Source organism: Streptomyces sp. NPDC002888 (assembly GCF_042888465.1).
GTDB lineage: Bacteria > Actinomycetota > Actinomycetes > Streptomycetales > Streptomycetaceae > Streptomyces.
Genome location: NZ_JBIAPU010000040.1, coordinates 1 through 90,505, shown reverse-complemented (window position 1 = coordinate 90,505; position 90,505 = coordinate 1). Strand labels below are relative to the sequence as shown.

The following is a 90,505-nucleotide window of genomic DNA, read 5'->3' as shown; positions in this document are numbered from 1 at the left end:
TGCTCGGGCCAGTCAGGCCGGTCAGGCCGACCGGGCTCCTCGGGCCCGTCGAGGGGGGCGCGGGGGGGGGGGGGGGGGGCCCGGCCCCGGCGGGGCGCCCCCCCCCCCCCCCCCCCCCCCCCCTGGGGGGTGGGCGCGCCTGTCGTCCCCGGCGACGCGCACACATCGGGGCCACTCCGAGTAATGGCCCCGTCCTGGGGTGTGGGGGCGCCCTCCGCTAGGCCGGGAACGCGGTCTTCTCGGGCGTCGTCTCCACCGGGATGCGATGCAGCCCCTTGCGGTCGTACCACCCCAGCACGCCGAAGCCGAACAGTGCGGCCGCCACGAGGCCGGCGGCCATCATGACCCAGCCTCGGGTCAGACCCGCGTCGCCCTGGGCGTCGTAGTAGAGGATCGAGCGGATGCCGCCGGTGATCTGCCGCAGGGGCTCGAACTCGGCGAGGAAGCGGTAGAAGCCGGGCAGTGCCTCGATGGGGGTGGTGGCCCCGGCCGTGGGTACCGCCATCCCGATGAAGACCAGCGTGACCACCAGCATGCCGGGCGTGCCGAAGACGGCGAGGAGAGTGAGCGCGCCGATCCCGGTGACGGCGATGGCGCACACCGAGTACAGCCACAGCAGGGGCAGGTGGGAGGCGTCCATGCCCATGATGCCGACCGCGCCGGCCATGACCAGGGTTCCCATCAGCAGGGACAGTCCGGCCATGAGGGTGCTGCTGATGGTGAGGGTCTGCACCCGGGTGGCTCGGATCAGCGGGCGGTGCAGGCGCAGGGGGCCCATGTCGTTGTGGGTGTAGCCGAGGGCGTGGTCGACCTGGCCGCTGATGACGTTGGCGGAGAGCATGCCGACGACCACGAGGGTGAGTGCGTAGTAGAACGCCGTCATGCCCAGGCCGCTGTGCGCGTCGAGGGGGTGGCCGTCCTCGACCGTGACGGCGGCCGGGTCGGTGAGCAGGACGCGTGCCGCTGCGGGCAGCTTCGCCTGCGCGGTCCCGATCTGGGCGGTCAGCTCCTTGCCCACTTGGAGCGAGGCGTTCTCGGCCGCCTGGGTCGTCGCCGTCCGGGCCAGGCCGGAGCCCATGCTGCCGGCGGACTGGTTGGTCAGCACCGTCAGTGTCGGGCGGGCCGGGGGCCCGTCGGGCGCGGTGCCGGTCAATGCGGTGGTGGCTGAGGTGAAGTCGGCGGGCACGACGAGCGCGCCGAACAGCTTGCCCTTGCCGAGCTCCTCCTTCATCTCCTTCTCGTCCATCACCTTCCAGTCGATCCTGTCCCCGCTCGCGGTCGACTTCTTGATCGACTCGGTGATCCGAGCCCCGAGGTTGACCTGCTCGCCTCCGACGGCGGCTCCCTTGTCGGCGTTGACCAGGCCGACGGGCAGCTTGGTCAGGTGATCGGCCGGATCGATGTTGGCGCCGACGTAGAACACGGCGAACAGCAGCGCGAGTACGCCCGTGATGACGCCGTTCGCGATCCACAGAGGCTTGGCGCGCAGGACGCGGAAGGGGTGAATGCCACTCATGACGTACGTGTCTCTCGGTCGGTGGACGCGGAGCGTTTCGCCGGGGGCTGCCAGCCGCCGGTGACTTCCTTGACGGGCTTGTGGGGGAAGCGGCGCCGGGCGTACTCCTGCGCGTGGGAGCCCGGCAGGACGTACAGGGTTTCCTTCTTGTCCTGGAGCGGTCGCAGCACGGTGTCCATGAACGTCTTGCGGTCGTCCAGGTACGGGCCCAGGACGTCCTCTCCGGCGGGGCAGACGGCCAGGCAGTAGCCGGACTTGTAGCCGGGCGGCGAGCTGAGGCTCTGCCACATGGAGGCGCTCTCGGAGTCGGTGACGCGGGAGCGGTAGTCGGCGGCGTCCTCGCTGTCGGCCACGGTCTGCGCCCAGTCGGTGAACCCGCTCATGAACTCGCGGTAGTTGTGCGTGGTGCAGGCCAGCGCGTCGAAGGCGCCGTCCTTGGCGATGGCGCCGACCGGGCAGGCGGCGATGCACAACTTGCAGTCGATGCAGGGGTTGTAGTCCAGCGCCTGCCCGTACTCGCTCACCTCGGCGTCCACCAGGACGGTCACGAGCAGGACGAAGCTGCCGAACTTCGGGTGGATGACGTTGCGGTGCAGGCCCATCACGCCGAGCCCGGCGGCCACCGCGACCGTCTTGTGCGCCACCACCCAGATCCGCTCGCTGGGGAAGCGGTCCATCTCCTGGGGGAAGCCGACGGAGGGATTGAGCGCGCGGTAACCGGCGTCCTGGAGCGCCTGGGTGACGCTGCGGGCGGCGTGGTTGGCTTGTTCGTCGGTCTGGTGGAACTCCTGGTTGGCCACGCTGCGGGCCGGGGAGCGGCAGTTGTCGCGGTTCATCCGGACCGCCATCGCGATCAGGGTGCGGGTGCCGGGCAGCGCGGACTGTGCGTGCTCCCGCTCGCCGACCAGGTCCGGGTGGTCCAGGCTGACCGCGGCCGCGTCGTCCGCACCGGCCGCCAGGCACAGCTCGCGCAGCCAGGCCGCGTCGATCACCGCCGGCGGGCTCGCGACGTCACCGGCCCCGCGCCGGGCGAGTACGGCCTGTACTGACGGGTGGGCGGCCAGCTTCGCCGGAAGCCTGGGACCCGTCGGTTGCCCCTCGGTGTTGCGCGCGGCAGTCATCGGTGCTCCTGTCGATTCGGGTTCGAGACTCGCCTTCACAGCGAGAAACCGATCAGTTTCACCACCGTAAACTGATCGGTTTCCACATGCAAGCCCGAGCTGCGAGCCGCCCTCGATCTGCCCCCGCTGTCCTTCCGGCCGAGGGGTCCAGCCGGTGTTATGGACAGGGTTTGCAGCTGTCCGTTGTCCACACCGCCGCTGAAACCGGGGTGGTCACGTCCTACCGGTCGGCTGCGGAGCGGTCGGTGGTCGCGACCCAGGAGGTGAGGAGGGGCGGGGCGGTCGGTGGTCGCGACCCAGGAGGTGAGGAGGGGCGGGGCGTTGTGGGAGGGGGTGCCTGGTTCGGCGGTCCAGACCACGAGCTGCCGCACGGGGTCGTCGGCGCAGGACAGGGCATCCCAGTCGAGGGTGAGGTCGCCTGCGATCTGGTTGGCCATCCCTGCGCCCTCCAGGAACACGAGCCGGAAGCTGCTGAGTCGAACAGCGACATCACTCTCCTCGCCCACCTGCACAACTGAACCCCCGGCCGGAGAGCCGACCGGGGCGTTACGAGACCCACGGCGCACCCCGGAGGGGAGCACCCTCCCCTGAACGCGGATGAACCACCGACGGCAACGCACGCAAGTACGCACCCGGCCCGTGCCTGCTGACGCTGGAAGTCAGCGGCGGCTCGGTGGAGGTGACCATGTGAGACAGCAACCCGACGCCGCCGGCGATCCTCGCGCCCGACCCGTTGCGGATTGGCCGGCACGGGCTGGAGATCGTCATGGCGGTCGGCCAGAGCTTCCCGGTCCACCGCGAACCCGTGGGCAAACGGATCACCACGGCGATTGTGCTGGCCGACGATCCCGGCGGGGACGTCACCGGCCGCCGGCTGTGACGGCTGTCGCCGTACCTGGCCGCTTTCCCGCGCCGCCTCCTGCACGGAGACGTACCCGGCGGGGGAGTGTGCTGGCGGGCGAGCAGGGCAGGCGCGCGTATGCGGCCTCCACCGCCCAATGGCTTCCGGCGTGCTCGCGGCGGGCCCGCCCTGTGGACCGGGGCTCGACTTGGTTGACCAGCTCGGCGAGGGCTGGAACCTTGATGAGGTCCACGCCTTCGAGGAGGGCGGTCTGCCACGGCGACTGTGGCGGGTCACCCAGACCGTGCCACGGTGACGAGGAACGGTGAACCAGATCACTGTTCACCACGGTCCGCCCCGGTCCAATCACCGCAACTGAGACCACGCACGACGAAGGGCCCCACCGCAAGCGGTGGGGCCCTTCGACATCGTGCCCGGTGAGGCACTGGCGGAGGATACGAGATTCGAACTCGTGAGGGGTTGCCCCCAACACGCTTTCCAAGCGTGCGCCCTAGGCCTCTAGGCGAATCCTCCGCCGGAAACATTACATGACCGAGGGGAGTGCTCGCGAACTCGTTCCTGGCCGTCGGCATCGGGTACTGTTTGGGCAGCCCCTCACGCGGCGCTATCTGACTGAACTCCCCCAGGGCCGGAAGGCAGCAAGGGTAGGTTGGCTCTGGCGGGTGCGTGGGGGGCGCTTGCGTGCGCGGCCCGCTTTGTCAGTGGTCGCCTATAACCTCGTAGGCGTGTCGTCTCTCGCGCTGTACCGCCGTTATCGCCCGGAGTCGTTCGCCGAGGTCATCGGGCAGGAGCATGTCACTGACCCACTGCAGCAGGCGTTGCGGAACAACCGGGTCAATCACGCGTACCTGTTCAGCGGTCCGCGTGGATGCGGCAAGACGACCAGCGCGCGGATCCTGGCCCGCTGTCTGAACTGTGAGCAAGGTCCCACGCCGACGCCGTGCGGCGAGTGCGAGTCCTGCAAGGACCTCGCGCGCAACGGGCCCGGCTCCATCGACGTCATCGAGATCGACGCCGCCTCGCACGGTGGTGTGGACGACGCCCGTGACCTGCGGGAAAAGGCATTCTTCGGGCCCGCCCGCAGCCGCTACAAGATCTACATCATCGACGAGGCCCACATGGTCACGTCGGCCGGCTTCAACGCGCTGCTCAAGGTCGTCGAGGAGCCGCCGGAGCATCTGAAGTTCATCTTCGCCACGACCGAGCCGGAGAAGGTCATCGGGACCATTCGGTCCCGGACCCATCACTACCCGTTCCGGCTCGTGCCCCCCGGGACCCTGCGGGACTACCTCGGCGAGGTGTGTCAGAAGGAGGACATCCCCGTCGAGGAGGGCGTGCTGCCGCTCGTCGTGCGGGCCGGTGCCGGGTCCGTGCGTGACTCCATGTCCGTCATGGACCAGCTCCTCGCGGGTGCGGGTGCGGACGGTGTGACGTACGTCATGGCCACGTCCCTCCTCGGCTACACGGACGGGTCGCTGCTCGACTCCGTGGTCGAGGCCTTCGCCACCGGCGACGGATCCGCCGCCTTCGAGGTCGTGGACCGGGTGATCGAGGGGGGCAACGACCCCCGGCGGTTCGTCGCCGACCTGCTGGAGCGGCTGCGCGACCTGGTGATCATCGCCGCCGTCCCGGACGCGCTGGAGAAGGGACTCATCGACGCCCCGGTCGACGTGCTGGAGCGCATGCAGGCCCAGGCCGGCGTCTTCGGTGCGGCCGAGCTGAGCCGCGCCGCCGACCTCGTCAACGAGGGGCTGACCGAGATGCGGGGAGCCACCTCGCCCCGCCTCCAGCTCGAGCTGATCTGCGCCCGCGTGATGCTGCCCGCGGCCTACGGCGACGAACGGTCCGTCATGGCCCGTCTCGACCGGCTCGAGCGGGGCGTCAACTTCTCGGCCGGCGGCGCGATGCCTGCCATGGGGTACGTGCCCGGTCCCGAGACGCACGGGGGAGCGGCGGCTCAGGGCGGTGCTGTGCATGGCGGTGCTGTGCCTGGCGGTGGTGCGCATGGTGGCGCTGGGCATGGTGGTGCCGCCCAGGGGGGTGCAGCCCAGGGGGGTGCGCCTGACGCCGGTGCGCCGATCCCGCCGGGAGGTGGCGCGGCTGCCGCACGGGCCGCGGTGCGTGCTTCGGGGCCGCCGGCCTCGGCGCCTGGTGCGCAGGGGACTGGGGCGGCGCCACAGCCTTCGGCTCCCGCACCTGCGCCCCAGCCTTCGGCTGCCGATCCGGCTCCCGCTCCCGTGCAGACTCCCGCCTCCGCCTCCGGCGGGGTGAACACCGATAACGACACCGCCCCCGCCCCGGCCCCCGCTCCCGCGGATCAGGGCCCGCCCGGTGCGGGTTCCGGACAGCCCCAGTCCGCCCCTGCCCCCGCCCCCGGCGCCTGGCCCACCGCCGCCGGTGCGGGCAGCGGCCGGCGGCCCGGGGGCTGGCCCACGGCGGCGCCCGCGGGCGGCGGTGGCCGACCTGCCGCTGCGCCCGCCCCGGCCTCCTCCGCCCCGGCCGCGCCCCCGGCAACCCCGTCGGCCGCGCCCGCTCCGGCCTCCGGCGCCGCCTACGCACCTCCTGCCGGCGGCCTCGACCCGCGCATGCTCTGGCCGAACATCCTGGAAGCGGTGAAGAACCGCCGCCGGTTCACCTGGATCCTGCTCAGCCAGAACGCCCAGGTCGCCGGCTTCGACGGCACGACCCTCCAGATCGGCTTCGTCAACGCCGGCGCCCGTGACAACTTCGCGGGCAGCGGCAGCGAGGACGTGCTGCGGCAGGCGCTGGCCGAGCAGTTCAACGTCCACTGGAAGATCGAGGCGATCGTCGACCCCTCGGGCGGCTCGGCACCCCCGCCGACCGGGGGCTACGGCGGAGGCGGCGCCCCGGGTGGCCAGGGCAGCGCGGGTGGTCAGGGAGGCCATGGCGCCTCGGGCAGCTACGGCGGTTCGGGCGGCGGTGGCTACGGCGGTTCGGGCGGTGGCTACGGCGGTTCGGGCGGTGGCTACGGCGGTACGGGCGGCGGCGGTACGGCCGCCCCGCGCCCGGCGTCGGCCCAGTCCGCGTCCGCCGCCTCAACCTCATCGGCCTCCGCGCCGACTCACGCCTCCACCTCCGGCGCCGCTCCGGCACCCCGCCCATCCGCCGCGCCCGAGCCGCCGCCTCACGTCTCCATCGAGGACGACATCCCCGAGGACGACGACCCCGACCTGAACGAGTCGGCCCTCTCCGGGTACGACCTGATCGTGCGGGAGCTGGGGGCGACGGTGGTGGAGGAGTTCACGAACGAGTAGCCGACGGCAGCGAAGGGCCGACGGCCACAACACCCCGCCTCCACCCCCGCACCCGCTCCCGCCCCAACACCCCACACCCACCCCCCATTTGCCCCGCCCCGCCCCCACGACTCCTCGCCCCCTTTGGAGAAACCCACAATCCCCCTACCCCCGCCCCTTCGGAAGCCCGCACAAACCCACCCCTGCCCTGCCGTTAGGCTGACCCCCGTGAAGGTCCTCGTCATCGGCAGCGGCGCCCGCGAACACGCCCTGTGCCGTTCCCTGTCCCTCGACCCCGCCGTGACCGCGCTGCACTGCGCCCCCGGCAACGCCGGCATCGCCGAGGTCGCCGAGCTGCACAAGGTCGACGCCCTCGACGGCAACGCCGTGTCCGAGCTCGCCACGCAGCTCGGTGCCGACCTCGTCGTCGTAGGCCCGGAGGCACCCCTCGTCGCCGGGGTCGCCGACGCCGTGCGCGAGGCGGGCATTCCGGTCTTCGGGCCGTCCGGGGAGGCCGCGCAGCTCGAGGGCTCCAAGGCGTTCGCCAAGGACGTGATGGCCGGGGCCGGCGTTCCCACGGCCCGCTCCTATGTCTGTACGACGCCGGAGGAGGCTGCCGAGGCCCTCGACGCCTTCGGCGCTCCGTACGTCGTCAAGGACGACGGTCTCGCGGCCGGCAAGGGCGTCGTCGTCACCGACGACCTCGACGCCGCCGCGGCCCACGCCGCCGCCTGCGAGCGGGTCGTCATCGAGGAGTTCCTCGACGGACCCGAGGTCAGCCTCTTCGCCGTCACCGACGGCGAGACGGTCGTCCCGCTCCAGCCCGCCCAGGACTTCAAGCGGGCCCTCGACGGCGACGAGGGCCCGAACACGGGTGGCATGGGTGCGTACTCGCCGCTGCCCTGGGCCGACCCGAAGCTGGTCGAGGAGGTCCTGGAGACCGTCCTGCAGCCGACCGTCGACGAGATGCGCCGCCGCGGCACCCCCTTCTCCGGCCTGCTCTACGCCGGCCTAGCGATCACCAGCCGAGGCGTCCGCGTCATCGAGTTCAACGCCCGCTTCGGCGACCCGGAGACCCAGGTCGTCCTGGCCCGCCTCCGCACCCCGCTCGCCGGTCTCCTGATGGCGGCCGCCACCGGCACGCTCGCCCACCTGGAGCCCCTGCGCTGGAGCGACGACGCGGCCGTCACCGTCGTCGTCGCCTCGCACAACTACCCCGCCACGCCGCGCACCGGCGATCCGATCACCGGCCTCGACGAGGTGGCCGCCGAGGACGCCCCGCACGCGTACGTCCTGCACGCCGGGACCAAGCGCGACGGTGACGCCGTCGTCAGTGCCGGCGGCCGCGTCCTCTCCGTGACGGCGAACGGCGAGAACCTCACCCAGGCCCGCGAACGGGCGTACCGCGCCGTCGCGCGCATCCGCCTGGACGGCTCCCAACACCGTACGGACATCGCGGCGAAGGCGGCGGGAGCTCAATAGGGCCGCCGCCCCGATGAACCCGACAGGCCCCGAATCCGTCTCTGGATTCGGGGCCTGATCCTTGCCCAGCGTCATCCAGCTCTCCCCAAAGCCATTCCATCGAGTGACCGCTATCCCATACGGCTGACGTGGGGCGGAGCCCCAACTAGGGTGCGGCGCAAGCATTCCGGCACTTGGCCCACCGGCATTGCGATGTCAGTCGTGGGTGCCACAGTGGGGGAGTGAGCAACGCCAGGAAAGCGCCAGGGAAAGCGCCAGGACGGCAGGGGGGTGAGGTCGGGTCGTGACCGGCATCGGGATGGAAGCGGGGGCACAGGCAGCGCGCGCCCGGGCCCTCGCCGTGCTGCGCATCCGCAGCCACGCGCTGGCCGTAGCCCTGCTGCCCGCGGCCGCCGCCGTGATCCTGCTCGCCGGCGGTTCCACAGGCCACCTCGTGGGCCCGGGCTGGGACGTCGCCCGCTGGGCGGTGTCCGTGGTGGCGGTCGTCGTGCTGGTCGCGGCCGGTGTCATCGCCCTGGTCGTCGCCCGCTCCCGCCCCGCCGTGAGCCCCACGGTGCCGATCGCGGAACAGGCGGCCCCCGATCTCTACCGGCTGGTGCGCGACCTCGCCGACCGCCTCGACGTGCCCGCCCCGTCCGCCGTGGCGCTCACCCCGGACTGCGACAGCTGGCTGGAGGACCGCACCCACCGCGCCCATGGCCCACCCCCGCCCGAGCATCGCGACGAGGTGGCCGCGGGGCGCCACTCCCACCGCCGTACGGTGGCGGCGCCCGTCCTCGTCATCGGCTCACCCTTCCTGTGGTGGATGCGCGTCGGCGAGCTGCGTGCCGTCCTCGCCCCGGTCGTCGCCGGTACGGGACCGTCGGCGCACCCGGACATAGCCGCCGCGCGCCGCTTCGTACGGGGCCTGGACGCGGCGGTGGCCGTGGCCTCGACGCAGGGCCGTTGCCCCCTGTTCCGCTCGGGATGCGCGGGCATCGGCTGGGTGGCCCGCCTGTTGCTGCGCAGCTGCCGAGTGCACGCGGCCGAGATGGAGCGGGGTGTGGCCGTCGCGGCCGCCGAGCGTGCACAGGCTGTGGATTACGGGCTGCGGATCGTCGCCCAGGAGCAGGTGGGCCTGGCCTACGCGGGCTGGGACCGGCTGCTCACACGCGTCGCGCTGCCCGCCTGGCGGATGGGCCGCTGGCCCTCCCGGCTGGACGCGGGCGTCGTGGCCGCGCTGACCGAGCTGTCCCGCCGCGACCGGCTGGCCGAGGGATTCGCCTCCCGGCTGGGCGAGCGCCCCGCCTGCGACCTGCTCGAAGAGCCCGGCGCGATCGACGAGGCCGCCTCGCTCCTGGCCGCCCGTCTCTTCCACGGCGGGCCCGCCGAGACCGGCCCCGACTGGTCCCCGGTCGACTGGCAGGAATATCCGGAGGAGGTCGTCGACCGCAAGTGGCGCACCGACGCCGCCCGCCTCCACCGCGTCCTCGACAACCTCGGCGTCCGCCGCTACCAGGACCCCACGACCCCGGGCCCGACGAGCCCGGACCCTACGGTCCCGCAGCACTCGACCTCGGACACCGACGGCCCCACCCTCTCCCGAGTCCTGGACCACCTCACGGGCTCCACCCATCCTCCGGAGCCGCACGGCGAGCCCGCAGGGCCTGCCGAGCTCCACGGCGAGCCCGCCGGGCCTGCTGAGCTCCACGGCGAGCCCGCCGCACCCACCGAGCCGCACAGCGAGCCCGCCGCACCCACCGAGCCCCACAGCGACCCCACCACCACGCTGCCCCCCACCCCCACCCCCGTCTCCACCCGCACCCTCACCGAGGCCCCCGAAGACGACCCGCCCCCGCCCAACCCCCGCAGCGCAGCCCTCGCCGCCCGTCTCACCGCCGAGATCGCCCGCGAGGAATCCGCCTCCGCCCCACAGGAAGCCGTCCCGCCCGCCCCCGGCCAGGGCAGCCCCGAAACCGCTCTCTGGGACGACGGGACGCTCCCCCTCTTCCCGCTCCAGCCCCCACGCACCCCCCGCGAGCTCCTGGCCGACCACGTCACGGCGATGGTCTGCTGCGCCGCGATGGACACCGCCGGCGCCACCCCTGGCCTGGACTGGCTCGATGGCCCCTCCCTCCTGGTCAACGGCGAGAGAACCACCGACCTGGCCCCCCGGGTCCTCAGCCTGATAGAGGACGGCGACCCGACCCCGCTGCGGGCCTGGATGGTCGAACTGGGCATACGCCCGGAGAAGCCGGTACGGCTCGTGTAACGGCCTCGTGCAACGGCCTTGGGCAACGGCCTCGTGCGACCGCCCCCTGACCGGACCCCCCGATTCCACTTTCGGTCAATTCGCAACGAATAGTGACAGCATGCGTGCGTTATGTGATGTGCTGGGACCGATCGCGCACATGGCAAGGGCTTACGACATAGGCCACGCACGCACATGCACACGAAAGCCGCACGCCAGACACGTGCGAGGCGTGCGCAGCGCACGCACGACGCATGGGCACGAGACACACGGGGGCACGAGGGAGGGGAGCACCATGGGGGCGCAGCAGATCCGCCGCTGGGAGTCGGGGGCCCTGGCGCACGCCGTGACGGACCCCTTCGGCCAGGGTCCCGTCCCCTGGCTGCGCGGCACCGAGACGTACTTCGGCGACACCGGCCAGGTCGTCCCCTGGTACGTCGAGCCGACTCCGGACCAGTCGCCCGCAGCCCCCAGGATCCCGGCCCCGCGCGCCGCCACGGGAGGCCCCCGCTCGGCCGACGACGTCCGCCGCCAGATCAAGGGCTTCGCCTCCACCGGCGGGGTGGCTCCCGGCGAGGCCATCGACTTCCACGTCACCGTCGACCCGCCCCAGGAATTCAGCGTCGACATCTACCGCATCGGTCACTACGACGGCGACGGCGCGGCAAAGATCACCACCAGCCCGCGCCTGTCCGGCATCGTGCAGCTCCCGCCGCTGACCGCCGACCGCACGGTCTCCTGCCACCACTGGTGGCTGTCCTGGCGGATGCAGATTCCCTCGTACTGGAGCCTCGGCGCGTACGTCGCCGTGCTCACCACCGCCGACGGCTACCGCTCCCACATCCCGTTCACGGTCCGCGACAACCGCCCGGCCGACCTGCTCCTGCTGTTGCCCGACATCACCTGGCAGGCCTACAACCTCTACCCGGAGGACGGCCGCATCGGGGCCAGCCTCTACCACGCCTGGGACGAGAACGGCCGCCTCCTCGGCGAGGCCGACGCCGCGACCACGGTCTCCTTCGACCGCCCGTACGCGGGCGCCGGCCTCCCGCTGCACGTCGGCCACGCCTACGACTTCATCCGCTGGGCCGAGCGCTACGGCTACGACCTCGCCTACGCCGACGCCCGTGACCTGCACGCCGGCCGCGTCGACGCCACCCGCTACCGCGGCCTGGTCTTTCCCGGCCACGACGAGTACTGGTCGAACGCCATGCGCCGGACCGCGGAGCTCGCCGTGGAGAACGGCACGTCGCTGGTCTTCCTCTCCGCGAACACCATGTACTGGCAGGTGGAGCTCGGGCCCTCGCCGTCCGGTGTCCCCGACCGCTTACTCACCTGCCGCAAACGCAAGGGCCCGGGCAAGCCGCTCCTCTGGCGGGAGATCGACCGCCCCGAGCAGCAACTCGTGGGCATCCAGTACGCGGGCCGTGTCCCCGAGCCCCACCCGCTGATCGTGCGCAACGCCGGCCACTGGCTGTGGGAGGCGACCGGCGCGCACGAGGGTGACGAGATCGCGGGCCTGGTCGCAGGCGAGGCCGACCGCTACTTCCCGCGCGCCCCGCTCCCCGCGCATGAGGAACGCGTCCTGCTGGCCCACTCCCCGTACACCGACGGCGACGGAGTCCTGCGCCACCAGGAGACCTCCCTCTACCGCGCCCCCTCCGGCGCCCTGGTGTTCGCGGCCGGAACCTTCGCCTGGTCCCCGGCCCTGGACCGCCCGGGCCACGTGGACCCACGCGTCCAGCGCGCCACAGCAAACCTCCTGGACCGCATCTGCAAACGCGACTGACCCCCTGTCCTCGAGCAGCCGCCCCGGTACGGGAGAATCGACGTACTTGGACAGAACCACGGGGAGGAACCGTGTCCGGATTCGTTGAAAAGCCCGAGCCGCTCCAGGTTCCGGGTCTGGTGCATCTGCACACCGGCAAGGTGCGCGACCTGTACCAGAACGAGGCGGGCGACCTCGTGATGGTCGCCAGCGACCGCATCTCCGCCTTCGACTGGGTGCTGCCGACCGAGATCCCCGACAAGGGCCGCGTCCTCACTCAGCTCTCCCTGTGGTGGTTCGACCAGTTCGCCGACCTGGTCCCCAACCACGTCCTGAGCACCGAGCTGCCCGCCGACGCCCCCGCGGACTGGGCCGGCCGCGCCCTCGTCTGCAAGTCCCTGCAGATGGCCCCCGTGGAGTGCGTGGCCCGCGGCTACCTCACCGGCTCGGGCCTGCTCGAGTACGACGAGTCCCGCACCGTCTGCGGCCTCGCCCTCCCCGAGGGCCTCGTCGACGGCTCCGAGCTGCCCGCCCCGATCTTCACCCCGGCCACCAAGGCTGCCGTCGGCGAGCACGACGAGAACGTCTCCTACGAGGAGGTCGCCCGCCAGGTCGGCGCAGACACCGCCGCCCAGCTGCGCCAGGCGACCCTCGCCATCTACGCCCGGGCCCGCGACATCGCCCGCGCACGGGGAATCATCCTCGCGGACACGAAGTTCGAGTTCGGCTTCGACGGGGAGACCCTCGTCATCGGCGACGAGGTTCTCACCCCCGACTCCTCGCGCTTCTGGCCGGCCGACCAGTGGCAGCCGGGCCGCGCGCAGCCGTCGTACGACAAGCAGTTCGTGCGGGACTGGCTGACCTCGGCGGAGTCCGGCTGGGACCGCAAGAGCGAGCAGCCCCCGCCGCCGCTGCCCGAGCGGGTCGTCGAGGCCACCCGAGCCAAGTACGTGGAGGCGTACGAGCGGCTGACGGGCACGAGCTGGTCGTAGGACACGAAGAAGCCCCCCGGCAGAAGCCGGGGGGCCGATTCAGAGCGGACGACGAGGCTCGAACTCGCGACCTCAACCTTGGCAAGGTTGCGCTCTACCAACTGAGCTACGTCCGCGTTGCGCCGTGGCGCGAGAGCAACTATACCCAACCTCGCTCTCGGGCGAGTCGCACCGCAGCGTGCCGGTTCTCCGCCCCCAGCTTGGAGACGGCCGAGGAGAGGTAGTTGCGCACGGTCCCCTGGGACAGCGCGGCCCGCTCCGCGATCTCCGCGACGGGCGCCCCGTCGGCCGCGAGCTCCAGCACCTCGGCCTCACGGGCGGTCAGCGGGGAGTCACCGGCGGAGATCGCGTCGGCGGCCAACTCGGGGTCGACATAACGGTTTCCCGCGTGGACCGTGCGGATGATCTCGGCGAGCCGCTGCGCGCTGACGGTCTTGGGGACGAACCCGCGCACACCCGCGGCAAGCGCCCGCTTCAGGTGCCCGGGCCGGCCGTGACTGGTGACGATGAGCGCCTGGCAGGCGGGCAGTTCCGCCCGTAGGGATGTGGCGACCTTCACACCGTCGGCGCCCGGCATCTGCAGATCGAGGACGGCGACGTCGGGTGCGTGCGCCCGCGCCATCGCCAGGGCCTCCGGGCCGGTGGCCGCTTCCGCGACGATCACCAGGTCGTCCTCCAGGGACAGCAGCGCGGCCAGTGCGCCCCGGATGAGGTGCTCGTCGTCGGCGAGCAGCACCCGCACGGTCACGAGGCCACCTCCGCCGACGCCAACGGCACTTCCGCCACCAGCCGGAACACCCCGGTGTCCGTCGGGCCCGCCACCAGCGTCCCGTCCACCGCCGCGAGCCGTTCCCGCAGCCCCGCGAGCCCCGAGCCACCACCCCCACCGGGCGAGGCGGCCACCCCGGCCACCCCAGTCACCCCAGCCACCCCGGCTACCCCAGCCACTCCATCGTTCTCCACCGTCAGCACCACGTGCCCCTCCGTCACCTGTAGCCCCACCGAACACCGACCGGCGTCCCCGTGCCGCAGCACGTTGGTCGTCGCCTCCCGCACCACCCAGGCGAGCGCCGACTGCACCTCGCCCGGCAGCCCCACCGCCTCCCCGGTCACCTCGCAGCTGATCCCGGCCGCCGTCAACACACCCTGCGCACCGGCGAGTTCGACGCCCAGATCGGCGTCCCGGTATCCCCGTACGACGTCCCGCACCTCCCGCTGGGACTCCTGCGCGATCCGCTGCACCTCGATCATCTGCTCCACCGCCTCGGGGCGACCACGGCGCGCCAGCTGCACGGACAGCTCGCTCTTCAAGGCGATGACGGCCAGGTTGCGCCCCATCACGTCGTGCAGATCCCGCCCGAACCGCAGCCGTTCCTCGGCGACGGCGAGCCGGGCGCGCGTCTCGCGGGCCTCGTCGAGTTCGAACACGGCGTTGAGGAGCCAGACGGAGAAGATCGAGGTGAAGGCGAGCAGCCCGCCGCCGAGCAGCACCATCAGCGAGGTGGCGAACACCGTGAGCGCGGTCATGCCCAGAGCGAACGACACGAGCCCCAAGCCCGCCGCGAAGCCGGCGACGATCGCGAACACCCGGCGCCGGCTGCGGACGCCGAGCGACATGACACCGGTTCCGAAGAGCAGGACGACCCCGTAGACCCCGCCGGCCGCGCCGTCGACGCCGTCGGCGTCGGGGCCGTGTTCCGCGACCGTGACCGCCGCGACGGCGATCACCGCGGTGATGACGCCCAGTGTCCACACCATCCGGACCGGCTGCTCACGAAGCCCGCGCGTCCAGTCGAGGGCCACCGAAGCGGTCATCGCGCACGCGGTGGCGTGTAGGCACATCATCAGCAGGAGCATGCCCGCGAGCCGCGGCTCCACCTGCCCGAAGAGTTGCAGCCCGAGCGCGGCGACCTCCATCACCGCGAAGAAGTGGAACGTCCAGCGGGTGTACCACTCGACCTTCGCCGGTGTGCTCTTGCTCCGCCACCAGCGCCCTGGCCCGCCCATGTTCCCGTGCTCCCCGTTTTCCCCGAAGTCCCCGAAGGCCCCGACGTTCCCGTGCGTCAGCGCCGTGGCTCCCACCGGAACCACCGCCGTACAGCAAACACCGCGATCACGGTCCAGGCCAGCGCGGTGGCCAGGGCGCCCAGCGCCTCGTACGCCGACAGGCCGCCGGTCCAGCCGCCGCGCACCAGGGTGACGACCGGCGACAGCGGCAGCAGTTCGCACACCGAGGCCACGCGGTCGGGCAGCATCTCCAGGGGGACGGCGACACCGGAGCCGATCATCGACACCAGCGCCATCGGCATCGTGGTGACCTGCGCGCTCTCCACGGTCCGGGTCAGACCGGCGGTGACCGCCGCGAGGCCCGCGCACATCACCAGGCCCAACAGCAGGCCCAGAACGGCGAGATGGGGCGCCTCGGGCGCCGGGACGTCGAGGAGGACCGTGCAGGCCACCGCGAGCAGCAGGGACTGTACGAGGCCCGTGGCGACGGCCGGCAGCGCGGCCCCGGCGAGGATCTCGGCGTCCCGCAGCTCACCGGTGCGCAGCCGCTTCAGCACGAGCTCCTCGCGCCGGGCCGTGTAGACGCCGACCAGCGGGCCGTACACGGCGAACAGCAGCGAGAAGCCGATCGCGGCGGTCAGCAGCACGAGACCGACGCTGAGCCCGACGTCCTTCACGCCCTGCTCGTCGATGACCGACCGCAGGCTGAACGGCAGCGCCAGCGGCACGAGCAGGGCCCCGACGAGCGCGCCCTTGCTGCGCCCGAGCAGGGTCAGCTCGGCGCGCGCCAGGGCGGCCATGCGCCCGGCGGGGGTGGTGACGGTCCGCTCGGCGGGGGTGGGGACAGCCGTCGTGCCGCTCATGCCACGTGCTCCTTCTTCTGCGGCGACTGCGCCGACTGCTCGAACTTCTCCCGCTCCGCCCCGGACGCCTCACGCGCGATCCCCAGGAACGCCTCCTCCAGCGACGCCGACCGCACGTCCAGCCCGCGCAGTTCGACACCCGCCCGCTCGGCCCACACGAGGACCGCGGTGGCCGCCCGCTGCAACTCCCGCGTCCGCAGCCGTACGACCCGGCCGTCCACCTCGTGCCCGACGACCCCCAGTTCGCCGAGCGGCGGCAGGTCGCCGAGGAAGTACCCCTCGGGCAGTTCGAAGGCGATCCGGGACGGCTGGGCGGCGGTCACCTCGGCCGGGGTGCCGGCGGCGGCGATACGCCCCTCGTGGAGGATCGCGAGCCGGTCCGCGAGGCCCTCCGCCTCCTCCAGGTAGTGCGTGGTCAGCAGCACCGTCGTGCCCGCGTCCCGCAGGGTGCGCACCAACTCCCAGGTGTCCCGGCGCCCTTCCGCGTCAAGACCGGTCGTCGGCTCGTCCAGGAACAGCACCTCGGGCTCCCCGAGCAGCGCGAGCGCGAGGTCCAGGCGCCGCCGCTCACCCCCGGACAGCTGCTTCACGCGTACGTCGGCCTTCCCGGCGAGCCCGACCAGCCCCAGGGCCTCCTCGGTGGGACGCGCCCCGCTGACGCAGCTCGCCCACATCCGGGCGGTCTCGGTGACGGTCAGCTCGGAGGGGAAGCCGCCCTCCTGGAGCATCACGCCGGTGCGCGGCCGGACGGCGGCCCGCTCGGTGTACGGGTCGTGGCCGAGGATCCGTACCCGGCCGCCGGCCGGCTGTGCGAGTCCCTCGAGGAGTTCGACCGTCGACGTCTTGCCCGCGCCGTTGGTGCCCAGCAGCGCGAAGATCTCCCCGCGGCGCACGGAGAAGCTGATTCCGCGCACCGCCTCGAACTCGCCCCCGTACACACGCCGCAGGTCAGTGACCTCAATCACGTGTTCGTGTTCGTTGGTGTTCATGCCTCAAGCGTCCCGGCGCCCCGGGCCCGACAGCAGTGCGAGCTGTCACCACTCCCCATGACAAATGTCAGGTGGACGCTCGAACGGGGGCGCACGAAAAAACCCCCGGTCCAGAGGACCGGGGGTTTCATTCCTGAGCGGACGACGAGGTTCGAACTCGCGACCTCAACCTTGGCAAGGTTGCGCTCTACCAACTGAGCTACGTCCGCATTGCCTCCGACCGGCTCTCACCGATCGGCGCGGGCACCAGCCTACCTGATCCACAACAGTGGTCCGGACGGCGATGCAGAGCGGGTGACAGGAATTGCACACTGCGCCTTCCCCCTGGAAGGGGGATGTTCTACTACTGAACTACACCCGCATGTACTCCGTGGGCTGGGCTTTTTCGGCCTCGCCCCTCGGCGTGCTCCAGACTCTAGCTGACCAGGAGGGGTGCAGCGCAAGTCGGTTGTTCCGAGGGGCGGGTGACCGGCCGTCGGCCCGGGGGCTCACCGCGCGTCGGCGAACGCCTCGTAGACCTTCTTGGGGATGCGCCCGCGCGCGGGGACGTCCATCTTGTTGGCCTGGGCCCAGGCCCGGACGGCAGCCGGGTCGGGGGCGACCTCCGTCTGCTTGTAGGCCCTGCCGGACTTCGACCGCTTGCGGCCGGCCTCCACGTAGGGCGCGAGCGCCTTACGCAGTTTCTTGGCATTGGCTTCATTCAGGTCGATCTCGTACGACTTGCCGTCGAGTCCGAAGGCGATCGTTTCCGCCGCTTCCGAGCCGTCGATGTCGTCAAAGAGAGTGACCACGACCTTCTGCGCCACGAATATCGATCCCTTCGCGCGGCATCTCCGCGTTGACGTGCCAGGACGCGTCAAGACGTGTCGGAGATGCCGACTGTCAGCCTGTTATTGGGCAAAGTATCGGCTATTGCCAATTCATTTGTACAGTGCCCGGCATTGCAATGTGAAGCCCGACTAAATCTGCTGGCGTGTCCCGGCGCAATAGGTATGGCGGGCGGGACAGGGATCTTTCCCTGAACTTTTCGTGAAGGGCACCCTAAGATGCCTGATCGTGATGGTCATCACGTAGATTCCTACAACTCTACCCGCGTAGAAATTTTGTGCGGGTAGTCTGAAGGAACCTGCTCAGCACCACACACCGGGAGTGCCAGTGGCACGCGTCGTAGTCGACGTCATGCTCAAGCCGGAGATCCTCGACCCCCAGGGCCAGGCGGTGCAGCGCGCGCTGCCGCGCCTGGGTTTCGACGGCATCTCGGACGTACGTCAGGGAAAGCGATTCGAACTGGAAGTTGACGGACCGGTCGACGAGGCCGCGCTCGCCCGCATCCATGATCTTGCGGAATCCTTCCTCGCCAACACCGTGATCGAGGACTTCACCGTCAAGGTGGAGGAAGTCGCGGAGGCCGCGAAGTGACCGCTCGTATTGGCGTCGTCACTTTCCCGGGCAGCCTCGACGACCGGGACACGCAGCGCGCGATCCGCCTCGCCGGCGCCGAACCGGTCGCCCTCTGGCACAAGGACAAGGACCTCCACCAGGTCGACGCCGTGGTGCTGTGCGGTGGTTTCTCCTACGGCGACTATCTGCGCGCCGGAGCCATCGCGCGCTTCTCGCCGGTGATGGAGCCCCTCATCGAGCAGGCGAAGGCCGGACTGCCGGTCCTCGGCATCTGCAACGGCTTCCAGATCCTCACCGAGGCCCACCTCCTCCCGGGCGCGATGCTCGGCAACGACCACCTCCACTTCATCTGCCGCGACCAGAAGCTGCGGGTGGAGAACGCGGAGACCTCCTGGACCACCGACTACACGGCCGGCCAGGAGATCCACATCCCGCTGAAGAACATGGACGGCCGGTACGTCGCCGACGAGTACACGCTCGACAAGCTGGAGGCCGAGGGGCGGGTGACCTTCCGGTACCTGGTCCGCGGCGAAGCCGCTGACGGATACGGCAACCCGAACGGCTCGCTCCGCGACATCGCCGGCATCAGCAACGAGGCCGGCAACGTCGTGGGCCTCATGCCGCACCCGGAGCACGCCGTGGAGCCGCTCATCGGGTCCGGCCGCACCGACGGCCTCCCCTTCTTCACCTCGATCCTCAAGAAGCTGGTCAACGCATGAGCCGGACGCCTCTGGACACGGTCGAGCACGCGGCCGCGACCCCCGACGTCGAGCTGCCCTGGGCCGAGCTGGGCCTGAAGAAGGACGAGTACGAGCGGGTGGTGGAGATCCTCGGCCGCCGCCCGACCGGCGCCGAACTCGCCATGTACTCGGTCATGTGGTCCGAGCACTGCTCGTACAAGTCGTCGAAGGTGCACCTGCGCCAGTTCGGCGAGAAGGCCCCGCAGTCCGACGCCCTCCTCGTCGGCATCGGCGAGAACGCGGGCGTCGTCGACGTCGGCCAGGGCTACGCGGTCACCTTCAAGGTCGAGTCGCACAACCACCCCTCCTACGTCGAGCCCTACCAGGGCGCGGCCACGGGCGTCGGCGGCATCGTCCGCGACATCATCGCGATGGGCGCGCGGCCGGTGGCCGTGGTCGACCCGCTGCGCTTCGGCGCGGCCGACCACCCCGACACCAAGCGCGTCCTCCCGGGCGTCGTCGCCGGCATCGGCGGCTACGGCAACTGCCTGGGCCTGCCCAACATCGGCGGCGAGGTCGTCTTCGACGCCTGCTACCAGGGCAACCCGCTGGTCAACGCCGGTGCCATCGGCGTCATGCGGCACGAGGACATCCACCTCGCGAAGGCGTCCGGCGCGGGCAACAAGGTCATCCTGTACGGCGCCCGGACCGGCGGCGACGGCATCGGTGGCGCGTCGATCCTGGCGAGCGAGACCTTCGACGACGCCAAGCCCTCCAAGCGCCCGGCCGTCCAGGTCGGTGACCCCTTCCAGGAGAAGCTCCTCATCGAGTGCACCCTGGAGGCCTTCAAGGAGAAGCTGGTCGTCGGCATCCAGGACCTCGGCGCGGCGGGCCTGTCCTGCGCGACGAGCGAGCTGGCGTCGAACGGCTCGGGCGGCATGCGCGTCACCCTCGACGACGTACCGCTGCGCGACTCGACGCTCTCGCCCGAGGAAATCCTCATGAGCGAGTCGCAGGAACGCATGTGCGCGGTCGTCGAGCCGGAGAAGGTCGACCGCTTCCTGGAGATCTGCGAGAAGTGGGACGTCATCGCCACCGTCATCGGTGAGGTGACCGACGGCGACCGCCTGGAGATCTACTGGCACGGCGGCAAGATCGTCGACGTCGACCCGCGCACGGTCGCGCACGACGGCCCGGTCTACGAGCGCCCGTACGCCCGCCCGTCCTGGCAGGACGAGCTCCAGGCGGACGACGCGAACAAGCTGCCGAGGCCGTCGTCGGGCGGGGAGCTCAAGGACCAGGTCCTGAAGCTGGTGGCCTCTCCCAACCAGGCCTCCAAGTCCTGGATCACCTCCCAGTACGACCACTTCGTGCAGGGCAACACGGTCCTCGCCCAGCCCGAGGACTCCGGGATGATCCGCATCGACGAGGAGACCGGCCTCGGTGTCGCGATCGCGACGGACGGCAACGGCCGGTACGCGAAGCTGGACCCGTACCACGGCGCCCAGCTGGCCCTCGCGGAGGCGTACCGCAACGTGGCGACGACCGGCGCCAAGCCGCTCGCCGTCTCCGACTGCCTGAACTTCGGCTCGCCCGAGGACCCGGCGGTGATGTGGCAGTTCGCGGAGGCCATCCGCGGCCTCGCCGACGCCTGCCAGCAGCTGGGCACCCCGGTGACCGGCGGCAACGTCTCCCTCTACAACCAGACGGGCGAGGTGGCCATCCACCCCACCCCGGTCGTGGCCGTCCTCGGCGTCATCGACGACGTGGCCCGTCGCACCCCGGTCGCCTTCCAGGAGGAGGGCCACCTGCTCTACCTCCTCGGCGACACCCGTGAGGAGTTCGGCGGTTCGGCCTGGTCGCAGGTGGTCCACGACCACCTCGGCGGTCTGCCCCCGCAGGTCGACCTGGAGCGTGAGCGCCTGCTCGGCGAGATCCTCATCGCCGCCTCCCGCGACGGCATGATCGACTCCGCGCACGACCTGTCCGACGGCGGTCTGATCCAGGCCGTGGTCGAGTCGGCGCTGCTCGGCGGCAAGGGCGCGCGTCTGGTCGTACCGGACGGGCTCGACGCCTTCACCCTCCTCTTCTCCGAGTCGGCGGGGCGCGCGGTCGTCGCCGTGCCGCGCTCCGAGGAGCTCCGCTTCAACGACATGTGCGGTGCGCGCGGCCTGCCCGCCACCCGCATCGGCGTGGTGGACGGTGACACGGTCGAGCTCCAGGGCGAGTTCGAGCTGTCCCTGGAGGAGCTGCGCACGGCCCACGAGGGGACCATCCCGGCCCTCCTCGCGTAGCCGCTCGTACGACGACGAAGGCCCCGCCCGTTCCGACGGGCGGGGCCTTCACGCGTGTCGAGGTTGTGTGGGGAGACGGGCGCTGTCGGCCGCGCTGTCAGAGGCGGCTGTTAACGTCGGCAGCGATCATCGGGGGATGGGGGAGCGAGTGCGCGCGTACGTCACCGTGCTGGGGTGCCCGGCGGCAGGCACCAAGGGGGCCGTGTGATGCCCTTCCTGCGGATTCCCGGCCGGGGCACCCGGCGGAGCGACCAGCTCAACCGCCTCGTCGTGATCGCCGCGGTGTTCGGCATCGGCCTGGGCGGCTGGGGCCTGTGGCTGGAGACCGACGAGCACCTCGACCGCGCCGCCAGCCGCGAGAAGATCACGAAGGCGTGTGACGGGCTGGTCGACCCCGACCAGGTGCTCGGCCTCAACGGCGGCACCGCGCGGGCCCGCCCGGGCAGCGAGCCGAACGACTCGATGTTCGACCTCGACAACCCGAACGCGCTGGCCACCATGCCGACGAAGTGCCTCATCTACCGGGTCGGCGACCCCGGCACGTCGTACGAGCACTTCCTGCTCTCCGTCTGGCCGACCCCGTCCGACGAGTTCGCGCAGATCGTCGACGGGTGGGACGACCCGTTCTCCCATCGGATGACGGACAGGACCGGCGATGTCACACGCGAGGCCGACACCTCGGCGCCCTACCCGCTCGGTGACGGACGGCTCGGCGTCTACTATGACAATTTCGTGCTCGTGAAGGCCGTCTGCTCCGACAGACCGAGCGGCAAGACCTCGATCAACGCCATGACGGTGGCCCGCTACTCCCCGGCCACGCGGGTCACGGACACCGACCGCCACACCCTCGCCGAACTGGCCCGCACCGCCGCCGAGCGGGCGGCGGCCAAGGTGGGCTGCAAGGCCGACCTGCCCGCCCTCCCCGCCGAGCTGCCCACGGCGAGCCGCGCCCTGGTGAACGCGCAGTCGGCGAAGGGTTCATGCGGCTGGTACGCCGACTTCGTCGCGCACAACGGCCGCGGCCGCCTCCCCGACCGCGCCCTGACCGCACCGGTCGCCACCCACAGCCCGGAGGAGAGCTGCCTCCTCGCGGTGAGCGATGAGGGAGTGAGCAGGATCTGGTCCGGTCTCACGGAGAAGGAGACCGGTTCCACCAGCTTGCGCGACGTACAGCGGTACGCCCCCTGGTGGCTGCGGACCGAGTCGTACTTCGGCGACGAGGCGAGCGAGGTCAAGACGCAGCGCTTCGGCAGGGACCAGACATCCATCGACCCCGCCAAAGCCGGCTTCGCCGACGGCGCCAACGTCTGGTGGGCCGTCTCCACCTGCGACGGACAGCCCGCCGTCCACACCCTGAGCGTCGAATACCCGTACGAGAAACACATCCGCCAGCAGCTCCAGCCACTCTTCCGCGCCTACGTCACCGCCGTCACCGCCCGCCGCGGCTGCACGGACGTGCGATTTCCGCCGGGCTCCACCTTCCGCGAGAACTAGGCTCACGCCATGGCCCCGACAAACAAGCGTGCACGGACCTACGACCCCGCCAGGACCCGCGCCGCGGTGCTGGCCCAGTTCGGGAACGTACGGCAGGCGGTGGCCACCCTCACCCCGGAGCAACTGGAGCTGCCCACCCGGCTGGGTGAGTGGACGGTGCGGGACCTCGCCGCGCACATCGGGATGTCCCTCGGGGCCGTGATCCGGCTGGTGGACGAGCCCGCGCCGGTGAAGCAGGAGGCCACACCGGCCGACTGGCCCGGCGCGATCGGGGCCGACGCCCCGGTCATCGCGGACTACGCCCGCGAACTCGCCGAGAAAAACCCGGACCTCGTCGCCTACCTCGGCGACCGCGAGCAGCGTTTCACGGCCGTGCTCGAAGAGCACCCCGGCACCCGTCTGCTCAACACCAACGCGGGCGCCCTGACGCTGGACGACTACGTCGTCACCCGCACCGTCGAGCTGGTCGTCCACACCGACGACCTCAACGCGGCCGTCCCCGGCCTCGGCATCCCCTGCGACCGCCAGGCCCTCGCCGCCGCGACCCGGCTCCTCGCCGACAGCCTCGCCACGAAGGCGCCCGGCGGCTCGACCGAGGTGCGGATCCCGCCGTACGCGGTCGTGCAGTGCGTCGAGGGCCCCCGGCACACCCGCGGCACCCCGCCCAACGTCGTCGAGACCGACCCGCTGACCTGGGTCCGGCTGGCCACCGGGCGACTGTCCTGGCAGGACGCCCTCGACGCGGCGAAGGTCGCCGCGAGCGGAGAACGCGCGGATCTCGGCCCGCTGCTGCCGTTGCTGTCCTGAGGGGAACCGGACACCTCCTGCGCCCGTCGAATCGGCATGTACAGGTACAAGCAGCGACTGACCCTGACGGCCGCCGTGGCCCTCGTCCCGCTCGCCGCCGCCTGTGGCACCGAGGAAGCGGGCAGCAGCGGTTCCGTCAGCCCCGAGAAGCCCGTCACCGGTGTGCGGTGGACCATCGACAGCGCCACCGTCGACGGAAAGACCCACCGGACGAAGGGCGACGCCCACCTCACCTTCGACCAGAAGACCGGCAAGGTCGGCGGCCGGCTCGGCTGCAACCACGTCAACGCCACCGCCACAGTGCAGGACGGACATATCACCCTCGGCCGCCCGTCCACCACGCGAATGATGTGCGACGCCTCACTCATGGATACGGAACGGAGCCTGCTGAGCCTCTTCAGCACCACGCTCAGTTACCGAGTGGATCATGACACCCTGGCTCTGACCAGCGAAAACGGCGACACGCTCCGAGCCGTCGCCGACGAGTGATCCAATACCGGCGCGTATCCCCAATTCGGACCAGTGGTCGACCTCGCCTACACTCGATGGCGTGCCACGTGGTGACGGTCGACTCAGTCATGATCTGCTCCCCGGCGAGAAAGGCCCCCAGGACGCATGCGGCGTCTTCGGAGTCTGGGCTCCCGGTGAAGAGGTCGCCAAGCTCACTTACTTCGGGCTCTACGCCCTCCAGCATCGAGGTCAGGAATCCGCGGGGATCGCGGTCAGCAACGGCTCCCAGATCCTCGTCTTCAAGGACATGGGCCTCGTCTCCCAGGTCTTCGACGAGACCTCCCTCGGTTCGCTCCAGGGTCACATCGCGGTCGGACACGCCCGCTACTCGACCACCGGTGCCTCCGTCTGGGAGAACGCCCAGCCGACGTTCCGGGCCACCGCGCACGGCTCCATCGCGCTCGGCCACAACGGCAACCTCGTCAACACCGCCCAGCTCGCCGAGATGGTCGCCGAGCTGCCCAAGCAGGAGGGCGGCCGCACCCCGCGCGTGGCGGCCACCAACGACACCGACCTCCTCACGGCCCTGCTCGCCGCCCAGGTCGACGACGACGGCAAGCCGCTGACCATCGAGGAGGCCGCGCACGCGGTCCTGCCCGAGGTCCGGGGCGCCTTCAGCCTCGTCTTCATGGACGAGCACACCCTGTACGCCGCCCGCGACCCGCAGGGCGTCCGCCCGCTGGTCCTCGGCCGCCTGGAGCGCGGCTGGGTCGTCGCGTCGGAGACCGCCGCCCTCGACATCACGGGTGCCAGCTTCGTCCGCGAGATCGAGCCGGGCGAGTTCGTCGCCATCGACGAGAACGGCCTGCGCACCTCCCGCTTCGCGGAAGCGAAGCCCAAGGGCTGTGTCTTCGAGTACGTGTACCTGGCCCGCCCGGACACCGACATCGCCGGCCGGAACGTGTACCTCTCCCGCGTGGAGATGGGCCGCAAGCTGGCCAAGGAAGCCCCCGCCGAGGCCGACCTCGTCATAGCGACCCCGGAATCCGGCACCCCCGCCGCCATCGGCTACGCGGAGGCCTCCGGCATCCCCTTCGGCAGCGGCCTGGTCAAGAACGCCTATGTCGGCCGGACCTTCATCCAGCCCTCACAGACCATCCGCCAGCTGGGCATCCGGCTGAAGCTGAATCCCCTCAAGGAAGTCATCAAGGGCAAGCGCCTGGTCGTCGTCGACGACTCGATCGTGCGCGGCAACACCCAGCGGGCCCTGGTGCGCATGCTCCGCGAGGCCGGCGCCGCCGAGGTCCACATCCGGATCTCCTCGCCGCCCGTGAAGTGGCCCTGCTTCTTCGGTATCGACTTCGCCACCCGCGCCGAGCTCATCGCCAACGGCATGACCATCGACGAGATCGGCACCTCGCTGGGCGCCGACTCCCTGGCGTACATCTCCATCGACGGCATGATCGAGGCGACCACCATCGCCAAGCCGGACCTGTGCCGCGCCTGCTTCGACGGCGAGTACCCGATGGAGCTGCCCGACCCCGAGCTGCTCGGCAAGCAGCTCCTGGAGACGGAGCTGGCCGCCGGCCCGGCCGCCACGGCCGCCTCCGACGCGATCCGCCGTCCGTAGACGGCCCGTCCCACCTGCCGTACGACACGAAGGTTCTCACTAGCCATGTCTGAGACAACTGGTGCCAGCTACGCAGCTGCGGGCGTCGACATCGAAGCGGGCGACCGCGCCGTGGAGCTCATGAAGGAGTGGGTGAAGAAGACGCAGCGCCCCGAGGTCCTCGGCGGCCTCGGCGGCTTCGCCGGCCTCTTCGACGCCTCCGCCCTCAAGCGCTACGAGCGTCCCCTGCTCGCCTCCGCCACCGACGGCGTGGGCACCAAGGTCGACATCGCCCGGCAGCTCGGCGTCTACGACACCATCGGCCACGACCTGGTCGCCATGGTCATGGACGACATCGTCGTGTGTGGCGCCGAGCCGCTGTTCATGACCGACTACATCTGCGTCGGCAAGGTCCACCCCGAGCGCGTCGCCGCCATCGTCAAGGGCATCGCCGAGGGCTGTGTACTGGCCGGCTGCGCCCTGGTGGGCGGCGAGACCGCCGAGCACCCGGGCCTGCTGGGCGAGGACGACTTCGACGTCGCCGGCGCCGGTACGGGCGTCGTAGAGGCCGATCGCCTGCTCGGCCCCGATCGCATCCGCAAGGGGGACGCCGTGATCGCCATGGCGGCCTCCGGGCTTCACTCGAACGGGTACTCCCTGGTCCGCCACGTCCTGCTGAACCGGGCAGGCCTCTCCCTCGACGCACGCGTCGAGGAGTTCGGCCGCACCCTCGGCGAGGAACTCCTGGAGCCCACGAAGATCTACTCGCTGGACTGCCTCGCCCTGACGCGCACCACCGACGTGCACGCCTTCAGCCACATCACCGGCGGCGGACTCGCGGCCAACCTGGCCCGGGTCATCCCCGACGAGCTGCACGCGATCGTCGACCGCTCCACCTGGACCCCGGCCCCCGTCTTCGACCTCGTCGGAAAGACCGGCGACGTCGAACGCCTGGAGCTGGAGAAGACCCTGAACATGGGCGTCGGCATGATCGCGATCGTGCCCGAGGAGTCGACGGACGTGGCCCTCGCCACCCTGGCCGACCGCGGGGTCGACGCATGGGTGGCCGGTGAGATCACGGACCGCGACGACCACACCACGGGTGCGGAACTGGTCGGCGACTACTCCGCCTGACCTTGACGAGGGCAGAGCAAAACCCGGTCCGGCGGTGAGAACCGCTGGACCGGGTCAAGCAGAGCCGAATCGTCAAGCGCCGCGGCGTTGCGACGTGGGACCGGACTCGTCGTCCTCGTCCTCATCGTCGTTGTATAGATCCGCGTACTGGGCGTACGGGTCGTCATCGTCTTCGTCGTCCTCGAACGGCTCGCCGTTCGGAGGCTGACTTGAAGTCGAAGCGCCCAGCTCGCTGGCCAGACGCGACAGGTCAGTCCCGCCGCTGTTGTACTTCAGCTGGCGGGCGACCTTCGTCTGCTTGGCCTTGGCCCGGCCGCGCCCCATGGCTCGACCCCCTCGGTGACGGGGCTCGACGGCCCCAGAGTCTTGACACGCGTTCATGTTCTAGAACGGGCTCTCCGCGGAGAGACCGGTCCGTAGGGCTTCCACGGTACCTGAGCCCACGCCCATACGGTACGTCGCCCGCATGCCGTGCCTGGGTCCAGAACCCTCGAGGCGCCCTGTCCCCGCTGGTCAACCGCGATTTTAACCACTTCTTGGCAGGCGACCCGCCGACGAACGTGAGAGTTCTCTCTAACTGCCCCTCGACGGGTACCCGTCAAACCCGTGGAACGGGTCCGCGCAGGCTCACCAACCGCGTGCCGCGGCCGCCTCGTGCATCCGCTGCTCGGCGATCCGGTCGGCCGCGGCGGCCGGCGGAACCCCGTCCGTCTTCGCACGCGCGAAGATTGCGAGCGTGGTGTCGTAGATCTTCGCGGCCTTCCCCTTGCATCGCTCGAAGTCAAAGCCGTGCAGCTCGTCGGCGACCTGGATGACCCCGCCGGCGTTCACCACGTAGTCCGGCGCGTAGAGGATCCCGCGGTCGGCGAGGTCCTTCTCCACGCCCGGGTGGGCGAGCTGGTTGTTGGCCGCGCCGCAGACCACCTTGGCGGTGAGCACCGGCACGCTGGCGTCGTTCAGGGCGCCGCCCAGCGCGCAGGGGGCGTAGATGTCCAGGCCCTCGACCCGGATCAGCGCCTCGGTGTCGGCGACGGCGCTCACCCCCGTCGGGTACGCGTCGAGGATCCGCCGTACGGCCTCCTCGCGCACGTCCGTGATGACGACCTCGGCGCCCTCGTCCCGCAGGTGGCGCACCAGGTGGTGGCCGACCTTGCCGACGCCCGCGACACCGACTCTGCGGCCGCGCAGCGTCGGGTCGCCCCACACGTGCTGGGCGGAGGCGCGCATGCCCTGGTAGACGCCGAAGGCGGTGAGGACGGAGGAGTCACCGGCGCCGCCGTTGTGCGGGGAGCGCCCGGTGGTCCAGCGGCACTCGCGCGCGACGACGTCCATGTCGGCGACGTACGTACCGACGTCGCAGGCGGTGACGTAGCGCCCGCCGAGCGAGGCGACGAACCGGCCGTAGGCGAGCAGCAGCTGTTCGGTCTTGATCTTCTCGGGGTCACCGATGATCACGGCCTTGCCGCCGCCGTGGTCGAGACCGGCCATGGCGTTCTTGTACGACATCCCGCGCGCGAGGTTCAGCGCGTCGGCGACGGCCTCCTCCTCGTTCGCGTACGGGTAGAAGCGCGTACCGCCGAGCGCGGGGCCCAGGGCGGTGGAGTGGAGGGCGATGACGGCCTTCAGGCCGCTGGCCCGGTCCTGGCAGAGAACGACCTGCTCATGGCCCCCCTGATCCGATCGGAACAGGGTGTGCAGGACCTCAGCGGGTACGCCGGTTACGTCGGTCACGGTGGTGACTCCTGGGTAGTGGCGGCGGGTGGAGAGCAGCTCCCGTGTGGGTGGCGGGAGCTGTGAGCACGAGATTAGAGCCTGGGCGCCCCGCCGTCCGTGCAGTGCTCAGGATCACCCCCTCCTGGAGTACGGCCGTGCAACGATTTGCATAGTTTTCCCGCGCCTTTGTGTGCGGGTTCCGCAGGTTTCCCGGAGAGCCGGAGGGGGAGGGAGCAGGCGTGCCCAAGGTGTCCTCGGTGATCGTCCCGTACACGACCTATCTCCGCGTGTACGAGCCGCTGGCCGCCTTCCCGGAGCCGGAGCGCACCCACTGGGCCCGCTACGCCCGCCGCACCGACCGCCCCTCGTACCAGGACGAACTGCGCCGCTCCCTCGCCGACCTGCTGCCCACGCCGCCCATCCCGGTGCCGGTGCACGAGAGCGGCGACGCCTTCGTGGTGGAGGTCGACGGCGTGGTCTGCGTGAGCCCGTGGCGGACGCGGCTGCGAGGCTGGCAGGCGCTGGAGGAGCTGCCCGAGGAGCTCCCGGAGTCCGTTCTGGACGCCGTGCTGCCCCCGCTCGTACGCCACCAGGCCGGCCAGGACTACGAGCGCTGGCTGGCCCGCAACCCCGACGCCCGCCCCTGGATCCGCACCGCGACCTGGCAGGTCCCGCTGAACTGGTTCGTGCTGGTCGCCGACGAGGAGCGCGAGTACGCCAAGGGTTCCGGGTCCACCGAGGCCGAGCCCCCGGTGCTGCGCTACCGCACGCCGATGGTCCAGGCCCGGCGACGGGTGGCGCGGGCCCTGCGCACGCTCAGGGACGCCATCGACGAGGGGCCGCTCATCGACGGCCTGGTGGACGTGGGGCGCTGGCTGGAGGAGTTCCACCCGCGCTCGCTGGTCGAGCTGGACTACGGCGGCCTGGTGCACACGCTGCCGGCCGGTGAGCTTGAGGACGACCACTCGGCGGCGGACGTGGCCGAGGGCATCGAGGCGCTCCGGCTCGGTGACGGCGCCGTCGCGGGTGAGGCGTACGGGCGGCTCGTGGAGCGGTGGCGGTCGGTGCGGGACCGGCGTTCGGCGAACTGACAGCCGCGGACCGGCGGTCCGCGAACTGATGGTGTGACACACGCAACAGCCTTCATTGACGTGATGTACGTCACGGCCGTTATGCCTGTGAACGGCGTACGGTCTACGACACTTGTGGAACTGACGGGGCGTAGGTCCCGATCCCGGCTTTTGTCGCAAGGGTGACGGACCGCACGTACGCGGCCCTTGCGCCGCTTGCCCCTCCTCATGCCAAAATAGGACAAGGAGTCCGGGGAGGGCTCCTTCCGTCCCACTGTGTTCCACTGTGGCCGGAATCTCAGCATTGCACGCTTTGGGGGGTCTGGTGACTCCTGATCGCCCCTGTGACTGATCGTCACAGTGGCGTGACTGTCCGCTATGGCATGGTCCATCGGCTTCCGTCGCCGATGAACACCTGGGGGGCAATTCCATCGGTTTGGCCGACGCGGCTGGACAGATGGTGTAGTTGTAGTGCCGAGGACAAGCCGTTCGTCCTATAACCGACTCGACTCGCGTCCGCCATTTCGGGCAACGCGGGTCAAGGTGCAGAATTTAGAGGAAAGAACCGAGAAGGTTCGGTTCTCCCGAGGAGGCCGCTCATGACCGCTCGCACCCCTGATGCCGAGCCGCTGCTGACCCCGGCTGAGGTCGCCACCATGTTCCGTGTGGACCCGAAGACGGTCACGCGGTGGGCGAAGGCCGGCAAGCTCACGTCCATTCGTACGCTCGGCGGACACCGCCGTTACCGCGAGGCTGAGGTCCGCGCACTGCTCGCGGGCATCCCGCAGCAGCGCAGCGAGGCCTGAACCATCGCATGACCGGGCAAAACGGCAGTTCCCCCAACATGTCGAGGCGCCCAGAACCCTAGCTCCAAGCGACGCGGGTACTGCCCCAACAGGACCCACGCCCAAGCCACTCAGAGCTTTTCAGGCACGCAACAAGGGTGCGTCGTAGATCGCGCTGGACTCCGCCGGGTCCAGCGCGATCTTTTTTGTGCGCTGAAGCATGCCTACTTGGGCGGTGTGTGAGCGGCCTTGTCGGAGTCTGGGGAGGGCTGGCGGATCTCCTGTGAGACTGGTGCAATTGCACATATTAAATTGACCAGTTGTAGGAGACCGGTAAGAACCCCCGTTTCAAAAACTCATGCCGTGACACCCGTCACACGCCAAGATTCTTGTCGCTACTGGCTCGTGTGAGCTAGGGGGCTGTGAGTCAGGCAGGGGAAGGGCTGGAGGGACTGGAGGGGCTCTCGCCCTCGACGGTCTGCTCCGGCCCTTGTGCGGCCCCTGGAGCGGAATCCATCGCCAGCCGCAGCAGGCGGTGGCAGATCGGGCAGTGACGCGTCAGGTGCCGATACGACGACGCGGCCGACAGATGCGCGCGGAGCAGGGCCCGCGTCTCGTGCCTGACCGATGCCGCCATACGCCACCTCCACGAGCCGTACGGGGAACACGGCCCTGTTTTCTGGGTACCGGTGGAATGTGACGCCGTCAAGACGGCAGGGGCGCCCTGAGGAGCCCTGAGGTACCTTGCGCACACGAGAAAGAGCCCGGGCCGAAGCCCAGGCTCTCTACTTGATGCGGTCCTGACGGGATTTGCTGTACCCGACTGCGGCTGCGCCGCGGGCGCGGCCTCCACCTTGACAGGGTGGCGAGGGGGTGAGGGCGATGGCGGTGGAATCAGCAAGGGCCCGCACCCCTTGCGGGATGCAGGCCCGTACTTGCACGATGCGGTCCTGACGGGATTTGAACCCGCGGCCTCCACCTTGACAGGGTGGCGAGCACTCCAAACTGCTCCACAGGACCAGGTTTTGCCGCGCTATTCGTGCGTTGCGCTGCGAGAAGGACTGTACAGGAGGCCGAGCCTCTTGGTCGAACTCACCCAGCGTACGCACGCCGTTACGGTGCGACCGCGTCGATCGCCTTCACGATCCGCTTGTCCGAGACGGGGTACGCCGTCCCCAGAGCGTGGGCGAAATAGCTGACCCGCAGCTCCTCGATCATCCAGCGGATGTCCAGGACCGAGGAGGGGACGGGCCGGCCCTGGGGCATCTGCTCCAACAGCCAGGCGTACTCGTCCTGCATCTCGTGGACCTTCTCCATGCGTGTGGTGTCCCGCTGCACGTTCGTCGGCATCTGCTGCAGCCGCCGATCCGCAGCCACCAGGTACCGCATCAGGTCCGGCAGCCGACGCACCCCCGCCTCCGTCACGAAGCCGGGCCTCACAAGGCCGTCCAGCTGCTTCCGTACGTCCTGCAGGTTCGGCAGCAACACAGCGCTCCGTACGGCCTTCAGGCGGCGCTCACAGGCCTGCCAGGCGGCAAGGACCTGCTGCACCTGCCCCACCGCACGGACCGTCGTGTCGACGATCTCCGCACGCACCTTGTCGAACAGCTTCCGGTACGACTCCTCGTCCCACGCGGGACCGCCGAGGTCCCCGATCAGCTTGTCCGCCGCGGCCATCGCGCAGTCGTCGAACAGAGCCTGGATCGGGCCGTGGGGATTCGCGGACAGCGCCAGCTTCTGAGCGTTCGTCAGCCGATCGCTCGCGAATTTCGCCGGATTCACCGGGATGTTGCGCAGGATCAGCCGCCGCGTGCCCTTCCACATCGCCTCCGCCTGCTCCGCCTCCGTGTCGAACAGACGCACGGAGACCGTGTCACCGTCGTCCACCAGCGCCGGAAACGCCTTCACCGGCTGCCCGGCACGACGGGTCTCGAACACGCGCGTGAGAGAGCCGATCGTCCAGTCGGTCAGCCCCTTGCGCTCCAGGGCCTCACCGCCCTGCCGCTCCGCCGTCGCCGCGGCGGCCTGCGACAGCGCCTGGCGGGCCTTCGGCTTCAGCCGGAGCTTCAGCGCCTCCAGATCCTTGTCCTCGGCCAGCTTGCGACGCCGCTCGTCCACGATCCGGAAGGTCACCCGCAGATGGTCGGGAAGCTTCGACCAGTCGAAGTCGTCCGCGGTGAACGGCACCCCGACCATCCGCTTCAGCTCACGCGCCATCGTCACCGTCAGCGGTTCCTGCAACGGCACGGCCTTCTCCAGGAACGCCCTCGCATAGTTCGGCGCCGGGACGTAGTGGCGGCGGATCGGCTTGGGCAGGGACCGGATCAACTCGGTGACGACCTCCTCCCGCAGCCCCGGAATCTGCCAGTCGAACCCCTCGTCCTTGGCCTGGTTCAGCACCTGGAGCGGAACATGGACCGTCACACCGTCCGCGTCCGCACCCGGCTCGAACTGGTACGTCACCCGGAACTTCAACGGCCCCTGCCGCCAGGAGTCCGGATAGTCGGCCTTCGTGACCGCCTCCGCCGACTCCCGGATGAGCATCTCCCGCTCGAAGTCGAGGAAGTCGGGCTGCTCATGCCGCTTGTGCTTCCACCACGAGTCGAAGTGCGCGCCCGACACGACGTGCTCGGGAACCCGCTGCTCGTAGAAGTCGAACAGCGTGTCGTCGTCGACCACGATGTCCCGGCGCCGCGCCCGGTGCTCCAACTCCTCGACCTCGCTGAGGAGTCTGCGGTTGTCGGCGAAGAACTTGTGGTGCGTTCGCCAGTCGCCCTCCACCAGAGCGTTGCGAATGAAAAGCTCCCGGGAGGCCTCCGGATCGATCCGCCCGTAGTTCACCTTCCGCTGGGCGACGATCGGCACGCCGTACAACGTGACCTTCTCGAACGCCATCACCGCCGCCTGGTCCTTCTCCCAGTGCGGCTCGCTGTACGTCCGCTTCAGCAGGTGCTCGGCGAGCGGCTCCACCCACTCCGGCTCGACCTTGGCGTTGACGCGGGCCCAGAGGCGACTCGTCTCCACCAGTTCCGCCGACATCACGAACCTGGGCTGCTTCTTGAACAGCGCCGAACCCGGGAAGATCGCGAACTTGGCGCTCCGCGCGCCCAGGTACTCGTTCTTGTTGCCGTCCTTCACGTCCTTCATGCCGATGTGCGAGAGCAGACCGGCGAGGAGAGAGACGTGGATCCTGTCGCCCTGGGCGTCCTCCTCGTTGAGGTGGATGCCCATCTGTTTGGCGACCGTGCGCAGCTGCGTGTAGATGTCCTGCCACTCGCGGATCCGCAGGAAGTTCAGGTACTCCTGCTTGCACATCCGGCGGAACGACGACGAACCGCGCTCCTTCTGCTGCTCACGGACGTACCGCCACAGGTTCAGGTAGGCGAGGAAGTCGCTCGTCTCGTCCTTGAAACGGGCATGCTGCTGATCGGCCTGGGCCTGCTTGTCGGCCGGGCGCTCGCGCGGATCCTGGATGGACAGCGCGGCCGCTATCACCATGACCTCGCGGACACAGCCGTTCTTGTCGGCCTCCAGCACCATCCGCGCCAGCCGCGGGTCGACCGGCAACTGGGCCAGCTTCCGGCCGCTCTGGGTGAGCCGCTTGCGCGGGTCCTTCTGGGCCGGATCGAGCGCACCCAGCTCCTGCAGGAGCTGCACACCGTCACGGATGTTGCGGTGGTCCGGCGGGTCGATGAAGGGGAACTTCTCGATCTCGCCGAGGCCGGCCGCGGTCATCTGCAGAATGACCGAGGCCAGGTTCGTACGGAGGATCTCCGCGTCCGTGAACTCCGGCCGCGCCTCGAAGTCGTCCTCGGAGTACAGACGGATGCAGACACCGTCGCTCGTACGGCCGCAGCGGCCCTTGCGCTGGTTGGCGCTGGCCTGCGAGATCGGCTCGATCGGCAGCCGCTGGACCTTCGTGCGGTGGCTGTACCGGGAGATCCGGGCGAAGCCGGGGTCGATGACGTACTTGATCCCCGGGACGGTGAGCGACGTCTCGGCGACGTTGGTGGCCAGGACGATCCTGCGACCGGTGTGCGGCTGGAACACACGATGCTGCTCGGCGTGCGACAGCCGGGCATAGAGCGGCAGCACCTCGGTGAACCGGTATTGCTTCCTGGTGAGCGCGTCGGCGGTGTCCCGGATCTCCCGCTCCCCGGAGAGGAAGACGAGGATGTCGCCCTTCCCCTCGCCCATCAGCTCCTCCACCGCGTCCGTGATCGCGGTGATCTGGTCCCGGTCGGAGTCGTCGGAGTCCTCTTCGAGGAGCGGCCGATACCGCACCTCCACGGGATACGTCCGCCCGCTGACCTCGACGATCGGAGCATCCCCGAAGTGCCGGGAGAACCGCTCAGGATCGATCGTCGCCGAGGTGATGACGACCTTGAGATCGGGCCGCCGCGGCAGCAGCTGGGCCAGGTAACCCAGCAGGAAGTCGATGTTCAGGGACCGTTCGTGTGCCTCGTCGATGATGATCGTGTCGTAGGCACGCAGCTCGCGGTCCGTCTGGATCTCGGCCAGCAGAATGCCGTCCGTCATCAGCTTGATGAAGGTCGCCTCCGGATCCACCTGATCCGTGAACCGCACCCTCCAGCCGACAGCCTCCCCGAGCGGCGTCTGCAACTCCTCCGCCACCCGCTCCGCCACGGTGCGGGCCGCGATACGACGGGGCTGGGTGTGCCCGATCATCCCCTTCACCCCGCGCCCGAGCTCCAGACAGATCTTCGGGATCTGCGTGGTCTTGCCCGACCCCGTCTCACCGGCCACGATGACGACCTGGTGATCACGGATCGCCGCCGCGATGTCGTCCTTCTTCTGACTGACGGGAAGTTGCTCGGGATAGCTGACGGCCGGCACACGCGCCGTGCGCGCGGCCATACGGGCCTCGCCCTTGACCACCTCCGCCTCGATCTCTGCGAGAACGGCGGCCCGGGCCTCGGGCTTACGGATCTTGCGCGCACCTTCGAGCCGCCGCCCGAGCCGCTGCGCGTCACGCAGGGAAAGCTCGGTCAGGCGGGAGGCGAGGGCGCCGAAGGCGGGGGCAGGGTGCGTAGACATACGGGACCCAGGATCTCACCCCCGCGAATTTCGTGGCGAACCCTTTTGCTGGGCACACGCGAAGGCCCCGACCAGAAGATCGGGGCCTTGGGCGTGGGGACCGCAGTCGCACTAGTCGCGCAGGTACTCCCACGCGACCCAGCCCAACTTGCCCTTGTTCGCCCCGGACGTCACCTTGCCGTACTCCCAGTTCGTCCCGCCCTTGTTGGTGAGGCAGTAGCTGGTGAACTTCGTGCCCTTGGCCAGGATGCCCAGGGAGGTGGAACCGGTCCCCGGGTTCTTGCGGAGGTTCACGTTCGCCGTGACCGTCTCCGACAGGGGTACGGGGTAGGTGGTGTCCTTGGTGCAGGCTGCGGGCAGGGCCGAAGCGGCGGGAGCGATGGCCACCAGACCGCCGAAGAGAGCGGCGGCGGACACCGTCGCTGCCGCGAGTCGCCCAAAGGCACGCATGGCTTACCTCTTTCATTTTTTCAGGGATGCACTCGATCCGAGGCCAGCGTAACGATCATGATCCGCCTTCAGCGGGGTCCTCACGCAACCAGGACGTTGTCCAGAGCCCTTCCACAACCGGGGCGTTCCCTTCCGGGAACATTCCCGGCCTTTCCGCGCGGTCCCGCCGCCGACACGAAAACGGCCCCACCGAAGATCTTCGGTGAGGCCGTATGCCCTGATGGGGGCGGTTGTGGCTGGGGCCGGGGTCGAACCGGCGACCTATCGCTTTTCAGGCGATCGCTCGTACCAACTGAGCTACCCAGCCACGAGGTTTCACGTGAAACCTCAGCGGTCCTGACGGGATTTGAACCCGCGGCCTCCACCTTGACAGGGTGGCGAGCACTCCAAACTGCTCCACAGGACCAAGCTGTGTGTACGACAGTGTCGCACACGGTGTTGCGTGCCCCCAACGGGATTCGAACCCGTGCTACCGCCTTGAAAGGGCGGCGTCCTAGGCCGCTAGACGATGAGGGCTATCGGCCCGCCTGGGCGCTTCTCAGCGCGTCGGGGACGTGAGAAGCATATGGGATGCCGGGAGGGATCGCCAAAACGGTTTACGGAGGGCTGGAGGCGGGGGCGGGAGAGGGGCTGGGGGACTCCGGTGCCGGGGAGGTCGTGGACGGGGTTCCCGGCGCGGGCGTGGTCGAGGTCGGGGACGGGGTGGCTCCCGGCTGGTTCTCCTTGGGGAGGTGTCGGCTGACCTCGGCTGTCGTGAGGCCCAGGCCGCCGAGTTTGATCTCGTCCCAGGCCTGGAGGCGGCGGGTGTCGCGGTCGAGGTAGAGGATCGACGCCTCGATGGGGTCGGGGTACTTGCCTTCCACGGCGCGCAGGCCGCTGCCGCCCGTGGAGCCCTCGACGCGCAGGCGTGTGCCCTTCTTCATGACCTCCATGTCCTCGTGGTGCAGATGGCCCGCCAGGACGAGCGGCACCTCGCCGTCCGTCTCGCGTGCGGCGGAGGGCTCGTGGACCATGGCGACGTCCACCGGCTTTCCGGCGGCCTTCTGCTCGCGCAGGGCCTGAGCCAGGCGGGCGCCCGCCAGCTCCTCGGACTGCTCGACGCCGGGCTTGTTCGAGCGGTCGGGGGTGAACTGCGGATCTCCGATGCCGGCGAAGCGCAGGCCCGCGATGGTCTCGGCCCGGCCCTCGTCGAGGACGTGCACGTTCTTCATGCGCTCCAGGTAGCGCTGGGTGACCCGGGAGTCGTGGTTGCCGCGGACCCAGACGTAGGGGGCTCCGAGGTCCTGGATCGGGTCGAGGAAGCCGTTCTCCGCCGCCGCGCCGTGGTCCATGGTGTCGCCGGTGTCGACGATCACGTTCACCTTGTACTGCTCGACGAGCGAGGCGATGATCTTCCAGCTCGCGGGGTTCAGATGGATGTCGGAGACGTGCAGGACACGGAGGGTGGTGGGGTCCGGCGCGTAGGCGGGCAGCGTGGAGGTGACGTCGTACAGCTTCGTCACGTTGGTCACCAGGCGTGCCAGTTCCTTCTGGTAGACGTCGAATTCGGTGACGATGCTGCGTGCGTTGCCGACCAGTGAGGGGGCGGAGGAGAGCAGTCCGGAGAACTTGGGTTCGAGGACGGACTTGGGGTTCCAGGTGGCGTAGGCCGTCGCTCCGGAGGCGGCGAGGAGGGTGAGGGCGAGGCCGCCGGCGGCGAGGGCGCGGCGGGGGCGGCGGTAGACGGCGAGGCCGAGGGCGGTGGCGCCGGTGACGACGGCGACGCAGGAGCGGACGGCGAGGTCGAGGGTGCCGTGCTGGACGTCGTGGGCGACTTCGTCCTGGAGGCCGGAGATGCGTTCGGGGTGGTCGACGAGGGCCTGGGCGCGGACGGGGTCGAGTTGGTCGACGTTCACGTCCAGGCGGACGGGGGCGATGTGGCTGTCCAGGCGGAGTGCGCCCAGGGGGGAGACGTTGATCTTCGTGCCGCCGTTGAGGGAGGGGCGCAGCGTCATGGTGGTGTTCATGGGGCCGACCTGGGCCTGGACGTTCCCCACGATCAGCAGGCCCAGCCAGGCGCCCATGAGGACGACGCCGACCAGGCCGGCGGCGCGTGCCCATGGGCGGGGCCGGGGGGCGAGTTCGGCGGTGGTGTGGGGGCGGTGGGAGCGGCGGGCGTGGAGCAGGGCGGCGAGGGGGACGCGGGCCATTGGTCCCGTATGCCCAAGGGGTGGTGCGGATATGCGGTGGGTCCGGGACTCTCGTACGGGGGTGTCGTGCCGGACAATGAGCGTGTGCTGGAGATGACGCGCGAGGAGTTCGAGGAACTGGTCGCCGAGGCGTTGGACCGGATTCCGCCGGAGCTGACTCGGCTGATGGACAACGTCGCGGTGTTCGTCGAGGACGAGCCGCCGCCGGAGGATCCCGAGTTGCTCGGGTTGTACGAGGGGACTCCGTTGACCGATCGCGGGGAGTGGTACGCGGGTGTGCTGCCGGATCGGATCACGATCTACCGGGGGCCGACGCTTCGGATGTGTGCGTCGCGGGAGGAGGTCGTCAAGGAGTCCGAGGTGACGGTGGTGCATGAGATCGCGCACCACTTCGGGATCGACGACGCTCGGCTGCATGCTCTGGGATACGGGTAGGCCGGCGCGCGAGTGTGGCGCGTGTCCTCTTGTGGGCGGGGGGAGTTGGGCAGATTGACTCCCTCACCCTCGGAGGTGGCTGCTCGTGCGCCCCTTGTACGTACCCGTCCGTCTGGCTGTCACGGTCGTGGCCGTCGCCGCTGCTGCCGGTTGTATGAGTGTGGGTGACGACGGCGCGGGTGGGAGTGCGAAGCCGTCGCACTCGGCGGGGCAGCGGGGTGGGGTGGCGCCGGACGGGGGTTCGGCCGTGTCGGGTGGTGCCGCCGGGATGGGTGCGGCGGCCGGTGAGGGCAAGCGGGGGCACGGGAAGGGCAAGCGGGGTGAGTCGGCGTCGCCGTCCGCGTCGCCGTCCGCGGACGTGAGTGCGTCGGCCTCGGCGCCGGTGAAGCCGGGGCGGACCGACAAGCCGGGGGTTCCCGCGCCGACGAAGGCGCAGCCGACTCCCACGCGGACGACTCCGGATCCGCAGCCGCCGGTGCCGCCGCAGCCGTCGCCGGAGCCGCCGCAGCCGTCACCGACGCCTACGGTGGCCGAGCCGTCGTCGTCGGCGCATGAGCCTCCGGGGCCGCAGTTGGCGCAGCGGGAGCCGGCGCCCGCGGCGGGGTCGCCGGTGTGATTCCTCACGGTCGGCCGGTCGGGACACGGTCACCCGGTACGGGCGCGCTGTCGCGGTGGGCATCGACACCCGTCGTTGGATGGTGGCTGAGCTGCGGTGATGAGGGCGATTTGCCGTGGGGGGAGGAGGGTGCGTATGGTGGTAGATCGCTTGATCCCATTTGCCCGGCGCCACCGCAGAGCGCGCCGTGTGGCGCGTACTCTCCTTTGCCGTGGCGGACCGCATTGAGGCGGTCGAATGCGAACACGGAGTTGACGGGCGCGTGCCGACGAGACTCCGGAAGGTTTCGCATTCGCATGTCCATTTCCAGTACTGATCACGTCGTCGTGCCCGAGAACGGCGAGAACGACTCCGTCGAGGAGACCCCTGAGGTCACCTTCGCGGACCTCGGTCTCCCCGAGGGCGTCGTGCGCAAGCTCGCGCAGAACGGCGTGACGGTCCCCTTCCCGATCCAGGCGGCGACCATCCCGGACGCCCTGCTCGGCAAGGACATCCTCGGCCGTGGCCGCACCGGCTCCGGCAAGACCCTCTCCTTCGGTCTGCCGACCCTGGCCACGCTGGCCGGCGGTCGCACCGAGAAGCACAAGCCGCGTGCCGTCATCCTCACCCCGACGCGTGAGCTCGCCATGCAGGTGGCGGACGCGCTGCAGCCGTACGGCGACGTCCTGGGCCTGAAGATGAAGGTCGTCTGCGGCGGTACGTCGATGGGCAACCAGATCTACGCGCTCGAGCGCGGTGTCGACGTCCTCGTCGCCACGCCGGGCCGTCTGCGCGACCTCATCAACCGCGGTGCCTGCTCCCTCGAGAACGTGCAGATCGCGGTGCTGGACGAGGCCGACCAGATGTCCGACCTGGGCTTCATGCCCGAGGTGACGGAGCTGCTCGACCAGGTTCCGGCGGGCGGTCAGCGGATGCTGTTCTCCGCGACGATGGAGAACGAGATCAAGACCCTCGTCGACCGGTACCTCAACAACCCGGTCAGCCACGAGGTCGACGCCGCCCAGGGCGCCGTCACCACCATGTCGCACCACATCCTGATCGTGAAGCCGAAGGACAAGGCGCCGGTCACCGCGGCCATCGCCTCCCGCAAGGGCCGCACCATCATCTTCGTGCGCACCCAGCTCGGTGCCGACCGTGTCGCCGAGCAGCTGCGCGACGCGGGCGTGAAGTCGGACGCGCTGCACGGCGGTATGACCCAGGGCGCGCGGACGCGGACGCTGGCCGACTTCAAGGACGGGTACGTCAACGTCCTGGTCGCCACGGACGTCGCGGCCCGCGGTATCCACGTCGACGGCATCGACCTGGTGCTGAACGTGGACCCGGCCGGTGACCACAAGGACTACCTGCACCGGGCGGGCCGCACGGCGCGTGCCGGTCGTACGGGCACGGTCGTGTCGCTGTCCCTGCCGCACCAGCGGCGCCAGATCTTCCGGCTGATGGAGGACGCGGGCGTCGACGCCGGGCGTCACATCATCCAGGGTGGCGCGGCCTTCGATCCGGCGGTCGCCGAGATCACCGGTGCCCGGTCGATGACCGAGGTGCAGGCCGAGTCGGCGGGCAACGCCGCTCAGCAGGCGGAGCGCGAGGTCGGTCAGCTGACCAAGGAGCTGGAGCGGGCGCAGCGCCGTGCGACGGAGCTGCGTGAGGAGGCCGACCGGCTGGTGGCGCGGGTCGCGCGCGAGCGGGGCGAGGACCCGGAGGCCGCGGTGGCCGAGGCGCAGGCGGTCGCTCAGGCGGCCGAGGGTGCCGTCGAGGTCTCCCTGCCGGAGCAGCCGGCCGCGCAGGACGTGGACCGGAGCGAGCGCGAGGAGCGTGCGGCGGGTTCGTCGTCGTACGAGCGTCGCCCGTACAACCGTGACCGGGACAACGACCGTGGTGGGCGTGGCTTCGAGCGTCGCGACGACCGTGGTGGTTTCCGTCGGGACGACCGTGGCGGTGACCGTCCGTTCAACCGTGACCGTGACGGCGACCGTGGTGGGCGTGGCTTCGAGCGTCGCGACGACCGTGGCGGGTTCCGCCGCGACGACCGCCGTCCGGTCGAGCGTGACAGGGACGAGCGTCGTCCGTTCAACCGTGACCGTGACAACGAGCGCGGTGGCCGTTCCTTCGAGCGTCGGGACGACCGCGGTGGGTTCCGCCGTGACGACCGCTCCGGCACCGGTGGTCACCGTGGCAGCGACCGTCCGTTCAACCGTGACCGTGACAACGAGCGCGGTGGCCGTTCCTTCGAGCGTCGGGACGACCGTGGCGGGTTCCGCCGTGACGACCGCTCCGGCACCGGTGGTCACCGTGGCAGCGACCGTCCGTTCAACCGCGACCGTCGTGACGACCGCCCCGGCTTCCGTTCCGCCGGCCACGACCGCCCGAACGGCCGTCGTGACGACCACCGCGGTGGTGGCTCCTTCGGCCGCCGCGAGGACAAGCCGCGCTGGAAGCGCAACGGCTGACGGTTGTCGGCTGACGGCATCGGCTGAGTTCGGCCGGCTGAAGTGAGCGCCGTGGCCCCCGCCCTACTGGGTGGGGGCCACGGCGTTTTCGCGTGCCGTTTTCCGGAGGAGTAGCGCTATGAACGGCCTGTAGGATCAGCAGACTTGTGAGGGGGATGTGACGGCCGGGCCGGGGAAGATCTGGGGCGGTCGCGTCCTCCCGTGCCCCTGGGGAGGGTTCCTTGGCTGATCACGCCTTCGTACGTCATGCCCGCGCCCGGCGCGGGGCGGTAGCCGTCGCCGCGTCCGCGGCCTTTCTGGCCGGGGGACCGCTGCTGCCGTCGGCTTCGGCGGCGCCCGGGGCACCGCAGGAGACGGTGGTGCCGGCGACGTTGCGCAGCTCGTACACCACGGCGTCGCTCACCACGCCCGACTCCGCTTCGGGTTCGGACGGGGCAGGGGCGCAGGGCGTCTTCCACCGGCTGGAGGGCCGCCCGGGGATCGTGTGGACGCGGTACGCGGACGGCACGTCCGTCGACGCGCCCCCGACCACCGGCACCCTGCTCACCACGGGGACGGGCAGCGACTTCCTCGCCTACCGCTACGACGACGGCCGGGTCGCCCTGTGGAACGCCGTCGACGGCACGACCCGCACGCTCCGGCTGCCCGACGGGCACTCGTTCCTCGGCGTCTACGGCACCACGGTCGTCACCTTCCACAACCGCACCGCCGAGGACGGCACGACCAAGCGGGTCATGGACCTGCTCGAGGTGGCCGCGGACGAGACCTTCACGGACACCGAGGTCACCGGGCTGCCCGAGGGCATGCAGTTGGGTCCGACGCGAGGAGCGGACGGCACGGGCATCGTCTTCCAGGCGCGGATGGACGACACCGCCCGGGTCGTCGAGGTCGACCGGGCCACCGGCCGGGTCCGCGGCTGGACCCAGGCCCTGCCCTCCGGGTTCGCGCTGGCCAAACTCTCGGCCGGGCACCTGGCGGTCTACCGCGGGGCTGCCTATCCCGAGGTCCTCGTCGTGCCGCGCTCCGACCTCTCGGCCACCCCGGCCAAGGTCACCCTGGACGCCGGCGGCGCCGCCAACCCCACCGACGACCTGGCGGTGCTCGGCGACTGGCTGATCCACCGTCCGAGCGTCAACGCGTCCGGCACCGCGGTGAAGGCCGTGCCGATCGCGGGCGGCGCCCCGGTCACCCTGCTCGCCTCCGCCGGCCAGGGCGTCTCCGTCGCCTCGGACGGCTCGGCCGTCGCCATCGGCCGTACCGGCACCGACGACTGGGGCATCCAGCGCATCCGTCCCGGCGCGGACGGCGCCCCGCCCGTCGTGACCCTGGCCAAGCCCCTGCCGAAGCCGCCGTTCAGGATCCAGGGGCTGTCCCTGGACCAGGGCCGGCTCGTCGTCGAGGACTACGGCTCGACCTACGGCACCAAGGGCGAGCGCATCAGCCGGATCCGGACCGTCGCCGCCACCGGCACACCCGGGTTCGGTGACGCCTCCCGGTTCCTCGACTCGGACTCGTACATCGGCAACTGCGACGACGCCGACCTGGCCTGTGCCGCGATCCAGGGCACGGCCGCGGGGCAGATCGCCCGGCTGGACCACTTCGACGCGGACCGCGACCGGATCACGGTCGACGGGCAGGGTCAGTACGACTACATGTACCTCGACGTGCCTTCCGGCGGGCGGATCACCGACGTCTCGGGCCGGTACCTGATCCACACGACCGCCACGAAGCAGAACGTGTACCGGACGGACAGCACGACTCCGGTCGTCTCCCGTACTCCCGGCCCCGCCGCCCTCTCCGGCGACGTCCTGTGGGCCCCGGGTACGACGACGGGCAGCGTCACCGCGTACAGCCTGACCGCGAAGAAGACCACCGAGACCCTCACCACCGACGCGGGCTGCACGCCCACCGAACTCCAGGCGCTGGGCCGCTGGTTGTACTGGACGTGCGGCGACAGCGCGGGCGTCTACGATCGTACGGCGAAGAAGTCCGTGCCCGTGCCGGCCGGTGAGGCCGAACTCGGGGACGGATACGTCGTCACCCACGACAAGGGCGCCGGGAAGCTGACGCTGACGACGGTCGCGTCCGGTACGCCCGCGAGCCGCGTCATCGGAGACCTGCCCGACACGGGCGTCTCACAGCGAGACGTGCGCTGGACTGTCGACGAGTCCGGCGCGAACGTCGCCTACGTCGACGGTCAGGAGCGCGTGCACCTCGTGCCGTCCGATGTGGCGCAGCAGCCGCTGCGGTTGCTGGAGCCGGCGCGGAGCGCGTCGTCCGTCGAGGCGCACGAGCGGGACGCGAGGCCCGACGATCTGACCACCGTGGTGTTGTCGAAGCCGGCCGCGAGCTGGCGACTGACCGTACGCGACAAGGTGACCGGGAAGGTCGTCGACGGCCGGGACGGCGGCGCGGTGCGCGGTGAGCTGGCTGTCGGGTGGCACGGGACCAGGGCCGACGGGATCGCGTTCCTTCCCAACGGCCGGTACGACTGGACGCTGTCCGTCATCCCCGCGGACGGCGTGGGCGCCGCACTGGACGTGCGCGGCACGGTCCAGCTGCTGCGGGGCGGGGCGGTGCGGCACGACTACGCGTCAGGGCTGGGGCTGCCGGACGGCACCGGTGACCTGCTGACGCTGAACTCCTCGGGTGCGCTGTCCTTCCACTACGGCGCTGCTTTCAAGGACAAGGTGACGGGCACGGGCTGGGCCACGTCGATCACGGCGGTGCCCTTCGGTGACCTGGGCGGGGACCGCTGCAACGACCTGCTGGTGCGGCAGAGCAACGGGTCGCTGCGGCTGTACAAGCCGGCGTGCGGGGAGGCGGCGACGCCGTCGACGGCGTCCACGACGGTCGGTACGAGCGGCTGGAACCAGTACGACGTGCTGACCTCGCCCGGTGATGTGAGCGGTGACGGCCGGCCGGACCTGGTGGCCCGCAACGCGAGTACCGGGGACATCTACCTGTACAAGGGCACGAGCACGGGCGGGCTGTCGGCGCGGGCGAAGATCTTCGCGGACTGGCGGACGTACAAGAAGATCGTCGGGGTCGGGGACATCACGGGTGACGGCATCGGCGACCTGATCGCGCAGGACAAGGCGAACAACCTGTACCGCTACGACGGCACGGGGACGGGGACCTTCAAGGCGCGCACGAAGGTGTTCACGAACTGGGGCGGCTCGTACAACGCCGTCGCCGGGGCAGGGGACACCACCGGGGACGGCAAGGCGGACCTCGTCTCGCGCGACACCAGCGGGAACCTGTACCGCCACAACGGTGACGGGAAGGGCTCGTTCGGGGCGCCGACGAAGATCGCCAGTGGCTGGCAGGGCTACAAGGGCGTTTTCTAGCCACATTCGATGGCTCTGTGTCGCATGTCACGTCCCCGGTGAGGGAATCGCTGGGGACATGACAGATGACGCCAGAGCGAGTGGGCTGTCTGACGAGGAACGGCTGGCCCAGCTCGGTTACACGCAGGTTCTCGCCCGCCGCATGTCGGCGTTCTCCAACTACGCGGTCTCCTTCACGATCATCTCCGTCCTGTCGGGGTGCCTGACGCTGTACCTGTTCGGGATGAACACGGGTGGCCCCGCCGTGATCACCTGGGGCTGGGTGGCGGTCGGCCTGATGACACTGTTCGTCGGCCTGTCGATGGCCGAGATCTGTTCGGCCTATCCGACGTCCGCGGGCCTGTACTTCTGGGCCCACCGGCTCGCGCCCCCGCGTACGGCGGCCGCGTGGGCGTGGTTCACGGGCTGGTTCAACGTCCTCGGCCAGGTGGCGGTGACGGCGGGCATCGACTTCGGCGCGGCCTCCTTCCTCGGGGCCTACCTGAACCTCCAGTTCGACTTCGAGGTGACGCCGGGCCGTACGGTGCTGCTCTTCGCCGCGATCCTGATCCTGCACGGCCTGCTCAACACCTTCGGCGTCCGCATCGTCGGCCTGCTGAACAGCGTGAGCGTGTGGTGGCACGTGCTGGGCGTGGCGGTGATCGTCGGCGCGCTGACCTTCGTACCGGACCACCACCAGTCGGCGTCCTTCGTCTTCGGCGAGTTCGTGAACAACACGGGCTGGGGCAGCGGGGTGTACGTGGTGCTGCTGGGCCTGCTGATGGCGCAGTACACCTTCACCGGCTACGACGCCTCCGCCCACATGACGGAGGAGACGCACGACGCGTCGACGGCCGGCCCGAAGGGGATCGTGCGCTCGATCTGGACCTCGTGGATCGCCGGCTTCGTCCTGCTGCTGGGCTTCACGTTCGCGATCCAGTCGTACGACGGTGCGCTCGCGTCCCCGACGGGTGCGCCGCCGGCCCAGATCCTGCTCGACGCGTTGGGCGCGACGGCCGGCAAGCTGCTGTTGCTGGTGGTGATCGGAGCGCAGCTGTTCTGCGGGATGGCGTCGGTGACGGCCAACAGCCGCATGATCTACGCCTTCTCCCGTGACGGCGCCCTGCCGCTCTCCCACGTCTGGCACACGGTCAGCCCCCGCACGCGCACACCGGTCGCGGCGGTGTGGCTGGCGGCCGGGGCCGCGCTGGTACTGGGCCTGCCGTACCTGATCAATGTCACGGCGTACGCGGCGGTCACCTCCATCGCCGTGATCGGCCTCTACATCGCCTACGTCATCCCGACGCTGCTGCGGGTGCGCAAGGGCGACGCGTTCGAGCGGGGGCCGTGGCACCTGGGCCGCTGGTCCGGCGTGATCGGCGTCGTCTCGGTGGTGTGGGTCGGCGTGATCACGGTGCTGTTCATGCTTCCGCAGGTCTCGCCGGTCACCTGGGAGACCTTCAACTACGCGCCCATCGCCGTCCTGGTCGTCCTCGGCTTCGCCGCGACCTGGTGGCAGGCATCGGCCCGCCACTGGTTCCTCAACCCCGACCACGAACGCACCCGCGCCCGCGAGGCGGCCCGCGCGGGCGCACCCGAACCGGTCGATCCCTGACACTCCCGGCCCCATCCACCCCTCCGGCACGGCCGTGTCTCCGATACCCGATCGGAGACACGGCCGTGTCCGGCTATGCTCGTGGAGGCAACATCACGCAACACCGCCTGGGCCCTTAGCTCAATTGGCAGAGCAGTGGACTTTTAATCCATTGGTTGTGGGTTCGAGTCCCACAGGGCCTACGGAACGATCAGCCCCTCACCTGCGACGGAAGCCGTAAGGGAGGGGCTGACTCACGGTTCGGGGCGACTTGAAGACCGTCAGCCGGCCCGATGGTTCTGTCAGCGGCGCAGATAGGCCAGGACCGCGAGCACCCGCCGGTGGTCGGCGTCGCTGGAGTGCAGTTCCAGCTTGTCGAAGATGGTCCCGATGTGCTTCGAGACGGCGGCCTGGCTGACCGACAGTTCCTGGGCGATGGCCGAGTTGGAGCGGCCTTCGGCCATCAGGGCGAGCACCTCCGTCTCGCGTGGAGTCAACGCCCGTACGGAGGTGCGTCCCCGGCGGCTGCCCAGCAGCCGCCGGACGATCTCCGGATCGATCACGGTCTCGCCGTCGGCAACCCGCTGGGCCTGGGCGACGAAGTCCAGCACGTCCCCGACCCGGTCCTTGAGCAGATAGCCCACTCCGGAGGCCTCGGACTCGGACTCCGCGGCGCCCAGCAGTTCGGCGGCGTAGTCCGCCTCCAGGTACTGGGAGAGCACACGTCGCCGACAACGTGGCCCTGCCCGGCGCCACCGGGGCCCAGCTCCTGCGCATGCTCGTCTGGGAGTCGATCGTGGTCGTGACCGTCGGTGTCGTCACCGCGGGCGCGGTGCTGGGCGTCTTCCTGTCGCTGCTGTCGCGGCGGCTGGCACCGTACGGCGTGGACCTCGGCTCTGTCGTGCCCGGGGAGTCGCTGGCCCGAGTAGTAGTGTCCTGTGCCGCATTGGGCCTGCTGGGCGTACTGGTCCCGGGCGCCCTGGTACTGCGCGTGCGCGCGGTGCATGCGGCGCGGGCTGCGGCGAGCGCACCGTCCCGCTGGTCGAGGTCAGGCCGACTTGTCGTGCGCGGGAATCGGCGGGGCATGACGGACGGCCGGACTGACGGTGGCGATGACCGCGGTGACAAGCATCACCGTGGCCAGTACGAACACGGAGCCGTTTGGTCCGATGGCGGTGAGCAGGTAGCCGGCACCGAGGGAGGCCAGCGGCATGACCCCCCAGGACAGGGTCATGGCGGCGCTGGTGACACGCCCCAATAGCTCATTGGGAACCAGGACGGTTGTGTAGGTGATGATCACAACGGTCCGATGAACGCGCCGGCGGCACCGATGGCACCTATCAGCACAGGGTCCGACGTGAGTGCGAACAGAGGCAGAAGCGCAGCCCAGATCCAATTGACGCCGATGATGACGGTCTTGGGCTTGAAGTGACGATGGAGCCTGCTCGCCGCGAGTGCGCCGATCAGACCGCCACCGCTGTAGATGCCGAGCATCATCCCGATGGTGGCGGATGTGGCGCCGTGGCGCTGGGCGAGGACAACCAGGATCAATACGAGGGCCTGGAAGACCAGGTTGCTGACGGCGATCAGCAAGATCGCTGCGCGGATGAGTGGGTGGCGCCAGACCCAGCGCAAACCTGCGGTGGTCGCCTGCCACAGCGGTTCCGCTGGAGGCTTCGTCTGGTTCTGCAGGTCGCTTCGGATGAACAGCAGCCCGATGGAGGCAACGACGTAGGAGACCGCGTCGGCCAGGAACGGCATGGTGCGGTCGATGCCGAAGAGCATGCCGCCCAGGGGAGGACCGGCCAGAGCCGCACCGCGGCTCCTGGCCTCGTTATGGGCCACTGCGGTGGACAGGAGCGCGACGGGGACGATCTTCGGGAGTGCGGAGCGCTCGGCCAGCCCGAAGAAGACGAAGCACAGTCCCTGCACGAAGGCGATTACGGCGAGGTGCGTGACCGTGAGTTCGCCCCACCACATGGCAATCGGGACGGTGGAGAGTGCCAGTCCCGCGACGAGTTCGCTGATCAGCAGGATCTTGCGGCGGTTCCACCGGTCCACCAGCGCTCCGGCCGGCAGGTGAGCGATGAGGAAGGGGAGCGTGCCGGCGGCTCCGACGATCCCGGCGTCGGAGGGCGATCCGGTGGTCGCAAGGACAAGCAACGGCATCGCCGTCCCGCTGATCTGGGCGCCCAGGGTCGAGACGACCTGACCGCTCCACAGAGCGATGAACTCGCGGTTGCGCCATAACGAGGGCCGTTCGGCGGTTCCTTCGGCGGTTCCTTCGGCGGTCGGGGCGGTCACGACGCGTCCGCGCTGTCAGGGGTGGGGAAGGCATGGAACACCACGGAGATGTGCCGGCTGCCGGGGGGCGCCTGACCGGGTTCCCGGTGCCAGCGTTTGAGGAAGGCGATGTACTCCTCACCGAACTCGGCCAGTTCCTCAGCGGTGAGCGTGGTGCTGCCGAAGGAGTGCATGGCGCTGGCAGCAAACTCGCCGAACGCCTCTCTGCTGGACAGGTAGGAGGTCAGGTCACGGTCAGCACGCTCCATCCATAGCCGGCCGATCTCCTCGGCGGCGACAGCAACTTCGGGTTCCGTCGGGCGGCGTGGCAGCCGCACGTCCTGTGGGATGGCTCGCCAGTACTTGCGACGCCCGGATGAACGGTCCGTGTCCTCTTCGATGAACCCGAACCGGGCCAGTTGTCGCAGGTGGTAGCTGGTCGCGCCACGGTCCTCACCGAACTCGGCGGCCAGGTCGGCGGACGTAGCCGGACCATGGCGCTGAAGCCGGGTCACCAGTTGTTGGCGCAGCGGGTGAGCGAGGGCCTTGAGTGCGTCGATGTCAGACAGCATGCGCTGTCGCAATTCAGGCATGACGAGAAGATATCTATGCAAAGATTTCTTCTCAATCCTCTTCCCTGGTCGGCTTCGCACTCACCACCCGACGGTGACAAGGGGATGGTCTGAACGCCGGGTTCCCTCTGACCGGCAGGTCAGCGGCCCTCCGGCAGCGTGAGCTGTCGGCGGTGGAAGCCGAAGTGCCGGGTCGGATACCGGTACAGGTCCGCGATGGTCATGACGTCCCGGAAGAACGGGTCCCAGCGGGTGGGGTAGTGCATGGCCAGGGCGAGATCGGCTTCCCGCTCGGCCTCGTTCGGCCGGCTCAGCCGAAGGTGCCGAGCATCTTCCCCATCGCGGCCACCACCGACGGCTCCACCCGGTAGTAGACCCAGGTACCTCGCCGCTCGGAGGTGAGCAGGCCGGCCTCCTTGAGCTTCTTCAGGTGGTGGGAGACGGTCGGCTGGGAGACGCCGACGTCGGAGATGTCGCACACGCACGCCTCGCCGCCCGCATGCGAGGCGACCAGCGAGAACAGCCGCAGCCGCACCGGGTCGCCCAGCGCCTTGAACATCGCAGCGGTCCGCTCGGCCTCCTCGGCCGTCAACGGCCGCTCGGTGAGCGGTGGGCAGCACGGCACGACGGCACCCTCGGCGACCTCGGGTTCCAGCAGCGGCAGCGCCTTCGTGTTCGACATGCGTCTATGTTGACATACGTCGAAACAGGCGGCCAGGGTCGGCCAGCTCGTGAATTCGATGAATGTCTATGTTGACGCTTGTCGATGCAGGTGCCATGCTGGCAGTGCAAGGGATCGATGACCATCGAATCAAGGGGACCCAGTGGCCGCGTCCATCCACAGCGTGCTCACCACCGACCAGCTGCCCGTCGTGGTCATCGGTGCGGGCCCCATCGGCCTGGCTGCCGCCGCCCGTCTCGTCGAGCGCGGGCTGGAACCCCTGATCCTGGAGGCCGGCCCGGTCGCGGGCAGCACCGTACGCGAGTGGTCCCACATCCGGCTGTTCTCGACCTGGGGCGAGGTCGTCGACCCGGCCGCCGAGAAGCTCCTCGCGCCGACCGGCTGGGTCCGCCCCGACTCCTCCGCCTACCCGACCGGCGGCGACTGGGCCGAGCGCTACCTCCAGCCGCTCGCCGATGTCCTCGGCGACAAGGTCCGCTACGGCGCCACGGTGACCGGCGTCGCCCGCGCCGGCCGGGACCGGATCGTCGACTCCGGCCGCGACGAGCAGCCCTTCACCGTGCACGTCCGGTCCACCGATGGCCACGAGGAGCGGCTCACCGCCCGCGCCGTCATCGACGCCTCCGGCACCTGGTCCGTCCCGAGCCCGATGGGCGCCGACGGCCTGCCCGCCCTCGGCGAGAAGACCGCCGCCGACCACATCACCTACCGCGTCCCCGACCTGGGCGACCCAGCCCTACGCACCCGTTACGCGGGTAAGCGCACCGCCGTCGTCGGCTCCGGCGCCTCCGCCTTCACCGCCCTCGCACTCCTCGCCGACCTGGCGAAGGAGGAGGACGGCACGCACGCGGTGTGGATCCTGCGGCGCGGCATCGGTGCGGACACCTACGGGGGCGGCGAGGCCGACCAGCTCCCGGCGCGCGGTGCCCTGGGCCTGCGCGCCAAGGCCGCCGTCGAGGCCGGTTACGCCGGCGCCGCTACGGGATTTCGTACACAGGCTGTGGAACGCGACGGCGCCGACCGGTGCGTCCTTGTCGCCGAGGACGGCCGCCGCCTCGACCCGGTCGACGAGGTCATCGTCCTCACCGGCTTCCGCCCGGACCTGTCCTTCCTGTCCGAACTCCGCCTCGGCCTCGACGAGCGCCTCCAGGCCCCGACCGCCTTGGCTCCGCTCATCGACCCGAACGTGCACTCCTGCGGCACGGTCTACCCGCACGGTGTGAACGAGCTCTCCCACCCGGAGCAGGGCGTCTACCTGGTCGGCATGAAGTCCTACGGCCGCGCCCCCACGTTCCTCGCCATGACCGGCTACGAGCAGGTCCGCTCCGTCGCCGCCGCGATCGCGGGCGACCAGGAGGCCGCCGAGCGCGTCGAACTCACCCTCCCGGAGACCGGGGTGTGCGGCGGCGCGGGCCTCTTCGACGAGCCGGAGAGCACCGAGCCGGAGAGCGCCGAACAGTCCGGCGGCGGATGCTGCGCCGCCCCGAGCACCCTCCAGATCGGCATCGGAGCCCCGGCCGCCACCTCCGGCGGCTGCTGAACACCCCACCCATCAAGGAGGTTCGCCATGACGTCCCGCGTACAGCTCGCCCTCCGCGTCCCCGACCTCGACGCGTCCGTCGCCTTCTACAGCAAGCTCTTCGGCACCGAGCCCGCCAAACTCCGCGACGGCTACGCCAACTTCGCCATCGCCGAGCCTCCGCTCAAGCTCGTCCTCATCGAGGGCAGCGCGGACGAGGCAACGCGCATGGACCACCTCGGGGTGGAGGTCGAGACGACCGAAGCGGTCCACGCCGCCACCGCCCGCCTGGGCGAGGCCGGCCTGGCCACCGACGTGGAGAACGACACCACCTGTTGCTACGCCCTCCAGGACAAGGTCTGGGTCCAAGGCCCAGGCCAGGAACCCTGGGAGGTGTACGTCGTCAAGGCCGACGCCGACTCCCTCGCCAAGCAGCAGGGCAGCACCTGCTGCACCGGCGCGGCCGAGTCCGACACCGGCGCGAGGGAACCGGTCGCCGCGGGCGGCTGCTGCTGATCCGCCGATGACCGACCTCCCCACCAGCGGGGCCGTGACCTGGGCAGAGGCCCGGTCACGGCCCCGCGCCGCCCAGCTGCTCGCCGGTCCGCTTGGGAGGCACCCTGGCGAACGTGCTCTGACCTGGTGGTTCCGGACATCGAAGCGCCCGGGTCGGCTTCGGTCGGCTCGGGCGGTGTCCTGTGCTCCTCGCGTCTGTTCCGAACGGCGTACGCGCCCCGGGGTGTGAGAGCCTGGTGGCAGGGGCCCGTCTGTGGATGGGACCGGAGCATGGGCGTTTTGGGCGTGCCTCACAGCGACGACATGGCCGATCCGTTCGACGTCTTGAGCGTTGCGCTGATGCTGGTGGACGCGGACGGGCGTGTCGAGTACTGGAGCGCGGCAGCGGAGAAGCTGCTCGGCTACCCGGCAGCCGAGGTACTGGGGAAACCGGCGACCTTCCTGCTGGACAGTGGCGCGGGGGCGGCTGCCCTGAGTCGCGGACGACTTGCGGGCGGCCGCTGGGACGGCCGGGTCTCCACACGTCATCGTGCCGGCCACCGGGTGGAACTCGCGCTGCGGGTCCGCGCCCTGCCGACGAGCGGTGGGCACGACGGACGGCTCGTCGCTGCCTGCGCTGCCCCCGGCCTGAGGCGGTGGGAGCTGAGCCGGGCAGCGGTGCACGGTCTGATGAACCAGTCACCGATCGGGGTGGCCGTGCTGGACACCGAGCTGCGCTGCCAGTGGGTCAACGACCTCCTGGCCGGCATGGAAGGTCTCCGGCCGGAAGGCAGGCCCGTCCCGCAACCGCCGGTCCGTTCCGGCGAGGTGATGCCGACGGTGGAGCGGCAGGCCAGGCAGGCGCTGACGGCCGGCGAGGCCCTGTCGTCGTTCGAACACGTGACGCTCTCGCCCGGATTCAGCCGGCAGAGCCCCGCACGCCTCAGGCTGCGCTCGTCCGTCCCCCTGCGCGACCGGTCCGGTGTCACCCTGGGGGTGTGCCATACCGCCGTCGACTTCGACGACCAGGATCGGGCACGCCAGCGGCTGCTGCTGGTGAACGAGGCCAGCGAACACATCGGAACGACCCTGGATCTCGAGCGCACCGTCGCGGAACTGGCGGAGATCCTGGTGCCCAGGGTCGCCGACTTCGCGGCGGTGGACCTCCTCGACGGCGTCCGGGGCGCGGAAGAGCTGGCGCTCCGGCCCCAGAGCGGCCAGGCCGGCCTGTACCGGGCCGCCCACCTCTCGATCCGTGCGGACCATCCGGAGGTGGTCGCGGCGATCGGCGCACCGACTCGGTATCCGGCGCAGTCGCCGCAGAGCCGCTGCCTGGCCTCCGGCCGGTCCGTCCGTACGGCGGCCGTGACACCGTCGACGCGCTGGCTCAGTGAGGATCCGCTCCGGCGCACCCCTTTCGCCCGTATCGGCGTGCACTCCCACGTGGCGGTGCCGCTGCGCGCGCGGGGAGTCACCGCGGGCGTGGTGACCCTTCTGCGCTGGGAGAACACGGACCCGTTCGACGAGGATGATCTCCTCCTCGTCGAGGAACTGTCCGCGCGGGCGGCCGTGTGCGTCGACAACGCCAGGCGCTTCGCCCGCGAGCACAGTGCGGCGCTGGCGCTCCAGACCAGCCTGCTCCCGCCCGCACTGCCCCACCACACGGCCGTCGAGGTCGCCTATCGGTATCTGCCCGCGGACGCCGAGGCCGGCGTGGGCGGAGACTGGTTCGACGTCATCCCCCTGTCCGGCGCCCGGGTCGCACTGGTGGTGGGAGACGTCGTGGGGCACGGCATCCACGCGGCGGCCAGCATGGGGAGGCTGCGCGCAGCCGTGCAGACGCTCGCCGACATGGACCTGCCCCCTGAAGAGCTGCTGGCGCACGTCGACGACCTTGTTCTGCGCCTGGCGGAGGAGGCCGAGGCGAGCGCGGAGAGGCCGGTGGTCGTGGGCGCGACGTGTGTGTACGCGGTCTACGACCCGATCCTCCGCAGGCTGTGCGTGGCGCGAGCAGGACACCCCAGTCCGGGGATCGCACACATGCGAGAGCCCGTTGGATTTCTCGACGTTCCCGCCGGCCCTCCGCTCGGACTCGGTGGCCTGCCGTTCGAGTCGGCCGAGATCGAACTGGAGGAGGGGAGCGTCATCGCCTTCTTCACCGACGGTCTGATCGAAGCGCACGACCATGACGTGGACACCGGCCTGGAGCGGCTGTGCTTCACGCTGGCCCATCCCGACCGGCCGCTCGAGGAGATCTGCGACACCATGGTCCGCACACTGCTGCCCGACAGCCCTGACGACGACGTGGCCTTCCTCGTGGTGCGGACGCGCGCCCTGAGCCGCGACCGAGTGGCCTCGTGGGACATCCCGCCCACCCCGTCAGCCGTGCCGGAAGCCAGACGCAAGGCCATGGGCCAACTGTCCGAGTGGGGTCTCGACGACGTCGCGTTCACGACGGAACTGATCGTCAGTGAGCTGATCACCAACGCGCTGAAACACGCTCGCGGCCCCATCGGCCTCCGGCTGATCCTTGAGCGGACGCTCACCTGTGAGGTGTCCGACGCGAGCAACACATCCCCGCGCATGCGACGCGCACGGTACACGGACGAGGGCGGCCGGGGGCTGTTCCTGGTGGCACAGGTCGCGCAGCGCTGGGGCACGCGCTACACGGGGAAGGGCAAGACGATCTGGACGGAGCAGACACTGCCGGATGTGAGGCCGCCCGTCGCGAGGACCGTCACCTCGGCGTAGGCGTCTGAGTCCGGTCCGTCTCCGTCAGGTCCGGCTCCGGCAGACCGATGAGGAGCAGGGTCACGTCGTCGTCATGCGCTGCCGGGTCCGGGATGAGGGTCTCGACCATCCGGGCTGCGGCCCGATCGAGGACTTCCGGGTCGGCGACAGCGCACTTCAGCACGTCGCCGAGGGTGTGCGCGAGGACGTCGATCTGGGCGTCGATGTCGGTCCCGGGCCTCTCGACCAGTCCATCGGTGTAGAGCGCGAGAGTACTGCCCGGCGGCAGCGGCTGAGTCGTCGCGCGGTACGGCACCCCACCGGACGCGTCGTTGACCCCCAGGGGCACGTTGACCGGCGTCGGCAGCAGGCGGGCGGGGCCCGCGGGAGACAGCGCGATGACGGGCAGGTGTCCGGCCGAGCACAGCGTGACCTCGTGCGCGTCCTGGTCGATCACCAGGTAGAGGCAGGTGACGAGCTGGTCCGCCAGGTCGCTGACGAACGCGTCCAGCCCGGTCATGAGCCCGCAGGGCGAAACACCCGTCCGGGCCAGCGCGTGGGACGCGGCACGCAGCTGGCCCATGACGGCCGCCGCTTCCAGGCCCCGGCCCATCACGTCGCCGATGACGACGCCGGTGCGTGTCTTGTCCAGCGGAATGACGTCGAACCAGTCACCGCCCACCCCGGGATTCTGGACGGACGCCAGGTACCGGTGGGCCCTCGGCAGATACGGCAGGTGGGGCGGTTCCCCCATCAGGCTGTGCTGCAGGGTGTAGGCGATGTGCCGTTGCTGCTCGTAACGCTCGGCGCGTTCGGCCTCGGCCTGTCTGCGTTCGGTGATGTCCCGCACGGTCAGGAACACCAGCGTGTCCCGTTCGGCCTGGAAGGCGCTGACGCTCACCTCGACGGGGAAGACTCTGCCGTCGGTGTGCATGGCGTACAGGTCCCGGTCCAGGACCATCGGCTGCGGGTCGCGCAACCCCAGGTAGCGGCGGAGGAGCGCGCTGTGCCGGGGACGCCGGGGGCCGGGTACCAGGTCGTCGACTTTTGTCCCGACGAGGTCGGCCGGTACGTGACCGAACACGGGCTCCACCTGGGCGTTGGCCAGGATGATGGTCCCGTGGCCGTCCGTGATCAGGGTGGCGTCGGGGGCGGACTCCAGCAGAGCGAGAAAGCGCCGGTTAATCCGCTTGACCTCGCGCTCGGCGGCGACTCGTTCGGTGATGTCGGTGACGACGCCACACACGGCGTACGGCTTCCCGTTCGGATCCTTGAGCGGGAACAGACTGGTGAGGAAGTCCCGTGTGCCTCCCGGCAGCACGAACCGTTCCTGCCGCTGCACCGGAGCTCGCCGCCTCAGCATGTCCAGGTCGGCGGCCCGCGCCTGACGTGCGAAGTCCGACGGCAGAACGTCCCGGTCCCGACGGCCGAGGACCCGCCCGCGGGGCAGACCCGTGCTTTCCTCGAACTTCGTGTTGACGGCGAGGTAGCGACCCTTCAGGTCCTTGATGAACACCACCGCGGGCGTGTGGTCCATGAACGACTGCAGCAGTTCGTTCTGTCTCACCTGCCACTCGGCTCGGGCGTGCGCCACCTCGGTACGGCGGCCCACGACCAGGGCGGCGAAGATGACCACGGTGAACACGATCACGTGGCCGCAGACCAGCAGCGCGGTCCCCAGGCGTGCTCCGTACAGCTCGGCGTCCTCGCCGGCCTGGACGAGCGCGCCCAGCACCAGCGGCGCGACCAGGGTGGTGACGATCAGCCGGCGGCCCAGGGCGCCCGTGGTGCCCGTGTTGGTCAGCAGTCCGGCGGGGCCTTCGCCGGGCCGGGCCAGGAAGGCCGCGATGCCCAGCAGCACCAGAGCGAGGGCGGTGTGCAGGGCCATGCCCGCGTAGCCGCCGAACCGCTCCAGCTGAGGCACGTCGTAGAGGAACCCGTAGAGGCGCACCATGCCCAGGGCGGCGACGGCCAGCGCCGGGACCTGGCTCGTCCAGGCGGGCAGCCGGGGCATGCTCGCGCACAGAGCCGCCGCGCTCGCGAGCACCAGTGCCGCGGCCGTGTTCGGCGCCATGCGTCCGGGTGCCGCCGTCGCCACCCGCGCGGTTTCCTCGAAAAGGAGTTCGTCGATGCCGAGGTTCGCCCCGGTCAGGTACTCCATGAGGGTGAGCCCGCTGATCACGGCGGCCAGGACCGCGCCTGCACGGGCCGCGGCCATCGTCCTGCGGTCGGCGGGCCTTCGGATCACCGCGATCAAGGAGAGGCCCAGCGCCGACAGAGCCACGGCGGTGTTCGGCTTCATGGAGTCGGCGGCTTCGGGCAGCACCGCCTTCAGGACGTTACTGCCGGTGATCCAGCCGAGCAGAGCCAAGAAGCCGAGCGTGGCAGCCACCAGGGCCGCACCCTGAGCCACGGCACGAGCCGCGGCCAGCGCGGACTCGTGGAACGGCAGGCCCTCGACCTGCCCCGCTCCAGTCGCATGGGGCACCTCGGGCGCCCGCCGGTCTCTTCGCACCACAGGATTTTCAACCTTATGGGCGGATTCGTAACCCTCCCCACCAGCTTAGATGCCGCGTGAGGGGCTGGTTCGGTCGCCGAGGGCGACGCTCAGGTCATACAGTCCTTGCGGCATCTGGGTGACGGACGCTTCCGCCTGGCAGGAGTGAAGAAGGGCCGATGCAGCACACGACAACGCCTGACGGGGTCCGTATCGCCTACCAGGTCCAAGGCGAGGGTGCGCCGCTCGTTCTGCTGGCGGGCCAGGCGAACAACCACCACTGGTGGGACGGGGTACGTGACGACTTCCACGCCCACCGCAGCACCCTCACGCTCGACTACCGCGGTACGGGGGAGAGCGACAAGCCCGACAGGCCCTACAGCACCGAGGTCTTCGCGCAGGACGTGATCGCGGTGCTGGACGAACTCGGCGTCGACCGGGCCGACGTCTACGGCACGTCCATGGGGGGACGCGTGGCTCAGCAGCTCGCGGCCCGCCATCCGCACCGGGTGCGCGCCCTGGTACTCGGCTGCACGTCGCCCGGCGGGCCGCACGCCGTCGAACGCGACAACGAAGTGCGCAGATCGCTCGTACAACCTCAACCCGGTGCGGCGCGACAGGCTTTGCTCGAACTGATGTACACCCCGGCCTGGCTGGCGACCCACCCCGGCCCCCACCGGACACTCGGCGACCCGGCCATGCCCGCCTACGCCCAACGTCGCCACCTGGTGGCCAGCAACCAGCACGACGCGTGGCACCTCCTGCCCGGCATCAGCGCACCCACTCTGGTCGTGCACGGCAGCGACGACCTGCTCAACCCCGCCGCCAACGCCCCTCTGCTCGCGAACCGCATCCCCGGCGCCCGGCTTCACATGATCACCGGAGCACGGCACGCCTATTTCGAGGAGTTCCGCGCCGTCGCAAGCCCGCTCGTCCTGGACTTCCTCACGTTGGCCGAAGGCGGTGCCAGGGAAGTAGGTTGAGCGGATGTCCGCTCTGCCGGTGATTCTGCTGCTGTCGGGGAGCCTGCGCGCCGGTTCCACCAATGAGGCCGTGCTGCGCACCGCGCAGGTCGTGGCGCCCTCCGCGAAGGTGCGTGCCGTCATGTACGACGGTCTGGCGGAGCTTCCGCACTTCAACCCCGATGACGACACCGACCCGTTGCCGGCACCCGTGGCGGGGCTGCGGGCGGCTCTCGACCGGGCGGCGGGCATCCTGATCTGCACCCCGGAGTACGCGGGGACCCTGCCGGGTTCGTTCAAGAACCTGCTGGACTGGACGGTCGGCGGCACCGAGATCTGCGACAAGCCGGTGGCCTGGGTCAACGCGGCGGCACCGGGCCGCGGCCAGGGAGCGGAGGCCACGCTCCGGGCGGTCCTGGGCTACACCGGCGCTGACGTCGTGGAGTCGGCCTGCGTGAAGCTCCCGGTGGACCGGGGGACGGTCGGCGAGGGCGGCCTCATCGACGACGCGGAGGTTCACCGGCAACTCGGCGAGGTGTTGGGCCTGTTGGTGGCGGCCGGTGAGCGGGTCGCGGTGGCTGAGCAGGCGTAACTTCAGGCGCGAGGTTCGCCCTGTTCGGGTGCGTCGCCGGATGGCTCCGGCATGCCGATGACGTACGTCCCTTTCGCGGGCAGCGTTGCGACGAGTCCTCGTTTGCGGAGTTCGACGACGGCGCGACGCACGGTGCCGATGCTCACGCGATACAGCTCCGTCATGGCCCGCTCACCCGGCAGCGCGGCCCCTTGCGGCAGTTTGCCGGACCCGATCTCTGCCGCGATGGCGTCGGCGAGTTTCACGTACTCGTAGCGCGGAAGCTCACTCATCTCTCCACGGTGCCGCAGCCCAACGCACAGTGCAGGGGTGGAACGCGTCCCAACGCGGTAGGACGCAGAGGGGTGCAGGGGGACGCAGTTACCGGTATGGTCGAAATGACAAGACCCCGGCGAGGTGGCTAGACCTCCCGGGGCACGGCCAACGCTGCTTTAGGAGCGTCGACATGCATGACCTTATCCGCCGCACCCTCGAATGGATGCGCCTTCTCCTCGGCCCGGGCACGGGCAAACGGCGCCGCACCCACCGCCACCTCCGCCCCCATGTCTGCCTGCACTTCACCGCCGTACGCCACTACTCCACCCCCCTGCCCCCGCACCGCTCCCCGTACGGCCTCGCCACCCCCCTCGACGGCACCGACTCCGCCCTCGTGCGCCCCTACCTCATGGTCGGCGCCCAGGAGGTGGCCGCCTGATGTCCTCGTCCCCCCGCCTCCTCCCCTGGCCGTCCCCCGACGGCAAACCCTGCTACCTCGTTACGGACAGCAGCGGCGGGTACCTGTCCCGCCTCGCCGACGACCTGGAGGACATGCAGCTCGCCACGGCCGCCGACGTGCTCGGCCTCGTCCGCCCGTTGCTGGACGACCCCTCGTCGCCGTACACCGAGGTCCGCTACGCCGGACTCCGGCTCGCCGAGTGCCTGACCGACGCCCTGCGCGTTGCCGAGTCCCGGGGCATGCGCCTGCCTGAACCGGACGCGGAGGACGACGAGGACGACGAGGACGCCGATGGCGTCGAAGAGGCCTTCACGAGCCGTTCCGCGGGTCCTGCGTGACGCCCGCGCCCTTGCCAGGTGTGGCGTTCCAGGCGCGGATCTTGTCGGCGACGCGTTTCACCTTCGGGGAGGTGGGCGGGACGTCGATCTGGAAGTGGCTCTCGTCGGGGTTCGGGAAGTCGCCGCCCCACTTCACGGCGCCCTCGCAGTCGGTGAGGATGTCGCGGATCACGGCCAGTTGGGGGGCGAAGAAGCCGCCTCGCGTGCCCGCCGGGTAGGAGTCCGGGCGGATGTCGACCGCTGTGCCCGACGCGTGGTTCGTCTCGTAGCCCTTGGTCCTCGCCGGGGGCCGGTAGCCGCTCACGTCGTCGGCGCGCAGTGTCTCGACCTCGTAGTGGAAGCGGCGGACCACGTGCACGAGGATCGTCTCCACGTCGCCGATCGCCACCTCGACGCCGAAGCCCGTGCCCGGTACCGGGCAGGTCCAGACGGTGCCGTCGGCGTCGGGGGGTGTCGTGGCGATCGGCCAGCCGTTGGCGGACGTGGGGGACGCGTCCGCCGGGGTCCCTCTGTCGGCTGCGGACGCAGTGGTCGCCGTGGTCGTCGTCGTACCGGCGATCGCTCCGGTCGCGACCGCCGTGGTGACCGCCGAGCGCAGGAAGTGTCGTCGCGTTGCTGCCATGAGTGTGCTCTGCTCTCTTCTCTCGCGTCTGCTACCGGCGGCCCGTGCGCACGGGCGCGTAGTACTTCTCCAGGACCTGGTACAGGCCCAGCTGGACCGACCCGTCCAGGCCGCCCGTGCCGAGGAAGTCGCCCAGAAGCCGGCGGGTGCTCTCCGCCGTGTCCGCGAGGCCGGGGCGTGGCAGGCCCAGGTCGTGGGCGGCCGCGATGAGGGCGTACGCGGTGCTGTTGATGCGGAACTTGTCGTCGTCGCGCAGCTTCTGGCGGACCGCGCGCACGTCGGCGGAGTCGGACGTGTCGAGGAGGGGGCCGCGGAGGATGCGCTGTCGGACGCAGTGGTTGCGGGCGGCGATGGTGGTCTGCGGCGAGATCGGCGAGCCCGTGCGCACCGACCACAGCAGGCTCGCCGCGATGAGTGCCTTGCGCAGTCGCAGGGTGCGGGCCAGGTCGGTCAGGACGGCGTCGTAGGTGATGAGGGCGTCGAAGGCGGCCGTCGTGCTGTCGGCTGCCGATGTCACCGGCGTGGACGTGGGTGTCGGGTCCCCGGCCCCCTGTTCCGGCAGCCCCCACGCGCGCAGGTAGTTCCGTACGTCGGCCAGGGCCACCGCTCGCCGGGACGTGTCGAAGCGGATGTCGAGGTCGGTCGCGACGGCCGGCGGCGCGTACGTGATCTGGCCGAGGTCGCGGCCCGACGCGATGTTGTTGTCGATCTGGACCGCGCCCTCGCCGCTGCCCACGTCGAGCGTGGCGATCTGGTCGAACGCCCAGTCCTCGGGGAGCGGGGAGGCGACGTTGCCGGTGTAGGCGGTGGACATGTCGGAGACGAAGCTCGCGGAGGTCAGGCCCTCGGCGCCGACCCGGGCGCACACGGCGCGCGCTCCGTAGATGCCGGTCAGATAGCCCGCGCCGTCGGCGTCGACCGCCGCCTTGAGCGCCCGGAAGTAGGGGAGGATGCCCGTGGTGACCTCGGCGTCCACGGCGTCGTAGTCGACGGCGAAGTAGATGCGTGTGCCGGGCCGGAAGCCGTGGTAGCGGGCCCAGTACAGGGCGTCGGCCGCGTCCGAGGTGCCCTGTGCGGCGGTGAAGTAGCTCGCGGCGGCACCGTTGGTCTGGTAGATCGGGAAGCAGCGCAGCCCGTTCGCGGCCATGACCCGGAGCTCGCCCGGCTTGATCATCTTGTCGAGGGTGGTGCCGGGGACGTTCGACAGGTACCGCCCGACCACCCGGTACCCGGCGGCGGCCAACGCCTTGGCCCGGGCGTCCGTGACCTCGGTGGAACAGTCCGCGGCGGTGCCCCTGCGCGACGTGTCGCCGGTGGACACCAGCAGGGACGCCCAGGTGGCGAAGTCGCCCTTCCCCGTGATCGGCAGCTTCACGAACTCCTGGAAGGCGGCCACCCGAACGGCGAGCCCGGCGCCGAACGTGTCCGTGAAGGTGACGCCGTCCCGCTGGTTGAACGCCATCGCGGCCGAGAACAGCCGTACCCAGGCGCCCGTCGACCCGGCGGAGAGGGCGATGGACTTCAGCCCGTTCTGGGTACCGGGTCCGAACACGCCGTTGGCCACGTCGTCGGTCATGCCGAGCTCGTACTGCACGGCGAACATCAGCGCCCGCTGCACGTCCCGGGAGTAGCGCCCGTCGCAGGCGATGACGAAGAAGTTGGCCCGGCCGACGTAGGTGGCGTTCATCCAACGCTGCGCCGCACGGACGGTGTCGCCGCCCCCCTTCTGGCAGGTGTACGCGTCCCTGTTCAGCAGCGCCTTGAACAGCTTGGGCACCACGGCGTCCCCGGGATACGGCCCGTCGAGGCCCGCGTCCGCCTTCAACTGCCGTACGGCGGCCGCGACCCGGACGTCATAGGTGCCGTCGAGATCGTCACCGCCGTCGTAGCCCTTGCAGTACAGGGCGGACTGGAGGATGCGTATGACGTTCGCGGGAGCGGTCGAACTCGCGTCGATGGAGGGCCACTTGGCGGTGAGCGTGGCCAGCGTGGTGGGCCCGAAGTTGTCCGAGAGGGCGGTGATGCCCAGTTCGTACTGCAGGGCGCGGGTCAGCGCGTACAGCGTCGGCCAGTCCACCACCCCGGTCTCCTCGACCTCGGTGATGCCCGGCACACCGCCGTACGTGCCGTTGATGAATCTCTGGGCGCGCAGCACCCTCTCGTCGGCCATGGATGGGGTTCCTTTCGCATGGGGGGTGAGTGCACGCGGGCCCCATGGGCCACAGCAGCACCATGCAGAAGGAAAGCGGAGCAACATCACGGCTGGGGAGGCATTCATCCGTTACCGGCCGGTCTCCCCAAGAAGATCCCAGGACTCCCGCAACCTCCACGCCGCCGACAGGCGTACGCAACCGGCTTGAGCGCGGACAGGCCCTAAGCTGACCCGGAGTGCATGCTCCCCTCACGGTGAAGGACTGAAGCCAATGAACTCGGCGTCCCGCAGCGGCCGCCGTCGGTACTGACCTGTCTGCTCAGTGCCGTTCCGCTCTCCTCACGGCGGCCCGACGTCGCGGTGCCTGACGCACCGCCACGCCCTTGACCACTCTCACGTGAGGCCATTTCACCGTGCACATCGACGTCCCGAGCATCGACGTTCAAAGCTTCGCCGTCAGCAACCTTCGTCGCCGTCCCGAGGCGGCTGACATCGGCCCCTTCGTCGCGGGGTTCGACCCCTCGACCACCAGCCCTTACATCAACTACGCGACTCCGGTGCCCGGCGCCCACCCCGGCCGCCGGGACGTCGCCGCGCTGGTCGAGGCGTTCCGCGAGCGCGGGCTCACGCCCCGGCTGGAGTTCGCGCCGGACGCCGCGCCCGAGGTGGAACCGGCCCTGCGGGCGGCGGGGTTCACCTCGGAGGCGGTGCACCAGTACCTGGTGTGCACGCCCGCCACCCTCACGCCGCCGCCTTCGCCGGCCGGGCTCCTCGTCGAGACCCCGCGCACGGACGCGGACTACGTGTCGATCGACGCCGCCCTGGCCGAGGCGTTCGCCGGTGTGTTCGCCGCGTCGGAGGAAGGGGCTGCCCGACTGCGCCGTACCCAGGAGAACGGGGGAGCGGTGCGGTTCGTACGGGGCTCCGACGGCGACTGCGTCGGCGCGGGAACCTGCTCCGCGCCCGCCGTGGGCACCTCGGAGCTGGCGGGCGTCGGCACTCGCCCCGCCTGCCGCGGCCGAGGCGTCGCCGGCTCCGTCACCGCGGCGCTGGCGCAGGACCTGTTCGCCCGTGAGGCCCGATCGGTGTGGCTCGAATACTCGGGTGAGGGGTCCCGACGGGTCTACGAGCGGGTCGGCTTCAGGCCGGCGGGCACCCGCCTCTACATGGCGCTCCAGGACAACCGCCCGACAGGTACCGGGAGTGCTACCGGGAGTGCTGACGGGAGCCCCGGCTCCGCGGCGCGCTGACCGTCCCGCTCCGCATCACCGAGGCCGGCCCCAGCCCCAGTCCAGACTCAGCCCACGTTCAGTTCCGTCAGCGTCGCCGCCTCCGGCAGCTCCGCCAGCGGCAGCGTGTGCTGGGTCTGGAGGACCTTCGCGCGGAGGTAGCGGACGTTGTCCGGGGTGGCGAAGACGCCGGTGGGGACGCGGTCGCGGACCTCGACGCCCAGGGTGCGCAGCTGGTCGGCCTTGTCGGGGTTGTTGGAGAGCAGGTCCAGGCCGGTGATGCCCAGGGCGTTCAGCATCTGGGCCGCCGCCGTGTAGTCGCGGGCGTCCTCCGGCAGGCCGAGGGCGGCGTTGGCCGCGTAGGTGTCGAGGCCCTGGTCCTGGAGGGCGTACGCGTCGAGCTTGTTGTAGAGGCCGATGCCGCGGCCCTCCTGGCGGAGGTAGAGCAGAACGCCGCCGCGCTCCGCGATCCGCTCGACCGCCTCGCGCAGCTGCGGGCCGCAGTCGCAGCGGGCGGAGCCGAAGACGTCGCCGGTCAGGCACTCGGAGTGCAGGCGGACCAGGGGGACGGGGCCGGGGTCGCCGAGGACGACGGCCACGTGTTCCTGGCCGTCGGCCAGGCCGTGGAAGGTGACCAGTTCGGCGTCGACGCCGTAGCCGTCGTGGAAGCGCAGCGGTACCCGGACGCGGGAGCGCGTGGTGGCGGCGGGGAATGCGGGCATGCGGGGCCTCCGGGGTCGGGTCCATCGCTGATCGATCCAAGGATCTGCTTCAGATTTGAAGCACATCCTCGGATCGGGACCCTACCCCTGCTTGAAACTTGAAGCAACACGTTTGTGGCGCGCGCCTCATGCGTCACGCATCAGGCCCAACGCCGTTGTCCCGCATCAGGCTTAACGCCGTTGCCCCGCCGGGTCATCCCGTTCCTGCACACCCTGTGGATGAACGCCGCAGCCACGGCAGGTCCCCCTGGCCGTCCCCCGGCCCGTCCCCCATGAGTCCCTTCGTGATCCCCGTGAAGATCTCCTCCAGCTGCGCCACCTGCTCGGGGCTGAGGTGATCGAAGAGGTGGGCGCGAACCGTCTCCACGTGCCCCGGCGCCGCCCGCTCCAGCACCGCGAGTCCCTCGTCGGTCAGCGCCGCGAGGCTGCCGCGGCGGTCCGACGTGCACCCCTCGCGCCGTAGCAGACCGTCCTTCTCCAGGCGTGCCACCGCGTACGTCAGCCGGCTGCGGGTGATCTTCAGCTGCTCGGCGAGATCGGTCATGCGCAGTCGGTGTTCCGGTGTCTCGGACAGGGTGGCCAGGATGGAGTAGTAGATGTGCGGCATCCCGGCCTCCTGCTGGAGCTGCCGGTCGAGCGCGTCCTCCAGGAGCATGGTGGTGGCGATGTACGCGCGCCAGGCGCGCTGCTCCTCGGGGGTGAGCCAGCGGGTCGTCATGCGACCAGTGTAGGTTTGTTTCAAACTTGAACCAAGACCCGGATGCTCCCGTCCTCGGCACCCCTGTCCTCAGATGCTCCCGTCCCACGATGGAGTGCGTAGATGCCTCTCCCTTACGTCCTGCTGTCCGCCGCGGTCTCCCTCGACGGCTACCTCGACGACACCGGCCCCGAGCGGCTCCTGCTCTCCAGCCCGGCCGACTTCGACCGGGTCGACGAGGTACGGGCCTCCGTCGACGCCATCCTGATCGGCGCCGGCACGATCCGCGCGGACAACCCCCGGCTGCTGGTGAACTCGCCCGAGCGGCGCGCGGCCCGGGTCGCCGCGGGGAAGCCCGCGTTCCCGCTCAAGGTCACGGTCAGCGGCTCGGGTGAGCTGGACCCGGCGGCGCAGTTCTGGCACACGGGCGGGGAGAAGGTCCTCTATACGACGGACAAGGGCGCCGAACGGGCCCGGCGGGGCGGCATCGACGCCGACGTCGTGGGGCTGGGCGGCGAGCTCGACTGGCGCGGGCTCCTGGAGCACCTCCACGACGTACGTGGCGTACGGCGGCTCATGGTCGAGGGCGGCGGAACCATCCACACCCAGCTGCTCCAGCAGGAACTCGCCGACGAACTCCAGCTCGTCCTCGCGCCCCTCTTCGTGGGCGACCCCGAGGCACCTCGACTGTTCGGGCCGGGCGCCTACCAGGGCGGTCGGCTGCGGCTCGTCGAGACACGGCGCATCGAGGACGTCGTGCTGATGCGCTACGAACCGACGGCACCCGGCAGCGCCGGGTCGGTGTCCCCCGCCGACCGGCACTGGCTCGCCCTCGCCTGCGAGCTCGCGGCGCTGTGTCCGCCGTCGGAGACCGCGTTCAGTGTGGGCGCGGTGGTCGTGGCGGCCGACGGGACGGAACTGGCGCGAGGGCATTCCCGGGAGGGCGGGGATCTTGTCGTGCACGCGGAGGAGGCGGCCCTCGCGAAGATCGACCCGGCCGACCCGAGGCTCGCGTCCGCAACCGTCTACAGCAGCCTCGAACCGTGCGCCCGCCGCGCCTCCCGGCCCGCCCCCTGCGCCCGGCTGGTCCTCGACGCGGGGGTACGGCGGGTCGTCACGGCCTGGCGCGAGCCCGACACCTTCGTCGAGGGCGCCGACGGCACGGGCGTGCTGGTGGCGGGCGGCGCCGAGGTCGTCGTACTGCCGGAGTACGCGCAGCGGGCCAAGGCCCCCAACGGCCACCTGCTCGGCTGACCACCCGTCACCGGAGTCAGCCGCATCCCGTCACCGGAGTCAGCCGCATCCCGTCACCGGAATCGGCCGCCTCACCAGCGCGATCACGCCGCCTCGAAAGCGTGATCACACCGCCTCGGACCCCACCGCGAAACCGTGGTGCTTCGCACCCCGCGGATGCCGTACACTTGAGTCAACGACGCGGGGTGGAGCAGCTCGGTAGCTCGCTGGGCTCATAACCCAGAGGTCGCAGGTTCAAATCCTGTCCCCGCTACTGAAGGCCGATGGCCGGGATTCTCACGAATCCCGGCCATCGGTGTGTTCTGGGGGCGCCGGTGGCCGTCGTCACAGGGTGTGAGGGATCCGCCCCGCTCCGCATAACGACTGACGTAACGTCAGAAACCGTATGTGGTCAGCCGCGCGGCCAACTCGCCCGTTTTTAGCCGTTCATGGGCCGTAAGTCCACGGCGAAAAATGTTAATGATCAAGCGGAACAGCTTGGAAACCTGACCCCGTGTCTATTAACGTTCGATAACGCAGCGCGGTCGTCCCAGCCGTCACAAGAGACGGCTCCGTGCTCACGCGCCGAATCCCGCAAGGGAACCGGGGAACCACCACCTTGGGGTGAATCACGTGGATGCCGCCGTGGACTCACGGCCGGTATACGCGCGTAGGAGACCTTCCCGCTCCGAACCCGTCAGCTAACCCGGTAGGCGTCACGGAAGGAAAGGAGTACGCCTTCGTGGCGTCCAACCCGCCTGCCCCCGAGGCCCCCGCGCCGAGCCGCCGCAGTACCGAGACCTTCGGCTACGGCGACTACCGCACCGACGAGGGCCCCTGGGAGGAGTGGAACCCCACCGCGGAGTCCATTCGCCCGGTACGTGGCCGGCACCGCGTCGCCAAGCAGCGTGGCGGGCTCGCCCGCAGCTCCACCGTCCTGGGCGTCGGCGTCATCGCCGCCGTCGGCGCGGGCGGCATGGCCAGCGCCAACACCGGCAAGCCGCCGGTCTCCATCTCCATGCCCGACCTGCCCTCCGTCGGCTCGCTCCTGACGGACGACAAGGAAGCCGCTGAGGACGCCGCGGCCGCCCTCAGCAGCGTCGGCACGAGCACCGACGACACCACCCAGAGCGCCGCCGACGCCGGTGAGTCGCTGCGCAGCCGCATCATGGCCCAGGCCGAGTCGCAGCAGGGCCAGATGGAGAGCAAGGCCCAGGCCGCCGCCGAGGCCGCCGCTGCCAAGGCCGCCTCGGACGCCGCCGCCAAGGCGGAGCAGGAGGCCAAGGCCAAGGCCGCCGCCGCCAAGAAGAAGGTGGAGGAGGAGGCCAAGCGCAAGGCCGAGGCCGAGCGCCTCGCCGAGCTGGCCAAGGAGTACACGCTCCCGACCTCCTCGTACACCATCACCTCGACCTTCGGTCAGGCCGGCTCCTACTGGTCCTCCGGCTACCACACCGGCCTCGACTTCGCCGCCCCCACCGGCACGCTCATCAAGGCGGTCCACAGCGGCACCATCACCGAGGCGGGCTGGGCCGGCTCCTACGGCTACCGCACGATCCTCACGCTCGACGACGGCACGGAGCTCTGGTTCGCGCACCAGTCCTCCATCAGCGTCAGCGTCGGCCAGAAGGTCGCCACGGGCGACGTCATCGGCCGTGTCGGCGCCACCGGCAACGTCACGGGTGCCCACCTCCACCTGGAGGTCCACCCGGGCGGCAGCAGCTCGGGCATCGACCCGGGGGCCTGGCTGCGCAGCAAGGGGATCAACCCCTGAGGTCGTCCGGGAGTCGGTGAGGTCTCCCGGATGTTCACACGCTGTTGACGGGAGGCGCGGAATGCGCGCCTCCCGTCACGGCGTTGACGTGCAGCATGACTTCTTCTTCTCTGCGCAAGCTCGGCTCCTCCGACCTTGAGGTCTTCCCCCTCGCTCTCGGCGGCAACGTCTTCGGCTGGACCGCCGACGAGGCCACCTCCTTCGACGTCCTTGACGCCTACACGGCCGCCGGCGGCAACTTCGTCGACACCGCCGACGCCTACTCGGCGTGGGCCGAGGGCAATTCGGGCGGCGAGTCCGAGACCGTCCTCGGCAAGTGGGTCAAGGCCCGCGGCAGCCGCTCCGACGTCGTCATCGCCACCAAGGTCGGCCAGCACCCCGAGTACCAGGGCCTGAGCGCGGCCAACATCAAGGCCGCCGCCGACGCCTCCCTGCGCCGCCTGGACACCGACTACATCGACCTCTACTACACGCACTTCGACAGGCCCGAGGTGCCCGTCGAGGAGATCATCGGCGCCCTCGACGAGCTGGTGCGGGCGGGCAAGGTGCGGCACATCGCCGCCTCCAACATCTCGCCCGAACGCCTTCGTGAGTCCCTGGAGTTCTCCGACCGCGAGGGCCTCGCCCGGTACGTCGCCCTCCAGCCCCACTACAACCTCGTCTCCCGCGACACCTACGAGGGCGAGCTGCGTGACCTCGCCTCCCGCGCCGGCCTCGCCGCCGTCCCGTACTTCGCGCTCGCCACCGGCTTCCTCACCGGCAAGTACCGCCCCGGTAAGACGGTGGACAGCGCGCGTGCCGGCCAGGCCGCCAAGCACCTCGAATCCGAGCGTGGCATCAAGGTCCTCACCGCCCTCGACGAGATCGCCGCGGCCCACGACGCCCCCGTCGCCACGGTCGCCCTCGCCTGGCTCGCCGCCCAGCCGACCGTCGCGGCGCCCATCGCTTCCGCCCGTACGGTCGAGCAACTGCCGGCACTGGTGGGCGTGGCGGAGCTGGAGCTGACGGAGGCGGAGGTGGCGAAGCTGACGGAGGCGTCGGCGTAGTCCCGTCGGCCGCGGCGGCGGTCGGGCGCGATGGCGGTCGGGCGCGGCGGCGGTCGGGCGCGATGGCGGTCGGGCGCGATGGCGGTCGGGCGCGATGGCGGTCGGGCGCGATGGCGGTCGGGCGCGATGGCGGTCGGGCGCGATGGCGGTCAGGCGCGACGGCGGTCAGGCGCGACGGCGGTCGGGCAGTGTCCGCCGTGTCCGCTGTGACCGCCGTGTCGGCGGTGTCGGCGGTGTCCGGCGGTGTCCGGCGGTGCTGAACTCCCGGGAACCCTTTCCGGCTACGACCGGTAAGGGTTGTACGCGGGGTAGGGCGCCGCCGGATATCCGTAGCCCGGCACGGCCTCATACCCCGGGCCAGCTCCATGCCCCGGGCCAGCTCCATGCCCCGGGCCAGCTCCATGCCCCGGGCCAGCCCCATGCCCCGGGCCAGCCCCATGCCCCGGGCCAGCCCCATGCCCCGGGCCAGCCCCATGCCCCGGGCCAGCTCCATGCCCCGGCCCGGCCCCGCTCCCGTAGCCCTGCCCGTAGGCACCGTACGCCCCGTACATCCCGTACACCGGCCAAGGCGGCACCACCACCGGCACAGGCGGCGCAGCCACCCGCGCCGCATGGTCCAGCGCGGGTCGCGCCACGTCCCGCCGGCCCCACAGCTCCCGCAGCAACTCCGCCTCCCGTACGGCGAAGTCGGCCCCCGCCTTGCCACGGTTTCCCCGGCGCCGCAGGAACGCCAGGGACGTCGCGTACGCCTCGTACTGGGCCACCGCCTGCGCCGCGGGCCTGCCGTGGTGACGCCGGGCGTACTCCCGGGCCAGCCGCCGTGCCCGCATCGAGCCGAGGGCGAACGGCTCGGCCGGTGCCAGCCACCCCGCGGAGGCGTACGCGGGCAGCTCCTCCCGCACGGTCCGCAGCTCCCGCTGCCGCGTCCAGATGACCAGCCAGGTCAGCAGCCCGAACGCGGGCAGCATGAACGCCCCGTACACCGCGAAGAACCCGTACTCGCCGAACGACGACGAGCCGTTCCAGAGCGCGTGCATGGCCATCGCCAGCAGCAGTCCCAGCAGCGGCAGCAGCACGCGCCGCACGTGCTGACGGTCCCCGGCGAGCGCGGCGGCACCGAAGCCGATGCCGGTCAGGACGGTGAAGAGGGGGTGCGCGAAGGGCGACATGATGACGCGCACGAAGAACGTCGCCGCGGTCACGGAGGCGATGCCGGTGTCGCCGGTGAGCTGGTCGGTGCCGAACGCCGTGCCGAGGTAGAGGATGTTCTCGGTGAACGCGAACCCGGTCGCGGTGATCCCGGCGATGACGACCCCGTCGACGATGCCGGTGAAGTCCCGCCGCCGGAAGAGAAAGACGAGCAGGACGGCGGCGGCCTTGGCCGACTCCTCGACGACGGGGGCTATGACGGTCGCGCCGAGGGTGTCCGCGCCGGTCGGATCGGCGGTGGCCGTGGCGATCCATCTCGTCGCGAAACTGTTCGCCACGATCGCTATCAGCGCGGCCGCGCAGGCGCCCCAGGCGAAGGAGAACAGCAGGTTGTACCAGGGCCCGGGCTCCACCCGGTCGAGCCACCGGAACGCCGCGACGAGCAGCGGCACGGGCAGCACGGCGAGCCCGAGTCCGACCAGGAACCCCTCCGTGCCGGTCTGTTCGCGCACGAGCGCGAGGATGACGAGCCCGGAGAGGGCGAGGAGGGTGATGAGAGCCCCGTAGCGCACCGACTTCCGCTGCCACCAGTGCGCGTGCGTGAGCACGCCCCCACCGGCGGGGCCGTTGGGATACGTCGGATACGGGGGACAGGTGGCCACGGCATCGACCCTAACGAGGGAGCACGCCGCCCGCGACGGTGCGCGTTCGTCAGCCGCCGACGGGAGGCGCGGTGGGGGACTGCTGTTACGGGTTGGGGTGGGAACGCTGAGCCGCCTTCTGCTCGCGGTGCTGTACGCGATGGAAGAGCAGATCGTTCACGACATGACCTTTGTCCAGTCCCTGGCCCTCGAAACGGGTCAGTGGCCGGAAGTCGGGACGTGGCGCGAAACCGCCGTCGGCCTGCGTGTTCTCGAAGTCCGGGTGCGCGGTGAGCACCTCGAGCATCTGCTCGGCGTACGGCTCCCAGTCGGTCGCGCAGTGCACGACCGCCCCCGGCTTCAGCCGAGTCGCGGCGAGACTGAGGAACTCGGGCTGGATCAGGCGCCGCTTGTGGTGGCGCTTCTTGGGCCAGGGGTCGGGGAAGTAGACGCGCAGCCCGTCCAGCGCGTCCGGGGCGAGCATCTCGCGCAGCAGGATGATGGCGTCGCCGTTGCCGACGCGGACGTTGGACAGCCCGCCCTGGTCGGCGAGGTTGAGCAGGTTCCCCTGACCCGGGGTGTGGACATCCACGGCGAGGACGTTCGTCTCCGGGTCGGCGGCGGCCATCTGCGCGGTGGCCTCACCCATGCCGAACCCGATCTCCAGCACGACGGGGTTGTCGTTCCCGAACAGCTCGCCCAGGTCGATGCCCCGCCGCCCGTCGATGTCGAGCCCCCACTTGGGCCACAGCCGCTGCAACGCGTCCGCCTGCCCCGCGGTCACCCGGCTGCGGCGCGGCTGAAAACTGCGGATCCGCCGCTCGAAGTGCGACCCGGCGGGATCGGCCCTGGGCCCGTCCGGAAAACGGGGCTCACCTTTGGCCCGGCTGTGCCGAACGGACACACCGGGGAGGTGCGGGCGCTGCTCATCAGGGGCGGGCTGGGGGGCTTCGGGGGTATTCACGGAGTCAGACACAGTGCACTCGATTTTACGGAAGGTTCTGTGGGTTCTTCGGGGTGGGACGGCGCCGGGCCGCGAGGGCTACACCGATCCCAGCACGGTCAGCGCCCGCCGGGCCACCTCCCGCCCGATCGGCAGCGAGGCGGTCGCCGCGGGGGACGGCGCGTTCAGGACATGGACGGCCCGCGCGCCCTCCCGGATCAGGAAGTCGTCCACCAGCCCTCCGTCCCGCAGCACCGCCTGCGCCCGCACCCCGGCCGCCGTCCGCACCAGGTCGCCTTCCCCCACCGCCGGCAGCAGTCTTCGCACCGCCTCCGTGAACGCCCCCTTCGACACCGACCGCCGCAGCTCACCCGCCCCGTACCGCCAGTGCCGCCGCGCCATCCGCCACGCTCCGGGCCACGCGACCGTCGTCGCGACCTCGCCCGGGCGGACGACCCCCCATCCGTACCCCTCCCGCGCCAGCGCAGGCACGGCGTTGGGGCCGACGTGCACGCCGCCGTCGATCCCGCGCGTGAGATGCACCCCGAGGAACGGGAACGCCGGATCAGGCACCGGATACACCAGTCCCCGCACCAGCTCCGGCCGCGCCAGCTCGTAATACTCCCCCCGGAACGGCACGATCCGCACGCCGGGCTCGTCCCCGGTCAGCCGGGCGACCTCGTCGCAGTACAGCCCGGCGCAGTTCACCAGCACCCGGCCCCGTACGACGTCCCCGCTCGTGGTCCGCACCGCGACTCCCCGGTCCGGGCGCCGGTCGATCCGCTCGACCCGGGCGCCGTACCGGATCTCCGCCCCCGACGCCTCGCCCAGCTGCCGGGCGACCGCGACGAAGTCGCACACGCCGGTCGTCCCCACATGGATCGCCGCGAGGCCGCGCACCTCCGGCTCGTACTCCGCGATCTGCGCCGCGCCCAGCTCCCGTACCGGGATCCCGTTCTCCCGGCCGCGCTGCACGAGGGCGTGCAGGCGGGGCAGCTCCTCCCGCTCGGTCGCGACGATCAGCTTGCCGGTGACGGCGTGCGCGATGCCGTACTCCGCGCAGAACTTGATCATCTCGGTGGCGCCCCGCACCGCGTACCGCGCCTTGAGGGACCCCGGCCGGTAGTAGATCCCGCTGTGGATGACCCCGCTGTTGCGCCCCGTCTGGTGCCGGGCCGGCCCCGGCTCCTTCTCCAGTACCGTGACGCGTGTACCCGGCGCGGCACGCGTGATCGCGAACGCCGTCGACAGCCCGACGATCCCTCCACCGATCACCAGCACATCGCAGTCGTACGCACCCACCGGCACCTGCACCACCTCCCACTTCGATAGTGCACTGCGCCACTGACAATGCCTTCAAACCCAGGAGGCGAGCAGCGCCCCGAAAAGGGGCGCGGGGCTGTGACATTCTGCGGCTCCGCCGCGTGGGCGCGAGAGCCGGCGACAACCCGCACCCACCAGGTCACAGCGACCCGGCAGACGCGCAGACAACAGCTCTACGCAGGAGTCATGAGAAGAGGCCGAGCCCGTTCCCGCAGCTCCACCACCCGCGGCTCGTCACCGTACGGCTCCAGCCGGTGCAGAAGATCCTTCACGTACTCCGTGGTCCGAGCCGAAGAGATCCGCCCGGCCACCTCCACCGCCCGCACCCCCTGCTCACACGCCGCATCAAGATTGCCGGACTCCAGCTCGGCCACCGCAGACACGACGAGCCGCAGCCCGTGCGACCGCACGAACTCCTCCGTCGGCTTCGACAGCGCCTGCTCCGTGAACCTCCGCACCTGCCGCGGCGCCTTCAGGTCGCGGTAGCACTCCGCGGCGTCGGCGGCGAACCGGTCGTAGCCGTAGAAACCCAGCCACGACGGGTCGTTGTCGCCCTCGCGGGAGCGCTCCAGCCAGCCCTCGGACGCCTTCAGCGCCGCGCCGGCCGCCGGGGCGTCACCCGCGCGTGCGTGCGCGCGTGCCTCGACCAGCCGGAAGAAGCTCATCGTGCGGGCGGTGGCCAGGCCCCGGTTGCGCTCCAGGGCGGCCTGCGCCAGGTCGACGCCCTCGTCGCCGAAGCCGCGGTAGGTGGCCTGGAGGGACATGGAGGCGAGCACATACCCGCCGAGAGGGACGTCCGCGGCCGCGCGGGCCAGGCGCAGCGCCTGGATGTAGTACCGCTGGGCGGCCTCCTGCTGGCCGGTGTCGAAGGCCATCCACCCGGCGAGGCGGGTGAGTTCGGCGCTCGCCCCGAACAGGGCCCGGCCGACCTCGTCGGAGTACGAGCCCAGCAGCAGGGGCGCCGCCTCGACCCTCAGGCACTCCGGCACCATCGACGAACGCCAGTCGCCGCCTCCGTACTTGGAGTCCCAGCGCCTGGCGTCCTCGGCGGCCTCCCGCAGCTTCTGCACATCGCTGTGGCCGACTTTGAGCGGTGCGCCGGAGCCCTCGGAGGGGTTCACCTCGCGCGCCACCGAGCTGTCGGCCGGGGTTATCAGCCACCGTGAGGCGGGCGTTGCGTATGCGCTCACCGCGAACGAGCCGGCCAGCGACTGCCAGATGCCGCCGGAGCCGGCGCGGCGCCCCGCGAGGTCGAGCCGGTACAGCTCCGTCGCCGACCGCACGGCCTGTCCGACGTCGCGCGGGAAGGCGAGGCCCACTTCGGGCGCGGGGTCCGCGTCCGCCAGGCCGATCTCGTGGAGCGGCACGGGTCGGCCGAGCTTCTGGCCGATGGCGGCCGCGATGAGGTGCGGGGCGGCGCCCTGCGGCACCATGCCCTTCGACACCCAGCGCGCCACCGACGTCTTGTCGTAGCGAAGCGTCAACCCGCGTTGGGCGCCAAGATCGTTGACGCGTCGCGCGAGTCCCGCGTTGCTGATTCCCGCGAGGGCGAGAACGGCGCCGAGTTTTTCGTTCGGCCCGCGTTGCTCCCTGGACATGAGCCACCCCTCGACACAGACGGCTGCCGCGCTGGCATAACCATGCGGCATTCGTAAACCCAGCGTAGTTCGCCGCATCCCAAGCGTTAAGGGGCATTCTTCCGGATGGCGGGATTGTGGTCCGTACTGAAGTACGGACTCACCTACACACTGTTGCCACGTGCTCCCGGTGTGTGGCTGTGCGCCCGGCCGTGCGCTCTTCTCCGGCCACCGCGGGAGCGGTTCCATGGGCCGTGCGTGGGTCGGCCCGCTGTACTGGATCCAGTGGGCTGGGGGACACCGCCGCCTACATCCCCGCGGGCGGCGGACCGGTCCGGGAGGTGTGCCTCACCTCCCGGGCTGCGCACCCGTCGTGCGTTGCACAGGGCGTGTACGGAGCGTGTGCGCTCCTGTTCCGACGGTCGCCGCACGCCCTCGATTTGGCTGAAAAGCGACCCTACCCTTCGTATGGGATTACCGCTCCCACCATGGGAGTTCAGGGCGCGAAGGGCGTTTTCAGGGAGCGTACTGGGGGCGCATTCGAGTCGAAGTCACCGGGTCCCGCCTGGGCGTTCAGGCTGGCGAGACGGTGCGGACCGGCGGGCACTTCCTGGATCACAAGCGGCTCCGCCGCCCCTCTATGGGCCATTCTTCGTGGCAGCATGGTGAACCGTTCGTGCGGTGCACTGGTTGTCCACAGCCTGTGGAGGCGTCGATGCGGTGGTTGGTGGGGTGGAACAGCACCGCCGCGCGGGCCCTTGAGCCCGGCTCCGCCGGCGCCACCGGGCTCGACGGCGAGACGCTGCACCCGGTGGGGTCGCAACTCCTGTGGGGCGACCCCGATCCGCTGTGGGCGGTCGGCGACTGGCGCCCCGACGAGGTGCGCATCGTGACGGCCGACGCCCAGACCCGGATCGCCGTCCTCGGCCTGTGCGGGGCCACGGACGAGCAACTGAGGATCGGCCTGTTCGCCGCGCGCGGCGGGGCACTTCGCCATCTGACCGCCTGGCCGGGCAGCTACACGGCCGTCGTCCAGGTGGGCCGCCGGATCACCGTCTGCGGCGATCTTGCGGGCGCACGCCCGGTGTTCCACACCCCCTGGGCCGACGGCACGGCGTACGCGACGGCCGCGCTGCCCCTCGCGGACCTCATCGAGGCCAACCTCGACTTCGGTCACCTCGCCGCGCTCCTCGCCGCCCCCGACGTACCGGCCGCCCTCCAGGAATCCACCCCGTACGACGGCGTGCGTCGCGTTCCGCCGGGGCATGCGCTCATCCTGCGCGCCGGGGCGCGTGAGGTCGCCGGGTACGAGCCGGTCGCCTCCCTCGCGGTGGCGGCACCCGCGGCCGACCCGGACCGCGCGGTCGACGCCGTGCGTGACGCGCTCGTCGAGGCCGTACGGGCCCGCCTCTCCGCACCCCGGCACGTCCCCGACATCGACCCCGGGCCCGTCCCCGGGATGGGCCCCGCCGAACGGCGTGCCGCGCGCGGGATGCCGGTTCCGGGCATCGGCGCGGACCTCTCCGGCGGCCCGGCCTCCGGCACCCTGGCCCTGCTGGCGGCGGGCCTGCCCGGCAGACCCGGCACGCTCCTGGGCCACGGCACGGGCGCGGGCGAGCGCCTGCTGGCCGTCACCTTCAACGACCTGGCCGTCCCCGGCCGCGAGGCCGAGGTGGAACGCGCGGGGACCCTCGCGGCCAACCCGCGCCTGCACCACGTCGTCGTGGCGGGCGGCGAGGAGACCCTGCCCTACGCCGACCTGGACGCCCCGCTGACCGACGAGCCCGGCCCCTCCCTGGTGACGGCGGCCCGCCACCGCGCGCGTCTCGCCTCGGGCAGCGCCGACCACTTCACGGGCTACGGCGCCCGGCAGGTCCTGGACGCCCACCCCGCGCGCCTCGCCGACCTGCTGATGGACCGCAAACGGCGCCACCTCGTGCGTCCGGTCGCCGCGCTGGCCAGGGCGGACGGCTCGGTGCTGGTCCCCGCGCGCGTGTACGGCGCGGCCCGGCGGCTGGCCCGTACGCCGTACCGGACGGGGGTGGAGGTCCTCGCCGAGCGGCTGCTGCAGCGCCGCCTCGACGAGCCCGGAGGCGCGGTGGGGGCGTCCCTGGCGGCGCTCACCTGGGCCAGACCGGGGCCGGCGGCGCGCTGGCTGACCGGAGAGGCACTGGCCGAAGTATCGGTTCGCCTTCAGGGGGCGACGCACCGCTCCGGAGTGGGCCCGGGGCAGCGGCCCGGCGACTACCGCGCGCGTGCGGCCCTCGCCCGGCACGCGGCGGACCTCCGCATCCTGGAGCAGGCCGCAGAGATCCGCTCCCAGCGACTGCACGCGCCCTTCCTCGACAACCAGGTCGTACGGGCCTGCCGCGAACTCCCCGAGACGCTGCGGGTGCAGCCGGGCGCGCGGTCGGCGATCCTCCGTACGGTGCTGGAGGGCGCCGGCGTGGCCGACCTCCCGCCGGGCTGGGGCACCCCGTCCCACGCGTCGGCGGCGGCCGCCGCCCGTACCGGCCTGCGCGTCGCCGCGGACTCCCTCATCGCGCTCTTCGACACCCCCCTCCTGGCCGAGGCGGGCCTGGTCGAGGCCCGCGTCGTCCGCAAGGCCCTGCGCTCCGCCGCCCAGGGCGAACCCCTCCCCCTCGACGGCCTCGCGGACCTCGTCTCCCTCGAACTCTGGCTCCGCCGCCTCCTCTCCCGCCGAGGCACCTGCTGGACAGGCACCCCGGCACGCACGCGTGCGGTACCGGCAGGCATCTCACCCCAGCGGGGGGCGCTGGCCTCCGGCGGTTGAGAACGCCGTTGGTCCGCGGGCAGTCGTGCCGCTGGGGCGGCACGGGTGGGCGCGGGCGGCACCCCGCAAGCGCCGGGCTGCGCGACCCACCCCGCCCCAGCCACAGCACCGGGTGCCCTTCGAAACCCCGTGCCCCACCCCCAGCACCGGGTCGAAACCCCCGTGCCCCACCCCCAGCACCGGGTGCCCTTCGAAACCCCGGCCCACGAAACCCGGCACACAAAACGCCGGCCCACGAAACCCCGTGCCCCGCCCCCAACACCCCAGCGACAATGACCCGATGCGGTACAGAATCCTGGGCGTCACCCAGGCCCAGGACACCCAGGGCAAAGCCCTCCCCCTCCCCGGCCCCCGTCTCCGCGCCCTCCTCACCGCCCTGGCCCTACGCCCCAACCGCCCCACCACCCCCGAAACCCTCATCGACGAGATCTGGGCCGACGCCCCACCCCAGGACGCCCCAGCCGCCCTCCAAGCCCTCATCGGCCGCCTCCGCCGCACCCTCGGCAAGGACTCCGTCACCTCGGAGCCAGGCGGCTACCGTCTCGCCGCCACCCCGGACGACGTCGACCTCTTCGTCTTCGAGCGCCTGGTCCGCGAGGGCACCACCGCCCTGCGCGACCACACCGACGCCCCCACCGCCGCCCGTACCCTCGCCGAAGCCCTCGCCCTGTGGCGCGGCCCCGCCCTCGCCGACCTCCCCGACCGCACCGCCGCAACCCGTCCCGACGCCCTCCGCCTGGAGGCGACCCGCACGCACGCCGAGGCGGAGCTGCGACTCGGCCACGCCCAGGACGTCGTACCGCGGCTGACGGAACTCGCCGCGACGCACCCCTACGACGAACCGCTGTACGCCCTCCTCATCCGCGCCCTGCGCGACACGGGCCGCAAGGCCGAAGCCCTCGCCGCCTACGAGACCGCCCGCCGCGCTCTGGCCGACGGCCTCGGCACCGACCCGGGCCCGGAACTCCGAGCCCTGCACGTGGAGTTGCTCAGCGCGTCGACACCACCCCCGGCGACCACACCCCCGCGGCCGGCACAGTCCCTCGCCCCCCGACCCCCGGAACCCGGCGGCAACATCCGTCCGCGTCTTACCTCTTTCGTGGGCCGGGAACCCGAGCTCGACGCCATCCGTTCCGAATTGCACAGGACCCGTCTCGTCACCCTCACCGGACCGGGCGGCTCAGGGAAGACCCGCCTCGCCGAGGAGGCCGCCGCCGGCCTCCCGCAGGCTTGGCTGGCCGAGCTCGCACCGCTCGACCGGCCGGAGGCGGTGCCAGGCGCGGTGGTCAGCGCGCTCGGTCTGCGCGAGACCGTGCTGCTGGCCAACGACCTGGGAACCTCGCAGGACGACCCGGTCGCCCTGCTCGTCGAGTACTGCGCCCTGCGCAGCCCACTCCTGATCCTTGACAACTGCGAACATGTCATCGACGCGGCCGCCACCCTCGTCGAGACCCTGCTGACCCGCTGCCCGGGACTCACCGTCCTCGCCACCAGCCGTGAACCCCTGGGCGTCCCCGGCGAGTCGGTCCGCCCGGTCGAGCCCCTCCTCCCCGACCAGGCGCACCGCCTCTTCACGGAGCGCGCGGCCGCCGTCCGTCCCGACGCGGACGCCGTGCTCCGTGACGACGAGGAGGCAGTGGCGGAGATCTGCCGGCGCCTGGACGGGCTGCCGCTCGCCATCGAGCTGGCGGCCGCCCGACTGCGACTGCTCACCCCGCGCCAGATCGCCGACCGCCTCGACGACCGCTTCCGCCTCCTCACCTCCGGGAGCCGCACGGTTCTGCCCCGCCAGCAGACCCTGCGCGCGGTCGTCGACTGGTCCTGGGACCTGCTCGACGAGCGGGAGCGGACGGTGCTGCGCGAGGTGTCCGTGTTCGCGGGCGGCTGGGACCTGGAGGCGGCGGAGGCCGTGTGCACCGGCCCGGCCGCCGACCTCGTCGGGGCCCTCGTCGACAAGTCCCTGGTGGTGGCCACCCCCTGCGTCCGGGGCGGAGCCGAAGGCATGCGCTACCGCACGCTGGAGACCATCCACGAGTACGCCACCGAGCGCGCGGCCGAGGTCCCCGAGCTGCGCGCCGCGGCCGAGCGGCGCCACCGCGCGTGGGTGCGCACGCTGGTGGAGCGGGCCGAGCCGCTGCTGCGGTCGGCGGAGCAGCTCCCGTGGATCTCCCGCTTGGAGACCGAGCTGGACAACGTCCGCGCCGCCCTCGACCGGTCCCTCGCCGCCGGCGACGAGCCCGAGTCCGCCGCCCTCGCCCTCGCCATGGGCTGGTTCTGGTGGCTGCGCAACTACCGCCAGGAGGGCACGCAATGGATCGACCGCATCCTCCGCCTGGGCGTGTCGCCGGACACCGGCGCAAGCCCACTGCCGCGGGATGCCCTCGACCCCGTCGACGTGTTCCTCGCCTCCTCCGAGGAAGAAGCACCCCATCCGCTTCACAAGACGCGAATGGACCTGCGGCTGCTGTCCCTCTTCCTGACGTCGGAGTCCCCTCCCAAGGACCTCGCGGAAGACCCGCTGCACCCGGACTACGTCGCCCGGGTGCGCGCCCACTATGAGCGGGGCGGTCCGGAAGCGGCCCGGATGCCGGGTCTGACCTGGCCACTGACCGCCTTTTATCTGCGGGGCTCGGAGGACGTGCGGCCCGTTCTCGACGCGGCGGTCGCCAACTGCCGTGCCCACGGCGACGACTGGGCGATCGGCGCCACCCTGATGATGCGGACCCACATGATCGTGGACTCGCCCGGCGGCATGCGCGGCGTGGACGACGACCTCGCCGAGCTGCGCATGCTCAGCCGACGCGTCGGCGACCGCTGGATGTGGGCCCAGGTGTGCAGCGCGGCAGGCGAGGCGGCCATGGCCCGCAGCCGTTTCGATGAGGCGGAGCGGGAGTACCGGGAGGCGCTGCGGCTCGCCTACGAGGTCGGCGCGTACACCGAGTCGCCGTTCCTCATCGCCCGGCTCGCCGAGATCGCCTACCAAGCCGGCGACCGCCCCGCCGCCCTGGCTGCGCTGGACGAGGCGAGCGCGGCCGCCGATCGCTACGGCGTGGTCGACTCCCGGGCGTTCGTCCTGCTCCTGCGCTGCCAGATGGCGCTGGGCGACGATGACACCGCCCTCGCACGCGAGTTGTGCGACGCGACCCGCGCGGAGACGGCGCGCGGCACCCCGCCGCCCCAGTTCACCGCGGCGCTGGGCCTGCTCGACGCGATCGTCACGGCGGCCGAGCGCGGCCCGGAGCACGTGCTGCGACCGGTCGCCGACGTGCTGCGGCAAGCGGTGGCGGACCGGTGTTCCGAGGCGATCACGTCCGCGATCGTGGACGGCGCGGCGCAACTGCTGGCCCGGCTCGGTGACCTCCCGCGCGCGGTGCGCCTGCACGCGGCCGCCGACCGGATGCGCGGCGGCCATCCGCGCCCCATGCCGGTGCACGCAGAGTACGAGCGGACGGAGGCGGCCGCACTTGAGGCGCTGGGCGCCGAGCGCGTCGCGGCCGAGTGCACCCGGGGAGCGGCTCTCACCCTGGAGGACGTCCTGCGCGAACTCGCCGAGGCCGCGCGGGAGCACCCCGTCGGCGCTACGAGCAGGTGAACCTCGCGTCCGCCCAGTCCGCGAGCGCCGCGGGGTCGAAGGGGGCGCTGTGCGGCTCGACGACCAGCCGTACGGTCCGGTGCCCGGCGAGGTTCACATGGACGGGCACGGCGGGGTCCCCGCCCTTGACCATGCCGGACTTCCACAGCCGTACCCCGTCGGCGTAGACGGAGAAGTACACCTTGCCGAGCTTCAGCGTCAGGTCGTCGACGCCTACGAGTGCGTCGTAGGAGGAACACGCACGGTTGAGGTCGACGGTGACGGAGGACGCGCCGTGGACGGTCACACCGCGCGCGTACCGCTGGTCGTCGATCGACAGTCCGTACCGCTGCCAGACCCAACTGCTCGCCCCGAGCCGCATCTCGGGCTTGGTGCCGTCGCCCGTGACGTCGTACGACAGCTCGCTCCACTGGTAGACGACCGGGGCGGGCGGTTGTGGGGGCGGGGGAGTGGGGGTCGGCGTCGGCGTCGGGCGCGGCGTGGGGCTGGGGGGCGGAGTCGGTTTCGGCTCGGGCTTCGGAGTGGGTGTGGACGTCGGGGTGGGCGCGGGCCTCTGCCCCGGAGTGCGGAAGGGCGTCGGCGTCGGGCTCTGCGCCAGCACCACGGGCTGCGGCTGCGCCTGCTGCTGCGCCTGCTGCTTCGAGGGCGAAGGCGAGGGCGAGGGCGTGGAGGAGGGCGTCGGCGGCTGCGGCTGGGGCTGGGGTCTGACGGCGGGCGCGGACGCGGGCGGCTGGGCCACCGGCTGTCTGGCGGCCGGGCTGTGGTCGCCGATGATCGCGAGGGCCACCGCAGTCGTCGCGACGGCCACCACACCGGCCGCGATACCGGCCTTCACCGGCGCACCCACGCCCTCCGCGGCCAGCGCGCCACCACCGACGCTCGCCCCACCCGACGAGCCGCCGCCCGCCACGCCGGCCGCACCCGCGACGCCCGCGGCACCCACCCCGGCACCACCCGCGATGAGCCCGAGCGCCTTGGCGTACCCGGCGGCACCGAACCAGCCGATGACCGCGAGCGGCACGACGGCGGGGATGCTGCCGGCGACCTCCTCGATCTGCAGGGCGGCCAGTCGGCACCTGGCGCACTCCTCCAGGTGCTTGCGCAGCCCCCGCTCGGCACGGGTGCGCAGCCTGCGCCGGGCGTAGGTGCCGAGCTGGTCGGCGTAGCGGGCGCACTCCTCGTCGCCGGTGAGGGTGGTGCTGACGTGGGCCTGGAGATAGGCCTGCTTGAGGCCCTCGCGGGCACGGCTGGCGAGCACGCGCGTGCCGTTGGCGTCGAGGCCGAACAGCACCGCGACCTCACTCGGCGACTCGTCCTCGACCTCGGTGTGCCACAGCACCGCCTGCCAGCGTTCGGGCAGCGAGCGGAAGGCCCGCATGGCCATCGACTGCTCGGCCTCGTGCATCGCGCGCACGTCGGCGCCCAGGCCGAGCTTGTCGTCGTCGGACGCCTGCGAGGACCGTGCCGCGTGCGTGGCGAACACCGCGAAGTCGTCGACGAGCTGCTCGCGCCGCGCCGACCGCGTCCAGTGGGCGGCGACGCGCCGGACGGAGGTGAGCAGATAGGCACGCACGGCGTGTTCGGGGCCCGCGCCGCCGCGTACGGCCTGGAGCACGCGGGCGAAGACCTCGGCGGTGAGGTCGTCGGCGGTGTGGGCGTCACGGCAGCAGGTGCGCGCGTACCGGCGCACGGCGTCCGCGTGGCGCCGGTACAGCTCCTCGTACGCCGTGTCGTCGCCCGAGCGCATCCGGCCGATCAGCTCGGCGTCGGACGACGGCAGCGTCCGTCTTCCCTGACTCGGCACCTGTGGTGTGGTCAGGCCGCCGACCTCCGCGTCACCGTCATCGAGTGACTCGTCCCGCCCGTGCACGCTCATCGCGGAAAGCCCCCGCCGCCAGACCAACCAGTCCCGAACACCGGGCCAGAGTGCCATATGGGCTTTTGTTCAGGACCCCGCCGTACGACCATCCACTCGTCCGTGGGGACTTTTCGAGCGCCAGTACTAGGACTCACTCGTACGGGGAAGGCTCAACTGTTCTTGAGACAGCTGGAGTTGGTTGGTGCGTGGGTACCGCGGCACCCACGCACCCATGCCTCACGCCGGCCGCGACCGCAGTCCCTCCAGCAGGATGTCCAGCAGTCGCGCCGAGGCCGCCGCCTGCTGGGCCGCGTCCGGCAGCGAAGGCGCCGCCGTCGCGATCACCAGCAGTACGTCGGACACCGACACGTCGGCCCGCAGCTCACCCGCCGCGCGCGCCCGCTCCACGAGCCGGCCCACGACCTCGAGCAGCGCCGCCGCCCCGGTGTCGTCGTCCGCCGCGACCGACGACGCGGTGCCCTCCTCCGGCACCAGCCGCAGCTCCCCGCCGCCCGGCTGGGTCCGCTGCTGCGGCACCCGCGCCTCGTCGAACGGGGCACCGTCCGTGCCGTCGTCGGAGACACCGACCTTGAGCACCTGCGGCGGCAGCAGCCGCCCGGCACCCGAGGCCACCGATGTCCGCAGGAAGCGCGACAGCGCCGACCACGGCTCGTCCTCCTGCCCGAGCGCCGCACGCGCCTGGTCGGTCAGCCGGGAGGTCTCCTCCTCGGCTATCCGCCGCACCAGGACGTCCTTGCTCGGAAAGCGCCGGTACACCGTGCCGACGCCGACCCGCGCGCGCCGCGCCACGTCCTCCATCGGCGCGCCGTACCCCAGCTCGCCGAAGACCTCGCGCGCCGCACGCAGCACGTGCTCCAGATTGCGCTGTGCGTCCACGCGCAGCGGCGTCGTCCGCGGTACATCACCGCGTCCGTTGTGCGCCGCCGCGCTGATCACCGCTCCACCGCCCGATACGACGGCGGATGCGGATGTCCAATGAGAGTCCTGAATATGCATGAATGATCCCCCGGTAATGACGTCTCCCCCCGGAGACTCTCCCCGCCATTGAATGCCCGGAGCATGCGGAACCGACCCGCTTCCCGAGTCCGCCCGTCGCGAACTCGACGAGCCATCCCCCTACACCCCGTCGACACACGAACATAGTTGAGAGGGAGTCAATTCAGAAGGGGCACGTTCCGCACGGAGCGCCCCTCGATCGGAGTACGGGTGGCATACGTCCCGATTGATCCCCTTCCCGCCCTCCAGTGCACCCCCTCTGACCTGCACACCTGCCCCGTACGCTTGTGATTCGGCCAACCCTGCGCACACCAGACCCGAGGTCACACACATTGTCGGGGCTGTGGACAAACGCCGACGCTGGGTGCGTCATGGGATGGTGAAGGAACGTGCGCGCATTCTCGTTGTCGGCGGCGGCTACGTCGGGATGTACACGGCCCTGCGGCTCCAGCGGAAACTGAAACAGGAACTCGCCCGGGGCGACGCGGAGATCACCGTGGTCACACCCGACCCGTACATGACGTACCAGCCGTTCCTCCCCGAGGCGGCCGCCGGCTCCATCTCCCCCCGCCACGTCGTCGTGCCGCTGCGCCGCGTCCTGCCCCACTGCCGGGTCATCGTCGGCGAGGCCACCGCCGTCGACCACGCCAAGCGCACCGCGACCGTGACCACCCTCGCCACCGAGGAGGAGGGCACCGGCGCCCTCCAGCTGCCGTACGACGAACTCGTCCTCGCGCCCGGCTCCGTCTCGCGCACGCTGCCCATCCCCGGCCTCGCCGACCACGCCATCGGCTTCAAGACGGTCGAGGAGGCCATCGGGCTGCGCAACCACGTCATCGAGCAGATGGACATCGCCTCCTCCACCCGCGACCCCGCGATCCGCGACGCGGCCCTCACCTTCGTCTTCGTCGGCGGCGGCTACGCCGGAGTGGAGGCACTCGGCGAGTTGGAGGACATGGCCCGCTACGCCGCGCGGTACTACCACAACATCAAGCCCGAGGACATGAAGTGGATCCTCGTCGAGGCCTCCGACCGCATCCTGCCGGAGGTCGGCGAGGAGATGGGCCGCTACACCGTCACCGAACTGCGCCGCCGCAACATCGACGTACGCCTGAACACCCGGCTGGAATCGTGCGCGGACCGCGTCGCCGTCCTCAGTGACGGCGCCCGCTTCCCGACCCGTACGGTCGTGTGGACCGCCGGCGTCAAACCCCACCCGGTCCTCGCCGCCACCGACCTGCCCCGCACCGAGCGCGGACGGCTGAAATGCACCGCCGAGCTGTCCGTCGAGGGCACCACGCACGCGTGGGCCGCGGGCGACGCCGCCGCCGTCCCCGACGTCACCGCCGACGAACCCGGCAAGAAGACCGCCCCCAACGCGCAGCACGCCCTGCGCCAGTCCAGGGTCCTCGGCGACAACATCGTCCACTCCCTGCGCGGCGAACCCCTGGAGACGTACGCCCACAAGTACGCCGGCTCCGTCGCCTCCCTCGGCTTCCACCAGGGTGTCGCCCAGGTCTACGGGCGCAAGCTCAAGGGCTACCCCGCCTGGTTCATGCACCGCGCCTACCACCTCAGCAGGGTGCCGACCTTCAACCGCAAGGCGCGCGTGCTCGCCGAATGGACCCTCTCCGGGCTCTTCAAGAGGGAGATCGTCTCGCTCGGATCACTCGAACACCCTCGAGCGGAGTTCGAACTGGCGGCCGGTGGAAAGCCTTCTGACGACCCGAAGGGGTCGTCCTGACCTGACCCAGGAACTCCTCCGGCCGCCCCGGCGTCTGACGACTGTCGGCCCGGACGGCCGCCCTGCCAGACTGACCCCGAGCCCGGGCGGGCCGCCCGCCCACCACCCCGCGAACCCACGACGCTGTTCCCCAGTGCCGCATACCCCGGTGCTGCCACAATGTGCGGTCACCGGAGCCCTGGCCCGGTCCGGAGCCGGCCGACGACGACTACACGAGGCAAGGATTCGTGAACTTCACGCGCTGGAGCGCCCGGCTCCCCGGAACGCAGCGCCGCGCAGCAGCGCGGACCGAGCACCCCGCCTCCCCCGAACGGCAGGGAGAGGGCTCAGTGCCCGCGGCCCGTGCCGAACAACTGACCGATGAAGCAACGCCTGTACGGGCCGTCGACGAACTCCCGGTCCGCGAGGTCCTCGACCGCGTCCCGGCCCTCGTCGCCCTGATCCACGGCCCCGACCACCGCCTCGCCTACGTCAACGACGCCTACGTGACGGCCTTCGGCGCACGCCCCCTCGGTGAACCGGCCCGCGACGCCCTCCCCGAGCTGCGGGAACCGGGCCTGCTCCCGCTCCTCGACCAGGTCCTGCGCAGCGGCAAGCCCCGCACGGTCAAGTCCCGCAAGGCCCCCGACGGCCGCTCCTACACCTTCACCTGCACCCCCGTCGCCGGCACCGCCGACAGTGAGGGCGGGGTACTGGTCTTCGCCACCGACGTCACCGACCACGCCGAGGCCGCCGAACGCCTCCGCGCCAGCGAACGCCGTCAGCGCGAGACAGCCGTCACCCTCCAGCGCTCCCTGCTCCCCCAGGAACTCGAACAGCCGGACGACCTGCGCATCGCGGCCACCTACCAGCCCGGCGGCACCGAGGCCGCGGTCGGCGGCGACTGGTACGACGTGATCACCCTCGGCGGCGGCCGCACGGCCCTCGTCATCGGCGACGTCATGGGCAGAGGCGTTCGCGCCGCCGCGGTCATGGGACAGCTCCGCACGGCCGTCCGCGCCTACGCCCGCCTCGACCTTCCCCCGCACGAGATCCTGAATCTCCTCGACGGTCTCGCCGCCGAGATCGACGCCAACCAGATCGCCACCTGCGTGTACGCCATCCACGACCCCAACGAGGGCCGGCTGGTGTACGCCTCCGCGGGCCACCTGCCCATCCTGGTCCGCGACGCCAACGGCACGGTCCAGCGCGCCGACGAACCCACCGGCCCACCCCTCGGCACCGGTGGCTGGATGCATGCCTCCGGCTCGATCCCGCTGAGCCCCGGCTCCACGGCCGTCCTCTACACGGATGGTCTGGTCGAACGCAGGGACGAGGACCTCGACGAGGGCATCGCCACTCTGGGACGCGCCCTGGCCGGAGCCACCGGCACCCCCCAGGTGGTCTGCGACCGCCTGGTCCGCACGGCCGGGGTCACCGCCGACCACGACGACGACGTGGCCGTCCTGGTCCTCCAGCACCCCGCCCGCACGGGCCCCGACAGCGAACTCTTCCGCAACGCGGCCCTGGAACTCCTCGGTGGAGTGGAGGCGGCCCCACGCGCGCGGGCGTTCGCCTCCGGCGTCCTCACCAGCTGGCGCTTCCCACCCGAGCTGCACGACCTCGGCGTCCTGGCCGCCAGCGAACTCGTCGCCAACTCCCTCCAGCACGGCACCCCGCCCATGCGCCTCCGCCTCCGCCGCACCGACCGCCGCCTGATCATCGAGGTCACCGACGGTGACGACCACCTCCCAAGGCGCCGCCGCGCCGAACCCGGCGACGAGTCCGGCAGAGGCATCGCCATCGTGGCGACGATCGCGTCGAACTGGGGGTCGAGACGTACCCCGGGAGGAGGAAAAGCGGTGTGGTGCGAGTTCGTACTGTCGAAGACTTCGGCCTGAACGGCCTCGTCCTCAAACGCCGGACGGGCTGGTGGGTGCGGACACCCGTGCGTCGCCGGCCCCACCACGGGTGACCACGCGACTCCGAGCCACCCACGGCTGATCCTGCACCGCACTCAGCTGCCGCCCGAGCCGCAGGGCCAGCCAAGTGATCCCCAACGAAAACAGCAGGAACGTCACCACGTACGGCGCATGCAACGACGCCCCCATCGGCCCGCCCACAGCAGGCCCCACCGCCAACGCCAACTGCTTCACCAGGGCGAACGCCGAGTTGTACTGCCCCGCCATCCCGGCCGGCGCCAGATCCGCCACCAGCGGAGCCACCGTCGGCGACAGCATGGCCTCCCCGAGACCGAACAGCGCGTACGTCGACACGAACGCCGCCGTCGCCATCTCCTGGCTGCCGTGCCCAAGCCCCGCGTACGCCGCCGCGAGCCACGCCACAGCCCAGATCAGCCCCACGGACGCGATCACCCGGGACCGCCGACGCCGCTCGACGAACCTCAGCACGGCGAACTGCGCGACGACGATCATCGCCGTGTTCGCCGCCAGCGCGGTGCCCAACGCGGACGTCGATATCCCCGCCGCCTCCACGCCGTACGCGCTCAGCCCCGACTCGAACTGCCCGTAGCAGGCGAAGAACAGCACGAACCCCAGCACACACAGCTGCACCATGGCCCGGTTCCCGAGCAGCTGCTTCCAGCTCCCCTTCGCCGACCCCGCGGGCGCGTCCTCCATCCGCGGCGAGTGCGGCGTCCGCACCGTCGCCATCACCACGACCAGCAGCAGGAACATCGCCGCCTCGATCGCGAACAACAGCGTGAACGACGACACGCGCGTGGCATCGACGAGATGCCCGCCTATCAGCCCACCGACGCCGAGCCCGAGGTTCTGCAGAAAGAACTGCGTCGCGAACGCCCGTGAGCGCGTCTCCGCCGTCGAGCAGTCCACGATCATCGTCGCGAGCGCCGGCTGCATCACGGCCTGCCCGGCCCCGAGCGCCGCCGCCGACAGCAGTACGGCCGTCGCATTGCCGGCGAGCCCCAGGCTCAGCGACCCCAGCGCGGCGGTGACCAGGGCGGCGAGCAGCACCGGAAGAGGGCCGCGCCGCACGATCGCCCGGCCGGCGAACGGCAGCACGATCAGCGCGGCCACGGCGAAGACGGCGAGTACGAGACCCGCCGTCACAGCACCGAGCCCCCGCACCTGCGCCACATAGACGTACAGGTAGGGGACGGTGAAACCGAGCCCGAACGCGCTGAGTGCGTTGCCCACGTGGATCCGGCGCATCGCTGCGCCCATCGCCCTGGTCACGTTCACCTCTCTCTAGTAGTTGGGATGCCTCAGTAGTTAGGACTGAAGACTTCGAAGCTAAAGTTAGAAGCTAAACAGTACACCTCGAAGGACTTCAATGCCAAGCGGCCCCGTGCCATACTTCGGCCATGGGCGACACCCCCGGCAGCCTCAGTGAGCCGACACTCGAAGAGCAGATCGCCGCCTACCAGCGCGAGTTCCAGGACCTCGATCCTCAGGTCGAGCAGATCGTCTCGGCGCTCTCCCGCCTGAACCGCCGTATGAACGTCGCCTACGGCCGCCAGACCGCCGCCCTCGGCATCAGCAACGCCGAGTGGGAGGTCCTCAAGGAGCTCGTCCTCTCCGGCGCCCCCTACCGCATGGGCCCCAGCGACATCGCGAAGCGACTCGGTCTGACGCCGGCCGCGATGACCCACCGGATCGACCGCATGGTTACGGAGGGGCTGGTTACCCGAGAGCGGGACGAGGCCAACCGGGTCCGAGTCATCGTCGAGCTGACACCGGAGGGACGCGAGAAGTGGCTGGAGGCCATGCGCCTGGCGACGGTCTTCGAGGAGGACCTGCTCCAGGACCTGTCACCGGTCGAGCGCACCGTGCTCGGCGAGGTTCTGACCAGGCTCCTTCGCCGGGTGGAACACGCTCAGCCGGACTCCGGCGGACGCCTCAGCGACCTCGACTGAGACCTGCCGAAAAGACCTTGACAGCGGACACTTGACAGCCCCCTAGGGGGCCCGTAGAGTTCTTCGGGTTGTCGGAGAGCCGTAACGGTTCTTCGTCAGCACCTCCGCCGCACGAGCGGCAATCAAATCAGCAGATCGATCACTCCTTACGGGGTTGAATTTGGCGTGCCCGAATTCAATTCGATTCGGAGGCTCGGCCGGTCTCGATCGACTCGAACGACTCGATTGGGAATCGCCGGGAGGATCCGCTAAGGTTTGAGACGTCGGAACGGCCCAACAGCCGCGAAGACAACCCCCTCTGACTGGGAATCAGGGCCGAAAGGATCTGGTAGAGTCGGAACCGCCGGAAAGGGAAACGCGAGAGCGGGAACCTGGAAAGCACCGAGGAAATCGGATCGGAAGAAGATCTGATAGAGTCGGAAACGCAAGACCGAAGGGAAGCGCCCGGAGGAAAGCCCGAGAGGGTGAGTACAAAGGAAGCGTCCGTTCCTTGAGAA

At 70.9% G+C, this 90,505-nt stretch carries 68 protein-coding genes, 10 tRNA genes, 1 other RNA gene, 2 pseudogenes and 1 riboswitch; of the genes and pseudogenes, 40 read left to right on the top strand and 41 right to left on the bottom strand.

The features are described from left to right. Nucleotides 1-217: 217 nt before the first annotated feature. Genes ACFYWX_RS43150 through ACFYWX_RS43140 form a run of 3 tightly spaced genes read right to left on the bottom strand, consistent with a single transcriptional unit; the run spans nt 218 to nt 3,143 of the window. Nucleotides 218-1,516, bottom strand: coding sequence for an SNG1 family protein (locus tag ACFYWX_RS43150; protein ID WP_389430792.1), 1,299 nt, complete (start codon nt 1,514-1,516; stop codon nt 218-220). Beyond that, nucleotides 1,513-2,637, bottom strand: a complete 1,125-nt coding sequence (locus tag ACFYWX_RS43145; RefSeq protein ID WP_389430791.1) for a 4Fe-4S binding protein — start codon at nt 2,635-2,637, stop codon at nt 1,513-1,515. Before ACFYWX_RS43145 ends, ACFYWX_RS43150 begins: the two co-directional genes overlap by 4 nt. 35 nt (nt 2,638-2,672) lie before the next feature. Further along, complete coding sequence (locus ACFYWX_RS43140) at nt 2,673-3,143, bottom strand: hypothetical protein (RefSeq protein WP_389430789.1); 471 nt, start codon at nt 3,141-3,143, stop codon at nt 2,673-2,675. A 107-nt stretch (nt 3,144-3,250) separates the two neighbouring features. Between ACFYWX_RS43140 and ACFYWX_RS43135 the strand changes: the two are divergent. Then, nucleotides 3,251-3,517, top strand: a pseudogene (locus ACFYWX_RS43135) (ATP-binding protein); the annotation flags it as partial. 407 nt (nt 3,518-3,924) lie between these two features. On the opposite strand, the gene ACFYWX_RS43130 reads toward ACFYWX_RS43135, so the two are convergent. Continuing rightward, a tRNA-Ser gene (locus tag ACFYWX_RS43130) sits at nt 3,925-4,012 on the bottom strand. Between the two features lie 72 nt (nt 4,013-4,084). Here ACFYWX_RS43130 and ffs point away from each other — a divergent pair. The 6 genes from ffs to ACFYWX_RS43100 all read left to right on the top strand — a co-directional run bounded on the left by ffs (nt 4,085) and on the right by ACFYWX_RS43100 (nt 13,225). Continuing rightward, nucleotides 4,085-4,183, top strand: an RNA gene (gene ffs, locus ACFYWX_RS43125) — signal recognition particle sRNA small type. 41 nt (nt 4,184-4,224) lie between these two features. Beyond that, entirely contained in the window at nt 4,225-6,774 is a 2,550-nt protein-coding gene (locus ACFYWX_RS43120) for a DNA polymerase III subunit gamma and tau (protein WP_389430787.1), read from the top strand. Nucleotides 6,775-6,981: 207 nt separating this feature from the next. Further along, nucleotides 6,982-8,235, top strand: a complete 1,254-nt coding sequence (gene purD, locus ACFYWX_RS43115) for a phosphoribosylamine--glycine ligase (RefSeq protein ID WP_389430786.1) — start codon at nt 6,982-6,984, stop codon at nt 8,233-8,235. Nucleotides 8,236-8,518: 283 nt separating this feature from the next. Next, nucleotides 8,519-10,486 carry a hypothetical protein gene (locus ACFYWX_RS43110; protein ID WP_389430784.1) on the top strand — a complete coding sequence of 656 codons (1,968 nt, stop codon included), beginning with the start codon at nt 8,519-8,521 and terminating at the stop codon, nt 10,484-10,486. 274 nt (nt 10,487-10,760) lie between these two features. Beyond that, complete coding sequence (locus tag ACFYWX_RS43105; protein WP_389430783.1) at nt 10,761-12,254, top strand: N,N-dimethylformamidase beta subunit family domain-containing protein; 1,494 nt, start codon at nt 10,761-10,763, stop codon at nt 12,252-12,254. Nucleotides 12,255-12,325: 71 nt separating this feature from the next. After that, entirely contained in the window at nt 12,326-13,225 is a 900-nt protein-coding gene (locus ACFYWX_RS43100) for a phosphoribosylaminoimidazolesuccinocarboxamide synthase (RefSeq protein WP_389430782.1), read from the top strand. Nucleotides 13,226-13,268: 43 nt separating this feature from the next. On the opposite strand, the gene ACFYWX_RS43095 is transcribed toward ACFYWX_RS43100, so the two are convergent. The 8 genes from ACFYWX_RS43095 to ACFYWX_RS43060 all read right to left on the bottom strand — a co-directional run bounded on the left by ACFYWX_RS43095 (nt 13,269) and on the right by ACFYWX_RS43060 (nt 17,890). After that, a tRNA-Gly gene (locus tag ACFYWX_RS43095) sits at nt 13,269-13,341 on the bottom strand. Between the two features lie 23 nt (nt 13,342-13,364). Further along, on the bottom strand, nt 13,365-13,973 hold the full coding sequence (locus ACFYWX_RS43090; RefSeq protein WP_389430781.1) for a response regulator: 609 nt from the start codon (nt 13,971-13,973) through the stop codon (nt 13,365-13,367). Continuing rightward, complete coding sequence (locus tag ACFYWX_RS43085) at nt 13,970-15,232, bottom strand: sensor histidine kinase (protein WP_389430780.1); 1,263 nt, start codon at nt 15,230-15,232, stop codon at nt 13,970-13,972. Before ACFYWX_RS43085 ends, ACFYWX_RS43090 begins: the two co-directional genes overlap by 4 nt. A gap of 56 nt (nt 15,233-15,288) precedes the next feature. Then, nucleotides 15,289-16,095 carry an ABC transporter permease gene (locus tag ACFYWX_RS43080; RefSeq protein WP_389430778.1) on the bottom strand — a complete coding sequence of 269 codons (807 nt, stop codon included), beginning with the start codon at nt 16,093-16,095 and terminating at the stop codon, nt 15,289-15,291. After that, nucleotides 16,092-17,084, bottom strand: coding sequence for an ABC transporter ATP-binding protein (locus ACFYWX_RS43075; protein ID WP_389430777.1), 993 nt, complete (start codon nt 17,082-17,084; stop codon nt 16,092-16,094). The genes ACFYWX_RS43080 and ACFYWX_RS43075 overlap by 4 nt, the downstream gene beginning before the upstream one ends. Before the next feature lie 136 nt (nt 17,085-17,220). Beyond that, a tRNA-Gly gene (locus tag ACFYWX_RS43070) sits at nt 17,221-17,293 on the bottom strand. Between the two features lie 80 nt (nt 17,294-17,373). Continuing rightward, nucleotides 17,374-17,445 (bottom strand) — tRNA-Gly (locus tag ACFYWX_RS43065). A gap of 127 nt (nt 17,446-17,572) precedes the next feature. Next, the gene (locus ACFYWX_RS43060; protein ID WP_389430776.1) at nt 17,573-17,890 is read right to left on the bottom strand and encodes an Lsr2 family protein; all 318 of its coding nucleotides are present in this window, start codon (nt 17,888-17,890) and stop codon (nt 17,573-17,575) included. A gap of 349 nt (nt 17,891-18,239) precedes the next feature. On the opposite strand from ACFYWX_RS43060, the gene purS reads away from it, so the two are divergent. From purS to purM, 8 genes are all read left to right on the top strand, one after another. Beyond that, the gene (purS, locus tag ACFYWX_RS43055; RefSeq protein WP_007383088.1) at nt 18,240-18,503 is read left to right on the top strand and encodes a phosphoribosylformylglycinamidine synthase subunit PurS; all 264 of its coding nucleotides are present in this window, start codon (nt 18,240-18,242) and stop codon (nt 18,501-18,503) included. Further along, nucleotides 18,500-19,204 (top strand): phosphoribosylformylglycinamidine synthase subunit PurQ, encoded by a 705-nt coding sequence (gene purQ / locus ACFYWX_RS43050; protein ID WP_389430775.1) that lies wholly within the window; start codon nt 18,500-18,502, stop codon nt 19,202-19,204. Before purS ends, purQ begins: the two co-directional genes overlap by 4 nt. Beyond that, nucleotides 19,201-21,459 carry a phosphoribosylformylglycinamidine synthase subunit PurL gene (purL, locus tag ACFYWX_RS43045; protein ID WP_389430774.1) on the top strand — a complete coding sequence of 753 codons (2,259 nt, stop codon included), beginning with the start codon at nt 19,201-19,203 and terminating at the stop codon, nt 21,457-21,459. Before purQ ends, purL begins: the two co-directional genes overlap by 4 nt. A 207-nt stretch (nt 21,460-21,666) precedes the next feature. Next, nucleotides 21,667-22,953 (top strand): hypothetical protein, encoded by a 1,287-nt coding sequence (locus ACFYWX_RS43040; protein WP_389430773.1) that lies wholly within the window; start codon nt 21,667-21,669, stop codon nt 22,951-22,953. Between the two features lie 9 nt (nt 22,954-22,962). Continuing rightward, nucleotides 22,963-23,760: a sterol carrier family protein gene (locus ACFYWX_RS43035; protein ID WP_389430771.1), complete on the top strand. Its 798-nt coding sequence runs from the start codon at nt 22,963-22,965 to the stop codon at nt 23,758-23,760. Between the two features lie 36 nt (nt 23,761-23,796). Continuing rightward, the gene (locus tag ACFYWX_RS43030; protein WP_389430770.1) at nt 23,797-24,249 is read left to right on the top strand and encodes an META domain-containing protein; all 453 of its coding nucleotides are present in this window, start codon (nt 23,797-23,799) and stop codon (nt 24,247-24,249) included. 61 nt (nt 24,250-24,310) lie between these two features. After that, entirely contained in the window at nt 24,311-25,840 is a 1,530-nt protein-coding gene (gene purF / locus ACFYWX_RS43025; RefSeq protein ID WP_389430768.1) for an amidophosphoribosyltransferase, read from the top strand. A 45-nt stretch (nt 25,841-25,885) separates the two neighbouring features. Continuing rightward, nucleotides 25,886-26,953, top strand: a complete 1,068-nt coding sequence (gene purM / locus ACFYWX_RS43020) for a phosphoribosylformylglycinamidine cyclo-ligase (protein WP_389430766.1) — start codon at nt 25,886-25,888, stop codon at nt 26,951-26,953. A gap of 72 nt (nt 26,954-27,025) precedes the next feature. Here the strand turns inward: purM and ACFYWX_RS43015 are convergent, their stop codons facing one another. Beyond that, nucleotides 27,026-27,277: a DUF3073 domain-containing protein gene (locus tag ACFYWX_RS43015; protein ID WP_389430765.1), complete on the bottom strand. Its 252-nt coding sequence runs from the start codon at nt 27,275-27,277 to the stop codon at nt 27,026-27,028. Nucleotides 27,278-27,580: 303 nt separating this feature from the next. Then, complete coding sequence (locus ACFYWX_RS43010) at nt 27,581-28,684, bottom strand: Leu/Phe/Val dehydrogenase (RefSeq protein WP_389430764.1); 1,104 nt, start codon at nt 28,682-28,684, stop codon at nt 27,581-27,583. A gap of 221 nt (nt 28,685-28,905) precedes the next feature. Between ACFYWX_RS43010 and ACFYWX_RS43005 the strand changes: the two genes are divergently transcribed. Both ACFYWX_RS43005 and bldC read left to right on the top strand, forming a co-directional pair. Then, nucleotides 28,906-29,757: a hypothetical protein gene (locus ACFYWX_RS43005; RefSeq protein ID WP_389430763.1), complete on the top strand. Its 852-nt coding sequence runs from the start codon at nt 28,906-28,908 to the stop codon at nt 29,755-29,757. Nucleotides 29,758-30,335: 578 nt separating this feature from the next. Then, nucleotides 30,336-30,542: a developmental transcriptional regulator BldC gene (bldC, locus tag ACFYWX_RS43000; RefSeq protein ID WP_003949541.1), complete on the top strand. Its 207-nt coding sequence runs from the start codon at nt 30,336-30,338 to the stop codon at nt 30,540-30,542. Nucleotides 30,543-30,948: 406 nt separating this feature from the next. On the opposite strand, the gene ACFYWX_RS42995 is transcribed toward bldC, so the two are convergent. From ACFYWX_RS42995 to ACFYWX_RS42960, 8 genes are all read right to left on the bottom strand, one after another. After that, nucleotides 30,949-31,158 (bottom strand): DUF6274 family protein, encoded by a 210-nt coding sequence (locus ACFYWX_RS42995; RefSeq protein WP_389430762.1) that lies wholly within the window; start codon nt 31,156-31,158, stop codon nt 30,949-30,951. Nucleotides 31,159-31,466: 308 nt separating this feature from the next. Then, nucleotides 31,467-31,541, bottom strand: a tRNA-Asp gene (locus ACFYWX_RS42990). A 93-nt stretch (nt 31,542-31,634) separates the two neighbouring features. Continuing rightward, nucleotides 31,635-35,579, bottom strand: coding sequence for an ATP-dependent RNA helicase HrpA (gene hrpA, locus ACFYWX_RS42985; RefSeq protein ID WP_389430761.1), 3,945 nt, complete (start codon nt 35,577-35,579; stop codon nt 31,635-31,637). 111 nt (nt 35,580-35,690) lie between these two features. After that, nucleotides 35,691-36,029, bottom strand: coding sequence for an SH3 domain-containing protein (locus tag ACFYWX_RS42980; RefSeq protein ID WP_133927877.1), 339 nt, complete (start codon nt 36,027-36,029; stop codon nt 35,691-35,693). Between the two features lie 233 nt (nt 36,030-36,262). Beyond that, nucleotides 36,263-36,336: transfer RNA gene (locus ACFYWX_RS42975), tRNA-Phe, on the bottom strand. Between the two features lie 24 nt (nt 36,337-36,360). After that, nucleotides 36,361-36,435 (bottom strand) — tRNA-Asp (locus tag ACFYWX_RS42970). 37 nt (nt 36,436-36,472) lie between these two features. Beyond that, nucleotides 36,473-36,545: transfer RNA gene (locus ACFYWX_RS42965), tRNA-Glu, on the bottom strand. A gap of 80 nt (nt 36,546-36,625) precedes the next feature. Beyond that, nucleotides 36,626-38,218 (bottom strand): metallophosphoesterase, encoded by a 1,593-nt coding sequence (locus ACFYWX_RS42960; protein ID WP_389430760.1) that lies wholly within the window; start codon nt 38,216-38,218, stop codon nt 36,626-36,628. A gap of 84 nt (nt 38,219-38,302) precedes the next feature. On the opposite strand from ACFYWX_RS42960, the gene ACFYWX_RS42955 reads away from it, so the two are divergent. From ACFYWX_RS42955 to ACFYWX_RS42930, 6 genes are all read left to right on the top strand, one after another. Further along, the gene (locus ACFYWX_RS42955) at nt 38,303-38,653 is read left to right on the top strand and encodes a metallopeptidase family protein (RefSeq protein ID WP_389430758.1); all 351 of its coding nucleotides are present in this window, start codon (nt 38,303-38,305) and stop codon (nt 38,651-38,653) included. An 85-nt stretch (nt 38,654-38,738) separates the two neighbouring features. Beyond that, nucleotides 38,739-39,269, top strand: a complete 531-nt coding sequence (locus tag ACFYWX_RS42950; RefSeq protein WP_389430757.1) for a hypothetical protein — start codon at nt 38,739-38,741, stop codon at nt 39,267-39,269. A gap of 296 nt (nt 39,270-39,565) precedes the next feature. Next, nucleotides 39,566-41,716, top strand: coding sequence for a DEAD/DEAH box helicase (locus ACFYWX_RS42945; protein ID WP_389430755.1), 2,151 nt, complete (start codon nt 39,566-39,568; stop codon nt 41,714-41,716). Nucleotides 41,717-41,937: 221 nt separating this feature from the next. Beyond that, nucleotides 41,938-45,066: an FG-GAP repeat domain-containing protein gene (locus ACFYWX_RS42940; protein WP_389430754.1), complete on the top strand. Its 3,129-nt coding sequence runs from the start codon at nt 41,938-41,940 to the stop codon at nt 45,064-45,066. Nucleotides 45,067-45,124: 58 nt separating this feature from the next. Further along, nucleotides 45,125-46,660: an amino acid permease gene (locus tag ACFYWX_RS42935; RefSeq protein WP_389430753.1), complete on the top strand. Its 1,536-nt coding sequence runs from the start codon at nt 45,125-45,127 to the stop codon at nt 46,658-46,660. Nucleotides 46,661-46,769: 109 nt separating this feature from the next. After that, nucleotides 46,770-46,842, top strand: a tRNA-Lys gene (locus ACFYWX_RS42930). Between the two features lie 99 nt (nt 46,843-46,941). Here ACFYWX_RS42930 and ACFYWX_RS42925 read toward each other — a convergent pair. From ACFYWX_RS42925 to ACFYWX_RS42900, 6 genes and pseudogenes are all read right to left on the bottom strand, one after another. Beyond that, nucleotides 46,942-47,391: pseudogene (locus ACFYWX_RS42925) on the bottom strand (response regulator transcription factor); the annotation flags it as partial. 296 nt (nt 47,392-47,687) lie between these two features. After that, entirely contained in the window at nt 47,688-47,873 is a 186-nt protein-coding gene (locus tag ACFYWX_RS42920; RefSeq protein ID WP_389430752.1) for a hypothetical protein, read from the bottom strand. A gap of 62 nt (nt 47,874-47,935) precedes the next feature. Beyond that, entirely contained in the window at nt 47,936-48,943 is a 1,008-nt protein-coding gene (locus ACFYWX_RS42915) for an MFS transporter (protein ID WP_389430751.1), read from the bottom strand. After that, nucleotides 48,940-49,515 (bottom strand): ArsR/SmtB family transcription factor, encoded by a 576-nt coding sequence (locus ACFYWX_RS42910; RefSeq protein ID WP_389430749.1) that lies wholly within the window; start codon nt 49,513-49,515, stop codon nt 48,940-48,942. Before ACFYWX_RS42910 ends, ACFYWX_RS42915 begins: the two co-directional genes overlap by 4 nt. Before the next feature lie 119 nt (nt 49,516-49,634). After that, nucleotides 49,635-49,760 (bottom strand): hypothetical protein, encoded by a 126-nt coding sequence (locus ACFYWX_RS42905; RefSeq protein WP_389430748.1) that lies wholly within the window; start codon nt 49,758-49,760, stop codon nt 49,635-49,637. 44 nt (nt 49,761-49,804) lie between these two features. Next, on the bottom strand, nt 49,805-50,176 hold the full coding sequence (locus ACFYWX_RS42900; RefSeq protein WP_389430747.1) for an ArsR/SmtB family transcription factor: 372 nt from the start codon (nt 50,174-50,176) through the stop codon (nt 49,805-49,807). Between the two features lie 142 nt (nt 50,177-50,318). Between ACFYWX_RS42900 and ACFYWX_RS42895 the strand changes: the two genes are divergently transcribed. The 3 genes from ACFYWX_RS42895 (at nt 50,319) to ACFYWX_RS42885 (ending at nt 54,941) form a co-directional block, all read left to right on the top strand. Further along, the gene (locus ACFYWX_RS42895; RefSeq protein ID WP_389430746.1) at nt 50,319-51,716 is read left to right on the top strand and encodes an NAD(P)-binding domain-containing protein; all 1,398 of its coding nucleotides are present in this window, start codon (nt 50,319-50,321) and stop codon (nt 51,714-51,716) included. Between the two features lie 27 nt (nt 51,717-51,743). Further along, a complete protein-coding gene (locus ACFYWX_RS42890) occupies nt 51,744-52,211 on the top strand; it encodes an ArsI/CadI family heavy metal resistance metalloenzyme (RefSeq protein ID WP_389430744.1) in 468 nt (155 codons plus the stop codon). Nucleotides 52,212-52,514: 303 nt separating this feature from the next. Continuing rightward, nucleotides 52,515-54,941: a SpoIIE family protein phosphatase gene (locus ACFYWX_RS42885; RefSeq protein ID WP_389430742.1), complete on the top strand. Its 2,427-nt coding sequence runs from the start codon at nt 52,515-52,517 to the stop codon at nt 54,939-54,941. On the opposite strand, the gene ACFYWX_RS42880 is transcribed toward ACFYWX_RS42885, so the two are convergent. Further along, the gene (locus ACFYWX_RS42880) at nt 54,928-57,408 is read right to left on the bottom strand and encodes a SpoIIE family protein phosphatase (RefSeq protein WP_389430741.1); all 2,481 of its coding nucleotides are present in this window, start codon (nt 57,406-57,408) and stop codon (nt 54,928-54,930) included. The genes ACFYWX_RS42885 and ACFYWX_RS42880 overlap by 14 nt on opposite strands. 188 nt (nt 57,409-57,596) lie before the next feature. On the opposite strand from ACFYWX_RS42880, the gene ACFYWX_RS42875 reads away from it, so the two are divergent. Together ACFYWX_RS42875 and ACFYWX_RS42870 are read left to right on the top strand one after the other, a co-directional pair. Beyond that, a complete protein-coding gene (locus ACFYWX_RS42875; RefSeq protein ID WP_389430740.1) occupies nt 57,597-58,400 on the top strand; it encodes an alpha/beta fold hydrolase in 804 nt (267 codons plus the stop codon). 4 nt (nt 58,401-58,404) lie between these two features. Next, on the top strand, nt 58,405-58,971 hold the full coding sequence (locus ACFYWX_RS42870) for an NADPH-dependent FMN reductase (protein WP_389430739.1): 567 nt from the start codon (nt 58,405-58,407) through the stop codon (nt 58,969-58,971). Nucleotides 58,972-58,973: 2 nt separating this feature from the next. On the opposite strand, the gene ACFYWX_RS42865 is transcribed toward ACFYWX_RS42870, so the two are convergent. Then, nucleotides 58,974-59,243, bottom strand: a complete 270-nt coding sequence (locus tag ACFYWX_RS42865; RefSeq protein ID WP_389430738.1) for a GntR family transcriptional regulator — start codon at nt 59,241-59,243, stop codon at nt 58,974-58,976. Between the two features lie 173 nt (nt 59,244-59,416). Between ACFYWX_RS42865 and ACFYWX_RS42860 the strand changes: the two genes are divergently transcribed. Beyond that, nucleotides 59,417-59,665 carry a hypothetical protein gene (locus ACFYWX_RS42860; protein ID WP_389430736.1) on the top strand — a complete coding sequence of 83 codons (249 nt, stop codon included), beginning with the start codon at nt 59,417-59,419 and terminating at the stop codon, nt 59,663-59,665. Next, nucleotides 59,665-60,024 carry a hypothetical protein gene (locus tag ACFYWX_RS42855; RefSeq protein ID WP_389430734.1) on the top strand — a complete coding sequence of 120 codons (360 nt, stop codon included), beginning with the start codon at nt 59,665-59,667 and terminating at the stop codon, nt 60,022-60,024. The genes ACFYWX_RS42860 and ACFYWX_RS42855 overlap by 1 nt, the downstream gene beginning before the upstream one ends. Here ACFYWX_RS42855 and ACFYWX_RS42850 read toward each other — a convergent pair. Then, complete coding sequence (locus ACFYWX_RS42850; RefSeq protein WP_389430733.1) at nt 59,996-60,646, bottom strand: M15 family metallopeptidase; 651 nt, start codon at nt 60,644-60,646, stop codon at nt 59,996-59,998. The two genes, ACFYWX_RS42855 and ACFYWX_RS42850, sit on opposite strands and share 29 nt — an antisense overlap. A 31-nt stretch (nt 60,647-60,677) precedes the next feature. Continuing rightward, nucleotides 60,678-62,816, bottom strand: coding sequence for a glycoside hydrolase domain-containing protein (locus ACFYWX_RS42845; RefSeq protein ID WP_389430732.1), 2,139 nt, complete (start codon nt 62,814-62,816; stop codon nt 60,678-60,680). Nucleotides 62,817-63,211: 395 nt separating this feature from the next. Here ACFYWX_RS42845 and ACFYWX_RS42840 point away from each other — a divergent pair, with 395 nt between their 5' ends. Beyond that, on the top strand, nt 63,212-64,048 hold the full coding sequence (locus tag ACFYWX_RS42840) for a GNAT family N-acetyltransferase (protein WP_389430731.1): 837 nt from the start codon (nt 63,212-63,214) through the stop codon (nt 64,046-64,048). A gap of 47 nt (nt 64,049-64,095) precedes the next feature. Here the strand turns inward: ACFYWX_RS42840 and ribA are convergent, their stop codons facing one another. Continuing rightward, nucleotides 64,096-64,749, bottom strand: coding sequence for a GTP cyclohydrolase II (gene ribA, locus ACFYWX_RS42835; protein ID WP_389430730.1), 654 nt, complete (start codon nt 64,747-64,749; stop codon nt 64,096-64,098). 193 nt (nt 64,750-64,942) lie between these two features. Continuing rightward, nucleotides 64,943-65,467 carry a MarR family winged helix-turn-helix transcriptional regulator gene (locus ACFYWX_RS42830; protein WP_389430729.1) on the bottom strand — a complete coding sequence of 175 codons (525 nt, stop codon included), beginning with the start codon at nt 65,465-65,467 and terminating at the stop codon, nt 64,943-64,945. 102 nt (nt 65,468-65,569) lie between these two features. Between ACFYWX_RS42830 and ACFYWX_RS42825 the strand changes: the two genes are divergently transcribed. From ACFYWX_RS42825 to ACFYWX_RS42810, 4 genes are all read left to right on the top strand, one after another. Further along, on the top strand, nt 65,570-66,700 hold the full coding sequence (locus ACFYWX_RS42825) for a dihydrofolate reductase family protein (RefSeq protein WP_389430727.1): 1,131 nt from the start codon (nt 65,570-65,572) through the stop codon (nt 66,698-66,700). A gap of 179 nt (nt 66,701-66,879) precedes the next feature. Next, a tRNA-Met gene (locus ACFYWX_RS42820) sits at nt 66,880-66,953 on the top strand. Nucleotides 66,954-67,252: 299 nt separating this feature from the next. Beyond that, nucleotides 67,253-67,410, top strand: a riboswitch (cyclic di-AMP (ydaO/yuaA leader). A gap of 11 nt (nt 67,411-67,421) precedes the next feature. Then, the gene (locus ACFYWX_RS42815; protein WP_389430726.1) at nt 67,422-68,450 is read left to right on the top strand and encodes a M23 family metallopeptidase; all 1,029 of its coding nucleotides are present in this window, start codon (nt 67,422-67,424) and stop codon (nt 68,448-68,450) included. A gap of 95 nt (nt 68,451-68,545) precedes the next feature. Continuing rightward, nucleotides 68,546-69,496: an aldo/keto reductase gene (locus tag ACFYWX_RS42810; RefSeq protein ID WP_389430724.1), complete on the top strand. Its 951-nt coding sequence runs from the start codon at nt 68,546-68,548 to the stop codon at nt 69,494-69,496. 281 nt (nt 69,497-69,777) lie between these two features. Here ACFYWX_RS42810 and ACFYWX_RS42805 read toward each other — a convergent pair whose 3' ends face one another. The 4 genes from ACFYWX_RS42805 to ACFYWX_RS42790 all read right to left on the bottom strand — a co-directional run bounded on the left by ACFYWX_RS42805 (nt 69,778) and on the right by ACFYWX_RS42790 (nt 75,150). Next, a complete protein-coding gene (locus ACFYWX_RS42805; protein WP_389430723.1) occupies nt 69,778-71,307 on the bottom strand; it encodes a PrsW family intramembrane metalloprotease in 1,530 nt (509 codons plus the stop codon). 85 nt (nt 71,308-71,392) lie between these two features. Then, nucleotides 71,393-72,262, bottom strand: coding sequence for a tRNA (guanosine(46)-N7)-methyltransferase TrmB (gene trmB, locus ACFYWX_RS42800; protein ID WP_389430721.1), 870 nt, complete (start codon nt 72,260-72,262; stop codon nt 71,393-71,395). A 66-nt stretch (nt 72,263-72,328) separates the two neighbouring features. After that, the gene (gene lhgO / locus ACFYWX_RS42795) at nt 72,329-73,546 is read right to left on the bottom strand and encodes an L-2-hydroxyglutarate oxidase (RefSeq protein WP_389430719.1); all 1,218 of its coding nucleotides are present in this window, start codon (nt 73,544-73,546) and stop codon (nt 72,329-72,331) included. Nucleotides 73,547-73,725: 179 nt separating this feature from the next. Continuing rightward, the gene (locus ACFYWX_RS42790; RefSeq protein WP_389430718.1) at nt 73,726-75,150 is read right to left on the bottom strand and encodes an MFS transporter; all 1,425 of its coding nucleotides are present in this window, start codon (nt 75,148-75,150) and stop codon (nt 73,726-73,728) included. Between the two features lie 694 nt (nt 75,151-75,844). Between ACFYWX_RS42790 and ACFYWX_RS42785 the strand changes: the two genes are divergently transcribed. Together ACFYWX_RS42785 and ACFYWX_RS42780 are read left to right on the top strand one after the other, a co-directional pair. After that, the gene (locus tag ACFYWX_RS42785) at nt 75,845-77,923 is read left to right on the top strand and encodes an asparagine synthase-related protein (protein ID WP_389430716.1); all 2,079 of its coding nucleotides are present in this window, start codon (nt 75,845-75,847) and stop codon (nt 77,921-77,923) included. A 280-nt stretch (nt 77,924-78,203) separates the two neighbouring features. Then, nucleotides 78,204-81,515, top strand: coding sequence for a BTAD domain-containing putative transcriptional regulator (locus ACFYWX_RS42780; protein WP_389430714.1), 3,312 nt, complete (start codon nt 78,204-78,206; stop codon nt 81,513-81,515). On the opposite strand, the gene ACFYWX_RS42775 is transcribed toward ACFYWX_RS42780, so the two are convergent. Both ACFYWX_RS42775 and ACFYWX_RS42770 read right to left on the bottom strand, forming a co-directional pair. After that, the gene (locus tag ACFYWX_RS42775) at nt 81,502-83,391 is read right to left on the bottom strand and encodes a sigma-70 family RNA polymerase sigma factor (protein ID WP_389430713.1); all 1,890 of its coding nucleotides are present in this window, start codon (nt 83,389-83,391) and stop codon (nt 81,502-81,504) included. The genes ACFYWX_RS42780 and ACFYWX_RS42775 overlap by 14 nt on opposite strands. Before the next feature lie 219 nt (nt 83,392-83,610). Beyond that, nucleotides 83,611-84,390 carry a TetR/AcrR family transcriptional regulator gene (locus tag ACFYWX_RS42770; RefSeq protein ID WP_389430711.1) on the bottom strand — a complete coding sequence of 260 codons (780 nt, stop codon included), beginning with the start codon at nt 84,388-84,390 and terminating at the stop codon, nt 83,611-83,613. 376 nt (nt 84,391-84,766) lie between these two features. Here ACFYWX_RS42770 and ACFYWX_RS42765 point away from each other — a divergent pair, with 376 nt between their 5' ends. Beyond that, the gene (locus ACFYWX_RS42765; protein WP_389430710.1) at nt 84,767-86,134 is read left to right on the top strand and encodes an NAD(P)/FAD-dependent oxidoreductase; all 1,368 of its coding nucleotides are present in this window, start codon (nt 84,767-84,769) and stop codon (nt 86,132-86,134) included. A 227-nt stretch (nt 86,135-86,361) separates the two neighbouring features. Next, on the top strand, nt 86,362-88,014 hold the full coding sequence (locus ACFYWX_RS42760) for a SpoIIE family protein phosphatase (RefSeq protein WP_389430709.1): 1,653 nt from the start codon (nt 86,362-86,364) through the stop codon (nt 88,012-88,014). Between the two features lie 12 nt (nt 88,015-88,026). Here the strand turns inward: ACFYWX_RS42760 and ACFYWX_RS42755 are convergent, their stop codons facing one another. Continuing rightward, nucleotides 88,027-89,304, bottom strand: a complete 1,278-nt coding sequence (locus ACFYWX_RS42755; RefSeq protein WP_389430794.1) for an MFS transporter — start codon at nt 89,302-89,304, stop codon at nt 88,027-88,029. A gap of 152 nt (nt 89,305-89,456) precedes the next feature. Between ACFYWX_RS42755 and ACFYWX_RS42750 the strand changes: the two genes are divergently transcribed. Then, a complete protein-coding gene (locus ACFYWX_RS42750) occupies nt 89,457-90,008 on the top strand; it encodes a MarR family winged helix-turn-helix transcriptional regulator (RefSeq protein ID WP_389430707.1) in 552 nt (183 codons plus the stop codon). The last annotated feature ends 497 nt before the right edge of the window (nt 90,009-90,505 follow it).

Excerpts from the sequence above, each read along its gene's own strand:
- ACFYWX_RS43150 (WP_389430792.1), bottom strand. The coding sequence starts at position 1,516 with ATGAGTGGCATTCACCCCTTCCGCGTCCTGCGCGCCAAGCCTCTGTGG.
- ACFYWX_RS43145 (WP_389430791.1), bottom strand. The coding sequence starts at position 2,637 with ATGACTGCCGCGCGCAACACCGAGGGGCAACCGACGGGTCCCAGGCTT.
- ACFYWX_RS43105 (WP_389430783.1), top strand. The coding sequence starts at position 10,761 with ATGGGGGCGCAGCAGATCCGCCGCTGGGAGTCGGGGGCCCTGGCGCAC.
- ACFYWX_RS43085 (WP_389430780.1), bottom strand. The coding sequence starts at position 15,232 with ATGGGCGGGCCAGGGCGCTGGTGGCGGAGCAAGAGCACACCGGCGAAG.
- ACFYWX_RS43080 (WP_389430778.1), bottom strand. The coding sequence starts at position 16,095 with ATGAGCGGCACGACGGCTGTCCCCACCCCCGCCGAGCGGACCGTCACC.
- ACFYWX_RS43075 (WP_389430777.1), bottom strand. The coding sequence starts at position 17,084 with ATGAACACCAACGAACACGAACACGTGATTGAGGTCACTGACCTGCGG.
- purL (WP_389430774.1), top strand. The coding sequence starts at position 19,201 with ATGAGCCGGACGCCTCTGGACACGGTCGAGCACGCGGCCGCGACCCCC.
- ACFYWX_RS43040 (WP_389430773.1), top strand. The coding sequence starts at position 21,667 with ATGCCCTTCCTGCGGATTCCCGGCCGGGGCACCCGGCGGAGCGACCAG.
- ACFYWX_RS43035 (WP_389430771.1), top strand. The coding sequence starts at position 22,963 with ATGGCCCCGACAAACAAGCGTGCACGGACCTACGACCCCGCCAGGACC.
- ACFYWX_RS43030 (WP_389430770.1), top strand. The coding sequence starts at position 23,797 with ATGTACAGGTACAAGCAGCGACTGACCCTGACGGCCGCCGTGGCCCTC.
- purM (WP_389430766.1), top strand. The coding sequence starts at position 25,886 with ATGTCTGAGACAACTGGTGCCAGCTACGCAGCTGCGGGCGTCGACATC.
- ACFYWX_RS43015 (WP_389430765.1), bottom strand. The coding sequence starts at position 27,277 with ATGGGGCGCGGCCGGGCCAAGGCCAAGCAGACGAAGGTCGCCCGCCAG.
- bldC (WP_003949541.1), top strand. The coding sequence starts at position 30,336 with ATGACCGCTCGCACCCCTGATGCCGAGCCGCTGCTGACCCCGGCTGAG.
- ACFYWX_RS42995 (WP_389430762.1), bottom strand. The coding sequence starts at position 31,158 with ATGGCGGCATCGGTCAGGCACGAGACGCGGGCCCTGCTCCGCGCGCAT.
- hrpA (WP_389430761.1), bottom strand. The coding sequence starts at position 35,579 with ATGTCTACGCACCCTGCCCCCGCCTTCGGCGCCCTCGCCTCCCGCCTG.
- ACFYWX_RS42980 (WP_133927877.1), bottom strand. The coding sequence starts at position 36,029 with ATGCGTGCCTTTGGGCGACTCGCGGCAGCGACGGTGTCCGCCGCCGCT.
- ACFYWX_RS42960 (WP_389430760.1), bottom strand. The coding sequence starts at position 38,218 with ATGGCCCGCGTCCCCCTCGCCGCCCTGCTCCACGCCCGCCGCTCCCAC.
- ACFYWX_RS42945 (WP_389430755.1), top strand. The coding sequence starts at position 39,566 with ATGTCCATTTCCAGTACTGATCACGTCGTCGTGCCCGAGAACGGCGAG.
- ACFYWX_RS42935 (WP_389430753.1), top strand. The coding sequence starts at position 45,125 with ATGACAGATGACGCCAGAGCGAGTGGGCTGTCTGACGAGGAACGGCTG.
- ACFYWX_RS42920 (WP_389430752.1), bottom strand. The coding sequence starts at position 47,873 with ATGACCCTGTCCTGGGGGGTCATGCCGCTGGCCTCCCTCGGTGCCGGC.
- ACFYWX_RS42910 (WP_389430749.1), bottom strand. The coding sequence starts at position 49,515 with ATGCCTGAATTGCGACAGCGCATGCTGTCTGACATCGACGCACTCAAG.
- ACFYWX_RS42905 (WP_389430748.1), bottom strand. The coding sequence starts at position 49,760 with ATGCACTACCCCACCCGCTGGGACCCGTTCTTCCGGGACGTCATGACC.
- ACFYWX_RS42900 (WP_389430747.1), bottom strand. The coding sequence starts at position 50,176 with ATGTCGAACACGAAGGCGCTGCCGCTGCTGGAACCCGAGGTCGCCGAG.
- ACFYWX_RS42890 (WP_389430744.1), top strand. The coding sequence starts at position 51,744 with ATGACGTCCCGCGTACAGCTCGCCCTCCGCGTCCCCGACCTCGACGCG.
- ACFYWX_RS42885 (WP_389430742.1), top strand. The coding sequence starts at position 52,515 with ATGGCCGATCCGTTCGACGTCTTGAGCGTTGCGCTGATGCTGGTGGAC.
- ACFYWX_RS42875 (WP_389430740.1), top strand. The coding sequence starts at position 57,597 with ATGCAGCACACGACAACGCCTGACGGGGTCCGTATCGCCTACCAGGTC.
- ACFYWX_RS42870 (WP_389430739.1), top strand. The coding sequence starts at position 58,405 with ATGTCCGCTCTGCCGGTGATTCTGCTGCTGTCGGGGAGCCTGCGCGCC.
- ACFYWX_RS42865 (WP_389430738.1), bottom strand. The coding sequence starts at position 59,243 with ATGAGTGAGCTTCCGCGCTACGAGTACGTGAAACTCGCCGACGCCATC.
- ACFYWX_RS42860 (WP_389430736.1), top strand. The coding sequence starts at position 59,417 with ATGCATGACCTTATCCGCCGCACCCTCGAATGGATGCGCCTTCTCCTC.
- ACFYWX_RS42855 (WP_389430734.1), top strand. The coding sequence starts at position 59,665 with ATGTCCTCGTCCCCCCGCCTCCTCCCCTGGCCGTCCCCCGACGGCAAA.
- ACFYWX_RS42850 (WP_389430733.1), bottom strand. The coding sequence starts at position 60,646 with ATGGCAGCAACGCGACGACACTTCCTGCGCTCGGCGGTCACCACGGCG.
- ACFYWX_RS42845 (WP_389430732.1), bottom strand. The coding sequence starts at position 62,816 with ATGGCCGACGAGAGGGTGCTGCGCGCCCAGAGATTCATCAACGGCACG.
- ribA (WP_389430730.1), bottom strand. The coding sequence starts at position 64,749 with ATGCCCGCATTCCCCGCCGCCACCACGCGCTCCCGCGTCCGGGTACCG.
- ACFYWX_RS42830 (WP_389430729.1), bottom strand. The coding sequence starts at position 65,467 with ATGACGACCCGCTGGCTCACCCCCGAGGAGCAGCGCGCCTGGCGCGCG.
- ACFYWX_RS42825 (WP_389430727.1), top strand. The coding sequence starts at position 65,570 with ATGCCTCTCCCTTACGTCCTGCTGTCCGCCGCGGTCTCCCTCGACGGC.
- ACFYWX_RS42810 (WP_389430724.1), top strand. The coding sequence starts at position 68,546 with ATGACTTCTTCTTCTCTGCGCAAGCTCGGCTCCTCCGACCTTGAGGTC.
- ACFYWX_RS42790 (WP_389430718.1), bottom strand. The coding sequence starts at position 75,150 with ATGTCCAGGGAGCAACGCGGGCCGAACGAAAAACTCGGCGCCGTTCTC.
- ACFYWX_RS42785 (WP_389430716.1), top strand. The coding sequence starts at position 75,845 with ATGCGGTGGTTGGTGGGGTGGAACAGCACCGCCGCGCGGGCCCTTGAG.
- ACFYWX_RS42780 (WP_389430714.1), top strand. The coding sequence starts at position 78,204 with ATGCGGTACAGAATCCTGGGCGTCACCCAGGCCCAGGACACCCAGGGC.
- ACFYWX_RS42775 (WP_389430713.1), bottom strand. The coding sequence starts at position 83,391 with ATGAGCGTGCACGGGCGGGACGAGTCACTCGATGACGGTGACGCGGAG.
- ACFYWX_RS42770 (WP_389430711.1), bottom strand. The coding sequence starts at position 84,390 with ATGCATATTCAGGACTCTCATTGGACATCCGCATCCGCCGTCGTATCG.
- ACFYWX_RS42765 (WP_389430710.1), top strand. The coding sequence starts at position 84,767 with ATGGTGAAGGAACGTGCGCGCATTCTCGTTGTCGGCGGCGGCTACGTC.
- ACFYWX_RS42755 (WP_389430794.1), bottom strand. The coding sequence starts at position 89,304 with ATGCGCCGGATCCACGTGGGCAACGCACTCAGCGCGTTCGGGCTCGGT.
- ACFYWX_RS42750 (WP_389430707.1), top strand. The coding sequence starts at position 89,457 with ATGGGCGACACCCCCGGCAGCCTCAGTGAGCCGACACTCGAAGAGCAG.